The 114,136-nt window shown below is 67.7% G+C and carries 99 protein-coding genes, 2 tRNA genes, 1 pseudogene and 1 riboswitch; of the genes and pseudogenes, 49 read left to right on the top strand and 53 right to left on the bottom strand.

From position 1 onward, the window contains the following. Nucleotides 1-142 precede the first annotated feature (142 nt). Genes DSD19_RS03755 through DSD19_RS03735 form a run of 5 tightly spaced genes read left to right on the top strand, consistent with a single transcriptional unit; the run spans nt 143 to nt 4,851 of the window. Entirely contained in the window at nt 143-1,705 is a 1,563-nt protein-coding gene (locus DSD19_RS03755) for an ABC transporter substrate-binding protein (protein ID WP_113668573.1), read from the top strand. After that, the gene (locus DSD19_RS03750; RefSeq protein ID WP_113668767.1) at nt 1,702-2,682 is read left to right on the top strand and encodes an ABC transporter permease; all 981 of its coding nucleotides are present in this window, start codon (nt 1,702-1,704) and stop codon (nt 2,680-2,682) included. The genes DSD19_RS03755 and DSD19_RS03750 overlap by 4 nt, the downstream gene beginning before the upstream one ends. Beyond that, nucleotides 2,679-3,527, top strand: a complete 849-nt coding sequence (locus DSD19_RS03745; protein ID WP_113668572.1) for an ABC transporter permease — start codon at nt 2,679-2,681, stop codon at nt 3,525-3,527. The genes DSD19_RS03750 and DSD19_RS03745 overlap by 4 nt, the downstream gene beginning before the upstream one ends. Beyond that, on the top strand, nt 3,527-4,246 hold the full coding sequence (locus tag DSD19_RS03740) for an ATP-binding cassette domain-containing protein (RefSeq protein WP_113668571.1): 720 nt from the start codon (nt 3,527-3,529) through the stop codon (nt 4,244-4,246). The genes DSD19_RS03745 and DSD19_RS03740 overlap by 1 nt, the downstream gene beginning before the upstream one ends. Continuing rightward, nucleotides 4,240-4,851 (top strand): ATP-binding cassette domain-containing protein, encoded by a 612-nt coding sequence (locus DSD19_RS03735; protein WP_113668570.1) that lies wholly within the window; start codon nt 4,240-4,242, stop codon nt 4,849-4,851. The genes DSD19_RS03740 and DSD19_RS03735 overlap by 7 nt, the downstream gene beginning before the upstream one ends. Before the next feature lie 12 nt (nt 4,852-4,863). Here DSD19_RS03735 and DSD19_RS03730 read toward each other — a convergent pair whose 3' ends face one another. From DSD19_RS03730 to DSD19_RS03680, 11 genes are all read right to left on the bottom strand, one after another. Beyond that, the gene (locus DSD19_RS03730; RefSeq protein WP_113668569.1) at nt 4,864-6,312 is read right to left on the bottom strand and encodes a tryptophanase; all 1,449 of its coding nucleotides are present in this window, start codon (nt 6,310-6,312) and stop codon (nt 4,864-4,866) included. A gap of 144 nt (nt 6,313-6,456) precedes the next feature. After that, nucleotides 6,457-7,677 (bottom strand): cysteine desulfurase, encoded by a 1,221-nt coding sequence (locus DSD19_RS03725; protein WP_113668568.1) that lies wholly within the window; start codon nt 7,675-7,677, stop codon nt 6,457-6,459. Continuing rightward, on the bottom strand, nt 7,670-8,272 hold the full coding sequence (locus DSD19_RS03720; protein WP_113668567.1) for a Yip1 family protein: 603 nt from the start codon (nt 8,270-8,272) through the stop codon (nt 7,670-7,672). The genes DSD19_RS03725 and DSD19_RS03720 overlap by 8 nt, the downstream gene beginning before the upstream one ends. Nucleotides 8,273-8,306: 34 nt before the next feature. Beyond that, nucleotides 8,307-8,786: a YIP1 family protein gene (locus DSD19_RS03715; protein WP_075785724.1), complete on the bottom strand. Its 480-nt coding sequence runs from the start codon at nt 8,784-8,786 to the stop codon at nt 8,307-8,309. Nucleotide 8,787: 1 nt separating this feature from the next. Then, on the bottom strand, nt 8,788-10,074 hold the full coding sequence (sufD, locus tag DSD19_RS03710) for a Fe-S cluster assembly protein SufD (protein WP_113668566.1): 1,287 nt from the start codon (nt 10,072-10,074) through the stop codon (nt 8,788-8,790). Continuing rightward, entirely contained in the window at nt 10,074-10,829 is a 756-nt protein-coding gene (gene sufC, locus DSD19_RS03705) for a Fe-S cluster assembly ATPase SufC (RefSeq protein ID WP_075785722.1), read from the bottom strand. The genes sufD and sufC overlap by 1 nt, the downstream gene beginning before the upstream one ends. An 11-nt stretch (nt 10,830-10,840) precedes the next feature. Continuing rightward, nucleotides 10,841-11,152, bottom strand: a complete 312-nt coding sequence (locus DSD19_RS03700) for a heavy metal-binding domain-containing protein (RefSeq protein WP_075785721.1) — start codon at nt 11,150-11,152, stop codon at nt 10,841-10,843. Nucleotides 11,153-11,165: 13 nt separating this feature from the next. Further along, nucleotides 11,166-11,543 (bottom strand): hypothetical protein, encoded by a 378-nt coding sequence (locus DSD19_RS03695; RefSeq protein WP_075785720.1) that lies wholly within the window; start codon nt 11,541-11,543, stop codon nt 11,166-11,168. Further along, nucleotides 11,540-13,072 (bottom strand): Fe-S cluster assembly protein SufB, encoded by a 1,533-nt coding sequence (sufB, locus tag DSD19_RS03690; RefSeq protein WP_113668564.1) that lies wholly within the window; start codon nt 13,070-13,072, stop codon nt 11,540-11,542. Before sufB ends, DSD19_RS03695 begins: the two co-directional genes overlap by 4 nt. A 71-nt stretch (nt 13,073-13,143) precedes the next feature. Then, the gene (locus DSD19_RS03685; protein WP_113668563.1) at nt 13,144-14,190 is read right to left on the bottom strand and encodes a cysteine desulfurase family protein; all 1,047 of its coding nucleotides are present in this window, start codon (nt 14,188-14,190) and stop codon (nt 13,144-13,146) included. A gap of 121 nt (nt 14,191-14,311) precedes the next feature. After that, nucleotides 14,312-14,773, bottom strand: coding sequence for an Rrf2 family transcriptional regulator (locus DSD19_RS03680; RefSeq protein ID WP_113668562.1), 462 nt, complete (start codon nt 14,771-14,773; stop codon nt 14,312-14,314). A 149-nt stretch (nt 14,774-14,922) separates the two neighbouring features. Between DSD19_RS03680 and DSD19_RS03675 the strand changes: the two genes are divergently transcribed. The 5 genes from DSD19_RS03675 to typA all read left to right on the top strand — a co-directional run bounded on the left by DSD19_RS03675 (nt 14,923) and on the right by typA (nt 20,289). Beyond that, on the top strand, nt 14,923-15,576 hold the full coding sequence (locus tag DSD19_RS03675) for an alpha/beta hydrolase (RefSeq protein WP_113668561.1): 654 nt from the start codon (nt 14,923-14,925) through the stop codon (nt 15,574-15,576). Nucleotides 15,577-15,847: 271 nt separating this feature from the next. Beyond that, nucleotides 15,848-17,062: an NADP-dependent isocitrate dehydrogenase gene (locus DSD19_RS03670; protein ID WP_113668560.1), complete on the top strand. Its 1,215-nt coding sequence runs from the start codon at nt 15,848-15,850 to the stop codon at nt 17,060-17,062. Between the two features lie 116 nt (nt 17,063-17,178). After that, the gene (locus DSD19_RS03665; RefSeq protein ID WP_081382290.1) at nt 17,179-17,787 is read left to right on the top strand and encodes a YitT family protein; all 609 of its coding nucleotides are present in this window, start codon (nt 17,179-17,181) and stop codon (nt 17,785-17,787) included. A gap of 14 nt (nt 17,788-17,801) precedes the next feature. Then, nucleotides 17,802-18,137: a multidrug efflux SMR transporter gene (locus DSD19_RS03660; RefSeq protein ID WP_075785713.1), complete on the top strand. Its 336-nt coding sequence runs from the start codon at nt 17,802-17,804 to the stop codon at nt 18,135-18,137. Nucleotides 18,138-18,468: 331 nt separating this feature from the next. Beyond that, the gene (typA, locus tag DSD19_RS03655) at nt 18,469-20,289 is read left to right on the top strand and encodes a translational GTPase TypA (RefSeq protein WP_113668559.1); all 1,821 of its coding nucleotides are present in this window, start codon (nt 18,469-18,471) and stop codon (nt 20,287-20,289) included. A gap of 154 nt (nt 20,290-20,443) precedes the next feature. Here the strand turns inward: typA and DSD19_RS03650 are convergent, their stop codons facing one another. The 5 genes from DSD19_RS03650 to DSD19_RS03630 all read right to left on the bottom strand — a co-directional run bounded on the left by DSD19_RS03650 (nt 20,444) and on the right by DSD19_RS03630 (nt 28,466). Further along, on the bottom strand, nt 20,444-20,731 hold the full coding sequence (locus DSD19_RS03650) for a DUF1330 domain-containing protein (RefSeq protein WP_113668558.1): 288 nt from the start codon (nt 20,729-20,731) through the stop codon (nt 20,444-20,446). A gap of 4 nt (nt 20,732-20,735) precedes the next feature. Then, nucleotides 20,736-23,405 (bottom strand): alanine--tRNA ligase, encoded by a 2,670-nt coding sequence (alaS, locus tag DSD19_RS03645; RefSeq protein ID WP_113668557.1) that lies wholly within the window; start codon nt 23,403-23,405, stop codon nt 20,736-20,738. Between the two features lie 154 nt (nt 23,406-23,559). Continuing rightward, nucleotides 23,560-24,630, bottom strand: coding sequence for a recombinase RecA (gene recA, locus DSD19_RS03640; protein ID WP_075785709.1), 1,071 nt, complete (start codon nt 24,628-24,630; stop codon nt 23,560-23,562). A gap of 200 nt (nt 24,631-24,830) precedes the next feature. Next, entirely contained in the window at nt 24,831-27,152 is a 2,322-nt protein-coding gene (locus DSD19_RS03635; protein WP_243627705.1) for an ATP-binding protein, read from the bottom strand. A 135-nt stretch (nt 27,153-27,287) separates the two neighbouring features. Next, nucleotides 27,288-28,466: an RsmB/NOP family class I SAM-dependent RNA methyltransferase gene (locus DSD19_RS03630; protein ID WP_113668556.1), complete on the bottom strand. Its 1,179-nt coding sequence runs from the start codon at nt 28,464-28,466 to the stop codon at nt 27,288-27,290. Between the two features lie 180 nt (nt 28,467-28,646). Then, nucleotides 28,647-28,743, top strand: a riboswitch (TPP riboswitch). Between the two features lie 43 nt (nt 28,744-28,786). Between DSD19_RS03630 and thiM the strand changes: the two genes are divergently transcribed. From thiM to thiD, 3 genes are read left to right on the top strand one after another with little or no spacing between them, the layout of a single operon-like run. Beyond that, entirely contained in the window at nt 28,787-29,629 is an 843-nt protein-coding gene (gene thiM / locus DSD19_RS03625; protein WP_075785707.1) for a hydroxyethylthiazole kinase, read from the top strand. After that, complete coding sequence (gene thiE, locus DSD19_RS03620; protein ID WP_113668555.1) at nt 29,626-30,240, top strand: thiamine phosphate synthase; 615 nt, start codon at nt 29,626-29,628, stop codon at nt 30,238-30,240. Before thiM ends, thiE begins: the two co-directional genes overlap by 4 nt. Further along, on the top strand, nt 30,237-31,043 hold the full coding sequence (gene thiD, locus DSD19_RS03615) for a bifunctional hydroxymethylpyrimidine kinase/phosphomethylpyrimidine kinase (protein WP_075785705.1): 807 nt from the start codon (nt 30,237-30,239) through the stop codon (nt 31,041-31,043). Before thiE ends, thiD begins: the two co-directional genes overlap by 4 nt. Nucleotides 31,044-31,067: 24 nt before the next feature. Here thiD and DSD19_RS03610 read toward each other — a convergent pair whose 3' ends face one another. Continuing rightward, a complete protein-coding gene (locus DSD19_RS03610; protein WP_113668554.1) occupies nt 31,068-33,005 on the bottom strand; it encodes a M1 family metallopeptidase in 1,938 nt (645 codons plus the stop codon). A gap of 260 nt (nt 33,006-33,265) precedes the next feature. Between DSD19_RS03610 and cysG the strand changes: the two genes are divergently transcribed. From cysG to DSD19_RS03585, 5 genes are read left to right on the top strand one after another with little or no spacing between them, the layout of a single operon-like run. Next, the gene (gene cysG, locus DSD19_RS03605) at nt 33,266-34,642 is read left to right on the top strand and encodes a siroheme synthase CysG (protein ID WP_113668553.1); all 1,377 of its coding nucleotides are present in this window, start codon (nt 33,266-33,268) and stop codon (nt 34,640-34,642) included. Further along, nucleotides 34,639-34,944 carry a DUF2849 domain-containing protein gene (locus DSD19_RS03600; protein ID WP_113668552.1) on the top strand — a complete coding sequence of 102 codons (306 nt, stop codon included), beginning with the start codon at nt 34,639-34,641 and terminating at the stop codon, nt 34,942-34,944. Before cysG ends, DSD19_RS03600 begins: the two co-directional genes overlap by 4 nt. A 2-nt stretch (nt 34,945-34,946) precedes the next feature. Continuing rightward, nucleotides 34,947-36,599, top strand: coding sequence for a nitrite/sulfite reductase (locus tag DSD19_RS03595; RefSeq protein WP_113668551.1), 1,653 nt, complete (start codon nt 34,947-34,949; stop codon nt 36,597-36,599). Beyond that, nucleotides 36,589-37,335, top strand: a complete 747-nt coding sequence (locus DSD19_RS03590) for a phosphoadenylyl-sulfate reductase (RefSeq protein ID WP_113668550.1) — start codon at nt 36,589-36,591, stop codon at nt 37,333-37,335. Before DSD19_RS03595 ends, DSD19_RS03590 begins: the two co-directional genes overlap by 11 nt. Beyond that, nucleotides 37,332-37,754, top strand: coding sequence for a DUF934 domain-containing protein (locus DSD19_RS03585; RefSeq protein ID WP_113668549.1), 423 nt, complete (start codon nt 37,332-37,334; stop codon nt 37,752-37,754). The genes DSD19_RS03590 and DSD19_RS03585 overlap by 4 nt, the downstream gene beginning before the upstream one ends. A 7-nt stretch (nt 37,755-37,761) precedes the next feature. Here the strand turns inward: DSD19_RS03585 and DSD19_RS03580 are convergent, their stop codons facing one another. Further along, complete coding sequence (locus DSD19_RS03580) at nt 37,762-39,249, bottom strand: divergent polysaccharide deacetylase family protein (protein WP_113668548.1); 1,488 nt, start codon at nt 39,247-39,249, stop codon at nt 37,762-37,764. A gap of 351 nt (nt 39,250-39,600) precedes the next feature. On the opposite strand from DSD19_RS03580, the gene DSD19_RS03575 reads away from it, so the two are divergent. From DSD19_RS03575 to lexA, 6 genes are all read left to right on the top strand, one after another. After that, entirely contained in the window at nt 39,601-40,182 is a 582-nt protein-coding gene (locus tag DSD19_RS03575) for an aminodeoxychorismate/anthranilate synthase component II (protein ID WP_075785697.1), read from the top strand. Further along, on the top strand, nt 40,179-41,198 hold the full coding sequence (trpD, locus tag DSD19_RS03570) for an anthranilate phosphoribosyltransferase (protein ID WP_075785696.1): 1,020 nt from the start codon (nt 40,179-40,181) through the stop codon (nt 41,196-41,198). The genes DSD19_RS03575 and trpD overlap by 4 nt, the downstream gene beginning before the upstream one ends. Continuing rightward, the gene (gene trpC, locus DSD19_RS03565; protein ID WP_113668547.1) at nt 41,195-42,004 is read left to right on the top strand and encodes an indole-3-glycerol phosphate synthase TrpC; all 810 of its coding nucleotides are present in this window, start codon (nt 41,195-41,197) and stop codon (nt 42,002-42,004) included. The genes trpD and trpC overlap by 4 nt, the downstream gene beginning before the upstream one ends. Next, nucleotides 42,004-42,483, top strand: a complete 480-nt coding sequence (moaC, locus tag DSD19_RS03560) for a cyclic pyranopterin monophosphate synthase MoaC (RefSeq protein ID WP_113668546.1) — start codon at nt 42,004-42,006, stop codon at nt 42,481-42,483. Before trpC ends, moaC begins: the two co-directional genes overlap by 1 nt. Then, nucleotides 42,480-43,655 carry a gephyrin-like molybdotransferase Glp gene (gene glp, locus DSD19_RS03555; protein WP_113668545.1) on the top strand — a complete coding sequence of 392 codons (1,176 nt, stop codon included), beginning with the start codon at nt 42,480-42,482 and terminating at the stop codon, nt 43,653-43,655. Before moaC ends, glp begins: the two co-directional genes overlap by 4 nt. Nucleotides 43,656-43,723: 68 nt before the next feature. Continuing rightward, nucleotides 43,724-44,416 carry a transcriptional repressor LexA gene (gene lexA, locus DSD19_RS03550; protein WP_075787560.1) on the top strand — a complete coding sequence of 231 codons (693 nt, stop codon included), beginning with the start codon at nt 43,724-43,726 and terminating at the stop codon, nt 44,414-44,416. Here the strand turns inward: lexA and DSD19_RS03545 are convergent. Beyond that, nucleotides 44,410-46,458: a ComEC/Rec2 family competence protein gene (locus DSD19_RS03545; RefSeq protein WP_113668764.1), complete on the bottom strand. Its 2,049-nt coding sequence runs from the start codon at nt 46,456-46,458 to the stop codon at nt 44,410-44,412. The two genes, lexA and DSD19_RS03545, sit on opposite strands and share 7 nt — an antisense overlap. A gap of 134 nt (nt 46,459-46,592) precedes the next feature. On the opposite strand from DSD19_RS03545, the gene gltX reads away from it, so the two are divergent. Both gltX and gltA read left to right on the top strand, forming a co-directional pair. Further along, nucleotides 46,593-47,996 (top strand): glutamate--tRNA ligase, encoded by a 1,404-nt coding sequence (gltX, locus tag DSD19_RS03540; protein WP_371412520.1) that lies wholly within the window; start codon nt 46,593-46,595, stop codon nt 47,994-47,996. 87 nt (nt 47,997-48,083) lie between these two features. Further along, entirely contained in the window at nt 48,084-49,382 is a 1,299-nt protein-coding gene (gene gltA, locus DSD19_RS03535; RefSeq protein ID WP_075785691.1) for a citrate synthase, read from the top strand. 91 nt (nt 49,383-49,473) lie between these two features. Here the strand turns inward: gltA and DSD19_RS03530 are convergent, their stop codons facing one another. From DSD19_RS03530 to DSD19_RS03475, 12 genes are all read right to left on the bottom strand, one after another. Continuing rightward, on the bottom strand, nt 49,474-49,662 hold the full coding sequence (locus DSD19_RS03530; protein WP_075785690.1) for a hypothetical protein: 189 nt from the start codon (nt 49,660-49,662) through the stop codon (nt 49,474-49,476). A 116-nt stretch (nt 49,663-49,778) separates the two neighbouring features. Continuing rightward, a complete protein-coding gene (locus DSD19_RS03525; protein WP_113668543.1) occupies nt 49,779-50,558 on the bottom strand; it encodes an enoyl-CoA hydratase-related protein in 780 nt (259 codons plus the stop codon). A gap of 82 nt (nt 50,559-50,640) precedes the next feature. Next, complete coding sequence (locus DSD19_RS03520; RefSeq protein WP_113668763.1) at nt 50,641-51,120, bottom strand: cytochrome c-type biogenesis protein; 480 nt, start codon at nt 51,118-51,120, stop codon at nt 50,641-50,643. Between the two features lie 8 nt (nt 51,121-51,128). After that, nucleotides 51,129-53,108: a heme lyase CcmF/NrfE family subunit gene (locus DSD19_RS03515; protein WP_113668542.1), complete on the bottom strand. Its 1,980-nt coding sequence runs from the start codon at nt 53,106-53,108 to the stop codon at nt 51,129-51,131. 143 nt (nt 53,109-53,251) lie between these two features. Next, nucleotides 53,252-53,815 carry a holin family protein gene (locus DSD19_RS03510; RefSeq protein ID WP_207802410.1) on the bottom strand — a complete coding sequence of 188 codons (564 nt, stop codon included), beginning with the start codon at nt 53,813-53,815 and terminating at the stop codon, nt 53,252-53,254. Continuing rightward, on the bottom strand, nt 53,806-54,420 hold the full coding sequence (locus DSD19_RS03505) for a holin-associated N-acetylmuramidase (RefSeq protein WP_113668541.1): 615 nt from the start codon (nt 54,418-54,420) through the stop codon (nt 53,806-53,808). Before DSD19_RS03505 ends, DSD19_RS03510 begins: the two co-directional genes overlap by 10 nt. Nucleotides 54,421-54,483: 63 nt before the next feature. Beyond that, nucleotides 54,484-54,945 (bottom strand): cytochrome c maturation protein CcmE, encoded by a 462-nt coding sequence (gene ccmE, locus DSD19_RS03500; RefSeq protein ID WP_113668540.1) that lies wholly within the window; start codon nt 54,943-54,945, stop codon nt 54,484-54,486. Between the two features lie 13 nt (nt 54,946-54,958). Then, complete coding sequence (argC, locus tag DSD19_RS03495; RefSeq protein WP_113668539.1) at nt 54,959-55,987, bottom strand: N-acetyl-gamma-glutamyl-phosphate reductase; 1,029 nt, start codon at nt 55,985-55,987, stop codon at nt 54,959-54,961. A gap of 97 nt (nt 55,988-56,084) precedes the next feature. Next, nucleotides 56,085-56,612 carry a VPLPA-CTERM sorting domain-containing protein gene (locus tag DSD19_RS03490; RefSeq protein ID WP_113668538.1) on the bottom strand — a complete coding sequence of 176 codons (528 nt, stop codon included), beginning with the start codon at nt 56,610-56,612 and terminating at the stop codon, nt 56,085-56,087. Between the two features lie 136 nt (nt 56,613-56,748). Beyond that, entirely contained in the window at nt 56,749-57,561 is an 813-nt protein-coding gene (locus DSD19_RS03485; RefSeq protein WP_113668537.1) for a glutamate racemase, read from the bottom strand. 4 nt (nt 57,562-57,565) lie between these two features. Next, complete coding sequence (locus tag DSD19_RS03480) at nt 57,566-58,438, bottom strand: lysophospholipid acyltransferase family protein (protein WP_113668536.1); 873 nt, start codon at nt 58,436-58,438, stop codon at nt 57,566-57,568. 143 nt (nt 58,439-58,581) lie between these two features. Next, on the bottom strand, nt 58,582-61,986 hold the full coding sequence (locus tag DSD19_RS03475; RefSeq protein ID WP_113668535.1) for an indolepyruvate ferredoxin oxidoreductase family protein: 3,405 nt from the start codon (nt 61,984-61,986) through the stop codon (nt 58,582-58,584). Between the two features lie 154 nt (nt 61,987-62,140). Here DSD19_RS03475 and DSD19_RS03470 point away from each other — a divergent pair, with 154 nt between their 5' ends. The 6 genes from DSD19_RS03470 (at nt 62,141) to DSD19_RS03445 (ending at nt 67,503) form a co-directional block, all read left to right on the top strand. Continuing rightward, the gene (locus tag DSD19_RS03470; protein ID WP_075785681.1) at nt 62,141-63,046 is read left to right on the top strand and encodes a LysR family transcriptional regulator; all 906 of its coding nucleotides are present in this window, start codon (nt 62,141-62,143) and stop codon (nt 63,044-63,046) included. 399 nt (nt 63,047-63,445) lie between these two features. Next, nucleotides 63,446-65,605: a phosphoribosylformylglycinamidine synthase subunit PurL gene (purL, locus tag DSD19_RS03465; protein ID WP_113668534.1), complete on the top strand. Its 2,160-nt coding sequence runs from the start codon at nt 63,446-63,448 to the stop codon at nt 65,603-65,605. Nucleotides 65,606-65,693: 88 nt separating this feature from the next. Continuing rightward, entirely contained in the window at nt 65,694-66,200 is a 507-nt protein-coding gene (locus tag DSD19_RS03460; RefSeq protein WP_113668533.1) for a GNAT family N-acetyltransferase, read from the top strand. A 64-nt stretch (nt 66,201-66,264) separates the two neighbouring features. Then, complete coding sequence (locus tag DSD19_RS03455) at nt 66,265-66,507, top strand: BolA/IbaG family iron-sulfur metabolism protein (protein WP_113668532.1); 243 nt, start codon at nt 66,265-66,267, stop codon at nt 66,505-66,507. 107 nt (nt 66,508-66,614) lie between these two features. Then, nucleotides 66,615-66,977, top strand: coding sequence for a Grx4 family monothiol glutaredoxin (grxD, locus tag DSD19_RS03450; protein ID WP_075785677.1), 363 nt, complete (start codon nt 66,615-66,617; stop codon nt 66,975-66,977). A gap of 10 nt (nt 66,978-66,987) precedes the next feature. After that, nucleotides 66,988-67,503, top strand: a complete 516-nt coding sequence (locus DSD19_RS03445) for a hypothetical protein (RefSeq protein WP_075785676.1) — start codon at nt 66,988-66,990, stop codon at nt 67,501-67,503. 60 nt (nt 67,504-67,563) lie between these two features. Here DSD19_RS03445 and DSD19_RS03440 read toward each other — a convergent pair whose 3' ends face one another. From DSD19_RS03440 to DSD19_RS03420, 5 genes are all read right to left on the bottom strand, one after another. Further along, nucleotides 67,564-67,962, bottom strand: a complete 399-nt coding sequence (locus tag DSD19_RS03440; protein WP_075785675.1) for a cell division protein ZapA — start codon at nt 67,960-67,962, stop codon at nt 67,564-67,566. Continuing rightward, nucleotides 67,955-68,446 (bottom strand): hypothetical protein, encoded by a 492-nt coding sequence (locus DSD19_RS03435; RefSeq protein ID WP_113668531.1) that lies wholly within the window; start codon nt 68,444-68,446, stop codon nt 67,955-67,957. The genes DSD19_RS03440 and DSD19_RS03435 overlap by 8 nt, the downstream gene beginning before the upstream one ends. Nucleotides 68,447-68,757: 311 nt before the next feature. Continuing rightward, nucleotides 68,758-69,249, bottom strand: a complete 492-nt coding sequence (gene coaD / locus DSD19_RS03430; protein ID WP_075785673.1) for a pantetheine-phosphate adenylyltransferase — start codon at nt 69,247-69,249, stop codon at nt 68,758-68,760. Nucleotides 69,250-69,349: 100 nt separating this feature from the next. Beyond that, nucleotides 69,350-69,784 (bottom strand): CBS domain-containing protein, encoded by a 435-nt coding sequence (locus tag DSD19_RS03425; RefSeq protein WP_075785672.1) that lies wholly within the window; start codon nt 69,782-69,784, stop codon nt 69,350-69,352. Nucleotides 69,785-69,845: 61 nt separating this feature from the next. After that, nucleotides 69,846-70,736, bottom strand: coding sequence for a LysR family transcriptional regulator (locus DSD19_RS03420; protein WP_113668530.1), 891 nt, complete (start codon nt 70,734-70,736; stop codon nt 69,846-69,848). A gap of 104 nt (nt 70,737-70,840) precedes the next feature. Between DSD19_RS03420 and DSD19_RS03415 the strand changes: the two genes are divergently transcribed. The 3 genes from DSD19_RS03415 (at nt 70,841) to DSD19_RS03405 (ending at nt 73,784) form a co-directional block, all read left to right on the top strand. Continuing rightward, complete coding sequence (locus DSD19_RS03415) at nt 70,841-72,340, top strand: CoA-acylating methylmalonate-semialdehyde dehydrogenase (protein ID WP_113668529.1); 1,500 nt, start codon at nt 70,841-70,843, stop codon at nt 72,338-72,340. 68 nt (nt 72,341-72,408) lie between these two features. Beyond that, nucleotides 72,409-72,879, top strand: coding sequence for an RDD family protein (locus DSD19_RS03410; protein ID WP_075787557.1), 471 nt, complete (start codon nt 72,409-72,411; stop codon nt 72,877-72,879). Nucleotides 72,880-72,947: 68 nt separating this feature from the next. Next, a complete protein-coding gene (locus DSD19_RS03405) occupies nt 72,948-73,784 on the top strand; it encodes an arginyltransferase (protein ID WP_075785669.1) in 837 nt (278 codons plus the stop codon). Between the two features lie 100 nt (nt 73,785-73,884). Here DSD19_RS03405 and DSD19_RS03400 read toward each other — a convergent pair whose 3' ends face one another. The 4 genes from DSD19_RS03400 to DSD19_RS03385 all read right to left on the bottom strand — a co-directional run bounded on the left by DSD19_RS03400 (nt 73,885) and on the right by DSD19_RS03385 (nt 79,666). After that, a complete protein-coding gene (locus DSD19_RS03400; RefSeq protein WP_113668528.1) occupies nt 73,885-76,236 on the bottom strand; it encodes a TRAP transporter large permease subunit in 2,352 nt (783 codons plus the stop codon). Nucleotides 76,237-76,253: 17 nt separating this feature from the next. Beyond that, nucleotides 76,254-77,147 carry a TRAP transporter small permease subunit gene (locus DSD19_RS03395; RefSeq protein WP_113668527.1) on the bottom strand — a complete coding sequence of 298 codons (894 nt, stop codon included), beginning with the start codon at nt 77,145-77,147 and terminating at the stop codon, nt 76,254-76,256. A gap of 105 nt (nt 77,148-77,252) precedes the next feature. Then, on the bottom strand, nt 77,253-78,335 hold the full coding sequence (locus DSD19_RS03390) for a TRAP transporter substrate-binding protein (RefSeq protein WP_113668526.1): 1,083 nt from the start codon (nt 78,333-78,335) through the stop codon (nt 77,253-77,255). 248 nt (nt 78,336-78,583) lie between these two features. Next, nucleotides 78,584-79,666: a TRAP transporter substrate-binding protein gene (locus DSD19_RS03385; RefSeq protein WP_113668525.1), complete on the bottom strand. Its 1,083-nt coding sequence runs from the start codon at nt 79,664-79,666 to the stop codon at nt 78,584-78,586. A gap of 460 nt (nt 79,667-80,126) precedes the next feature. Here DSD19_RS03385 and DSD19_RS03380 point away from each other — a divergent pair, with 460 nt between their 5' ends. From DSD19_RS03380 to DSD19_RS22000, 8 genes are all read left to right on the top strand, one after another. Further along, on the top strand, nt 80,127-81,884 hold the full coding sequence (locus DSD19_RS03380) for an acetolactate synthase 3 large subunit (RefSeq protein WP_113668524.1): 1,758 nt from the start codon (nt 80,127-80,129) through the stop codon (nt 81,882-81,884). A 181-nt stretch (nt 81,885-82,065) separates the two neighbouring features. Beyond that, nucleotides 82,066-82,497, top strand: coding sequence for a hypothetical protein (locus tag DSD19_RS03375; protein ID WP_133260347.1), 432 nt, complete (start codon nt 82,066-82,068; stop codon nt 82,495-82,497). A gap of 17 nt (nt 82,498-82,514) precedes the next feature. Further along, nucleotides 82,515-83,075: an acetolactate synthase small subunit gene (gene ilvN / locus DSD19_RS03370; protein ID WP_075785661.1), complete on the top strand. Its 561-nt coding sequence runs from the start codon at nt 82,515-82,517 to the stop codon at nt 83,073-83,075. A gap of 387 nt (nt 83,076-83,462) precedes the next feature. Then, nucleotides 83,463-85,295, top strand: a complete 1,833-nt coding sequence (locus tag DSD19_RS03365) for a sigma-54-dependent Fis family transcriptional regulator (protein ID WP_113668522.1) — start codon at nt 83,463-83,465, stop codon at nt 85,293-85,295. 272 nt (nt 85,296-85,567) lie between these two features. Continuing rightward, on the top strand, nt 85,568-87,721 hold the full coding sequence (locus DSD19_RS03360; protein WP_075785659.1) for a hydantoinase/oxoprolinase family protein: 2,154 nt from the start codon (nt 85,568-85,570) through the stop codon (nt 87,719-87,721). A gap of 22 nt (nt 87,722-87,743) precedes the next feature. Further along, a complete protein-coding gene (locus tag DSD19_RS03355) occupies nt 87,744-90,053 on the top strand; it encodes a hydantoinase B/oxoprolinase family protein (RefSeq protein WP_113668521.1) in 2,310 nt (769 codons plus the stop codon). Between the two features lie 55 nt (nt 90,054-90,108). Continuing rightward, a complete protein-coding gene (locus DSD19_RS03350; RefSeq protein WP_075785657.1) occupies nt 90,109-90,609 on the top strand; it encodes an acetone carboxylase subunit gamma in 501 nt (166 codons plus the stop codon). 167 nt (nt 90,610-90,776) lie between these two features. Continuing rightward, nucleotides 90,777-91,883, top strand: a complete 1,107-nt coding sequence (locus DSD19_RS22000) for a hypothetical protein (protein WP_202241427.1) — start codon at nt 90,777-90,779, stop codon at nt 91,881-91,883. Between the two features lie 303 nt (nt 91,884-92,186). Here DSD19_RS22000 and DSD19_RS03335 read toward each other — a convergent pair whose 3' ends face one another. The 4 genes from DSD19_RS03335 to DSD19_RS03320 all read right to left on the bottom strand — a co-directional run bounded on the left by DSD19_RS03335 (nt 92,187) and on the right by DSD19_RS03320 (nt 98,258). Beyond that, nucleotides 92,187-94,046, bottom strand: coding sequence for a methyl-accepting chemotaxis protein (locus DSD19_RS03335; RefSeq protein ID WP_113668520.1), 1,860 nt, complete (start codon nt 94,044-94,046; stop codon nt 92,187-92,189). A 451-nt stretch (nt 94,047-94,497) separates the two neighbouring features. Further along, entirely contained in the window at nt 94,498-95,754 is a 1,257-nt protein-coding gene (locus DSD19_RS03330) for a helix-turn-helix domain-containing protein (RefSeq protein ID WP_075784989.1), read from the bottom strand. A gap of 113 nt (nt 95,755-95,867) precedes the next feature. Continuing rightward, nucleotides 95,868-97,091: a 5-aminolevulinate synthase gene (hemA, locus tag DSD19_RS03325; protein ID WP_113668519.1), complete on the bottom strand. Its 1,224-nt coding sequence runs from the start codon at nt 97,089-97,091 to the stop codon at nt 95,868-95,870. A 525-nt stretch (nt 97,092-97,616) separates the two neighbouring features. Beyond that, nucleotides 97,617-98,258 carry a 5-aminolevulic acid synthase gene (locus tag DSD19_RS03320; RefSeq protein WP_243627654.1) on the bottom strand — a complete coding sequence of 214 codons (642 nt, stop codon included), beginning with the start codon at nt 98,256-98,258 and terminating at the stop codon, nt 97,617-97,619. Between the two features lie 153 nt (nt 98,259-98,411). On the opposite strand from DSD19_RS03320, the gene DSD19_RS03315 reads away from it, so the two are divergent. Further along, nucleotides 98,412-99,785 carry a M20/M25/M40 family metallo-hydrolase gene (locus DSD19_RS03315; RefSeq protein WP_113668518.1) on the top strand — a complete coding sequence of 458 codons (1,374 nt, stop codon included), beginning with the start codon at nt 98,412-98,414 and terminating at the stop codon, nt 99,783-99,785. Between the two features lie 281 nt (nt 99,786-100,066). Here the strand turns inward: DSD19_RS03315 and DSD19_RS03310 are convergent. Continuing rightward, a tRNA-Asp gene (locus DSD19_RS03310) sits at nt 100,067-100,143 on the bottom strand. Between the two features lie 28 nt (nt 100,144-100,171). Further along, a tRNA-Asp gene (locus DSD19_RS03305) sits at nt 100,172-100,248 on the bottom strand. A 261-nt stretch (nt 100,249-100,509) separates the two neighbouring features. Here DSD19_RS03305 and DSD19_RS03300 point away from each other — a divergent pair. The 3 genes from DSD19_RS03300 to DSD19_RS03290 all read left to right on the top strand — a co-directional run bounded on the left by DSD19_RS03300 (nt 100,510) and on the right by DSD19_RS03290 (nt 103,614). Further along, complete coding sequence (locus DSD19_RS03300) at nt 100,510-100,956, top strand: GNAT family N-acetyltransferase (protein ID WP_243627648.1); 447 nt, start codon at nt 100,510-100,512, stop codon at nt 100,954-100,956. A 61-nt stretch (nt 100,957-101,017) separates the two neighbouring features. Then, a complete protein-coding gene (locus tag DSD19_RS03295) occupies nt 101,018-102,367 on the top strand; it encodes a DUF2927 domain-containing protein (RefSeq protein WP_075787497.1) in 1,350 nt (449 codons plus the stop codon). 62 nt (nt 102,368-102,429) lie between these two features. After that, entirely contained in the window at nt 102,430-103,614 is a 1,185-nt protein-coding gene (locus DSD19_RS03290) for a VWA domain-containing protein (protein WP_113668516.1), read from the top strand. A gap of 284 nt (nt 103,615-103,898) precedes the next feature. Here the strand turns inward: DSD19_RS03290 and DSD19_RS03285 are convergent, their stop codons facing one another. From DSD19_RS03285 to DSD19_RS03260, 6 genes are all read right to left on the bottom strand, one after another. After that, a complete protein-coding gene (locus DSD19_RS03285; protein WP_075784985.1) occupies nt 103,899-104,309 on the bottom strand; it encodes a F0F1 ATP synthase subunit epsilon in 411 nt (136 codons plus the stop codon). A gap of 57 nt (nt 104,310-104,366) precedes the next feature. Then, nucleotides 104,367-105,791 carry a F0F1 ATP synthase subunit beta gene (gene atpD, locus DSD19_RS03280; protein WP_075784984.1) on the bottom strand — a complete coding sequence of 475 codons (1,425 nt, stop codon included), beginning with the start codon at nt 105,789-105,791 and terminating at the stop codon, nt 104,367-104,369. Nucleotides 105,792-105,810: 19 nt separating this feature from the next. Further along, nucleotides 105,811-106,680: a F0F1 ATP synthase subunit gamma gene (locus DSD19_RS03275; protein ID WP_113668515.1), complete on the bottom strand. Its 870-nt coding sequence runs from the start codon at nt 106,678-106,680 to the stop codon at nt 105,811-105,813. A 21-nt stretch (nt 106,681-106,701) separates the two neighbouring features. After that, the gene (gene atpA, locus DSD19_RS03270; protein ID WP_075784982.1) at nt 106,702-108,240 is read right to left on the bottom strand and encodes a F0F1 ATP synthase subunit alpha; all 1,539 of its coding nucleotides are present in this window, start codon (nt 108,238-108,240) and stop codon (nt 106,702-106,704) included. Beyond that, entirely contained in the window at nt 108,241-108,801 is a 561-nt protein-coding gene (locus tag DSD19_RS03265; protein WP_075784981.1) for a F0F1 ATP synthase subunit delta, read from the bottom strand. Nucleotides 108,802-109,089: 288 nt separating this feature from the next. After that, nucleotides 109,090-109,836: a class I SAM-dependent methyltransferase gene (locus DSD19_RS03260; protein ID WP_113668514.1), complete on the bottom strand. Its 747-nt coding sequence runs from the start codon at nt 109,834-109,836 to the stop codon at nt 109,090-109,092. Nucleotides 109,837-109,902: 66 nt separating this feature from the next. Here DSD19_RS03260 and gloB point away from each other — a divergent pair, with 66 nt between their 5' ends. Then, nucleotides 109,903-110,664 (top strand): hydroxyacylglutathione hydrolase, encoded by a 762-nt coding sequence (gene gloB / locus DSD19_RS03255; protein WP_113668513.1) that lies wholly within the window; start codon nt 109,903-109,905, stop codon nt 110,662-110,664. A gap of 175 nt (nt 110,665-110,839) precedes the next feature. Further along, on the top strand, nt 110,840-113,176 hold the full coding sequence (gene clpA, locus DSD19_RS03250) for an ATP-dependent Clp protease ATP-binding subunit ClpA (RefSeq protein WP_075784978.1): 2,337 nt from the start codon (nt 110,840-110,842) through the stop codon (nt 113,174-113,176). A gap of 105 nt (nt 113,177-113,281) precedes the next feature. Here the strand turns inward: clpA and DSD19_RS03245 are convergent. After that, a pseudogene (locus tag DSD19_RS03245) lies at nt 113,282-114,081 on the bottom strand (DDE-type integrase/transposase/recombinase); the annotation flags it as partial. Nucleotides 114,082-114,136: the final 55 nt, after the last annotated feature.

Below are 114,136 nucleotides of genomic sequence, written 5' to 3'. Positions count from 1 at the left end.
GGGGCCCCTCCCGCTTTGCGGCGACTTTGCCCGCGAAGCCGCGCACGAACAAGAGCCGGGCGAACAAGAGACAGAACCGCGCTTGGCATTCCCGCCCCTCCGGTCGTATGAATATCGAACACATAAATCATACCGAGTCCGCATGCGCCCCCTGTCCTCCCTTGCCCTTGCCGTTTCGTTGAGTCTGCCGCTGGCCGCCGAGGCGGCCCCGCCCTTGGTGCTGGCGGTGGGCGGCGAGCCCGAGACCGGTTTCGACCCGATCATGGGCTGGGGCCGCTACGGAAACCCGCTGTTTCAGGCAACGCTCCTGCGGCGCGAGGCCGATCTGTCGCTGGCGGGCGATCTTGCGACGGGCTGGACGCTGTCGGACGACCGGCTGACCTGGACCATCACGCTTCGCGACGATGCCCGCTTCTCGGACGGCACGCGGCTGAGCGCCGAGGATGTGGCCTTCACCTTCAACGCCGCACGCGACGGCGACGGGCTGACCGATCTCAAGGTGCTGAAAGAGGCCCGCGCGACCGGCCCGCTGACCGTCGAGCTGGAACTCCGCCATCCGCAGATCACCTTCACCGGCGATCTGGCGACGCTGGGGATCGTGCCGAAGGCATCCTATGGGCCGGATTACGCCCGCCACCCGGTCGGCGCCGGGCCGTTCCGCCTGGTCGAATGGCGCGAGGGCGAACAGCTGATCGTCGCGCCGAACCCCTACTGGCACGGCCCCGAGATCCCGTTTCCGCGCGTGACCTTCGTCTTCGGGGCCGAGGCGGCGGGGCTGGCGCTGGCGCGCACCGGCGCGGCGCAGATCGTCGCCGTACCCCCGGCCGAGGCCGATGCCCCGCCAGAGGGGATGCAGGTGCTGCATGTGCCCAGCGTCGACAATCGCGGGGTGATGTTCCCGATGCGTCCAGCGGGCGGCACGACCGCGGAAGGAGCCCCCATCGGCAATGACGTCACCGCCGACCGGGCCATCCGGGTGGCGGTCGATCAGGCGGTGGACCGGACCGCGCTGCTGGCGCTGGCGGTCAACGGCCATGGCGCCCCCGCCCATGGCCCGGCCGACGGGCTGCCCTGGGACAACCCCGCCGACCGCCTGTCCGAGACCGGCCCGGATGCCGCGCGCGCCACGCTGGAATCGGCGGGCTGGACCGATGCCGATGGCGACGGGCTGCGCGAGAAAGGCGGGCTGAAGGCGCAGTTCCAGCTGGTCTATCCCGCCTCGGATTCGGTGCGGCAAGCGCTGGCGCTGGGGGTCGCCGAGGCGCTGAAACCGGTCGGTATCCGGGCGATCCCCGACGGCCGGAGCTGGGACGAGATCGGGCGGCTGATGCATTCCGAACCGGTGGTCTTCGGCTGGGGCTCGCACGACCCGTCGGAGGTTTTCAACCTTTATGAGAGCAGCCTTGCGGGCCGGGGCTGGTACAATCCGGGCTTTTACGCAAACCCGGCGGTCGATGCCCATTTCGCCGCCGCCGAAGCCTCTGAAAGCTACGAGGCCTCGCTGCCCGAATGGCGCGCCGCGCAATGGGACGGGACCACCGGCTTTGGCGCGAAGGGCGACGCGGCCTGGACCTGGCTGATCAATATCGACCATTCCTACTGGGTCAGCGACTGCCTCGATCTCGGCCCGATCCAGACCGAGCCGCATGGCCATGGCTGGCCGATCACACAAGGGCTGCCCGGGTGGCGCTGGACCTGCGAATGACAGGCTGGCTCGGGCGGCTGCTGGTCGAGCGGCTGATCCGGCTGGCCTGGTTGCTGCCGCTGGCGATGGCGGGGCTTTTCACGCTGGTCTCGCTGGCCCCGGTCGACCCGATCACGTCCTATGTCGGCGCCCGCGTCGCCGAGGTCGGCCCCGACCAGCGCGCAGCCATCGCCGAAGCCTGGGGGCTCGACGCGCCCGCGCCCGAACGGTTCGCGCTGTGGCTCGGTCACATCGCGCGCGGCGATCTGGGCAGATCGATCACCTTCAACGCGCCCGTCGCCCAAGTGCTGACGGGCCGCGCCGGGGCCTCGCTGACGCTGATCGCGCTGGCCTTGCTGATGTCCTTCGCGGTGGGGCTGAGCCTCGGGCTGACCGCCGCCGCGACGCGCGGGCGCTGGCCCGACCGGGCGATCCGGGGCTTTGCCGTGGTGCTGACGGCAAGCCCCGGCTTCTGGGTCGCGCTTTTGCTGATCGCGCTTTTCGCCGTCGGGCTGGGCTGGCTGCCCTCCTGTTGCGCGGCCCCGCCCGGTCTGACCGCCGACGAGGCCGATCTGGCCGCGCGACTGCGCCATCTGATCCTGCCCGCCGCGACCCTGTCGGTGGTGGGCACCGGCCCGCTGATCCTGCATAGCCGCGCCCGCACCGCGGCCTTTCTCGAAAGCCCCGCCGCGCGCCATCTGGCGGCCCATGGCGCGCGCCCCGGCTGGCTGGCCTGGAGGCCGGGGCTGCGCCATGCGCTGGGCCCGGCGCTGGCCGTGCATCTGGCGGGCACGGGCGAGCTGATCGGCGGGTCGGTTCTGGCCGAGACGGTCTTTGCCTGGCCGGGTCTCGGGCAGGCGACGGTGCGCGCGGCGCTGGGCGCCGATGCGCCGCTCTTGCTGGGGATCGCACTGGCCACGCTGATCGTGGTCTTTCTGGGCAATCTCGCCGCCGATATCGCGGCGCGGCTTTTAGACCCCAGGCTGAGGCAGGCATGACGACCGCCCCTGCCCCCGCCATGGCCTTTGCCGCGCCGGTGCGCCGCGATCTGCTGATCCGGGGCGGGCTGGCGCTGGGGCTTGTCGCCGTCCTTCTGGGGGCGGCGCTTGCCCTGCCGCCCGAAGGCCCGCCCGTCAGCGCGCTGTCGCGAAATCTCGGCCCATCGCTTGCACATCCCTTCGGCACCGACAGTCTGGGGCGGGACATGGCCCTGCGCACCGCGCTGGCGCTGGCCACCTCGATCAAGGTCGGGCTGTTCGCGGCGGTGCTGTCGACGGCGGTCGCGGTCGTGTTCGGGCTTGCCGCCGCCTCGCACCGACTGGCCGACCGGCTGGTGGGGGTCGCGACCGAACTGGCGCTGGGACTGCCGCATTTCGTGCTGATCCTGCTGATCGCCTATGCCGCGGGCGGCGGCATGGCGGGCGTGATCCTGGGCGTCGGGCTGACCCACTGGCCCCGGCTCACCCGCGTCCTGCGGCTCGAGGCGCAGACGGTCGCCGCCTCCGACTATGTCGCGATCTCGCGCGGGCTCGGGCGCGGGCCGGTCTGGATCGCACGCCATCATCTGGCACCGCATCTGATCCCGCAGATCGTGGCGGGCTTCGTGCTGATCTTTCCGCATGCCGTTCTGCACGAGGCGGGGCTGTCCTTCGTCGGACTCGGCATTCCGCCGCATCTGCCCTCGATCGGGGTGATCCTGGCGGACTCGCTGCGCGCGCTGATGGCCGGGCACTGGTGGGTTGCGGTCTTCCCGGGCGCCGGTCTGATGCTGGTCGCGCTGACGGTGGAACGTTTCGGCGAGGCGCTGCGGCGCGCGGCCGACCCGAGCGAGGGGGTGGCCTGATGTTGCGCATCGAGGACCTGTCCGTCGCCTTCCGCCAGCATGACGGGCGCCTGACCCGCCCGCTTGAGGGTGTCAGCCTCACCGTCGCGCCCGGCGACTGTGCGGGGCTGATCGGCGGCTCGGGAGCCGGGAAAAGCCTGATCGCCGAGGCGCTGACCGGCACCCTGCCCCGCAATGCCGAGCTTTCGGGCCGGATCGAGGTCTCGGGCCGCATCGCTCTGGCGCCGCAAGCGGTGACGGCGCTCGATCCGCTGGCGCGGGCGGGCGCACAGATCGCACGGCTGGCGCGGCTTGCGGGGCGGCGCGCCGATCCGGCCGCGCTGATGGCACGGCTCGGCCTGCCCGAGGCCGCCCTGCGCGCCTATCCGCACGAGCTGTCGGGCGGCATGGCCAAGCGGGTCCTGATCGCGACGGCGCTGGCGACCGGGGCCGGAACCCTGATCGCCGACGAACCGACGCTGGGGCTCGACCCCGGGGCGGCCGACCGGATCATGGCGCTGCTGGGCGGGCTCGCCGCCGAGGGCACCGGCGTTCTCATCATCAGCCACGACCTGCCGCGGCTGGTGGCGACGACGACCCGCGTGACGGTTCTTTGCGAGGGCCGCCCGGTCGAGACCGCCCCGGCCGCCGCCTTCCCCGAGGGGCTGACCCACCCCTTCACCCGCGCGCTGTGGGACGCGCAGACCTGGACCGCAACCGAGTCGGCCGAGGCATGCTGAGCGCCGAGGACATCCGCCACGGCTTCGGCGGCCGCGACGTGCTGCGCGGCGTGTCGCTGCGCCTTGCCCCGGGCGAGGTGCTGGGGATCGGCGGGGCCTCGGGCGCGGGCAAGTCGACGCTGGGGCGCATCCTTGCGGGCCGGACACGGCCCGAGGGCGGCCGCGTCCGCTGGCAGGGCGCGGGTCTTCCCGGCAGGGGGCCCTGCCCGGTCCAGCACGCGCCCCAGTCGCCCGATGCCGCGACCGACCCGCGCTGGCCGGTGGCGAAGATCCTGAAGAATGGCGGGCCGCCCGATGCCGGGGCGGTCGCGGCGCTGGGCATCCGTGCGGACTGGAGCCGCCGCCTGCCCGGCGAGCTGTCGGGTGGCGAACTGGCCCGGGTGTCGCTGGCGCGGATGATCCGGCCCGAGACCCGGGTGCTGATCTGCGACGAGATCACCGCCCAGCTTGACGCGCTGGCGGCGCGCGATCTGTGGCAGGCGCTGTTGCCGCTGGCACGGGCGCGCGGCATGGCGCTGATCGTGATCAGCCACGATGCCGGGCTGCGCCGCGCGCTGGCCGCGCGCGACACGGTGCTGACGGACGGGCGGCTTTGCCAGGCCTGACCGGGACAGCCCTCAGAGGCTGTCGCCGAAATCGGCCTTGAACTGCGCCACCAGCCTTTGCTGCCAGTCCGAGACCGGCGCGAGACGGCCGTAGAAGAAACGCAGGATCTCGGGTTCCTCGACGAAGGTCAGCCCGCCCACCAGCCTGCGGTTCTGCCAGAGCCAGTCGATCCGGTCGATGGCGTATTTGACCTGCGACAGGGTGAAGACCCGGCGCGGCATGGCAAGCCGCACCAGCTCCATATTGGCCAGCGGCTCGGTGCCGTCGGGGGCGCGCTGTTCGGACAGGGTGCCGCGCTCCATCCCGCGCACGCCCGAGGCGATGTACAGCGCCGAGGCCAGCGCCCCCGCCGAATACTGCGGCTGCGGCACGTGATCGAGGAAGCGCATCACGTCGATATGACAGCCAAGCCCGCCCGCCGGCGTGATCACCGGAATGCCGCGGCGGTCGAGTTCGCCCACCATGTAGGCGATGAATTGCGGCCCCTGCGAGATCATGTCCTCGTCCATGGTCTCTTCTAGCCCGACGGTCAGCGCCTCGATCTCGCGCACCGACATGCCGCCATAGGTCAGGAAGCCCTCGTAAAGCGGCACGAGCCCCCGCATCCGGTTGTAAAGCGCCTCGTCGCGGACGCAGATCGCGCCGCCGCGCGCACAGCCGAGCTTGCGGGCCGAGAAATAGATCACGTCGCACAGATCGGCGATCTTGCGGGTGATCTCGTGGATCGACAGATCGCGGCAGGCGGCCTCGCGGGTCTTGAGGAAGTAGAGGTTGTCGGCCATCAGGCTTGCGTCATAGACCAGCGTCAGCCCGTGCCGGTCGCAGGCCGCGCGCACCTCCTGCAGGTTCGCCAGCGAGACCGGCTGGCCGCCGATCAGGTTGGTGCCCGCCTCGACCCGGACGAAGGCGATGCGCCCGGCGCCATGTTCGGCCACCAGCCGGTCCAGCGCCGCGACATCCATGTCGCCCTTGAACGGCTCGTCCGAGGTGACCTCGAGCCCGCGGGCATGGATGATCTCCTCGACGCTGCCGCCGTTCAGCACGATATGCGCCTTGGTGGTGGTGAAGTGATAGTTCATCGGCACGATCGAGCCCGGCGTCACCATCACCTGCGACAGGATGTTCTCGCAGGCGCGACCCTGATGGGTCGGCAGGATGAACTCCATCCCGAAAATCTCGCGCAGCCGGGTTTCCAGCCGGGTATAGGTCGCCGATCCGGCATAGCTGTCATCGGCCACCATCATCGCGGCCACCTGCCGGTCGCTCATGGCGTTGACGCCGCTGTCGGTCAGCATGTCCATGAACACGTCCCTGTTCTGCAGAAGGAACGTGTTGTTGCCCGCCGCGGTGATCGCCGCGAGACGCGTGTCGATATCGGGCAGGGTCAGCTTCTGGACGACGCGGACCTTGTGCATCTCGAGCGGGACGGTCTCGCCGCTGAAAAAACGGACGCTGGGCATGGGGGTCTCCTCCTCGGGCCGATGTCACGGCCTCGTGATTGCGCAAGAAAGTTTCGCGCGCGGCCCCGCCCTTGGCACTGCGTCAAACACGCGCGCGGTGCCGGGACGGGAAGGAGGAGACGAAAAGGACCGGCAGGCGCCCGGTCAGGCAAAGAGGTCGCGGCAGAGTTCCAGCGCCTCGATCAGCCTGTCGACCTCTTCGGTGGTGTTGTACATCGCGAAGGAGGCGCGGCAGGTGGCCGTGATGCCCAGATGGTCCATCAGCGGCCCCGCGCAATGGTGGCCCGCCCGGACCGCGACGCCCTTCTTGTCAAGCACGGTCGAGATGTCATGCGGATGCGCCGGGCCTTCCAGCGTGAAGGAAAAGATCGCGCCGCGATGGTCGGCCTTGCCCTGCACCTGCAGCCAGTTGAGCCCGGTCAGCCGGTCCATGGCATAGGCGGTGATCGCCTTCTCATGGGCCGCAATGGCCTCCATCCCGACGCCCATCATGTAGTCGAGCGCCACGCCCAGCCCGATCTGCTGGACGATCCCGGGGGTGCCCGCCTCGAAGCGCATCGGCGGATCGGCATACAGGATGCCGTCCTTGTGGACCTCGCGGATCATGTCGCCGCCGCCCATGAACGGACGCATCTCGGCCATCCGCTCCTTGCGGATGTGGATCGCGCCCGAGGCCGAGGGACCGTAAAGCTTGTGCCCGGTGATGGCGTAGAAATCGGCCCCCAGCACATCCACGTTGACAGGCTGATGCACCGCGCCCTGCGAGCCGTCGACCAGCACCGGCACGCCCTTCTCGTGGGCGCCCTTCACGATGGCCGCCACATCGACCACGGTGCCCAGCACGTTCGACATCTGGGTGACGGCGACCAGCTTCGTCCGGGGCCCGATGGCGTCGATCACCGCCTGCGGGTCGAGATTGCCGTTGCCATCGACATCGACCCATTTCAGCACAGCCCCCTGCCGTTCGCGCAGGAAATGCCAGGGCACCACATTGGCGTGATGCTCCATCACCGACAGCACGATCTCGTCGCCGGGTTCGAAGCGCGGCGCGGCCCAGGCATAGGACACCAGATTGATGCCCTCGGTCGCGCCGGAGGTGAAGACGATCTCGTCCGCGTCGGCGGCACCGAGGAAGCGCGCGATGATGCCGCGCACCGCCTCGTATTTCTCGGTCGCGATGGTCGAGAGCGTATGCAGCCCGCGATGGACGTTCGCGTATTCCATCGCATAGGCCTGCGTCACCGCGTCGATCACGGCCTGCGGCTTCTGCGCCGAGGCGCCGTTGTCGAGATAGACCAGCGGCTTGCCGTTCACCTGACGCGAGAGAATCGGAAAATCGGCACGGATCTTGTGCACGTCATACATCGGGGATGGCTCCGGTCAGGGTGATACCGAGGATCGACAGGATCAGGCTCATCCCGAAGACGATCCCGATCATCGAGAAGACGATCATCGCGAAGGTTTTCAGGACCGAGGGAAAGCCGTGAAGAACGGCGACAAAGTGACTGAGAAGCCAGAAGAAAAGGCCGATGCCGAAAATGCCCACCAGGCCCGCGGCGGGCGGCAGCACGATCAGGAAGACAAGCTGCACCACCTGCAGGCAGGCCATGACGAACTGCAGCCAGACGGTCAGGGCCAGCGCACCGTCCAGATCCCCGGTGCCGCCGAAGACCCGGCCGATCCCGGCGATGGCATGCACCGTCACGACCAAAAGCAGCCCCTGCACCGCCCCCGCCGCGAGCGGGTAATGCATGAAGACCGGCATCATCGGGTCGACCGGCGCCGGGCTGATCAGCTCGCCCAGCTCGGTCAGCAGAACGCTGAGGATCACGACCAGAGCCAGCGCCTCCCACAGCACGGCACGCGGCGGGGCCAGCGACAGGATGCGCACCGCGCTGCCGCGCGGATCGGTGACGGTGTCGCGGGCCAGCAACAGCAAGGAGGGTCTGGGTTCGGTCATGATCGGGCTATCCTGCGTCTCGTCGGGCACGGGCCTACGCCTCGGCCTCGACCAGAGACAAGAGCCAAATCGCGAGAAAGGCAACCGCAAGAACGGTCGAGACCAGCGCCAGCGCCGGGCCTTCCCCGATGAACCCCGCCACCAGCCCCTGCAAAAGCCAGAGCGGCGAGACGCAAAGCAGCGTCCAGAACAGCGCCAGCCGGGCGGTGAACCAGCTGCCCTTGCCCCCGACCGCACGCGCAATCAGGTGGCTGAGCGCCGCGAGCCCGTAGAAGAACAGCGGCGCCAGCGCCATCCAGCCGAACAGCGCCGCGCCCAGAAGCGCCTCCAGCGGCACCTCGGGCGTCATGTAGGCCTCGCGCGCAAGGCGCGGCCATTGCCCGATGAAGATCAGGAAACAGGCGATCATCAGATAGATCAGCGCGCGATCCTCGCGCGGACCCATCCGCAACTGCCGCCGCAGCGCGGCGCGCGGTCCGCGCCACGTCGCGACGATTTCGGTGGTGACGGCCATCCTACCTCCGGTGCCGTTCGAGCCAGTCGGCAAGGCTGGCCACGACCTCGTCGCGCACGGCCTCGGCCTCGATCTCCTCGATGGCCTCGGCCAGGAAGGACAGGACCATCATGTCCTGCGCCTCGGCCTTCGGCACCCCGCGCGAGCGCAGGTAGAACAGCGCATCCTCGTCGATCGCGCCCGAGGTCGAGCCGTGCGAACAGGCCACGTCGTCGGCATAGATCTCGAGTTCCGGCTTGGCGAGGAAGTTTGCCTCTTCGTCCAGCAGCAGCGATTGCGAGATCTGGTAGCCGTCGGTCTTCTGCGCGCCCGCCTTGACGAGGATCTTGCCCTGGAAGACGCCGGTCGCACCCTTCCTCAGCACCTTCTTGAACACCTGACGGCTTTCGCAGTTCAGCGCGTCATGGGTGATGAAGACGGTGTCGTCGTGGTGGAAGCTGCCATCGCCCATGCAGGCGCCCGCGACATGGGCGGTGCCGTTGTCGCCGGTCATCTCGATCACCACCTCGTTGCGGGTCAGCGCGCCGTTCATGGTCAGGGTGAAGGACTTGAAGATGCTCTCCTCGCCAAGCCGCGCAAAGATATGGGTCGCGGCGCGGCGGTCATGGTCGCGGCCCTGGCTGCGCACGTGGTGGAAGGCGCCGCCATCGGCCACGTCGACCTCCATCACCTTGTTGAACCGCGCCGCCGCCGGGCCGGTTTCCAGCACGGTCAGATCGGCGCCGGGTTCGACCCGGATCAGGTGATGCAGGATCGCGTCCGAGGTCTCGTCGCAATGGCGATAGACCAGGTTCACCGGCTTCTCGACCTTGCCGGTGGCGCGGATCAGCACGCCATCGGTGGCAAAGGCGGTGTTCAGCGCGGCCAGCGGACGCGGCACCGGGCTCTGGCCGCGGGTCTCGAGCACGCCGTAAAGATCGGCCGCCCAGGAGATGTCCTGCGCCTCGGCCTCGGCCAGACGGGTGATCTCAAGCCCGGCCAGCGCCGGATCGTCGGACGCCTCGGGGTCGAACACCCCGTCGACGAAGACGAGACGCAGCCGGTCGATGTCCTCGAAGGTGGCGTTCTCGGCGGGCGGCAGCACCGCCGCCGGCACCGGCGCGGCCGAGATCAGCTCGTCGGGCCGGGTGAAGCGCCAGTATTCGTCGCGCCGCCCGGGCAGGCCCAGATCCTGCACCCGGGTCAGCGCCGCCTCGCGCAGGGGCCGCGTCCAGCCCGCCTGTACCGGCATCGCCAGCGAGGCCAGCCGCGCCTCGGTCGCGGTCAGTTTCGCCTGCGGCAGACCCATCACGCGACCTCCGCCAGGATGTCGGCATAGCCGTTCCGTTCGACCTCGAGCGCGAGATCGGGACCGCCGGTCTTGATGATCTGGCCGCGCGCCATGATGTGCACGACATCGGGCACGATATGGTCCAGCAGGCGCTGATAGTGGGTGATCACCAGAAAGCCCCGGTCGGGCGAGCGCAGCGCGTTGACCCCGTCGGCCACCAGCTTCATCGCATCCACATCAAGCCCCGAGTCGGTTTCGTCGAGGATGCACATCTTCGGTTCCAGCATCGCCATCTGCAGGATCTCGTTGCGCTTCTTCTCGCCGCCCGAAAAACCCATATTGACCGGGCGTTTCAGCATCTCGGCGTCGATCTTCAGATCCTTTGCCTTGGCGCGCACCTCCTTGAGGAAGGTGGCGGCGTCCATTTCCTCTTCGCCGCGGGCCTTGCGCTGGGCGTTCACGGCCGTCCGGAGGAAGGTCATGTTGCCCACGCCCGGGATCTCGACCGGGTACTGGAACGCGAGGAACAGACCGGCCGCGGCGCGTTCCTCGGCTTCCATTGCCAGCAGGTCGGCACCGGCCAGCGTGGCCGAACCGTCGGTCACCTCATAGCCGCCCTTGCCCGACAGCACATAGGACAGCGTCGACTTGCCCGACCCGTTCGGCCCCATGATGGCATGCACCTTGCCCGCCTCGACGGTCAGGTTGACGCCTTTCAGGATCTCCTTGCCCTCTTCTTCCAGCGAAGCGTGCAGGTTCTTGATTTCCAGCATGTCGATATCCCTTAGCTCAACGTGACGGCGGTGCCCGAAGCCGACACCATCAGCATGTTGTTGATGACTTCGTAATCCAGATCGACGCCGACCACGGCATTGCCGCCCATGGCTCGCGCCCGTTGTTCCAGTTCGGCCAGCGCGGTCTCGCGCGCCTCGCCCAGCGAGGCCTCGTAGGCCGAGGACCGGCCGCCGATGATGTCGGTGATGCCCGCGAAGATGTCGCGGAACACGTTGGCCCCCAGGATCGCCTCGCCGACGACGACGCCGTGATAGGCGATGATGGAGCGGCCCTCGACCGAGGGTGTGGTGGTGACGATCATGTCGCGTGTTTCCTCATTTCCCGTCCTGCCGGTCGCGCGCGACCACGCGCATCCAGGCAATCATGCAAAGCCCCCAAAGGCTGAAGAGCACGAGCCCCAGCAGACCCTCTGCCAGCGCCGCCTGCCCTTTCGAGAGCGGTACCAGCGTGCCGAGCCAGTCGATGGTTTCCTCGTCCTGGAGCGACGCGTAGAAGATCAGCCCCTGGGCAACGATCAGAAGCCGCATCCGCGTGGTCAGGAACAGCCGCCCGCCATGGCCCGGGATCGACGGAAGCGGCAGCAGCCGCCGCCGTCCTTCCGGGCCGCGCCCGCGGTCGGCCGCCGCGCGCCCGGTCTCGGCACCGGTGCCGCGGCCCGCGCCGGAGGCGGCCATCGTCTTCGGCCTGTTCACCCGACCGACCCTTCCAGGCTGATCGCCACCAGCTGCTGCGCCTCCATGGCGAATTCCATCGGCAGCGCCTGCAGCACGTCCCTGCAGAACCCGTTGATCACCAGGGCCACGGCTTCCTCCTCATCCATGCCCCGCGAGCGGCAATAGAAAAGCTGGTCCTCGTCCACTTTCGAGGTGGTGGCCTCGTGTTCCACCCGCGAGCTGCTGTTTCTCACCTCGATATAGGGGACGGTGTGCGCCCCGCACTTGTCGCCGATAAGCAAACTGTCGCACTGGGTGTAGTTTCGGCTGTTCTTCGCCTTCGGATGCATGCTGACGAGGCCGCGATAGGTGTTCTGGGCGTGGCCCGCCGAGATCCCCTTGGACACGATCCGGGACCGGGTGTTCTTGCCCAGATGCACCATCTTGGTGCCGGTATCGGCCTGCTGCCAGTTGTTGGTGATGGCGATCGAGTAGAATTCGCCCTGGCTGTCATCGCCCCTGAGGATGCAGGAGGGGTATTTCCAGGTCACGGCAGAGCCGGTCTCGACCTGGGTCCACATCACCTTGGACCGCGGGCCCCGGCAATCGGCGCGCTTGGTGACGAAGTTGTAGATCCCGCCCTTGCCGTTCTCGTCGCCCGGGAACCAGTTCTGCACGGTCGAATACTTCACCTCGGCATCGTCGAGGATCACGATTTCCACCACGGCGGCGTGCAGCTGCGCGGTGTCGCGCTGGGGCGCGGTGCAGCCTTCCAGATAGGAGACATAGGCCTCCTTGTCGGCGATGATCAGCGTCCGTTCGAACTGGCCGGTATTCTCGGCATTGATCCGGAAATAGGTCGACAGCTCCATCGGGCAGCGCACGCCCGGCGGCACATAGACGAAGGAGCCGTCCGAGAAGACCGCCGAATTGAGCGTGGCATAGAAGTTGTCGGACTGCGGCACGACCGAGCCCAGATATTTCTTCACCAGCTCGGGGTGGGTGCGGATCGCTTCCGAGATCGAACAGAAGATGACGCCCGCCGCCTGCAGCTCCTTCTGGAAGGTGGTGCCGACGGACACCGAATCGAACACCGCGTCGACCGCGACCTTGCGGCCCTCGGCGGGCGCGGCCTCGGCGCCCTCGACGCCCGCGAGGATCATCTGTTCCTTCAGCGGAATGCCCAGCTTCTGGTAGGTCTCCAGCAGCTTGGGGTCGACCTCGTCGAGCGATTTCGGCTTTTCCGCCATGCTCTTGGGGCGCGCGTAGTAATACTGCGCCTGAAAGTCGATCTCGGGATAGTCGACCATCGCCCAGTCGGGCTCTTCCATCTGCTGCCAGCGGCGGAAGGCCTGCAACCGCCACTCGGTCATCCATTCGGGTTCTTCATTCTTGGCCGAGATCAGGCGGACGATCTCTTCGCTCAGCCCCATCGGGGCGTAATCCATCTCGATCTCGGTATCCCAGCCGTACTTGTACTTGCCGGCCATCGACTGGACGGCCTCGACCGTCTCCTGGTCGACCCCCTCCTTGACGTTCTTCATGTCGGCCTTGTCCAAAGCAGCCATCCTGGTCTTCCGCCTCTCTGTCTTGGCCCGCCGATCCGCGGAGCCGGTCCGATCTGTCGGCCCGCGCGTCCTCAGCCCGCGCGAGCCCTGAATTTCGCCTCTGCCGCAAGCCAGGCCTCGGCAAAGCGCCTCACATCCTCTTCGGTCGTGCCCGGCCCCATCGAGACCCGGATCGCCGATGCCGCCACGTCCTCGCCCAGCCCCATGGCGGTCAGAACCCGGCTGGGGCGCAGCTTGCCCGAGGAACAGGCCGATCCGGCGGAAACCGCGAAACCGGCCAGATCCATCTGCATCACCTGTGTCTCGCCCTTCCAGCCGGGCGTGGCGAGGCACAAGGTGTTGGGCAGACGCGACGCCCCTTTCCCGACAAAAATAGTCTTATTTGCGCGCTCTGCAATCGTTAATTCTAGAATACTTCTAAAACGCTCGATTTCCGCCCAGTTTCCTGCGGCAAGCTCGGCAGCGGCGGCTTCTGCGGCGGCACCGAATCCCGCGATGCCGATCACGTTCTCGGTGCCCGCCCGGCGGCCAAGTTCCTGACCGCCGCCGCGAATCTGCGGCTCCATGTCGCAACCGGGGCGCATCACCAATGCCCCGATCCCCTTCGGTCCGCCAATTTTATGGGCAGAGACCAAACCCATCTGGCAGCCCAGCCAGTTGAAGGCGATCGGCAGTTTGCCGAATCCCTGCGTCAGATCGCAGACGGCCAGACCCTCGGGGATCTGCTGGATCACGCCGGTTTCGGAATTGGCCAGCTGAAGCGCGGTCCCGGCCGGATCGCGCACCGTGACCCGCCCCTCGGCATCGACCGGCAGACACGGGTCGATCCAGGCCGCCACCGCGTCATGCTCGATCTCGGCGCCCTGCAGCCAGCGCCCGGCGCAGGCCAGCGCCGCCGCCTCGCTCGCACCCGAGGTGAAGACGATCTCGGCGCCCTCGGCCCCCAGCGCCGCGGCCACCTGGGCGCGGGCCTTCTCGACCAGCCCGCGCGCGGCCCGGCCCTCGGCATGAACCGAGGACGGGTTGCCCACCACATCCATTGCCGCGATCATCGCGGCCTTCGCCTCGGGCCGCAGCGGCGCCGTGGCGTTCCAGTCGAGATATACCCGCCCGGGCATGGTCTTCCCCTTGTTCCGGCCCTTGTTCCGGGCCCTTGTTCCGGGCCCTTCTCCGGCCGCACCGCCGCCGGGCGGTCGACGGCCGCAAGGCGCGCGGGCGGCACCGCGACAGATGGCGGCGTCAGTCCTCGTCCACGATGTGGAAGAGCGCAGGCACCGCCGGACAGGGCGCAAGCCCGTTGCCGATCACATCCGACAGGCGGGCCTGGTGCAGGAACACATAGACATGCGCGCTGAGCCCTTCCCAAAGCCGGTTGGTCAGCGATTGCGCCCGCGTGCCCGAGGTGCCGCCCGAGACGCCCGCGCCGGTATGCATCGCGCTGACCGTCTCGTCGACCGCGCCCAGCACGTCAGAGACGCGGATATCCGCGGCCGGCCGCGCCAGCTTGTAGCCCCCGCCGGGGCCGCGCACCGATTCCACCAGCCCCGCCCGGCGCAGCTTGACGAAAAGCTGTTCGAGATAGGGCAGGGAAATGTTCTGGCGCTTGGAAATTTCCGACAGCGAGACCAGACACTCGTCCGGCTGCAAGGCCAGATCGGCGAGGGCGACCATCGCATAGCGCCCCTTGGTGCTGAGTTTCATCGACGCTCCCCCGGCAAACAGTTGACGCAGCCCCGGCGGACCATTACCTCCGGATGCACCCCGACCCGCGCCCGCCGGGTTCGTCCTGTCCTATGGAGCCCGTCCGATTTCGTCAAGAAATCGCGGGCACCGCGAATGAGAAGACACGCATGCCCGAGGTCATCTTTCCCGGACCCGAAGGTCGTCTGGAAGGCCGTTACCACCCGCAGAAAGACCGCGACGCCCCGATTGCCATCGTCCTGCATCCCCACCCGCAATTCGGGGGCACGATGAACAATCGCGTGGTCTACAGCCTGCACTACGCATTCTATAACATGGGCTTCACCGTGCTCCGGTTCAATTTCCGGGGAGTCGGCCGCAGCCAGGGCGAATACGACCAGGGCGTGGGCGAATTGTCCGACGCCGCCTCGGCGCTCGACTACCTGCAGTCGATGAACCAGAACGCCAAGCATTGCTGGGTCGCGGGCTTCTCCTTCGGGGCCTGGATCGGCATGCAATTGCTGATGCGGCGGCCCGAGATCACCGGTTTCGTCTCGGTCAGCCCGCCCGCCAACATGTACGATTTCTCGTTCCTGGCCCCCTGCCCGTCCTCGGGCCTGATCATCAACGGCTCCGCCGACCGGGTGGCACCGCCCGCCGATACCCGCGCGCTCGTCGACAAGCTGCACGAGCAGAAGGGCATCACCATCACCCATCAGGAGATCGAGGGGGCGGATCACTTCTTCCAGGAGCCGCACATGGACCCGATGATCGAGAACGTCAGCACCTATGTCCGGCGGCGCCTGACCGAAGGCACCCGCTGATCCGGCTGCGACGCCCCGTCGCGCCCCCCCCCACCCCGAAAAACGCTTCGCCCCCGAGGGCGGAGCGTTTTTTCATTGGCCACTCGTGGTTCGGCCCTCCCCGCGGCCCCTGCCGAGCGCTGTTCCGGATCGGGGACCGAGATCGGATTGACCCAAGGGAACCTCGCTTGCGCGCCATTCCGTATACAACCGCATACTATCTTCCCCGTCGTGCCTCTTTGAGGTATCACCCAATCCGAAAGCGCGAATCCCGCACCGAAAAGAGGCGCCCATGACAAAGATCAAAGTCGAAAACCCGGTCGTCGAGCTCGACGGCGACGAGATGACCCGGATCATCTGGGACTTCATCAAGAAGAAGCTGATCCTGCCCTATCTCGACCTCGATCTGCTCTATTACGATCTCGGCATCGAAGAGCGCGACCGGACCAACGACCAGATCACCGTCGATGCCGCCGAGAAGATCAGGGACGTGGGCGTCGGCGTGAAATGCGCCACGATCACCCCAGACGAGGCGCGGGTCGAGGAATTCGGCCTCAAGCAGATGTGGAAATCGCCCAACGGCACGATCCGCAACATCCTGGGCGGCGTCGTCTTCCGCGCGCCGATCATCTGCAAGAACGTGCCGCGCCTGGTGCCGGGCTGGACCCGTCCCATCGTGATCGGCCGTCACGCCTTTGGCGACCAGTACCGCGCCACCGATTTCCGCTTCCCCGGCAAGGGCCAGCTGACGATGAAATTCGTCGGCGAGGACGGCCAGGTGATCGAGAAGGTGGTCTATGACGCGCCCGCCGCCGGGGTCGCCATGGGCATGTACAACCTCGACCAGTCGATCATCGACTTCGCCCGGGCCTCGATGAATTACGGCCTCTCGATGGGCTGGCCGGTGTACCTCTCGACCAAGAACACCATCCTCAAGGCCTATGACGGCCGCTTCAAGGACCTGTTCCAGAAGGTCTATGAGGAAGAGTTCGAAGAGCAGTTCAAGAAGGCCGGCATCACCTACGAACACCGCCTGATCGACGACATGGTCGCCTGCGCCATGAAATGGAACGGCGGCTTCGTCTGGGCCTGCAAGAACTACGATGGCGACGTGCAGTCGGACACCGTGGCCCAGGGCTTCGGCTCGCTCGGGCTGATGACCTCGGTGCTGATGACCCCCGACGGCAAGATCGTCGAGGCCGAGGCCGCGCATGGCACCGTCACCCGGCACTACCGCCAGCACCAGAAGGGCGAGCAGACCTCGACCAACTCGGTCGCCTCGATCTACGCCTGGACCGGCGGGCTCAAGCACCGCGCCAAGCTCGACGGCAACGAGCCCTTGATGCATTTCGCCCAGACGCTGGAGCGCGTTGTGGTCGAGACCGTGGAATCGGGCTCGATGACCAAGGATCTGGCGCTGCTGGTCGGCCCCAACCAGAAATGGCTGACCACCATGGGCTTCCTCGAGAAGATCGACGAGAACCTGAACAAGGCACTGGCCGGCTGAACCGCCCACGCCCTGAGCAGCCAAAGGGGGCCGGCCGCCGCGTCGGCCCCTTTTCGGTTTCAAGGCACTGGACAAGCCGCGCCCGCCGCGCCATCCCCTAGCCCATGCCGACCGACATGCCCCCGCCGACCGTTCCCCGCCATTCGCTTCTGGAGGATGCCCAGGGGCTGGTCGTGGGCACGCTGCTGGTGGCGCTTTCGGTGCAGATCCTGAAAAGCGCAGGCCTTGTCACCGGCCAGATCGCCGGGCTGTCGCTGGTCGCGAGCTATGTCAGCGGCTTCGGCTTCGGGCCGGTCTTCTTTGCACTGAACCTGCCCTTCTACTGGCTGGCGCTGCGCCGGATGGGGCTGGCCTTCACCGTCAAGACCTTCAGCGCGGTCGCGTTGCTGTCGCTGTTCACCGAACTCATGCCGCATGTGCTGACGCTGGGCCGGGTGCAGCCGCTGGCCGGATCCATGCTGGCCGGGGTCGTCGCGGGCGCGGGGCTGCTGGCGCTGTTCCGCCATGGCGCAAGCCTCGGCGGTGTCGGCATCATGGCACTCTGGCTGCAGGACAGCCGGGGCATCCGCGCGGGCTGGGTGCAACTTGGCTTCGACGCCATCGTCTTCGCGCTGGCCTTTGCGGCGATCCCGCCGCTGACCGTGCTGTGTTCGCTGGCGGGCGCGGCGGTCCTGAACGTGATCATCGCCACCAACCACCGGCGCGACCGCTATATCGCGCGCTAGGTCCGGAGCGCACCATGCCCAAGCATTACCTCTATCTGCTGCTCGCCGTCGTCGCCGAGACCATGGCCACCAGTTCGCTGCAGGCAAGCCAGCAATTCACCCGGCTCTGGCCCTCGGTGCTGGTGGTGCTGGGCTATGCGCTGTCCTTCTATTTCATGGCCCTGACCCTGAAGGTGATGCCGGTCGGCATCGTCTATGCGATCTGGTCGGGGCTTGGCATCGTGCTGATCTCGGGGATCGGCTGGGCGGTCTTCGGCCAGCGCATCGACTGGCCCGGCGCGCTGGGGCTCGGGCTGATCATCGCGGGCATTCTGGTCATTCACCTCTTCTCGAAGACCGCCGCGCACTGACCGGCCCCTGAAGAAGAAAGCTGCCCTGGCGGGACGGCTTTCGCGACGGTCGAAACATTCGGACGCGCGGCGGCGCCGCCGGACCGGGCCAAACGCCCTGAAACAGGCGGTCAAAGCGCCTGAAACAGCCGCTCATATCACCCCCGGACAGAATTCGACCCGCAGCGGCCCTGCCCTCGTCGCAAGAATGCTGCATTGAGCCCGCTGATCTGCCATCACGTCATCGCCAACGCCGGACCCGGCCCGTAAAAACGCGCCGTGGCGATGGAGACTGGTCTTTGGCCGCTGCACAGGGTATGTCCGCCGCAACCCCCATTTCGAGGCATATTCGATGGACCTTCGCAATATCGCGATCATCGCACACGTGGACCATGGCAAGACGACGCTTGTGGACCAGCTCCTGAAACAATCCGGCGCCTTCCGCGAGAACCAGTCCGTGGCCGAACGCGCCATGGACTCGAACGATCTTGAACGCGAGCGCGGGATCACCATCCTGGCGAAATGCACCTCGGTCGAATGGGACGGCCACCGGGTCAATATCGTCGACACCCCCGGCCACGCCGATTTCGGCGGCGAGGTGGAACGGATTCTCAGCATGGTCGACGGGGTGGTGCTTCTGGTCGACGCCGCCGAAGGGCCGATGCCCCAGACCAAGTTCGTGACCGCCAAGGCGCTGGCGCTGGGGCTCAGGCCCATCGTCGTCCTGAACAAGGTCGACAAGCCCGAGGCCGAACCCGACCGCGCGCTGAACGAGGTCTTCGATCTGTTCGCGAGCCTCGGCGCCAATGACCAGCAGCTCGACTTTCCGCATATGTATGCCTCGGGCCGGTCGGGCTGGGCGGATATGGAGCTGGACGGGCCGCGCAAGGACCTGCACGCGCTCTTCGACCTGATCCTCGAGCATGTCCCGGCCCCGAAGCAGCTGGCCCGGACCGACGCACCCTTCAGCATGCTGGCGACCACGCTTTCGGCCGATCCCTTCATCGGGCGCATCCTGACAGGACGGGTCGAAAGCGGCCGGGTCAAGCCGGGCGACACCGTGAAGGCGCTGTCGCGGACCGGCGAGATGCTGGAAAGCTTCCGGGTGTCGAAGGTGCTGGCCTTCCGCGGCCTGTCGCAGCAGCCCATCGAGGCGGGCGAGGCGGGCGATATCGTGACGCTCGCGGGCATGTCGAAGGCGACCGTTGCCGATACGCTTTGCGCGCCGCAGGTCACCGAGGCGCTGCCCGCCCAGCCCATCGACCCGCCGACGATCAGCGTCAGCTTCGGCATCAACGACAGCCCGCTGGCGGGTCGCGAAGGCAAGAAGGTGCAGTCGCGGGTGATCCGCGAACGCCTGATGCGCGAGGCCGAACTGAACGTCGCGATCCAGGTGACCGACACCCCCGGCGGCGAGGCCTTCGAGGTCGCGGGCCGGGGCGAGCTGCAGATGGGCGTGTTGATCGAGAACATGCGCCGCGAGGGCTTCGAGCTGTCGATCTCGCGCCCGCAGGTGCTGATGCGCGAAGAGAACGGCCAGCGGCTGGAGCCCATCGAAGAGGTCACCATCGACGTCGATGATGAATTCTCGGGCGTGGTGATCGAGAAGCTGACCGGTGTGCGGCGCGGCGATCTGGCCGAGATGCGCCCCGGCGGCACCGGCAAGACCCGGATCATCGCCCATGTGCCCTCGCGCGGGCTGATCGGCTATCAGGGCGAATTCCTGACCGACACGCGCGGCACCGGCGTGCTGAACCGCGTGTTCCACGACTGGGCGCCGCACAAGGGGCCGATTCCGGGCCGGCGCGCGGGCGTTCTGGTCTCGATCGAGGACGGGGTGTCGGTGGCCTATGCGCTGTTCAACCTCGAAGACCGCGGCAAGCTGTTCATCGGCGCGCAGGAGCAGGTCTATCAGGGGATGATCATCGGCGAGCATTCGCGCGACAACGATCTGGAAGTGAACCCGCTGAAGGGCAAGAAGCTGACCAACATCCGCGCCTCGGGCACGGACGAGGCGGTGCGGCTGACGACGCCGGTCAGGATGAGCCTCGAGGAGGCCATCGCCTATATCGACGACGACGAGCTGGTCGAGGTGACGCCGGGGTCGATCCGGCTGCGCAAACGCTATCTCGACCCGCATGAGCGCAAGCGCCAGGCCCGCGCCGCGGGCTGAGCCCGCCATCCTGCGGACGCCCTTCGGGCGACAGTTTCAGAGACGGCCCCTGTCGGGGCCGTTTTATTTTTGGGTATTTGCGCCAAGAAGACATGCAAAAGGCCGCGCCCGGGATCGGAGCGCGGCCCTTTCTTCTGGTGTGGCCGAGAGGCGATCAGTCGTTGATCTCGACGACCATCAGTTCGCGTTCCGAAGCGCCGCGTGCGTGATCGAGCGCGGCCTGATAGTCGGAGCTGTTATAGCAGGCAACCGCAGCCTCGACGGACGGGAAGCGGGCGACCACGTTGCGGGGCCGTTCGCGCCCCTCGAGCTGGACGAAGCGGCCGCCCCGCGCGATGAACTGGCCGCCATGCGCGGCGATGGCGGGGCCGGCCAGTTCGGCGTATTTTCCATAGGCCTCGGCATCGGTTACGGTGACATGGGCGATCCAGAGCGCGGGCATCGGATCACTCCCATTCTATTTTGAAAATTGCCTCTTCGGCCGCCTTGATCGCAGCTTCGGCATTGGCGGCGTCCTTGGCCCCGCCCTGGGCCATGTCGGGCCGGCCACCGCCGCCCTTGCCGCCAAGTTCCGCGACCGCCGCCTTGACCAGATCGACCGCCGAGACCGTGTCCGTCAGATCCGGGGTGACCCCCGCGGCGACCGAGGCCTTGCCGTCGGCCTCGGCGATCAGCAGGATCGCGCCAGAGCCGAGCCGGGCCTTGTGCTCGTCGATGATCGGCGGCAGGTCCTTGCCGGAAATGCCGTGCAGGACCTGGGCGAGGAAGGGCACGCCATGGACCTCGCGCACCTCGGGGGCTGCGCCCGCCGGGCCCGCCAGCGCCAGCTCGCGGCGAAGCTGGGTAACCTCGTGTTCCAGCGCGCGGCGTTCCTCGACCAGGCTGCGGATGCGCGCGACCACATCCGAAGCCGGGGCCTTGACCGCCTCGGCCACCTCGGCGAGGCGCTGCTGCTGTGCGATCAGATGGTCGAGCGCCGCCTGCCCGGTCAGCGCCTCGATCCGGCGCACACCGGCCGAGGAGGCACTGTCGCCCAAGACGACGCACAGCCCGATATCGCCGGTGCGGGCGACATGGGTGCCGCCGCAGAGCTCTATCGACCAGGTCTGGCCGTCCTGCCCCTTGCCGGTCGCGGCACGGCCCATCGAGACGACCCGCACCTCGTCGCCGTATTTCTCGCCGAACAGCGCCTGGGCGCCGATGGCGCGGGCATCGTCCGGCGTCATGATCCGGGTCTCGACCGCCGAGTTCTGGCGGATGAAGCCGTTGACCTGGCTTTCGACCGCGGCCAGTTCCTCGACCGCCATCGCCTTGGCATGGCTGAAATCGAAGCGCAGCCGGTCGGGCGCGTTCAGCGAGCCCTTCTGCGCGACGTGATCGCCCAGCGTCTGGCGCAGGGCCTCGTGCAGCAGGTGGGTAGCCGAGTGATTGGCGCGGATCGCCGAACGGCGGGCATGATCCACCCGAAGCTCGACCGCGTCGCCCACGGCCAGCGGCGCCTTGGCGGGCGTCACCTTGTGGGCAAAGAGCCCGCCCGGCATCTTCTGGGTATCGAGGATCTCGCCCCGCCCCTCGGGCTTGAGATAGGTGCCGGTATCGCCGACCTGGCCGCCCGATTCCCCGTAGAACGGGGTCTGGTTGACGATCATCCAGCCGGTCGTTCCGGGGGCAAGCTCGGGGACCTCGGCGCCGTCGGCCACCAGCGCCATCACCTGGCCTTCGGCGGTTTCGGTGTCGTAGCCGAGGAATTCGGTCGCGGCGACGCGCTCGGCGATCTCGAACCAGATGGTCGATTCCTTCGTCTCGCCCGATCCCGCCCAGCTGGCGCGGGCCTTGGCGCGCTGTTCGGCCATGGCGGCATCGAAACCCGCCACATCGACCTTGCGGCCCTTCTCGCGCAGCGCGTCCTGGGTCAGGTCGAGCGGGAAGCCGTAGGTATCGTAGAGCTTGAACGCCGCCTCGCCGGGCAGATCGCCATCCTCGGGCAGACGGGCCAGTTCCTCGTCGAGCAGCCGCAGGCCGCGGTCCAGCGTCTGGATGAAGCGGGTTTCCTCCAGCTTCAGCGTCTCTTCGATCAGCGCCTGGGCGCGGCGCAGTTCCGGATAGGCCGCGCCCATCTGGGTCACGAGCGCGGGCACGAGGCGATACATGACCGGGTCCTGGCTGCCCAGAAGATGGGCATGCCGCATCGCGCGGCGCATGATCCGGCGCAGCACATAGCCGCGGCCGTCATTCGAGGGCGTCACCCCGTCGGCAATCAGGAACGAGGTCGAGCGCAGGTGGTCGGCGATCACCCGGTGATGGACGTTGCCCGGCCCGTCGGGCTCGGTCGAGGTGGCATGGGCCGAGGCCTCGATCAGGTCGCGCATCAGGTCGGTGTCGTAATTGTCGTGCTTGCCCTGCAAGAGCGCGCCGATCCGTTCGAGCCCCATGCCGGTATCGATGGACTGCGCCGCCAGCTCGCGCCGGGTGCCGTCCTCGAACTGTTCATACTGCATGAAGACGAGGTTCCAGATCTCGATGAACCGGTCGCCATCCTCGTCGGGCGATCCGGGCGGGCCGCCCCAGATGTGATCGCCATGATCGTAGAAGATCTCGGTGCAGGGGCCGCAGGGACCGGTCGGGCCCATCATCCAGAAATTGTCATTGGTCGGGATGCGGATGATCTTGTCGTCGGACAGCCCCGCGACCTTCTTCCAGATCGAGGCCGCCTCGTCGTCGGTATGGTAGACCGTGACCAGAAGCCGGTCCTTCGGGATGCCGAAATCGCGGGTCAGCAATTCCCAGGCAAAGGGGATGGCATCGGACTTGAAATAGTCGCCGAAGCTGAAATTCCCCAGCATCTCGAAGAAGGTATGGTGGCGCGCGGTATAGCCGACATTGTCGAGGTCGTTATGCTTGCCGCCGGCGCGCACGCATTTCTGGGCGGTGGTGGCGCGGGTATAGTCGCGCTTCTCGACCCCGGTGAAGAGGTTCTTGAACTGCACCATGCCGGAATTGGCGAACATGAGCGTGGGATCGTTGCGGGGAACGAGCGGCGAGCTGTCGACCACCTGGTGGCCGTTCCGTTCGAAATAGCTCAGGAATGTCGAGCGGATCTCGTTCAGGCTGGGCATCGGTCTGAGACCTTTCGGGGGAGTTTTCCGGTTTGTCGTCCGATGTATCGCCGCGGGCAGGGCCTGTCCATGGGTCAGACGCGCAAGCCCCGTCCTGAAAGCGGAACACCCGCCCAGTGGGGCGGGTGTCCGAAGCCTGGGTCTGGCGGGCGCGTCAGTCCTCGATCATCTCGTCGTTGTCGTCGCCGCTCATGTGAAAGTCGAGCCCGTGGGCGGCGCGGATCTTGTCCTCGATCTGCATCGCGACCTCGGTATTCTCGCGCAGGAAGTTCTTGGCGTTCTCGCGCCCCTGCCCGATCCGTTCGTCGCCATAGGAATACCAGGAGCCCGACTTCTCGACCACGCCGGCCTTGACGCCGAGATCGAGCAATTCGCCGGTCTTCGAGATGCCTTCGCCATACATGATGTCGAATTCGACCTGCTTGAAGGGCGGCGCGACCTTGTTCTTGACGACCTTGACGCGGGTGGCGTTGCCCACCACCTCGTCGCGGTCCTTGATCGACCCGATCCGGCGAATGTCGAGCCGGACCGAGGAATAGAATTTCAGCGCGTTGCCGCCCGTCGTGGTCTCGGGGCTGCCGAACAACACGCCGATCTTCATCCGGATCTGGTTGATGAAGATCACCATGCATTTCGAGCGGCTGATGGACCCGGTCAGCTTGCGCATCGCCTGACTCATCAGCCGCGCATGTACGCCAAGATTGGAATCGCCCATGTCGCCTTCCAGCTCGGCCTTGGGCGTCAGCGCGGCGACCGAGTCGACCACCACCATGCTGACCGCGCCCGAGCGCACCAGCGTATCGACGATCTCAAGCGCCTGTTCGCCGGTATCGGGCTGGCTGATCAGAAGCTCGTCGAGATTGACGCCCAGCTTCTTGGCGTAGATCGGGTCGAGCGCATGTTCGGCATCGACGAAGGCACAGACGCCGCCCTTCTTCTGTTCCTCGGCCACGCAATGCAGCGTCAGCGTGGTCTTGCCCGAGCTTTCGGGGCCGTAGATCTCGATGATGCGGCCCTTGGGCAGCCCGCCGATCCCCAGCGCGATGTCGAGACCGAGCGAGCCGGTCGAGGTCGCCTCGATCTCCTGCACGGGGTTGTCCGCCCCGAGCCGCATGATCGAGCCCTTGCCGAACTGCCGTTCGATCTGTGCCAGCGCCGAGTCGAGCGCCTTCTGTTTGTCCGAAGCTTTCTTGTCTGCCATGTCCAGGAGGTTCGCCGTCGCCATGTTCGGTTCCTTATTCCACACCCGGAAGCGGGCGGCAATGACTGCTCTTGTTCGCTTCTTGTTCTCATTCATATGAGATCAAAAAGCGAACATTGCAAGTCAAATTGTTCCCATTCTCAGGATCGACCGAAACAGTTAAGGAAGTGTTCACGCCCGCCGAGATCGCGCGGCCGGGCCCTGAAGCCAGGCGCGCCGGGCGGTCACGAGACCTCTTCGGGCAGCCGTCCCTCTTCTTCGTCGGGGTGGCCTTCTCGCGCGCGGGCCGCGGCGCGCAGCTGGCGCTGGACGGTGGCGGTCAGATCGGCCAGCGAGAAGGGTTTCGGCAGATAGACCGAATTCGGGATCCGCGCCTTGATCTCGCCGAAGCTGTCCTCGGCATAACCCGAGACGAAGATCACCCGCGTGCCCGGACGGTCGGCCAGGGCCTTGCTGACCCAGCCCGGCCCGTCGAGACCCGGCATCACCACGTCACTGACGAAGACATCGACCTTGAGATCGGGATCGGAGAGCTTTTCAAGGGCCTCCTCGCCGCTTTCGGCCTCCAGCACGGTATGGCCGCGCATCCGCATCGCGCGGGCCGCGAAGGAGCGCACGGGCGCCTCGTCCTCCACCAGCAGAACCACCGCCGATCCGGGCTGGTCCTCGACCGTGCCCTGCTCGCGCCGGGGCGCGGCCGGGCCGATTTCGCCGGCATAGGCGGGCAGGTAGACCGAAAAGCAGCTGCCCTGCCCGACCGTGCTGTCGACAAAGACAAAGCCGCCGGTCTGCTTGACGATGCCATAGACGGTCGACAGCCCCAGCCCCGTGCCCTCGCCGGGGCGCTTGGTCGTATAGAAGGGCTCGAAGATCTTGGTCAGCCGGTCGGGCGGAATGCCATGCCCCTCGTCGCGGACGCGGATCATCGCATAGGGGCCGGGCGGCACCACGGCGCGGTCGCGCTGCAACTCGGTGCTCAGCTGCACCGCCTCGGTTTCCAGCCGGATCTCGCCGCCCTCGGGCATCGCGTCGCGGGCATTGACCACGAGGTTCATCACCACCTGTTCCAGCTGGCGCTTGTCGGCGCGGATCGGCGGCAGCGCCTCGGCATGGCGCATCCTCAGGCGCACCTTCTCGCCCACCAGCCGGTCCAGCAGATGGGCCAGTTCGCCCATCGTGTCGCGCAGGTCCATCACCTCGGGGCTGAGCGTCTGCTTGCGCGAGAAGGCCAGAAGCTGGCCCACGAGGCTCGCCGCGCGGTTGGCGTTCTGGTGGATCTGCACCAGATCGCCGTAATCGGGATCGCCCGCGTCATGGCGCAGCATCAGCAGGTCGCAATGTCCCGAAATCGCGGTCAGCAGGTTGTTGAAGTCATGCGCCACCCCGCCCGCCAGCTGGCCGATCGCCTGCATCTTCTGACTTTGGGTGAATTGCGCCTCCAGCGTCTTCATCTCGGTCACGTCATGCAGCACCGCGACCAGACCGCCGCCGCCCATCCGCGCCAGCGCCACCTGCACGAAAAGCTCGCGGTCATCGCGGGCCACACGCAGCACTTCGGCGGTGTTGGGGGCGCGACCCTGGGCGGCATCGGCCAGCCAGTCGCCGACCGACCGTCCCAGCCCTTCGAGTCGGTCGCAGAGGTTCAACGCCTCGCCGGCATAGGCGCCCAGCAGCTTGTTCGCCCGGGCATTCGACAGCCGCACCGTGCCGTCGATGTCGAGCTGCAGGAGAGCGACCGGCAGCGCGTCCAGGAACCCTTCGGGCGCCTCCGCGGCCCGCGCCCCGGCCGCCTCGGGCAGGATATAGAATTCGCGCCCGCCATCGGCCATGCGCAGCTGCACCAGGCGGCGGCGGCTCGGCCCCTCGGGGGTTTCGACCATCACCTCTTCGGTCTCGTCCGATGCGCCGCCCAGCAAGGCCGCCACGCTGTCGGGACTTTGCCCGATCAGCGCGCGGGCCGCGGCGTTGATGACCGCGAGACGCCCGACCGGATCGAGCCGGACCATCGGCAGCGCGATTTCCGGCCCGTCGGCGGCACAGGACTCGAGCCGCCAGAGAAACAGCCCCGACCCGGCGCGTTCGACGGCGATCCGAAGCGGCCCGGAGGCCAACGTACGTTGGGCCGAGGCCGGAAGGCCCCGGGCGGCGGCCGAGATCAGGTCGGCGACGGCGTGACCCGGATCGGCAAAGAACGCCTGCAGGGCGTCCGCGACCGGCTGGCCGCGCACCGCCGCGACACGGCGCAGCGCCTCGGGGCTTGCGATCAGCACGCAACCTTCGGAATCGGTGACCAGTGTCGCGCCCGGCGCACTGGCGCAGAGCCGCCGCAACCGGTCCGAGGGGATGTCCGACACCGGCCGCCCGAAGAGGCGCAGCAGCACGGCCAGGCAGGCCAGCGTGCTGCCCGCCGTCAGCAAGGGCGCGAAAAGCCCGGGCCAGGGCGATGTCCAGGCCGCCGCAACCAGCAGAACCCCAAGCGCCAAAGCGACCCAGGCGCGGTCGGCATGGGCCGCCGCGGATCGCCGGACAGTCACCAGAACGGGCACGAAACGCAACAATGAGGCCTCCCGGAAAGAGCGTCTTGCCCACTCTTTCTCCACAGCTATTAATCGAAGGTTAATGCGACCCGCCCGAGATGACCCGGCGGCACGGGATCGCCGGATAACGCAGCGTAACCCTTGTCAGCCATCGCCCCGCCGCAGCACCGCCGCATAGAATCCGTCGCCGCCATCAAGCGGGGTCAGGCGCCGCTCGGCGACCTCGGTCCAGCCCGGCGTATTGGCAAGAAACCGCGCGACCTGCGCGTCGTTCTCGGCCGACAGGAGCGAGCAGGTGGCATAACCAAGATGCCCGCCCGGCGCGACCAGTGCTGCGGCCCGGTCGAGAATGCCCGCCTGCAGCGCGGTCAGCCGGGCCAGATCGTCGGGGGTCGTGCGCCATTTGGCCTCGGGGCTTCGCCGCCAGGCGCCACTGCCCGAACAGGGCACGTCGCAGAGCACCAGGTCGAAGGGCGCTGCCTCGTCGAGATCCGCGCCGTCAAGGCAGGTCACCGCGATTCCCGCCCGGGCGGCCCGGTCGGGCAGATCGCGCATCCTTTGCGGGGCCGCGTCATGGGCGTAATGCCGGGCCGTCCCGCGCGCGGCCATGGCCAGCGTCTTGCCGCCGCCGCCCGCGCAAAGGTCGAGCACCCGCGCGCCAGCATCCAGCGGCATCAGATCGGCCACCGCCTGCGAAGCCGCATCCTGCAGTTCGACCACGCCGTCGGCAAAGGCGCGCGACTGCTGGACGCGCCGCGCCCCGGCCGTCACCTCAAGCGCGGTGGGCGAAAGCGCATGCGGCCGGGTCTCGATCCCCTCCCCCGCCAACTGAGCCGCCGCCTCGTCCCGGCCGCTGCGGCGCAGATTGACCCGCAGGAAGACCGGCGCGCGGTGCCGCAGCAGGTCCATCACCGGGCGGAAGGCCGGGCCGAGGCTGTCGCGAAGCATCTCTTCCAGCGCCTCGGGACAGTCGCAGGCGACCGCCTCGGGCAGATCCGCCAGGCCGGGCATGGGCGCGCGTTCGGCCTCGGACAGCGGCGCCGGGGCGTGGCCCTCGCCGGTGAAGACCGTCCCGGGGTCCGTGCCCTCGGCGCGCAGGGCGCCCAGCATCATGCCGCGCCCCGTCGCCGCGCCGCCCAGCGCGGCGAAGGATCGGGCGCAGCGGATCGCATCGAAGACATGGTCGCGGATCGCGGCCCGGTCCTTCGAGCCGGCAAAGCGGTTCTGCCGCGCCCAGGTGGTCAGCAGCTTCTCGGCCGGAGCGCCCTCGCGCCAGGCATCGAGCAGCTCGGCCGCCGCCGCGATCCGCGCCGCGGGCGTCACGCGCGGCCCAGCCCGGCCCGTTCGCGGCCCGCCGCAACATCATGCTCTGTCATCGCCCGCCATCCCTTCATCCGATCCGCCCCCGTGGGGGGTGCCCGTCTTCTGGCAGCCGCGTCCCCCGCGTGCAAGCGCGGCCCTCACCCGGGGCCTTTTCATCCGCGCCCGGACGTGGTTTGGTGGATCCCGTGACAGGGGCGTCCGGATCTGCCCGGGCTGAGAAGCACCCTTAGAACCTGAACCAGATCATGCTGGCGGAGGAAGTCGCGTGCCGGGCCCGAAAGCGGGCCGATGCGGCCGTCCGATGCCAGGGGAGGACAGCCATGCCCAGCGCGACAGAGACCCCGACCGGCGCCCCGAGCCAAACCGCAAGCCCCACGCCCGGCGCCCATCTTGCCGCGATGCGCGACCGCGCGCCTCTGGTGCAATGCATCACCAATTTCGTCGCCATGAACACCGCCGCGAATGTGCTGCTGGCGGCGGGTGCCTCGCCCGCGATGTTGCACGCGGCCGAGGAAACCCGTGAATTCACGCCGCTGGCGCAGGCGCTCTCGATCAATATCGGCACCCCCTCGCCGCATTGGGCCGCCGGCATGAAGGCCGCGGCCGGGGCGGCGCGGGCGGCGGGGCTGCCCTGGGTGCTCGACCCGGTGGCGGTTGGCGCAACCTCGTACCGTCAGGCGCTTTGCGGCGATCTTCTCGCGCTGGAGCCCGCAGTCATCCGGGGCAATGCGTCCGAAATCCTTGCGCTGGCCGGGGCCGCCACGCGCGGCAAGGGCGCGGACAGCGCCGACCCGGTCGAGGCGGCCGAGGCGGCGGCGCGGGCCCTCGCCCAGCGCAGCTGGGCGGTGGTCGCGGTCACCGGGCCGGTCGATTACGTGACCGACGGCACCCGCGCCTGGCGCGTTTCCAATGGCGACCCGATGATGCCGAAGGTCACCGCGCTGGGCTGTTCGCTGACCGCGCTGGTCGCGGCCTTCGTGGCGGTCGAGGGCGCCGATCGCGCCGAGGCGACGGTCGCGGCGCTGGCCTGTTTCGGGCTGGCAGGCGAAATCGCGGCCAGGGGTGCATCCGGTCCCGGCAGCTTTGCGGTCGCGCTGCTCGACGCGCTGCACGCCATGACGCCCGAGGCGCTGGACCTCGGCGCACGGGTCGAGCCCTCATGAACCGCAAGACGCTCGCCGTCTATTTCGTCACCCCCGACGGCGCCACGCCGGATCTGGTGATGGCGGCGGTCCGGGGCGGCGCCAGCATGGTGCAGTTGCGCGACAAGCAGGCCAGCGACAGCGATCTGATCGCGCTCGCCCGGCAGCTGAAACCGGATCTGACCCGGCGCGGCGTGCCGCTGATCGTCAACGACCGGCTGGCGGTCGTGCTGGCCTCAGGGGCCGACGGGCTCCATGTGGGGCAGTCCGACGGCGCCCCAAGCGCGCTGCGCAAGGCCCTGGGACCGGGGCGGCTGCTTGGCCTGTCGGTCGAGACCCTGGCTCAGCTCGACGCCATCCCCCCGGATGCGGTCGATTACCTGGGCGTCGGCCCGGTCCATGCGACCGCGACCAAGCCCGATCACGCGGCCCCGCTGGGCGTCGAGGGGCTCGGGCGGATCGTGACCAGGACCACCCTGCCCTGCGTCGCGATCGGCGGGCTCGGGGTCGCGGACGCGGCCGGTGTCAAGGCGGCGGGCGCCGATGGCATGGCCGTGGTGTCGGCGATTTCCGCCGCGCCCGATCCGGCGGCGGCGGCACGCGCCCTGGCCGAAGCCTGGAGAAGCGCATGATCCCCAATATCCTGTCGATTGCCGGGTCCGACCCCTCGGGCGGGGCCGGGATTCAGGCCGATCTGAAGGCCATCGGCGCCAATGGCGGCTATGGCATGGCCGCGATCACGGCCCTGACCGTCCAGAACACCCAGGGGGTGCGCGGGGCAGAGCTGGTGGCGCCCGCCCTGGTCGCCGACCAGATCCGCGCGATCCGCGAGGATATCCGCATCGACGCGGTCAAGATCGGCATGCTGGGCTCGGCCGCCATCGTCGAGGCGGTGGCCGGGGCGCTGGCCGGGCTCGACGCGCCGGTGGTGCTGGACCCGGTGATGGTGGCCAAGGGCGGCGACCGGCTGCTGGCCGAAGAGGCCGTGGCCGCGCTTTCGGCCTATCTGATGCCGATGGCCGCCGCGATCACGCCGAACCTGCCCGAGGCGGCCGACCTTCTGGGCCGTCCCGAGGCGCAAGACCGCTTTGGGATGGAGGCCCAGGCCGAGGCGCTTCTGGCGCTGGGGCCGCGCGCCGTTCTGTTGAAGGGCGGCCATCTGTCCGGCTCGGACAGCCCCGATCTGCTGCTGGACCCGACCGGGCGGGTCTGGTTCGAGGGGCCGAGGATCGACAGCCCCAACACCCATGGCACCGGCTGCACCCTCTCGTCGGCGCTGGCGACCTGGCTTGCCCGGACGGGCGAGATGCGCCCTGCGGCCGAAGCGGCGCGCGCCTATACCCGCGCCGCTATTATGGGCGCGGCGGCGCTGTCGGTCGGGCACGGTCATGGGCCGACCGACCATTTCTTTGCGCTGAGGAACCTCCCGGTCTGACGGACCCCCTTGGGGCGGGGCCGGTCAGTCGAAGCGGCGGCTCAGCGGCGTGGCGCCGGTCGGCCAGTCGCCCGCCACCACAGCGGCCCCGCCCGCAAAGGCCGCATAGCTTTGGCCTGCCTGATAGCGGAGCGCGCCCAGCTCGGAGGCCAGATCCTCGATCCGGTCGGCCGAAAGAAACCCGATGAGCCGCCCGCCCGGGTCGCGCTCGACCCAGGCGCGCGCACGGCCGGCATCCATGCTCCAGGGCGCGGGCGCGGACAGATGCGCCATCCGCCAGGCCGCCACCTCGGCCCCCGAGCCGACCACGATCAGCGCGGGCGCGGTCTCGGCCGCCGCCGCATCGACCAGCCGCGCCGGGCGCCGCAAGAGCCGCGCGCCCAACGCCTCGGCCGCTGCCGTCTCGCCGCCAAGCGCCAGCAGTACCGGTTCGGGTCCGGCGAAGAGATCGCCCAGCATCGGCGGCACCTCGCCCGGGGCCAGCGCGCGGGCCAGATCGAAATCGGGATCGACCGAAACCGCCCGCGCCGGAGCCCGAAGCCGCAGCGTGGCCTCGCCCCGCCCGGCATCGAGCGCAACCAGATGGCGTTCGGTCCCCGCCCCCGTCTCGACCACCACGGGCACCGACAGCCGGTAGGCGGGCAAGGACTGGCCCAGCACCAGATGCAGGGCCGTACCCTCGGGCTCGGCCGCCTCGAGCCGCAGCGCGGGCAGGCCGCTGCGGGTCAGCCACTGGTCGAAGAACCCGCCCAGATCGCGCCCGGACACGGCCTCGAAAGCGGCGCGAAGGTCGTGCCAGGCCGCGACCCGGTCGTGATGGTCGGCATAGAAACGGCGCAGGCCCGCGCGCCAGTCCTCGGGACCGAGCTCGGCCTTGAGCATATGAAACAGAAGGGCGGCCTTGCCGTAACCGACCGCCTGCCGGTCGCCATGGGCGGCCGCGCGGAACTCGGTCAGCGGCCGGTCCTCACCGGCGGGCAGCGCCGCGAGATCGCGCAGCCAGCCCAGCCGCATCGCGCGCGCGACCTCGGGGCCCGCATCCTCGGCCAGCGCATGGTCGGCCATGTAGGTCGTCAGCCCCTCGCACCAGTTGCCGCGCCGGTAATCGACGGCCACCGCATTGCCCCACCAGGAATGCAGCACCTCATGGGCCAGCGACCGCCCGCGCATATAGCCATGGCCCAGGATCGACTGGCTGACATAGGTCAGACCGGGCATCCCCAGCCCGACCGGGATCGGCGCCGAGACCACCGAGAAGCCGGGATAGGGATAGGGGCCGATCTCGGCCGAGAAGCGGTCGATATAGCCCGCGACGGCCTCGGTATAGGCGGGCGAATAGGCGGCATCGCGGGGCTCGAAATAGGTGCGCAGCCGCAGCTCGCCATGCATCGCCTCGCCGACGGTATAGCGCCCGGCAAAGACCCCCATGTCGGCCGCGCGACCGGTGAACACGAACTGGGCGCTCCGCCCCTCGGCGCCGACCGCCTCGGCGCCGAGCGTGCCGGTCGCGGCCGGGCGCCAGCCCGCAGGCACCTCGAGGTTCAGCTCGAACCTGGCGCGGGGCGCTGAATCGACCGGCAGCCAGCCCGAGCCCAGAAGATAGCTTGCCGTCTCTCCGCGCGCGACCTCGCCGATACCGGCCGACAGCGGGGGCAGCGTCCCGGTCAGCCGCACCGTCACCGGCCGTCCCATATGCCGCGCCGCCCGCAAGACGCCCGAACCTGGTACCGGCGTCGCATCGCCGCCGATCCGAAGCGTCTCGATGGTCAGCCAGTCCTGCCGGGGCAGCGTCACGTCTCCCTGCGGCGCGGGCAGCACCGCATCGAGCGCCAGCGCGCCGGTCGCTGGGTCAAGCGTCAGGGTCACCGCCTCTTCGCCCAGCATCTCGGCATGCGGTCCGGCCCAGACGGCCGGTCCGGCCAGGGCCGGAAGGACGGCAAGCAGCAGGGGACGAAAACGCATCGGCAGGTCTCCGGGCAGGCGATTTTCGCGAAGGTTAGGCGCGGTTCGCCGCCAGAGCCAGCGGATTGCGCGCCTGCCGCTGCAAGACGGGCGTTCGTCCGCTGCGGCCCGCACCGGGCAGGTTTCCAAGGAAAAGGGATTGAATGGGATTTCCTCCCGCCATGACTGCAATGGATGGAGTTATGACCCTTTTTCCTCCGGGTTATCGCCTTATTTCAGGAATTTTGTTCTACTGCGGGAAAGTCACAGGGAGAGTCCCGATGAAGTTCTTCCCGATCTTCCTGCGCACCGAGGGCGCGCGGATCGTGGTGTCAGGCGGCGGCGAGACCGCGCTGGCCAAGCTGCGTCTGCTGCTGAAGACCGAGGCCCGGATCGCGGTCCATGCCGCCGAGGCCGACCCGAAGATCCTCGACTGGCAGGCCGAGGGGCGTCTAAGCTGGGTCGCGCGGCCCGTCGAGGCGGCCGATCTCGACGGCGCGCGGCTGGTCTATGCCGCGACCGACGATGCCGCCGAGGATGCGCGCGTAGCAGGTCTCGCCCGCGCCGCCGGCGTGCTGTTCAACATCGTCGACAACCGCGCCGACAGCGCCTTCATCACCCCCGCGCTGGTCGACCGCGCCCCCGTCGTCGTGGCGATCGGCACCGAGGGCGCGGCCCCGGTGCTGGCGCGCCGGATCAAGGCAGGCCTCGAAGCCTGGCTGCCCGCCGGGCTTGGCGCGCGGGTGCGCGAGGCCGATGCCTTCCGCCCGGCGGCCGAGGCACTGCCCAAGGGCCGGGCCCGCCGCCGCTTCTGGGACGACGCCTTTGCCGGGCTTCTCGACGGCATGCCGGGCCCCGCCCCGCAGCTTGCCCCCCTGCTTGAAACCCACAAGGCGGCCGCAACGGCGGCGGGCGAGGTGCTGTTCGTCGGCGCAGGCCCCGGCGATCCCGACGACCTGACGCTGCGCGCCCGCCGCGCGCTCGACCGCGCCGATGTGGTCATTCACGACCGGCTGGTGCCCGCGCCGATCCTGGAACTCGCCCGCCGCGAGGCCGAGATCGTCGAGGCGGGCAAAACCGGCTTTGGCCCCTCGACGCCGCAGGCGGACATCAACGGCCTGATCGTCGACCGTGCCGCCCGGGGTCTTGTGGTGGTTCGCCTGAAGGCAGGCGATCCGTCGGTCTTCGGACGGCTCGACGAGGAAATCGAGGCCTGCGAGGCCGCCGGTATCGCCTGGTCGGTGGTGCCGGGGCTGACTGCCGCCTCGGCCGCTGCCGCAAGCCTTGGCCAGAGCCTGACCCGGCGCGGCCGCAATTCCGAACTGCGCGTGCTGACCGGGCATGACGTGAAGGGCCTGGCCGATCACGACTGGGCCGCGCTGGCCCGGCCGGGTGCGGTCGCCGCGATCTACATGGGCAAGCGGGCCGCGCGCTTCATCCAGGGCCGGCTGATGATGCATGGCGCCGAGGCCGCGACCCCGGTCAGCGTGGTCGAGAATGCGGGCCGCCCCGAGGAACGCATCCTTTCCGCAACGCTGGGCAGCCTGCCCGCCGAGATCGCCGCCGCCGGGCTGACCGGTCCCGCCGTCATCCTGCTGGGTCTGGCGCCGCGCGCCGCCGCCCGGTCCGTTCCCGCCCTGCGCGAGGTCGCCCGATGAAACGCCGCTTTCACCCCAGCGTGGTGACCGCCAACGATCTGTTCGAGGGCCACCCGGTCTGGCGCACCGCAGAGGGGCGCTGGTCGGCCACGATCCGCGAAGCCGAAGTGCTGCGCGATCCCGAGACCGCCGAGGCCCGCCTTGCCGCAGCCGCGTCGGATGCCGCTCGGGTCGTCGGCCCCTATCTCGCCGAGGTCGCGACCGCCCCCCAGCGCCCCGCGCCGCTGCATTTCCGCGAGGTTTTCCGCGTCCGGGGTCCCGCCCAGGCCTCTGACCGCCTCGACCACCTTCCCGGAGAGTGACGATGTACGCCTATTCCGATTTCGACGAGAGTTTCGTGCGCGACCGCGTGCGCCAGTTCCGCGATCAGGTCGAACGCCGGATCGACGGCCGCCTGAGCGAGGACGAGTTCAAGCCGCTGCGCCTGATGAACGGGCTTTATCTGCAGCTTCACGCCTACATGCTGCGCGTGGCCATTCCCTATGGCACGCTCGACGCGCGCCAGATGCGCCAGCTTGCGGCGATCTCGGAACGCTGGGATCGCGGTTACGGCCATTTCACCACCCGCCAGAACATCCAGTTCAACTGGCCGAAACTTTGCGACGTGCCCGACATGCTGGACGCGCTGGCCGATGTCGGCATGCATGCGATCCAGACCTCGGGCAATTGCGTGCGCAACGTGACCTCGGACCATTTCGCGGGCGCCGCCGCCGACGAGATCGCCGATCCGCGCCCCTATGCCGAGCTGCTGCGGCAATGGTCGAGCGATCACCCCGAATTCCAGTACCTGCCGCGCAAGTTCAAGATCGCGATCACCGGCGCCACCGCCGACCGCGCCGTCACCCGCGCCCATGACATCGGGCTGCGCGTCGTTGCGCGGGACGGCGCCGTGGGCTTCGAGGTCAGCGTCGGCGGCGGGCTTGGCCGCACCCCGATGATCGGCCGCATCATCCGCGACTTCCTGCCCGAGGCCGATCTGGTGCCCTATGTCGAGGCGGTGCTGGGCGTCTACAACCAGCTCGGCAGGCGCGACAACAAGTACAAGGCCCGGATCAAGATCGCGGTCCACGAGATGGGGCTCGACACCATCCGCGAACTGGTCGAGGCCCGCTTTGCCGAAACCCGGTCCGAATTTCCCGGCGCCGAGGCCGCCCTGGCCGACATCCGCGCGGCCTTCCGCGCCCCCGATTTCCGCGCGGGCGGTACCGCGACCCCGTCGGGCAGCCCGGCCTTCCGGGCCTGGGCGGATACGAACCTTGCCCAGCACCGGCGCGAGGATCATGCCATCGTCACCGTCTCGCTGAAGACGCCGGGTCAGCAGCCGGGCGATGCCAGCGCCGGTCAGATGCGGGCAATCGCCGATCTGGCCGAAACCTTCGGCTATGACGAGATCCGGATCAGCCACCGCCAGAACGTGATCCTGCCCCATGTCCGCAAGGACGACCTGCCCACCGTCTTCGAGGCGCTGGCGGCGGCGGGGCTGGCGGCGGCCAATGCCGGGCTGATCTCGGACATCATCGCCTGCCCCGGCATGGACTACTGCGCGCTGGCGACGGCCCGCTCGATCCCGGTCGCGCAAGAGATCGCGGTCCTGTTCGAGACCCTCGATCTGGCCCATGAGGTCGGCCCGCTGAGGCTGAACGTCTCGGGCTGCATCAATGCCTGCGGCCATCACCATGTGGCCGATATCGGCATCCTCGGGCTCGAACGCGCGGGCGTCGAGACCTATCAGATCACGCTGGGGGGCGATCCGACCGAACGGATCGCCATCGGCGAGCGCACCGGTCCGGGCTTTGCCGCGGACGAGATCGTGGGTGCGGTAGAACGTATCGTGACGGCCTATCTGGAGCTTCGCGACAGCGCGGACGAGACCTTTGCCGATGCCTATCGGCGGCTGGGGCTCGCGCCGTTCCAGAAGGCGCTTTATTCCGAGGAGAGCAGGGAAAATGCGGCCTGAAAACGGGTTCGAACGGGCAGAGACCCGGCTTGCGGCGCTGAACCGGCGCCTGGACGGCGCGACGCCGCAAGAGGTGCTGGCCGAGGCGGCCGACCGCTTCGCCGGGCAGCTGGCGCTGGTGTCGTCCTTCGGGGCGGAATCGGTCGTGCTTCTGCACATGGTGGCCGAGCTCGACCCCGGCCTGCCGGTGCTGTTTCTGGAAACCGAGATGCTCTTCCCCGAGACGCTGGCCTATCAGCGCGAGGTCGCGGACCTGCTGGGGCTGACCGGCGTTCGGCTGCTGCACCCCGATGCCGAGGCGCTGGCGCTGCACGACCCGGCGGGCGATCTGCACCGCAGCGATCCCGATCTCTGCTGCCACCTGCGCAAGACCGAACCGCTGGAACACGCTCTGGCAGGCTTCGGCGCCTGGGTCACCGGGCGCAAGCGGCACCAGACCCGCGAACGGCAGGCGATGCATGTCTGCGAGACCGACGAGGCCGGGCGGGTCAAGATCAACCCGCTGCATGCCTGGGGCCGCGAGGATGTGGCCGCCTATATCGACCGTCACGACCTGCCCCGGCATCCGCTGGTCTCGCGCGGCTATCCGTCGATCGGTTGCGCGCCCTGCACCAGCCGCGTCTCCCCGGGCGAGGACCCGCGCGCGGGCCGCTGGCGCGGGCAGGACAAGCAGGAATGCGGCATCCACCTGGTCAATGGCCGCTTCGTGCGGATGGGCACGGAGGATGTGGCATGAGCGACCGGGTTCTGATCACCGATGCGGGCTTCGGCCCCGTCGATCCGGCCGAGCGCTATCTGGGCCTCGCCGATCTCGTGGCGGCGCCAGGGGCGCAGCGGGTCGATCTCGGCCCCGAGACCGACCCGGCCGCGCTGGGTCCCGATCTGGCGCGGATCCAGGCCATCCGCATCGCCTTTCCGGCGGTGTCGGACGGGCGCGGGTTCACGCTGGCGCGGACGCTGCGGCGGATGGGCTTTACCGGGCGGCTGCGTGCCGCCGGGCAACTGATCCCCGAGCAATATCCAATGGCGCGGGCCTGCGGCTTCGACGAGGTCGAGATCGACGCGGCCCGCGCACAGCGCCAGCCCGAGGCCGACTGGCGCGCGGCCGCAGGGCGGCAGGGTTATCTCGCGCGGTTGCGGCGCCCGGCCGCCTGATCCGGGATCAGGGCAGGCGCAGCACCGCCGACAGCGGGGCCAGCGCCACCTCGCCCGGCCCCGATTGCAGCGCCCAGGAGAAAAGCGCGGTCACGGTCTCGGGGCGGCTGTGGCCGACCAGCACCGCCTGGCCGGTCTGGCGCGCCTCGAACACCGCGAGGTCCAGCATCCGGCGCATGGTCTCGGTGTTCTGCCCCTCGGCATCGAGGGTCTGGAAGACCGTCGCCTTGGGCACGCCCACCCGGTCGGCAGCGCGGGTCGCAGCGTTCAGCCCCTCATCGCGCGTGACGATCCCGTGACCGGTTTCAGCCAGCACGCCCAGAACCGCATCGGTCAGGACGCGATCGTCCTGAAACCCCTTCGACTGAACCCCATCCTTGCCGGGGTCGAGCACCGCAATCCCGGTGCCGATCAGCCCAAGCGCGCGGTTCAGCCGGGCGGCGGCCTCGGCGGGCGGCAGATCCGACAGCCCGCTGGCCAGCAGCACGACCTCATAGCCCGCGCGGTGGAAATCGGCAGCCGCCTCTGCCGCACCGGGCATCGCCGGGTCGATCGCGAAGGTCACCGGAAAGGGGAAGGTCAGCAAGGCCCGGCGGTCGAGCCCGGCCGCGCCGACATCGACCAGCACCAGCGACAGAAGCGGCGCACCGGGCGGCGGATCGAAGGCCACGGCATTCCGCGCCAGCGCACCCAGCGGCGCCGGGGCGGCGGCCCGGTCGCCCGGCACGGTGGCCGGAGCCTCGTCGGAAGGATCCTCGGCGGCCGCGCCATCCTCTTCCGGCGCCGTGCCGAGCGTCGGCAGCGGAGCGACCGGGGTCAGCCCGGCCGGCGCGTCTCCGGGCACGGTGACATCCTCGGCGCTTGGCAGCGGCAAGACCCGGGGGCCGGCCTTCCCGGCACCGGGCGGCGCGGCGGCTTCCTCGTCCTCGTCGTCATCGCGACCGGCATCGCGGGGGGCGGTCTCGGCTGCGGGCCGGTCGTCGGGCAGCGCCTCGGGGTCGGGCGGCGCGGCCGGTTCTGGCGCCGCCGGGCCGCGCAGGGCGGCACCGGCGGGCGCAGGCTCTTCGGCGCCGAGGTCGGTCCCGGCCCCAAGGTCGACGGCCGTATCGGGGGCCTCCGGCGGGGTCATCGTCTCGGGTATCGCAGAGACCGGGGCGGGGGCCGCCGCGGGGGCGGTGTCGGGCAGCGGCGCCTCGGCGACGGCGGCGGGGGCCGGGGCGCCCATCGCCGGGGTCTCGCGAAGGGCTTCTTCGCGCTCGGGCAGGGTCGCCTCGGTTTCGGGCCGGGGACGGTTGAATTCGGACCCCGGCGGCAGGTCGATATCGGTGGTCGGGTCGGCGGCGGGCAGCCCCCCGGACCCGGACGGCGCGGCCGGACGCGCCCCCGGTGCCGCGACCGCGGCAGGCGCGGTTTCGGGCTCGGGGGCGGCGGGTGCGCCGCTTTCGGGGATGGCCGAGAACCGCGGGGCGGGCGCCTCGCCCGGCTGCGTGGGCACAGGAGCGGGCTCAGGGTCTCTCACGGGATCTCTCGCGGGGGCTGGCACCGAAGCGGTCCCTGCGCCGGGACCAGGACCGGGAGCAGGGCCGGGCCCGGACGGCGGCACCGCAACCGCCAGTGCCGCCAGCCCCAGACCGCTGGCCGCAGCACCCCAGAGAAAGCCGCGAATGCCGCTGGAAAAAACCCTGCCCATGCCTCGTACCTCCGACCTCGCGACGGCCTGCCCGGGCCGCCCTGTCCGATGCGGGACCCTTTGCCCCGCCGCCGCCCCTTGACCGGGGCGCGTCGCTCTGAGCATGTATAGCCCGACCCGCGACCCGGTTCATCCCCTTTCGCGAAGGCGCTGACCATGCTGCTCTTGATCGACAATTACGACAGTTTCACCTATAATCTCGTGCACTATCTGGGGGAACTCGGCGCCGAGACCAAGGTCGTGCGCAACGATGCCCTGAACGTGCAGGAGGCGATGGGGCTGCGGCCGTCCGCGATCCTTTTGTCGCCCGGCCCCTGCGATCCGGCCCAGGCCGGGATCTGCCTGCCCCTGACCCGCGCCGCGGCCGAGACCGGCACGCCGCTGATGGGCGTCTGCCTCGGGCACCAGACCATCGGCGAGGCCTTCGGCGGCAAGGTGGTGCGCGCGGACGAGATCGTGCACGGCAAGAAGGGCCGCATCGAACATGACGGGTCGGGCGTCTTCGCGGGCCTGCCCTCGCCCTTCCAGGCGACCCGGTATCATTCGCTGATCGTCGAGCGCGCCAGCCTGCCCGACTGCCTGATCGCCAATGCCTGGCTGGAAGACGGAACGATCATGGGGCTGCGCCACCGCGAGCTGCCGATCCACGGGGTGCAGTTCCACCCCGAGAGCATCGCCTCGGAACATGGCCACGCCCTGCTGAAGACGTTCCTCGACACCGTGAAGGAACCCGCATGAGCGATGCGCTGAAACCGCTGATCGGCCTTGCCGCCGACCGCCCCCTGACCCGGGACGAGGCCGAGACCGCTTTCGAGGCGCTGTTCGAGGGCGAGGCGACGCCCAGCCAGATCGGCGGTCTGCTGATGGCGCTGCGCACCCGGGGCGAGACGGTCGACGAATATGCCGCCGCCGCCAAGGTCATGCGCTCGAAATGCCGCAAGGTGACCGCGCCCGAGGGGGCCATCGACATTGTCGGCACCGGCGGCGACGGCAAGGGCACGCTGAACATCTCGACCGCGACCGCCTTCGTGGTCGCGGGCGCGGGCGTGCCCGTCGCCAAGCACGGCAACCGCAACCTGTCGTCGAAATCGGGCGCGGCGGATGCGATGACCCATATGGGCATCAACGTGATGGTCGGCGCCGATGTGGTCGAGACCGCGCTGAGGGAGGTCGGCATCGGCTTCATGATGGCGCCGATGCACCATCCGGCCATGGCCCATGTCGGCCCGACCCGGGCCGAGCTGGGCACCCGGACGATCTTCAACATCCTCGGGCCGCTGACCAACCCGGCCGGGGTCACCCGCCAGCTGACCGGCGCCTTCTCGAAGGCGCTTTTGCGCCCCATGGCCGAGACGCTCGACCGGCTCGGTACCGAGGTCGCCTGGCTGGTGCATGGCGGCGACGGCACCGACGAGCTGTCGATTGCCGGGATCAGCCATGTCGCGATGCTGGAGGAAGGCACCATCACCGAGCGCGAGCTGCATCCCGAAGAGGCGGGCCTGCCGGTCCATCCCTTCGAGGCCATCATCGGCGGCACGCCCGATCACAACGCCCGCGCCTTCGCGGCGCTTCTCGACGGCGAGGCCTCGGCCTATCGCGACGCCGTGCTGCTGAACGCGGCCGCCGCTCTGGTGGTCGCGGGCCGGGTCACGACGCTGCGCGAGGGCGTCGAGCGGGCACAGGACAGCATCGACAGCGGCGCGGCCAAAAGCAAGGTCGAGGGCCTCGCCCGGATCACATCGGAGGCCGCATGACCGAGACCATCCTGGACCGCATCAAGGCCTACAAGCTGGAAGAGGTCGCCGCCGACAAGGCCGCCCGGCCGCTGGCGGATGTCGAGGCGGCGGCACGGGCCGCCCCGGCCGTGCGCGGCTTTGCCGAGGCGCTGCACCGGGCCGCGCTGACGGGCTACGGGCTGATTGCCGAAATCAAGAAGGCCAGCCCGTCCAAGGGGCTGATCCGGCCCGATTTCGACCCGCCCGCGCTGGCGCGCGCCTATGAGGCGGGCGGCGCGGCCTGTCTTTCGGTGCTGACCGACACGCCCTCGTTTCAGGGCGCCAAGCCCTATCTGACCGAGGCCCGCGCGGCGGTGAAGCTGCCGGTGCTGCGCAAGGATTTCCTTTACGACACCTATCAGGTGGCCGAGGCCCGGGCGCTGGGCGCCGACTGCATCCTGATCATCATGGCCAGCGTCTCGGACGCTCAGGCGGCCGAGCTGGAAGAGGCTGCGACCTCCTGGGGGATGGATGCGCTGATCGAGGTCCATGACGCCGACGAACTTGACCGCGCGGCCAAGCTGAAATCGCCGCTGATCGGCATCAACAACCGCAACCTGAGATCCTTCGAAACCAGCCTCGACACCACCAGGCAGCTGGCCAAGCGGGTGCCCGAAGGCCGCCAGATCGTCAGCGAATCCGGGCTCAACACCCCGGCCGATCTGGCGCAGATGGCGATGTACGGGGTGCGCAGTTTCCTGATCGGCGAAAGCCTGATGCGCCAGGACGATGTCACCGCCGCGACCCGCAAGCTGCTGGCCAACCCGGCGATGGGCGCACATTGATGCCCGAACTGACCCATTTCGACGCCGAGGGCCGCGCCCATATGGTCGATGTCTCGGACAAGCCCGAGACGGCGCGGCTGGCGGTGGCGACGGGATGGGTCCGGATGGCCCCCGAAACCCTGGCGCTGGTCGTCGCGGGCAGCGCGAAGAAAGGCGACGTGATCGGGGTCGCGCGGCTGGCGGGCATCATGGGGGCCAAGCGAGCCTCCGATCTGATCCCGCTGTGCCACCCGCTGCCGATCACCCGGGTCGCGGTCGACCTGACCCCCGACGACACCCTTCCCGGCCTTCGGATCGAGGCGACGGTCAAGACCGCCGGGCGCACCGGGGTCGAGATGGAGGCGCTGACCGCTGTCAGCACCGCGGCGCTGACGGTCTATGACATGCTCAAGGCCGCCGAGAAGGGCATGGAGATCGGCGGCATCACGCTGAAGCTGAAAGAGGGCGGCAAGTCGGGCCGCTATGAGGCCCCCGAATGATCTCGGTCGACGCGGCGCTGGGCCATGTCTTCGACCTGATCGCGCCGCTGCCCGTCGAGGAGGTGCCCCTGGCCGAGGCCGCGGGCCGCGTGCTGGCCCGCCCGGTCGCGGCGCGCCGCAGCCAGCCGCCCTTCGCCGCCTCGGCCATGGACGGCTACGCGATCCGCGAAGACGACGCCCGCCCGGGCGCCGCCCTGCGCGTCGAGGGCGAGGCCGCGGCCGGTCAGGGCTGGCCGGGCACGGTGGCGCCGGGCCAGGCGGTGCGGATCTTCACCGGCGCGCCGCTGCCCGCGGGCGCCGACCGCGTCGTCATTCAGGAAGACGTCACCCGCGAGGGCGACCGGATCGTGCTGGGCGCGGGCTTCGATCACGGCACCAATATCCGCGCGGCGGGCGGCGATTTCCGGCAAGGCGACATGCTGGCCGCCCCGCGCCGTCTGGGTCCCGCCGATCTGGCGCTGGCGGCGGCGATGAACCTGCCCGCCCTGCCCGTTCACCGCCGCCCCGAGGTCGCGCTGATCGCGACCGGCGACGAGCTGGTGATGCCGGGCGAGATCCCCGGCCCCGACCAGATCGTGGCCGCGAACGGCTTCGGGCTGAAGGCGCTGATCGACGCCGAGGGCGGCTTTGCCCGGCTGCTGCCCATCGCGCGCGACAGCGAGGTCTCGCTGCGATCCGTCTTCGCCCTGGCCGAGGGCGCCGATCTGGTCGTGACCATCGGTGGCGCCTCGGTCGGCGATCATGACATCGTCGGCAAGGTTGCGGCCGATCTCGGGATGGCGCCGGCCTTCTACAAGGTGGCGATGCGACCCGGAAAGCCGGTGATGGCGGGCCGCCTGGGCGGGGCCGCGATGATCGGCCTGCCCGGCAACCCGGTCTCGGCCATGGTCTGCGGCCATGTCTTCCTGCGGCCTGCGCTTCGGGCCTTTCAGGGCCTGCCCAAGACCCCGCTGCCGACCGCGCGCGCGCCGCTGGCCACAGATCTTGAGGCCAACGGACCGCGCACCCATTTCCTGCGCGCGCGCCTGACACCCGACGGGCTCTTGCCCTTCGAACGGCAGGACAGCGGGCTGCTGTCGGTGCTGGCCGAGGCCGATGCGCTGCTGATCCGTCCGGCGGGCGACGGGCCACAGCCCGCTGGGGCCTTGGCGGACTACTTGACGTTGCGGTAACTAAAGCTTGACACAAAACGTGAACATGTCTAGAACAGGAGAGAACGGCTTCCTGTGGGGGGATGAACATGCTGACTCGCAAGCAACTGGACCTTCTTGAATTCATTCATAAAAGGATGCAGCGCGACGGTGTTCCGCCGTCCTTCGACGAGATGAAGGAAGCGCTGGATCTGCGGTCCAAATCGGGCATTCACCGGCTGATCACGGCGCTGGAGGAACGCGGCTTCATCCGACGTCTGGCCCATCGCGCCCGTGCCATCGAGATCGTCAAGCTGCCCGAGGCGCTGGAGGCCAGGGGCTTCCGCCCGGTGGTCATCGACGGCGACCGGCCCGAGACGCCCGCGCCCTCGGGCGCGATGGATGTCACGCCCGTCCATGCGCTGGAACTGCCGGTGATGGGCCGGATCGCGGCGGGCACGCCGATCGAGGCGATTTCCGAGGTGTCGCATACCGTGGCCGTGCCAGGCTCGATGCTGTCGGGCCGGGGGCGGCATTACGCCCTTGAGGTCAAGGGCGACTCGATGATCGAGGCCGGGATCAACGATGGCGACGTCGTGGTGATCCGAGAACAGACCACGGCCGAGAACGGCGAGATCGTGGTGGCGCTGGTCGAGGGCCATGAGGCGACGCTGAAACGGTTCCGCCGCAAGGGCGAGATGATCGCGCTCGAGGCCGCGAACCCGGCCTACGAGACCCGGATCCTGCGATCCGATCAGGTCAAGGTGCAGGGCCGTCTGGTCGGGCTGATCCGCAGCTACTGAGCCCAGAGCCGGTCGCCCGCCACGCCGCGGGCGGTGACAACGCGCGGGCCGTCCGCGCCGGGAAACAGCGCCAGCGACCCGGTCCGGGCCAGCGCCGCGCGGTCGAAGACCCGGCAGCCCGCAGGCGCGTCGTCCAGGAATTGCGGCACCACCACCCAGCCTCGCGCGCAGGCGGGGGCCACCCGGTCGGCCCAGCCGCGCCCGGTGATCAGCGTCACCCGCTGTCCCGCAACCGTGGCCTCCTGTTCGCCGGGCGCGCCGCCAAGCCCCGGCCGGGCAAAGGCCGCGGCCTGACTGGCGCGGTCGCCATCGTTTTCCAGCCAGCTCAGCGCGACGAAGCCCTCACCCGAGGGTTTCGACAACGCCCGGCCCTCGGGGCCCATCGCCCCCATCAGCCCGCCGCTGTCGGCGATCAGCAGCGCCGGACGCGCGACCGCCGACCAGAGCGCGAAGGCCGCGAGGATCGGCACCAGCCCCAGCGCCCGCGCGCGCCCGGTCCAGAGCATGACCCAGAGTGCCCCAAGCGCGATCAGCGGCAACACCGCAGGCCCCGGCGCGGGCACCGGCCAGACCGCGCCGTCAAGCCCCGCGACCCGCTCGGCCACCCAGAGGATCCAGGCGATGCCCCAGCGCATCGGCTCGAGCCCCAGCACCGCCAGCCCGAAGGGCGCCAGGCAGGCGGCGGCGACCGCGGCGGGCATCACTAGAAGCCCCATCAGCGGCACCGAGGCCAGATTGGCGATCAGCCCGAATTGCGAGACCTGGTTGAAATGCGCGGCCCCGAAGGGCGCGGTCGCGGCCCCCGCCACCGCCGAGGAGATCACCACCGCCAGCGCGCCTTGCGCCCAGCGGGGCGGGCGCCAGCGGTCGGCGGGGCGGTCGCGCAGCGCGGCAAAAACCGCGATCAGCGCCGTCGTCGCGGCAAAGGACATCTGGAACCCGGCCTGGGTCAGGCTTTCGGGGGTCAGGACCAGCACGATCAGCGCGGCCAGCGCCACCGCGCGCAGCGTCAGCGCCCGGCGGTCGGCCATCACCGCGCCAAGCACGACCGCGACCATGACGAAGGCGCGCTCGGTCGCGACATTGCCGCCCGAGAGCGCCAGATAGACCGCCCCGACCGCCAGCGCCCCCGCCGCCGCGATCTTCTTGATCGGCAGGCGCAGCGCCAGCCGCGGCCAGAGCGCCAGCGCAAAGCGCAGCGCGGTGAAGACAACCCCGGTCAGCAAACCCATATGCAGCCCCGAGATTGCCAGAAGATGCGCGAGGTTCGAGTCGCGCAGGGCCTGGATCGTGTCGCGCGACATCGCCGAGCGGTCGCCGGTCAGGATCGCCGCCGCGAACGCGCCCTGATCGCCCGGAATGCGCGCGCGCAGCGCGTCCGACAGTGCCATCCGCATCCGGTGTACCAGAAGCGTCGCGCCGCCCTCGGGCGGGCTCAGCGTCACCGCCGGGCTGTTGGCATAGCCCACCGCGCCGATCTGCTGGAACCAGGCATGGCGGCGGAAATCGAAACCGCCTGGCTCGGCGGGCGCGCCCGGCGGCGACAGATGCGCCATCATCGCGATGCGGGCGCCGGGCGGCGGCGCCATCACGCCGCCTGCGCCATGCAGCGCCACACGCAGCCGACGGGGCGTCTCGTCGGGGCGCACGCCCTCGATCCAGACCTGATCGAGCGTGATCCGCGGCGCGTCCGAGATCGACCGGTCCAGCACCAGCACCCGGCCCTCGAGCGCGCCATAGACGCGGTGGTCGAGCTTGGGCGCCGCGACCAGATGGGCCCGCGCGCCGGCCAGCGCCGCCCCGCCTGCCACCAGCGCCAGCACGATCAGGAGAGGCCCCCACAGCTCGGGCAGGCGGCGCGCGGCCAAGGCCAGCGCGGCGGCCACCCCGGCACAGGCCCAGAGCGCCCAGACCGGGGGCTCGGTTTTCTGCAGGAAATACAGCCCGATGCCCAGCGACAGGAAGACCGGCGTCCAGGGAAAGAGATGGCCGCGCCGGGCCTCGACCGCCGCCAGCACCGCCGACACCGCCAAGGCCGCCATTCGCGCCGTCCCTGCAGACCCGACCGCCTCCGTCAGCAGAAGCCCCACCGCTTGTCCTCTCCGCAGCGATCTCCTAGACAGACAGAGAAGCTATCTCCACCATGGTGAACAAAAGGTTAAGGCTCATGACCGACATGTCGGACAGCCCTGTCGTTACCCGTTTCGCGCCCTCGCCGACCGGGTATCTGCATATCGGCGGCGCGCGCACGGCGCTGTTCAACTGGCTTTTCGCGCGCGGCCGGGGCGGACGGTTCCTGCTGCGGATCGAGGATACCGACCGCGCCCGCTCGACCCCCGAGGCGACGGCCGCGATCCTGAAGGGGCTGACCTGGCTCGGGCTCGACTGGGACGGCGAGGCGATCAGCCAGTTCGAACGTGCGCCCCGCCATGCCGAGGTGGCCCGCGCGATGCTGGCCAACGGCACCGCTTATAAGTGCTTTGCCACGCAGGAGGACATCGAGGCCTTCCGCGAGGCGGCGCGGGCCGAGGGCCGCTCGACGCTTTTCCAGAGCCCCTGGCGCGACGCCGATCCCGCGACCCATCCCGATGCGCCTTTCGTGATCCGGCTGAAAGCACCGCGCGAGGGCGTGACGGTGATCGGGGACAAGGTGCAGGGCGATGTGAAGATCGGCAACGACCAGCTTGACGACATGGTGATGCTGCGCTCGGACGGAACGCCCACCTACATGCTGGCGGTGGTGGTCGACGATCACGACATGGGCGTGACCCATGTGATCCGGGGCGACGATCACCTCAACAACGCGGCCCGGCAGATGCAGATCTATCACGCCATGGGCTGGCCGGTGCCGGTCTGGGCACATATCCCGCTGATCCACGGGCCCGATGGCAAGAAGCTGTCGAAGCGCCACGGCGCGCTGGGGGTCGAGGAATACCAGGCCATGGGCTATCCGGCGGCCGCGATGCGCAACTATCTGGCCCGGCTCGGCTGGTCGCACGGGGATGACGAGTTCTTCGACGACGCCCAGGCCAAGGAATGGTTCAGCCTTGAAGGAATCGGCCGCTCGCCCGCACGGCTCGACTTCAAGAAGCTTGAAAACCTCTCGGGTCAGCATATCGCGGGGGCGGAGGATGCCGCGCTGCTGCGCGAAGTTCAGGCTTTTCTGGCCGCAACCGGCGCACCGTCCCTGACGGAAGAACAGATCGCCGGTCTTGCCCGCGCCCTGCCCTTCCTCAAGCAATCCGCGAAAACCTTCCCGCAACTCGTTGAAAAGGCGTATTTCATCCTAGGCAAGCGCCCCTTCGAGCCGGATCAGAAAGCGGCAAAATCGCTGGATGATGTATCCCGTGGTATACTGGGAGAATTGACGCCGCATCTGCAAAATGCTAGCTGGACGCGTGACGCCCTTGAGGCGGCCGTGACCGGGGTGGCAGAGGCCCATGGGCTGACCCTCGGGAAACTGGCCCCGCCCCTGCGCGCCGCACTTGCCGGGCGGACGGTTACGCCCAGCGTCTTTGACATGATGCTTGTCATCGGCCGGGACGAAACGCTCGCCCGGCTGGCTGACACCCAGGGCTGAGGCACCGCCGCCGAAAGCCCCCTGCACGCCACCGTCCGGAGCCGCGATCAGGGAGCGCGGCCCGGTTTCTCAAGAAGAGGGACTTTCATGGCTGACAGCAAGAAATCCGCAACGCTGACTCTGGGTGACACATCGGTCGAGCTGCCGGTGCTGAGCCCGACGGCCGGCCCGGACGTCGTCGATATCCGCAAGCTCTACGGCCAGATGGGCATCTTTACCCACGATCCGGGCTTCACCTCGACCTCGTCCTGCGAAAGCTCGATCACCTTCATCGACGGCGACAAGGGCGAGCTGCTGCATCGCGGCTATCCCATCGACCAGCTTGCCGAGAAATCCCACTTTCTCGAGGTCTGCTTCCTGCTTCTGTACGGCGAACTGCCCACCGCCGCCCAGCTTGAGGACTTCGAGAACCGCGTGACCCGCCACACCATGGTGCATGAACAGATGCACCGCTTCTTCACCGGGTTTCGCCGCGACGCGCACCCGATGGCGGTGATGGTGGCCGTGGTCGGCGCCATGTCGGCCTTCTATCACGACTCGACCGACATCTCGGACCCCTGGCAACGCGAGGTCGCCTCGATCCGGCTGATCGCCAAGGTGCCGACCATCGCCGCGATGGCCTACAAGTATTCGATCGGCCAGCCCTTCGTCTATCCGCGGAACGATCTGGACTATGCCTCGAACTTCCTGCGCATGTGCTTTGCGGTGCCCTGCGAGGAATACGAGGTCGACCCGATCCTGACCCGCGCGATGGACCGGATCCTGACGCTCCACGCCGACCACGAACAGAACGCCTCGACCTCGACAGTGCGTCTGGCCTCGTCGTCGGGCGCGAACCCGTTCGCCTGCATCGCGGCCGGCATTGCCTGTCTCTGGGGCCCGGCCCATGGCGGCGCCAACCAGGCCTGTCTGGAAATGCTGCGCGAGATCGGCACCGTCGACCGCATCCCGGAATTCATCGCCCGGGCCAAGGACAAGAACGATCCGTTCCGTCTGATGGGCTTCGGCCACCGGGTCTACAAGAACTTCGACCCGCGCGCGAAGGTGATGAAGCAATCCGCCGACGAGGTGCTGGACCTTCTGGGCATCGAGAACAACGAGACCCTGAAGGTCGCGATGGAGCTTGAGAAGATCGCGCTGGAAGACGAGTACTTCGTCTCGAAGAAGCTCTACCCGAATGTCGATTTCTATTCGGGCATCATCCTCGACGCGATGGGCTTCCCGACCTCGATGTTCACGCCGATCTTCGCGGTCAGCCGCACCGTCGGCTGGATTTCCCAGTGGAAGGAAATGATCGGCGATCCGGCGATGAAGATCGGCCGTCCGCGCCAGCTTTATACCGGCGCCACCCGCCGCGACTACGTGGATGTCGAAGACCGGCGCTGATCGCCCCGGCCGTCACCGAAACACCGGACCCGCAGGCCGATGCTTGCGGGTCCGTTTCATTTCTGGGCGCCGGACGCCCGGCTGGGTCCGTTTACTTGGTCAGGATGCCGGCCCCGGCCCCAATCGCGGCACTGGTGCCCACATCGTTGCCGGTCGCGGCGCCGACGCCCGCGCCGAGGACGCCGCCGGTCAGCGCGCGTTCGCCGTAGCTTTCGCCGCACCCCGCCAGCAAGGCGGCGCCCAGAAGCGAAACGGCGGTGATCGTATGAAGACGGGTCATGGCGGTTCCTTTCCGTTGGGTTATTTGCCTTGCCCAACGCACGGCTTGCCCGTCCCGTTCCATCGCCGCACGGAGCCGGGCCTCGTCTCGGCAAGGACCGGCCGACCCGCCCCGTCTCAGCAGCCCTCGAACCGGGCCTTGCGCTTTTCGACAAAGGCCAGCACGCCCTCCTTGAAGTCGCGCGAGGCACCGCAGCGGCCCTGAAGTTCGGCCTCCAGCGACAGCTGGGCCTCGAAATCGTTCGAGACCGACCGCCGCAGCGCGGTCTTGAGATTGGCGTAAGCCACGGTCGGCCCCGCGGCCAGCTGCGCCGCCCGGGCGCGCCAGTGGGCCTCGAACCCGTCCTCGGGCACCGCCTCCCAGATCATGCCCCACTCGGCGGCCTGACGCGCCGGGACGGGTTCGGCGAAAAGCGCCGCCCCCATCGCGCGGGCAAAGCCCACCTGCCGGGGCAGCCAGTAGGTGCCGCCCGCATCGGGGATCAGCCCGATCCGGGTAAATGCCTGCACAAAGACCGCCGCTTCCGAGGCGATGACCACATCGGCCGCCAGCGCCAGATTGGCCCCGGCCCCGGCGGCAGCCCCGTTCACCGCCGCGATCACCGGCACCGGACAGTCGATGATGGCGTTCAGCATCGGTTCGTATTCGTCCCGCAGCGTGCGCTCGATGTCGATATTGGCGATATTGGCGCCGTCGCCCAGATCCTGCCCGGAACAGAAGGCCCGGCCCGCGCCGGTCAGCACCACGACGCGGGCCGCCTGCCCCGCCGCGCGCATCGCATGGGTGATCTCGGCCCGCATCTGCGCGCTGAGCGCATTCATCACCTCGGGCCGGTTCAGCGTCACCACCGCCAGCCCGTCCGCGCAGTCATATCCGATGGTCTTGTAATCCGTCACGCCAGCGTCCTCCCTTTGGCCCGTTCTCGGGCCAGACTAGCGGCCGCGCGCCCGGGGAAAAGGGAGACGCGAGGTCAGCGCCTCACTTGCCGAGGATCTCTTTCAGCCGCGCCTCTTCCTCGGGGCTCAGCGCCTCCGAACCCGCATCGCGCCCGGCCCGGCGCCCGCGGATGTAGAAAACGGCACCGCCCAGCCCCAGCACCAGCATCAGCGGCCCGGCGATGTACAGCACCAGATTCGAGCCGGTGGCGGTCGGTTTCAAAAGCACGTACTCGCCATAGCGGTCCACCAGATAGTCGACGACCTCGGTATCGCTGTCGCCCGCCGTGATCCGCTCGCGCACCAGAAGCCTGAGGTCGCGCGCCAGATCGGCGTTGGAATCGTCGATGCTTTCGTTCCGGCAGACGAGACAGCGGATGTCCTTCGATATCTCGCGGGCGCGGGCCTCTTCGGCCGGGTCGGCCAGAATCTCGTTCGGTTCGACCGCCTCCAAAGGCCCGCTCAGAAGCGGGCTCAGGGTCAGGGCCAGCAGCAGGGCGGCAGTCAGCGCGGGACGGGGCATCGGCATCCTCATTCGGCGGGCTGGGGCAGTACGGGGCCACGCTCCTTGCGCGCCCCGGCGGCGACGCGGACCCGGCGATCGGAAAGGCTGAGAAGCCCGCCCAGCGCCATCACGATGGCCCCCATCCAGATCCAGTTGGCGAAGGGCTTGATATAGGTGCGCACCGCCCAGCCGCCGTCCTGCTGCGGATCGCCGATGGCGACGTAAAGGTCGCGAAGAAACCCGCCGTCGATGGCGGCTTCGGTCGTCGGCATGCCTGCGACCGGATACACCCGTTTTTCGGGATGCATCTCTGCCACCTGCCGGTCGCCGCGCCAGACGCTCATCGTGGCGGTGGTCGAGATATAGTTCGGGCCTTCCAGCTTCTGCACCCGGTCCAGCTGGAAGCCGTAGCCGCCCAGGTCATAGCGCTCGCCGATCTGGGCCACGCGGATGTCTTCCTGGCTCCAGGCCAGCATCGCCGAAATGCCGATCATGGTGATCCCCAGCCCGGCATGGGCGACCGCCTTGCCCCAGTCGGCACGCGGCAGCCGCGTCAGTCGGCCAAGCCGCGCCACCATCCCCGTCCGTCCGGCCCGCAGCCAGAGATCGACCGCCGACCCGGCGATCAGCCAGGCGCCCAGCGCCACGCCAATGGGCCCAAGCGCACTGTGTCCGGTCTGCATCGCCCAGACGAGCGCCCCCAGCGCCAAAGCCAGCAGCAGCGCCGGGATCACCGGCACCGCCGCGCGCGCCAGACGCGCCCGCTTCCAGGGCAGGATCGAACCCATCGGCAACAGGATCGCCAGCACCACCATGAAGGGCGTGAAAGCCATGTTGAAGAAGGGCGCGCCGACCGAAAGCTTGCGGTCGAAAGCCATCTCGGCGACCAGCGGCCAGATCGTGCCGACGAACACCACCAGCGCCGCGACCGCCAGCAGGATATTGTTGAAGACGAGCGCCGCTTCCCGGCTGACCGTGCCGAAGACGCCCTTGGCCTCCATCGCGCCGGCCCGCACCGAAAACAGCGTCAGCGCGCCGCCCATGAAGACCAGCAGGATCATCAGCAGGAAGACGCCCCGCTCGGGGTCGTTGGCGAAGGCATGGACAGAGGTGATGATGCCCGACCGGGTGATGAAGGCACCGACCAGCGAGAAGCCGAAGGCGATGATCGACAGGAGGATCGTCCAGCTTTTCAGCGCCTCGCGCTTTTCGACGACGATGGCCGAATGCAGCAGGGCGGCGGCGATCAGCCAGGGCATGAACGAGGCATTCTCGACCGGGTCCCAGAACCAGAAGCCGCCCCAGCCCAGTTCGTAATAGGCCCACCAGGACCCCAATGCGATGCCGACCGTCAGGCAGATCCAGGCGGCCAGCGTCCAGGGCCGCACCCAGCGGCCCCAGGCGGCGTCGACCCGGCCCTCGATCAGGGCCGCGACCGCGAAGGAGAAGCAGATCGAAAGCCCGACATAGCCGAGGTAGAGGAACGGCGGATGGAAGGCCAACCCCGGGTCCTGCAGCAGCGGGTTCAGGTCCTGCCCGTCGAAGGGGGCCTCGGCCAGCCGGTCGAACGGGTTCGAGGTGAACAGGATGAAGGCGTAGAAGGCCGCACCGATGGCCGCCTGCACCGCCAGCACCCGCGCCTTGAGGGTCGGTGGCAGCCCGCCCCCGAACCAGGCCGCGAGCGCGCCGAAAAGCGACACGATCAGCACCCAGAGCAGCATCGAGCCCTCGTGGTTCCCCCAGACGCCCGACACCTTGTAAAGCATGGGTTTCAGCGTGTGCGAGTTCTCGACCACGACCCTCAGCGAGAAATCCGACACAACGAAGGCATAGGTCAGCACCCCGAAGCTGAAGGCCGTCAGCAGGAACTGCGCCATGGCGGCCGGTTCGGCCATGGCCATCCAGCCGCTCCAGCCCTTGTGGGCACCGATCAGGGGAACGATCGCCTGCACCAGGGCAATGGCGAAGGCGAGGGCGAGGGCAAAGTGGCCGAGCTCGATAACCATGGCGACCTCATACCCGCCCGGCAGCCCTGCGCCAATGGATTTCGCGTCGCGGGGGCGAGGCGTTTACGCAATCGTGAGCCGGACGGCGCCCGGCGCGGGCGCGGCCCCTGCCCGTCCGCGGCCGGGGACCATGCGCCCGGCGATCACCTCTCGCGCCACTCCTCCAGCGCCGGATTGGTTCCCAGAGAGACCGCCACCGCGCCGGTATCGGTCCGGGCGGTACGCACCGCGACCGCCTCTTCGGACAGGTCGCGCAGATGCTGGAGGTTGCGCGCCACCTGCGGCGCCATCGCCATGGTCTCGGCGATCGAGCGCTGAAAGTCCTGCCCCTTGGCCTGATACCGCGCCCCGAAATAGAAGCTGATGATCGCGCCCATGAGCCACCAGAGCGGCTCGGGCACCAGCGCCATGCCCTGCATCCGGGCGGCGAACCAGACCGGATCGACCATGGCCGAAATCGCCAGCCCGACCGTGCCCAGCGCCAGCAGCGGCCGGGGCAGCCGGTTCGCCCCGTCGATCAGCGCATCGAAACGCGTCTGGCGCGGCTGGGCGAATTCACGGGCGAATTCCTCCAAGACGGCGCGCTGCAATTCCAGATCGCGCTTGTCGGCCGCCTCGGCATTGACCCGGAACACCTCGGCCGCCTCGCGCACCACATTGGGTCCGCCCGAGAACAGCATGCCGAGGGCTGCATTCATCATCCCCATCGCGCGATCCTTTCCCGATGTTCGTCCTCGCTGAGACGATAGCGGGGCGAAATGAATTCCTCGGCCCGCAGGATCCAGCCGCCCTTGCCGCCGTCGCGCCGGCAGGCGAATTTGCGGCTCGCAGGGCGGCGATCGGCCAGCGCGTAATAGTAGTTGCGCCGGGCGATGCCGTAGGCGTCGGCGATATGGTCCGGCGCCGCCTCGGCCGCCGTCTTGGCGGCGCGCGCGGTCTCGGGACCGACGGCGCCGTCAACCCCGCAGGGCTGGCCCATGTCGTTCAGCAACTGCTGCAGCAACCGCACCGCATTGGCGCCCGCGTTGACATACATGTCGAAGACCGACGCATGCAACAGGTCCGGCAGGGCATCGAGCTTGGGTCGCCGGAAATAATGGTCGACATAGATCGCCGCCGCCTGTTCGGCACTCAGCTTGCGCACATCGGCGATGTCGACCAGCCCGTCCCCGGTCAGGTCGAGCCGCAACCGCCGCAACGTGTCGAGCGTGACGCCGTGATTCGTCGCACCGCCCGGGTCGTCGGGGTCATTCACATAGCCCCCCTCGCGCAGGACGATCTCCCGGGCGAGTTCTTCCACCGTTTTCGTCACAGAAAATCCCCCGCTTCGCGTCTGAACCGGGGGACTTTGGATCGAACGCTGTTAGCGTGGGGCTTAGCTGCCGTTCGCGCCCTCAACGGACGGGTCACGATAAACGCCCTGTTCCTTCAGCGCGTCGACCACTTCCTTGGGCATGTAGCTTTCGTCATGCTTGGCGAGGATCTCGCGCGCCTCGAAGACGCCGTCGACCAGCCGTCCGGTGCCGACCATGCCCTGGTTTTCCTTGAACAGGTCGGGCAGCACGCCGGTATAGGTCACGGGCACGCTGGCGCCGCCATCGGTGACGTTGAAGCGGATGGTCTCGCCCTGCCCGCGCTTGAGGCTGCCCGCCTCGACCAGACCGCCGATGCGGAAGGTCTCGGTCGGCGGCGGCGGCGCCTCTGCAACCTGGCTCGGCGAGCGGAAGAAGTTGATGCCGTCGCGCATCGCATAGCCGATCAGCCCGGTCGACAGCACCAGCGCCGCAAAGGCCAGAACGATGATCTGTATCCGCCGTCTCTTCTTCAGTCCGCGCATCTTGCGTTCTCCCTCAGGGGAAGCAGGGGGCCAGCATCAGGCCGGTTTCCTCGGCGATCCCGAGCATCAGGTTGGCGTTCTGCAGCGCCTGCCCCGACGACCCCTTGGTCAGGTTGTCGAGCGCCGCGATCACCATGGCCCGGCCCGGTTTCCGGTCGCCCACCACCCCGATATGGACGAAGTTCGAGCCCCGGACATGCCGGGTCGAGGGGTGGTCTCCGAAGGGCAGGACCTCGATGAAGATCTCATCCGCATAGGCCCTTGCCAAGGTGGCGTGAATGTCGCGGGCCTCGCCCCGGACATAGACGGTCGCCAGAATCCCCCGGTTCGCGGGGATCAGATGGGGCGTGAACTGCACCTCGACAGGCCGCCCGGCGAGCATCGAGAATTCCTGGTCGAACTCGCCCAGATGCCTGTGAATCCCGCCTGCGGAATACGCATGAAAGCCCTCCGACAGCTCGGCATGTAGAAGATTTTCCTTCAACGCCCGGCCCGCGCCGGACACGCCGGCCTTGAGGTCGATCACGATCTCGTCAAGGTCGATGACGCCCGCCTCGATCAGCGGCCGCAGCGCATATTGCCCGGTCGCCGCGTTGCAGCCGGTGCCCGCGACCAGCCGTCCGGCGCGAATCTCGTCGCGGTAGAATTCGGTCAGGCCATAGACGGCCTCTTTCTGCAGATCGACCGCGGCATGGGGCTTGCCGTACCATTTCTCGTAGGCGGCCGGATCGCGCAGCCGGAAATCGGCCGACAGATCGACGATCTTCAGATCGCGCGGCAGTTCCCTGATGACCGCCTGGCTGGTCGCATGGGGCAGCGCGCAGAAGGCCAGATCGACGGTGGAAAAGTCGATCTCCTCGATCTTCACCAGATCGGGCAGGTCCATATGGCGCAGATGCGGAAACACCGAGGCCATCGGCATCCCCGCCTTGCGCTCGCCCGACAGCGCCACGATGCGAAGCTCGGGATGAGTGGCGATCAGCCGGATGAGTTCTGCCCCGGTATAGCCCGAGGCGCCCAGAATGGCGACGGAGTATGACATGGCTTCTGCCCCTGCAGGAAAACGGGCCCGCACAAGGCGGACCCGGCTGTCTTACCTGTCGCGCGGGGCCAAACGCAAGAGAGGGCCCAAGCCCCGCTCAGGCCGCTTTCCGCGCGCGCTGGCGCAGAAGCGCCGCCGCCCCCAGAGCAGAAATCAGAAGGAGGCCACCCGCGGGCAGCGGAACGGCCTCGATGTCGGGCGCGCCTTGGCTGCCATCGTCATAGGATACCGTGCCCGTCCCATAGGTCGGCCGGATCCAGACATAGACGGACTCGAGCGTCTTGCCGAAATCGAGCTCAAGATCGCTGCTGAGCGTGTTCGAACGGCTGTAAGGGTCGTAGCTCAGCGCCCAGTCGCCGCCGGAATAGCCGCATTCGAGGCAGGTGCCCCACGGGCCGTCCGCGTCCTGACGACCGTCCTCGCGGGTTGACCATTTGATGTAGCCGCCCGAATTCGTGTAGCTCGCCGCGCTGGCGTCGATCGAGAAGGACAGAACGACATTGCTGACATCGTTCAGCGTCAGCCGGATCTCCTTGCTGCCATCCAGAACGATCGTTGCGGCGGAGGCAGCCCCGCCAAGAGCGAAGGTTGCCGCAAGGGCAGCCGCAGCAAGCACAGGTCTCATCTTGTTCCCCAGAAAAAAACTTAGGCCGAAAGTAACATAATCCCGATATTTTTCAATCCGTTATTTGATAAAGCTCACGGAAACAGAGTGTTTCCGCCCCCCCCCCACCGGATGCGCCGGCAGCATGGGGCCCGGCTCAGGCCGCGCGAAACTCTATGCGGCGGCGCAGGAATTGCGTGGCCTTGTCCGACACGAAGCCCGGATCGCCGGTAGTCAGGAACATCGAGGCGTCGCCCGTCCCCCGCATCCCCGGATGCCGGCCCAGATAGTCGGCAAGGCTTTCCGCCACCAGATTGGCCTGCGAATAGACCTTGACGCCCGCGCCCAGCGCCTCCTGGAAGGCGCCCTGCAGCAGCGGGTAATGGGTGCAGCCGAGGATCGCAGCCTCGGGATGCGGCATCCGCCGTTTCAGCGCCTCGACATGGGACCGCACCAGCGCCTCGGCCAGCATCTCGTCGCCCGCCTCGATGGCATCGACAAGCCCGCCGCAGGGCTGGGCCTCGACATCGACGCCGATGGCGCGGAAGGCCAGTTCGCGCTGGAAGGCGCGGCTTGCCACGGTGGCGGGCGTGGCAAACAGCGCCACATGCTTGACCGCGACCTCGCGCGGCGGAGAGTTGTCTCCCCATTGCCGTTCGGTCAGCGCCTCGATCAGCGGCACGAAGACCCCCAGCACCCGCTTGTCCTTGGGCACCCAGCTTTCCTGCATCCGCCGAAGTGCTGCGGCCGAGGCCGTGTTGCAGGCGAGAATCGCCAGATCGCAACCCGCATCGAACAGCCGCGAGACCGCGGCGGTGGTCAGCTTGTAGACATCCTCGGCATCGCGGATGCCGTAGGGCGCATGGGCGTTGTCGCCGAAATAGACGAAGGGCACATCGGGCAGTCGACGCGATACCGCATCCAGAACCGTCAGACCGCCAAGCCCGGAATCGAAGACACCAACCGCCATGCTCTCATGCCCTGCGTTTGTGATCGAACTCGTAGCCGTATGCGAGCGACTTCAGAGGCCGTGGAGACAACTCATAGGTGGAGTTGCGCAGAAAATCCATCATCGCTTTGGCATCCTGCCCAAGGGCATTCAGACGCGCCCGGTCGATCGGACGGCCGATCGCCACCCGCACGGGTTCATCGACCCGCGACCGGAATTCTTTCAGCAGAAGCGCCAGCCGCAGCGTCTCGTGCAGATGGCTCGCCAGCTGGAAGAGGCGCGAATTGTGGCCGTCGAAAAAGATCGGCACCACAGTCGCATCGGATTTCGCCACCATCCTGGCGGTGAAGCTGCGCCAGCCGGGATCCATCGGCGGCCCCATGGGCCGAAGCGCGGTCGACACCGTTCCGCCCGGAAAAACCCCGATGGCGCCGCCCTCGGCCAGATAGTCCAGCGCCGCCTTGCGGGTCGCAAGGTTTTCCTGCATCGCGGCCTTGGTCTCGTCGAAGCTGACCGGCAGGATCACCCGGTTCAGCGCCTCGGCCTTGCGGAAGACCGAATTCGCGAGAATGCGGAAATCGCTCCGCGCCCGCGCCAGGATCAGCCCCATCATCAGCCCGTCGAGAATGCCGTAGGGGTGGTTTGCGATCAGGATCAGCGGGCCGGTCGCGGGAATGTCCGAAAGGCTGCCCTGCACCACGTCGAGGCTGAGCCCGTAGCGATCGACCATGACCTCCCAGAAGTTTCGGCCGCGTTCGACCTCGACCTCGTAGCCCTCGGCCCGGCGGATCAGCGAAATCCGTCCGGTGGCGTTTTCCAGAACCCGGATCAGGGCCTTGCCGCCCTTGGTCCGGGCCGAACTCGAATAGCTGATGTCGCGCGCGACCTGGCCCCGCATGGGCGTTCCCCGAAGCTCTCCGGCACCGGGCCGGGTGGCCTGTGGAGCTACACCAAAACCCGCGCGCAGAAAAGAAATATCGGCGTCGCACGGGGCCGCCGGACCCGGATTTCCCGAGGCCCGGCGGCAGCCCCGTCAGCCCCCTATTCCGCCGCCGTCCGCAGCGGCGCCTCGCCGCCCCGGATGCTGGCCAGAAGCTCGTCGCGCCGCACCTCGGCCGCCGCCTCGGCCGCCGCCTTGACCGGGCCGAAACCGCGCACCGTCAGCGGCAATTCGGCCAGCGCCGTGCAGGCCTCCAGCGTGGCGGGCGAGAGCCGGGCCAGAACCTCCTCCATGTCGGCCTCGAAGCGCCGGATTGCCGCGCGTTCGCGCCGCCGTTCGCCCTGCCAGCCGAACGGATCGAACGGCGTGCCCCGCAGCCGCCTGAGCGCCGCGAGCAGCCGAAAGCCCTGTTCCATCCGCCGCCCGAAGGCGCGTTTCTTCGGACGGCCGTCCGAGCCCTGCCCCTTGAGGAACGGGGGCGCCAGATGCCAGGTGATCTGAAGATCGCCCTCGAATTCGGCGCGGGCCCTGGCGGCGGTCTCCAGATGCAGCCGCGCGACCTCGTATTCGTCCTTGTAGGCCAGAAGCTTGTGATAGCCCTTTGCCACGGCCGCGCGCAGGAACGGGTCCTCGAACCGCTCGACCATCCGGCGATACCGCCGGGCCAGCCGCCCCGACTGATAGGCCCGCAGATGCGCCTCGCGCAGCGCGATCCGCTCGCGCAGCGACCGGGGCTTCTCGACCGTCTCCGAGACCAGCACCCGCGCCGCGGCGGCAGGCTGGGCCGCCGCCCAGCGCCCGATCTCGAAGGCGCGGCGGTTGCCCGCGACGCCCGCCCCGTTCAGCTCGATCGCCCGGTCGATGGCCTCGTGCGAGATCGGGATCAGACCCTGCTGCCAGGCGGCGCCGGTGACGATCATGTTGGCATAGATCGTGTCGCCCATCAGCCGCCGCGCCAGTTCGGTGGCATCGAAAAGTTGCAGCCGGTCCTTCAGCCGCGCCTTCAGCGCCAGTTCCAGCCGGTCCGACGGCACCCGGAATTCCGGGTCGCGGGTGAAGGCCCCGGTCACGATGTCGTGGTTGTTGACGACCGCCCCGGTGCGCCCCTGCGTCATCAGCCCGACGGTCTTCGCCCCCGCCGTGACCACCAGATCGCCGCCGATCACCGCATCGGCCTCGCCGGTCGCCACGCGGATGGCGGAAATATCCGAGGGGGTTTCGGCGATCCGGCAATGGATCTGCACCGCGCCGCCCTTCTGGGCAAGCCCGGCCATTTCCATCATGCCCGCGCCCTTGCCGTCGACATGGGCCGCCATGGCGAGGATCGCCCCCACCGTCACCGCGCCGGTCCCGCCGACCCCGGTGATGACGAGGTTCCAGGTGCCCTCGATCCGGGGCAGCGCAGGCGCGGGCAGCGCGCCGATCTCGACCTCGGCCGAAGCCTCCTTGCGCGGCCGCGCGCCCTTCAGCGTCACGAAGGACGGGCAGAACCCCTTGAGGCAGGAGAAATCCTTGTTGCAGGCCGACTGGTCGATGGCGCGCTTGCGCCCGAACTCGGTCTCGACCGGCACGATGGCCACGCAGTTCGACTGCACCCCGCAATCGCCGCAGCCCTCGCAGACATCGGTATTGATGAAGACCCGGGTATCGGGATCGGGAAAGGCCCCCTTCTTGCGGCGGCGGCGTTTCTCGGCGGCACAGGTCTGGATATAGACCAGCGCGGTCACGCCCTCGATTTCCGAAAGGCGCCGCTGAACCGCCATCAACTCGGCACGCGGATGGCAGGCCACCCCGGCCGGAAAGCCCCGTGGGTCGAGGTCTTCCTTCTCGTCATAGACGACCTCGACGCGCTTGGTCCCGGCGGCCAGCAGTTCGTCGACGATCTGGCGCGCGGTCAGGCCGCCATCGTTGCCCTGCCCGCCCGTCATGGCGACCGCGTCGTTATAGAGGATCTTGTAGGTGATGTTGACGCCAGCGGCGATGGCCGCGTGGATCGCCAGCCGCCCCGAATGGTTATAGGTGCCGTCACCGAGGTTCTGGAAGACATGGCCCCGGGTCGAGAACGGCGCCTCGCCGATCCAGTTCGCGCCCTCCGCGCCCATATGGGTAAAGCCGCTGGTCTCGCGGTCCATCCAGAGCGCCATGATATGGCAGCCGATCCCCGCATAGGCGCGCCCGCCCTCGGGCACCTTGGTCGAGGTGTTGTGCGGGCAGCCCGCGCAGAAATAGGGCAGCCGCGCGGCCAGATCCTCGGCATTGTCGGCGCGCCGCGCCTCGCGAATGCGCGCCAGCGCCGCGGTCAGCGCCTCGGTCTCGCGCCCTTCCTCGATCAGGATTTGCCCCAGCTTCTCGGCGATCATCACCGGGTCGAGCGCATAGCGGGTCGGAAACAGTTCCTGGTCGCGGTCGTTCTTCCAGCCGTAGATCCGGCGGCCGCGGCGGTTGTGGAAGATCGCCTCCTTGGCCTGCACCTCGATCAGCTTGCGCTTTTCCTCGACCACCACGATCAGTTCGAGACCTTCCGAGAATTCGGCAAAGCCCTTCATGTCCAGCGGCCAGACCTGCCCGACCTTGTAGGTCGAGATCCCCAGCCGTTCGGCCTCGGCCTCGCCGATCCCCAGCAGCTCCAGCGCATGGACCAGATCGAGCCAGTTCTTGCCCGCCGCCACCAGACCGATCTTTGCCCCGGGCTTGCCCCAGACCCGGCGGTCGATGCGGTTGGCATGGGCGAAGGCTTCGGCCGCGAAGCGCTTGTGGTCGATCATCCGCTCTTCCTGCGGCACCCAGTGATCGTTCAGCCGGATGCCCAGCCCGCCGGGCGGCATCGCGAAATCGGGCGTGACGAACCGCATCCGGTCCGGGCGGCCATCGACGACCGAGGTCACCTCGACGGTGTCCTTCATCACCTTCAGCCCGACCCAGACCCCGGCAAAGCGCGACAGCGCATAGCCGTAAAGCCCGAAATCGAGGATCTCCTGCACGCCCGCGGGCGAGAGCACCGGCACATAGGCGTCGACCATCGCCCAGTCGGACTGGTGGCAGGTGGTCGAGGACTCGCCGGTATGATCGTCGCCCATGGCGAGCAGCACCCCGCCCCGCGGCGAGGTTCCGGCCAGGTTCGCATGACGGATCGCGTCGCCAGACCGGTCGACCCCCGGCCCCTTGCCATACCAAAGGCCGAACACCCCATCGTGCCGCCCCTCGCCCCGCAGTTCGGCCTGCTGGGTCCCCCAGAGCGCGGTCACCGCCAGATCCTCGTTCAGCCCGGGCTGGAACAGCACGCCTGCCGCCTCCAGATCGGCCCGCGCCCGCGTCATCTGCTGATCGACCGCGCCGAGCGGCGAGCCGCGATAGCCGGTGACATAGCCCCCCGTATCCAGTCCGTCCGCCCGGTCGCGGGCCGACTGCATCAGCATCAGGCGCACCAGCGCCTGGGTGCCGTTCAACAGGATCCGGGATTTCGACAGGTCGTAGCGATCGTGCAGGCTCACATCGGGTCTGGTCATGGCGCCCCTCCCTTGGCGTCGGGTTTGCCCCAGTCTAGGTCAGGAACCGTGACCTACAAAATGATTTCGGAGACACTTCTTCGTTTGCAAATCCGGAACCGCCGCCTGTAGGTATCTGTCGAAATCGGTATACCAGCATTGCGGGAATTGCATGATGGATTGGGACAAGCTCAGGATATTTCACGCGGTCGCGGACGCGGGCAGCCTGACCCATGCCGGCGAAACCCTGCACCTGTCCCAGTCGGCGGTCTCGCGGCAGATCCGGGCGCTTGAGGAAAGCCTTGGATCGACCCTCTTCCACCGCCATGCCCGCGGCCTGATTCTCACCGAACAGGGCGAGTTGCTGTTTGACGCGACCTCGGCCATGGCCCGGCGGCTCGACACGGCCGTCGCGCGCATCCGAGACAGCGTCGAGGAGGTCTTCGGCGAGCTGCGCGTCACCACCACCACCGGCTTCGGGTCGCTCTGGCTCGCCAAGCGCCTGCCGGTGCTTTACCAGCGCTATCCCGAGCTCAAGATCGACCTGATGCTTGAAGAGCAGGTGCTCGACCTGCCGATGCGCGAGGCCGATGTCGCGATCCGGATGAAGGAACCGAGCCAGGCCGACCTGATCCGGCTGAGGCTGATGAACATCAAGATGCGGCTCTACGCGACCCAGCCCTATCTGGACGCGCGCGGCATGCCCGCCACGCCCGAGGATCTGTCGTCCCACCGGCTGATCTGCCAGAACACCTCATCGGCCCAGGTCGCGGCGGGCGCGCGGCTGGTGCGCGAGCTGATGACCTACAACATCCCCTCGACCCTGACCGTGAACAACTATTTCGGCGTGCTGCAGGCGGTGCTGAACGGGCTCGGCATCGGCGTTCTGCCCGATTACGTCACCGAGGATCATCCGCATCTCGTGCGCGTGCTCGACGACATCGAATCGCACGACGTGCCGGTCTTCCTGGCCTATCCCGAGGAATTGCGGGCCTCGCGGCGCATCGCGGCCTTCCGCGAGTTCATCACCGAACAGATCATGGAAAAGCGGCAGAGAGACAAAGACGCGCCGTCGATGTGAGATATGTGCCACATGCATGCCGCCTATGCTGCCTCCGCGGCAAGTTTGGACTTGAACCGCGGCCACCTCGTCCATAATTGCTGGGACGAAGGCGGAAGTAGCGCTTTCGTCTTTACCTCCCTGTTGGACTTGGGCCGAGCTTATGCTCGGCCTTTTTTTGCGCGCGGCGCAGGGTTGTCGGAATTTCGCGCAAGCTTCCGTAGCGTCCGCATGAAATTTCACCAAGATGTGAACGCAGAACCGACCGCAAGATCGCTTTCCGGCCCTCCCGCGCCCCGAATCGTCCATCGACCCGCCTTCCGGCGCCGGTCCGCGCCGCCTTCCGCCATGCGCCCCCTTCCCCCGACCGCGCTCCTGTCGTAGGACGACGCCAAACTGCCCGAGGGGAAGACGACCGCCATGGACGAGCCGCAGATCACCGAGGATCTCATCGCCGCACACGGGATAAAGCCGGACGAATACGCCCGCATCCTGCAGTTGCTGAACCGGGCGCCGACCTTCACCGAACTCGGCATCTTCTCGGCGATGTGGAACGAGCACTGTTCCTACAAGTCCTCGAAGAAATGGCTGCGCACCCTGCCCACGACCGGCCCGCAGGTCATCTGCGGCCCCGGCGAGAATGCGGGCGTCGTCGATATCGGCGACGGGCAGGCCGTCATCTTCAAGATGGAAAGCCACAACCACCCCTCCTATATCGAGCCCTATCAGGGCGCGGCCACGGGCGTGGGCGGCATCCTGCGCGACGTCTTCACCATGGGCGCGCGGCCCATTGCGGCGATGAACGCGCTCAGCTTCGGCGAGGTGAGCCACCCCAAGACCCGCCAGGTCGTCCATGGCGTGATCGAGGGCGTCGGCGGCTATGGCAACTGCTTCGGCGTGCCGACGGTGGGCGGCGAGGTCCGCTTCCACCCCGCCTATAACGGCAACTGCCTGGTGAATGCCTTCGCGGCGGGTCTGGCCGATGCCGACAAGATCTTCTACTCGGCCGCCTCCGGCGTCGGCATGCCCGTCGTCTATCTGGGTGCCAAGACCGGCCGCGACGGCGTCGGCGGCGCGACCATGGCCTCGGCCGAGTTCGACGAGGGCATCGAGGAAAAACGTCCGACCGTCCAGGTTGGCGACCCCTTCACCGAAAAGCGCCTGATGGAGGCCTGTCTGGAACTGATGGCCTCGGGCGCGGTGATTTCGATCCAGGACATGGGGGCCGCGGGCCTGACCTGTTCGGCGGTCGAGATGGGCGACAAGGGCGATCTGGGCATCCGGCTCGATCTGGACCGTGTGCCCTGCCGCGAAGCGCGCATGACCGCCTATGAGATGATGCTGTCAGAATCCCAGGAACGGATGCTGATGGTGCTGCGCCCCGAGAAGGAGGCCGAGGCCAAGGCGATCTTCGACAAGTGGGATCTGGACTTCGCCATCGTCGGCGAAACGATCCCCGAAGACCGCTTCCTGATCGTGCATGGCGGCGAGGTGCGGGCCGACCTGCCTTTGAAGGCGCTGTCGGGCAATGCCCCCGAATACGACCGCCCCTGGGTCGAGACGCCCCCGGCCGCCCCCATGGACGACGTGCCCGGCATCGACCCGATCGACGGGCTGAAGGCGCTGATTTCGTCGGTCAACTACTGTTCGCGCCACTGGGTCTATGAACAATACGACACCCAGGTGATGGCCGACACGGTGATCCGCCCGGGCCCTGGTGCAGGTGTCATTCGCGTCCATGGGACCGAAAAGGCGCTGGCCTTCACCTCGGACGTGACGCCCCGCTATGTGCGCGCGAACCCCGTCGAGGGCGGCAAGCAGGCGGTGGCCGAGGCGTTCCGCAACCTCTCGGCCGTCGGGGCCCGGCCGCTCGCGACGACCGACAACATGAATTTCGGCAACCCCGAAAAGCCCGAGATCATGGGGCAGTTCGTCGGCGCGATCAAAGGCATCGGCGAGGCCTGCCTGGCGCTCGATATGCCCATCGTGTCGGGCAACGTCTCGCTTTACAACGAAACCGACGGCGTCCCGATCCTGCCGACGCCGACCATCGGCGCGGTGGGTCTGCTCGAAACCCTCGACGAGCTGATCGCGGGCGTTCCCGCCGAAGGCCATCTGGCGCTTCTGATCGGCGAGACGGCGGGCCATCTGGGCCAGTCGGCGCTGCTGTACGAGGTCTTCAACCGCGAGGATGGCGACGCGCCCCGCGTCGATCTGGAGGCCGAACGGCGCAATGGCGACTTCCTTCGCGCCAACCGCGCGCTGATCGCCGCCGCGACCGATCTGGCCGATGGCGGGCTCGCGCTCGCGGCCTTCGAGCTGGCCGAGGCGGGCGGGATCGGCGTCACCCTCGATGCGGCCGACACACCCACGCTCTTCGGCGAGGATCAGGCCCGCTATCTGGTCGCGGCCGGGTTCGACGCCGCCGAGGCGCTGATGGTCGCCGCGGCCAAGGCGGGTGTGCCGCTGACTGCGGTCGGCCGGTTCGGCGGCGATCAGGTCAGCTTCGGCGGGGTGTCGGCCCCGCTTGCCGATCTGACGACGCTTTACCGCTCGGCCTTCGCCGCCGCCCTGGGCTAGGCCCGGCGCCCTGGCAGGGCGGCCCCTGCGACACCGGCCCCGCGCGCCCCGTCCTGACAGGGCGCGCAGGTCCGGCTAGGCTCGGGCTGTGACGACACATGACCGCGCCTCTTCCGCCACCGCGATCCGCCCGGCTTCACCGGCGGATTTTCCGTTCCTTCACGCCGTCGCGGGCCGCCCGGACATGGCGCGCTTCGTGATCGACGAGGACGACACGGCACTGGCCGCCCATCTGGCCGATCCTGCCTGCCGACTGGTGATCTGGTCCCCCGAGGGCCGCCCGCTGGGCTTTGCGCTCTTCTGCGAGATCGGCAATCCCTCGGGCCGGGTCGAGCTGCGCCGCCTGGCACTCGCCGAGACCGGCCGCGGGCTCGGCCGCGCCTTTCTGGCCGCCCTTGTCCGCCACGCCTTCACCAAGCTCGGCGCCAGCCGGATCTGGCTCGACATGGCCTCCGACAACGACCGGGCGCACCGGGTCTATCTGGCCGCGGGCTTCAGCCATGAGGGCACGCTCCGCCGTCACTGGAGGCGTCCGGCCGGCGATGTCGCCGATCTCCTCCTCTTCGGGATGCTGCGCGACGAGTGGCGCGGCTGACCGCTTGCAGCCAGCCGTTCCCCCCTCTACATCTTGCAGGGGAGAGCAGAAAGGACGCCCGCCCATGGCGATCACGCCCGAAGAAATCGAGACCCTGATCCGCGAGAGGTTTCCCGCCGCAAAGATCACCATCACCGACCTTGCCGGGGACGGAAACCACTACGCCGCCGAGGTGATCGACGAGAGCTTTCGCGGCCTCAACCGTGTGCAGCAGCAGCGTGCCGTCTATGCGGCGCTGAAAACGCAGATGGAAGGCTCGACCGGCGCGCTCCACGCGCTGGCCCTCACAACAAAGGCCCCGGACTGACCGGACGGGCCGCCCGGCGCGCAGGGGTCATGCCGCCCCCCATCCGTGCCGGTTCGCACCAGACCCACCAGGGGCCCGACCCGGCCCCGCAGACAGGACCGCAGACCATGACCGACGCCAAGGATCGCATCCAGCAGACGATTTCCGACAATGACGTGGTGCTTTACATGAAAGGCACCAAATCCGCGCCGCAATGCGGCTTTTCCAGCCGGGTCGCGGGCGTCCTGAATTTCATGGGCGTGGACTATGCCGATGTGAACGTGCTGGCCGACGAGGACATCCGGCAGGGCATCAAGGACTTCTCGGACTGGCCGACCATCCCGCAGCTTTACGTCAAGGGCGAATTCGTCGGCGGTTGCGACATCATCACCGAAATGACCCTCTCGGGCGAACTCGACAAGCTGTTCGAGGACAAGGGCGTGGCCTATTCCAAGGACGCGGCCGACAAGATCCGCGCGGCCAACGCCTGAGGCCGCCCCGATGATCCGGGCACGTCTGTGGTACGGCCCGGCCGGCGACCACCTTCCGCCGAAGCGCATCGCGCGGTATCTGCGGGGGCCGCTGGCCTGTTCGGTCGCGCTGCGCGAACGTAATCTCGACGGCGAATGGCGGTCCGAGATCCGCCTGTCCGCGCCTGTCGGCGCCACGCTCGCGCTCGAGCGCGGGCTGGACGTCTCGGGCGAAGCGGCCGATCTGGTCAGCCGGCTGCCGGCGGATGCGCCCGCAGCGCTGGCCAGGCGGCTCGCGCGCTGCACCGCGCGGATCGAGGTATCGGACCCGTCCCCCGGCAGGCGCTTTGCCCCGGGCGCGCCAGTGGCTCGCAGCGTCCTGTTGCCGCTTGCCTTCGCGCTCGATGCCATCGTCGAGGACCTCGACAATGGCCGGGTGTCCTTCTTCCCGACGGCGGCCCGGCCCCGCGAAGCGCTGACCTCACGGATCGGCCGGATCCTGTCGGAAATCTCGGTCATCCTGAACAGGCGCAAATCCCTGATGTGATCCCCGATCGAAAAGGGCGGCCGGTCGAGAGTTCCGGGCGCCCCTGTTCGGGTCTGGCGGTCAGGACCCCGCTGCCCGATCCTCGACCTGAGCCGCCAGCGCCTCGGCCCGCGCCGCGATTTCGGCCAGGGTCTCGCCGACCGATGGCGGAATGACCGGAACCTCGACCCGCTCAGGCGCCGGGCGCGGCGCGGTTTCCATCGCCTCGATCCGGGCCGAGGCCTCGGCAAGCTTCGCCTCAAGCCCCTTCAGGCGTTCTTCAAGCCCCACCGTCTTGTCGGCCAGCATCAGCCCCGACATCAGCAAAAGCCGCGTTTCCGGCAGCCGCCCGTTCTGCGACGACAGTACCGAGGCCTCGGCATCGAGCATGCGGGCCGCAGCCGCCAGATAGGGTTCCTCGCCGGGTTGGCAGGCCACATCGAAGCTGCGTCCGCCGATCACGATCTCGATATTAGGCATGCGCCGCCCCTCCTTCGGCCACCGGCATCAGTTCGGCCAGAATGGCGTCGATCTCGGCCCGGTCGCTGGCGCGCAGCGCGGTCAGCGCCTCAAGCTCGGCCAGCATCGCCGCGTCGATGGCGCCGGGGTCGCCCAGCCCCTGGGCATTCGCCTCGCGCAGCGCCGCGCTGGTTTCGCGCAGCTTGGCATTCACAGCCCGAAGCCGGTCGACATCGGTCTCCGCCGCCTCGGCCCGTGCGGCCAGATCGGCCACCCGCTGCTCGAGCCGTGCAACCTGCGTCTCCTGCCGGTCATGAAGCGCCTTGACCCGCTCGTTCAATTGCGCATTCGCACCGCGCTCGGTCTCCAGCGCCTCGCGCAGCGCCTCCAGTTCCGATGGGTCGGGCCGGTCGGGGTCGTCGCCCCGCCCCATCCCGTCGAGCCCGCGCCCGATGCGGTCCAGCGCCGCGACGATCCGGCGCTCCAGTTCCACGATATCGCTCATCCGCCTGCTCTCCGGCCAGTCTTTTTGGGGCCCCGTCGCAGCCGCGTTCCGAATCGCGATGGCGGGCCATTGCGTAAAGTGTAGCTTAACGCAGGACGGAATGCGCCCCCCAGCGGCGACGGTCGAGCCCGCCCGGTTCCGTCGAACGCGCGGTCCCTCCGCTCCCCGTCCGTTTTCTTCTTGGCGAAAATACCCATCTGCGGCCCGGTCAGGGCCGCCAGGGAAACATCTGCGGCCCCGTCAGGGCCGCCTGGGAAAACCGACATGCCGAAGGCATTCCTCAGGGATACCGGCGGCCCCAAGACGGGGAGTCAGACGAACTTCGCCACCAGCCGGTCACGCACCCCGGGCGTCACGAAGCTCGACACGTCGCCGCCCAGCCGGGCGATCTCCTTGACCAGCTTCGAGGCAATCGCCTGGCGCCGCGCATCGGCCATCAGGAACACCGTCTCGACGCTGGCATCGAGCGCGCGGTTCATGCCGACCATCTGGAACTCGTACTCGAAATCAGCGACCGCCCGCAGCCCGCGCAGGATCATCGAGGCGCCGACATCGCGGGCACAGTCGATCAGCAGGTTCTCGAAGGGATGGACGACGATCTCGGTTCCGAACCGCTCGCCCAGCGCCGCGCATTCGCTTTCGATCATCTCGACACGCTCTTCCAGCGGGAAGAGCGGACCCTTGTCGCGGTTGATCGCGACCCCGATCACCAGCCGGTCCACCAGCGCGCAGGCCCGGGTGATGATGTCGATATGGCCAAGCGTCACCGGGTCGAACGTCCCCGGATATAGACCGATGCGCATCGGGAAATCTCCTGCAGCCTTCCCGGCGCACGCAACAATATTGACGCCCATTTTGCAAGCACACCATGGGCTTGGCGACCGATTTCCGAACGTCGCGGGCCTAGTGGCCCATGATCATCCCTTCCAGCGCGGCCTTCTCCATCGCCAGTTCCGACATCCGCGCCTTGACCACGTCGCCGATCGAGATGATCGCTACCATCCGCCCGTCTTCCAGGACCGGCATGTGCCGGAACCGGCCCTCGGTCATGCGCGCCAGCACGGTATCGGCGCTGTCTTCCAGTGCGCAGAACTGGATGCGGCGGGTCATGATCGCGGCCACCGGGTCCTTGAGGCATTTCGGGCCGCGCCGCCCCAACTCGCGCACGATGTCGCGTTCCGAGACGATGCCCTCGACGCGCTCGCCGCTGCCGCTGACCACGAGCGACCCGATGCGCCGGGCCGACAGCTCGGCCGCGGCGTCGGCCACCGAGGTTTCGGGCGGGATCGTCGCCACCCCCGGCACCAGTTTCTCGCGCAGGATCTGATGAACTTGCATTGTCTCCTCCCCAGGATGACGGTGTCGATTGACCAAGCGTCACCCGGACTGCGACATTCTGTCAAGTCAAGCCTTCGAGGCGCAGCAATTCCGCGCGCACCCCGTCCAGAAGCAGCCCGGCGAACCGGGTCAGCCGCGCCAGCTTGCGGTCGTCGCCATGACGGATAAGGTAAAAACTGCGCCTGAGCGCCACCTGATCCGTCAGCACCCGGACCAGCCCCGGCGCGGCCGGGATCGCGAAATCGTGGACGATGCCCAGCCCCGCCCCGGCCCGCAGCCAGTTCAGCTGCACCGAGACCGAATTCGAGGCCAGCGCCACCCGCTCGGCGCCGGTGGCCGACAGGTAGTCGAGCTCGCTGTCGAAGATCATGTCGGGGATGTAGCCGACGATCCGGTGCCCGGCGAGATCGGCCAGATCGCGGATCGGCGGATGCGCCGCCAGATAGTCGCGATGGGCGGCCAGATGCAGCTGATAATCGGCGATCCGCTGCACCGTCAGCCGCCCGGTCTTGGGCGGGCTGACGGCGATCGCCATGTCGGCCTCGCGGCGGCTGAGATTGAACACCCGCGCCAGCGCCACGATCTGCACCTCGAGCCCCGGATGCCGGTCGCAGATCGCCGCCGCCACCTGCGGCAGCAGATAGTTCGCGACCCCGTCCGGCGCCCCGATCCTGACCGCGCCGGTCAGCTGGCCCTCCTGCCCGCGCACCTCCTCGACGCCCTCGGTCAGCGCCTGTTCGGCCTGGACCGCGCGCGCCATCAGCCGTTCGCCCGCCTCGGTCAGCCCGTAGCCCCGGGGCGAGCGGGCGAAGAGCGCACTGCCCAGCGCCTCTTCCAGCCGCGCGATGCGGCGGCCCAGCGTCGCGGGATCAAGCCGCAAGACCTTGCCCGCCCCGGTCAGGCTTTCGGCCCGCGCCACCGCCAGAAAAAGCCGCATGTCATCCCAGTTCATCCGCCCATCCTTGCATTTCTGCAAAATGCTTTTGGCAATCTGCGGCTTTTCGGCACAAATTTGCAAGACTAAGCTCGCGCCCGAGAAAACCCAGGGAGAACGCCATGAAGGATCTCACCCATTTCGTGAACGGCCAGCACACCGCCGGGACCTCGGGCCGGTTTGCCGATGTCTACAACCCCGCGCTTGGCGAGGTTCAGGCGCGCGTGCCGCTGGCCTCGAAGGCCGAGGTCGATGCCGCCATCGCCGCCGCCGCCGAAGCCCAGCCGGGCTGGGCCGCCACCAACCCGCAGCGCCGCGCCCGGGTGCTGATGGAGTTCGTCCGCCTGCTGAACCGCGACATGGACAAGCTTGCCGAGGCGCTTTCGTCCGAGCATGGCAAGACCCTGCCCGATGCCAAGGGCGACGTGCAGCGCGGGCTTGAGGTCATCGAATTCTGCATCGGCGCGCCGCATCTTCTGAAGGGCGAGTTCACCGACAGCGCCGGTCCCGGCATCGACATGTATTCGATGCGCCAGCCGCTGGGCGTGGTTGCGGGCATCACGCCCTTCAACTTCCCCGCCATGATCCCGATGTGGAAGATGGGCCCGGCGCTGGCCTGCGGCAACGCCTTCATCCTCAAGCCCTCGGAACGCGACCCCTCGGTGCCGGTGATGCTGGCAGAGCTGCTGCAGGAGGCGGGCCTGCCCGACGGCGTGCTGCAGGTCGTGAACGGCGACAAGGAGGCGGTCGACGCGATCCTCGACAACCCGGCGATCCAGGCCATCGGCTTCGTCGGCTCGACCCCGATTGCCGAATACATCTACGGGCGCGGCTGTTCGAACGGCAAGCGCGTGCAATGCTTCGGCGGCGCCAAGAACCACATGATCGTCATGCCCGACGCCGACATGGACCAGGCGGCCGACGCGCTGGTGGGCGCGGGCTATGGCGCGGCGGGCGAACGCTGCATGGCGATCTCGGTCGCGGTCCCGGTGGGCGAGGAAACCGCCGACCGCCTGATCGAGAAGCTGGTGCCGCGGATCGAAAAGCTGAAGGTCGGCCCCTATACCGCCGGCAATGACGTCGATTACGGCCCGGTCGTCACCGCCGAGGCCAAGGCCCGGGTGCTGGGGCTGATCGACAAGGGCGTGGCAGAGGGCGCCGAGCTGGTGCTCGACGGCCGCAACTTCTCGCTTCAGGGCTACGAGAAGGGCTTTTTCGTCGGCCCGACGCTGTTCGACCGGGTCACCACCGACATGGAGATCTACCGGACCGAAATCTTCGGCCCCGTGCTCTCGACCGTCCGGGCGAAAACCTATGAAGAGGCGCTGGGCCATGCCATGGACCACGAATACGGCAACGGCACCGCGATCTTCACCCGCGACGGCGACACCGCGCGCGACTTTGCCAGCCGGATCAATATCGGGATGGTGGGCATCAACGTCCCGATCCCGGTGCCGCTGGCCTATCACACCTTCGGCGGCTGGAAGAAATCGGGTTTTGGCGATCTGAACCAGCACGGGCCCGACGCCTTCCGCTTCTACACCCGGACGAAGACCGTGACCGCGCGCTGGCCCTCCGGCCTGAAGGAAGGCGGCGAGTTCCACTTCAAGCAGATGGACTGAGACACAATCAGGAGGCGGCCTGCGGGCCGCCTCTTCCCGGCGCCCCTCCGGCTTCCTACATGTCAGCGATGACAGACCGCACCGAACCCTCCGCCGACCGCCTCTGGGGCCTGCCCGACCCGGTGCTCCAGCCCGAATTCTATGCCGACGTGCCCTCCAAGCGGCTGGCCGCCTGGGTCATCGACGTGGTCCTGATCCTGATCCTGTCGCTGCTGGCGCTGCCCTTCACCGCCTTCACCGCGATCTTCTTCCTGCCGCTCTTCTTCACCCTTGTGGGCTTTGGCTACCGTACCGTCACGCTGGCCCGCGGCTCGGCCACCTGGGGGATGCGGATCATGGCGATAGAGATTCGCAATGCCCGTGGCGAGAAACTCGATCTTACGACGGCTGCCCTGCATACTTTGGCCTATTCGGCCTGTATCACCTTTTTGTTGCCGCAATTGGCTTCGGTGATCCTGATGCTGACCGGCGCCCGTGCCCAGGGATTGCCTGATTTCCTCCTTGGAACCGCCGCCATTAACCGACCTGCAAATCCGTAGCAACAATCCCTTGGCGCCTCGGGGGACGAGTGTTAGCGTATTCGTAACCAGGATATGACTGCCCGACGATGCGCCACACCCTTCCGCTTGCGCCACAGTTCTATGTGACGGCGCCCCAGCCCTGCCCCTATCTGCCCCGGCGGATGGAACGGAAACTGTTCACCGCGCTGCAGGGCGACACCGCCGAGACGCTGAACGACTCATTGTCGAAACAGGGCTTCCGGCGCTCGCAGAACGTGCTGTACCGCCCGGCCTGCGCCGATTGCACGGCCTGCCTCTCGGCCCGGATCCGGGTGGCCGACTTTCAGCCGACCCGCAGCCAGCGCAAGGCCCAGAACCGCAATGCCGATCTCAAGCGGCAGGCCAGTTCGCCCTGGGCCACCGAAGAGCAGTACACGCTTTTCCGCCGCTATCTCGACAGCCGCCATGCCGATGGCGGGATGGCCGACATGGACATCTTCGAATTCGCCGCGATGATCGAGGAAACCCCGGTCCGCTCGCGCGTGGTCGAATATACCGCCGATCCATCCGATGGCGGGCGCCACCGGCCGCTGGTCGCGGTCTGCCTGACCGACATCCTCGATGACGGGCTGTCGATGGTCTATTCCTTCTACGAGCCCGAGCGGACCAAACGCTCGGTCGGGACCCATGTGATCCTCGACCATATCGAGATCGCGCGCGAGGCCGGGCTGCCTTACGTCTATCTCGGCTATTGGGTGCCGGGCAGCCCGAAGATGGGCTACAAGGCGAATTTCTCGGCGCTCGAGATCTACAAGAACGACCGCTGGCAGGATATCGGCACGCCCGAGGACCATCACGCCGAAACCCACCCGCTTTCGGTCGCGCCCATTGCCGAACAGGTCGCCCGGATCCACCTGCCCGACAGCCGCCCCACCCGCGATTGATCGCGCCCGGGACCGGAGCAGGGCCGCCCGCGGCCCGGCGACAGAAAAGAACAAGCCCGCGCCAGTGGCGCGGGCTGTCCTTTGGAATGGCCTCGCAGGGTCAGCCGTTCGGCAGGAGGTTCGGCACGATGGTCACGATCCCGGGCAGGAACCACAGGATCGCCAGCCCGATCACCTGGATGACCACGAAAGGCGCGACGCCCCGATAGATATGCCAGGTCGTGACCTCCTTCGGCGCCACCCCCCGCAGATAGAACAGCGCGAAACCGAAAGGCGGGGTCAGGAACGAGGTCTGCAGGTTCACCGCGATCATGATCGTCACCCATTTCGGGTCGAAAGTGCCGCCATAGATAACCGGCCCGACAATCGGGATCACGATGTAGATGATCTCGAGGAAATCCAGCACGAAGCCCAGGACGAACAGAACCAGCATCACCAGCAGGAACACCGTGAACTCGTTGTCGAAGCTGCGCAGGAACTGCTGGATGTAATGCTCGCCCCCGAACGAGATCACGACAAGGTTCAGAAGCTGGGACCCGATCAGGATGGTGAAGACCATCGAGGTCACCTTGGCCGTCTCGCGCACCACCGGCCCCAGCACACCCGAGCGCAGCAGCACCCAGCAGGCGTAGAGGATGCCGAACATCGCGAAGTGATATGTGCCCTGCGCCACGAAGAAGGCGATCCAGTCCTCGACCGGCACGCTCTCGCGCCCCAGCCTCAGATCGAAATTGGTGCCGACCAGCAGCATGATGACGATGGCATACGAGGCCCAGAGGATCAGCTTGCCGGTCCGGTGCTCTTCCTGCAGCTTGCGATAGGCCGCCAGCATCAAGGCCCCGCCCGCGCCCAGCGCCGCCGCGGGCGTCGGGTTGGTGATACCGCCAAGGATCGAGCCCAGCACCGCCACGATCAGCACCAGCGGCGGGAACACCACCCGCAGAAGGTCCGACCGCGAGAGGCAGGCCACCGCATAGCGGCAGCCGTAAAGCACCATCAGGACGGGCAGTGCCAGCATCAGCAGCACCGTGCCGGGCGAGGCCAGCGGCCCGATGAAAAGCGCATCGACCAGAAGACCCAGAACGATCCCCGCCCCGCCGATCAGCAGCGGCGCAGGCCGGGCTGTCGGCACCACGCCCCGCGCCGTGACCAGCGCCAGCGCGAGGAAGGTGAAGGCCAGCAGCACCCCGCCCGAGACCGGCGGCGTCGCCGCAATCCTGGCGGCGCGCGCGGCGGCGAGTTCGTCATCGGTCAGCTGATGCATCTCGACCCGGCCGCTGCCTGCGTCGATCTCTTCTTGCTGGGCAACGGCGCGATCCCATTTCGACTGGCCGTGCAGCGCGATCATCGAGGCCTTGCACTGATCGGGCACGTTGGTCCGCAGGCTTGCGGATTCGGCCGTGTTGGAATAGCGCGAAACGCTGACGTCCTGGCTGCCGGCGATGCCGGTCGCCTCCATCAGCAACGCCAGCCCGATCACCCCGGCGGGGGCGGCCAGAAACCAGGTCAGCGCCGAGCCCTTGCGGCCGCGCCGCGCCCCGGCCTCGATCACCGGCGGCGCCTTGTCGGGGTTCAGAAGCGCATAGCCGAAGGCATAGGCCGCATAAAGCAGCGCCAGCAGCACCCCCGGCAGGATCGCGGCCTGGAACAGCGTGCCGACCGAGACCACCGCCGCCTGCCCCAGATAGGTCAGCGCATCGGGACAGCCCGCAAGCTGGGCCCGGGTTTCCTGCGCGGTGGCATAGATATCGCCCGCCAGCGTGCCCAGAAGCACGATGATGATCGAGGGCGGGATGATCTGCCCCAGCGTGCCGCTGGCCGCGATGACGCCGGTCGCCAGCTCGGGCGAATACTTGTTGCGCAGCATGGTCGGCAGCGACAACAGGCCCATCGTCACCACGGTCGCGCCGACAATGCCGGTCGAGGCAGCGAGGAAGGCGCCGACCACCACCACAGAGACCGCCAGCCCGCCCGGCATCGGCCCGAACACCCGCGCCATGGTGGTCAGCAGGTCGTTGGCGATCTTCGAGCGTTCCAGCGTGATCCCCATCAGCACGAACATCAGAACCGCCAGCAGCGTCTCGATCGACTGCCCGGCAAAGACCCGTTCGTTCATCCGGTTGACGATGAAGCTGATATTGCGGTCCATCGCCGTCTCCCAGCCCTGCGGGAACAGCGCCGTGGTGACGGTGGGCAGGTCGGGATAGCGGAAATGCGAAATCGCGTCGGGGTGGATGCCCTGGGCCAGCAGCGCGTCATAGGCCGCGCTGCCGGTATCGATGGCCTGCGCCACCAGAATGCCCGCGCTGTCCAGCGCCGCGATGATCCCGAAGGAGATGACCGCCGCGCCGCCGATGGCGAAGGCCACCGGAAAGCCCGACAGGATGCCCCCGAAGAGGCAGAGAATGACGATGATCAGGCCGATCTCGACGCCATCAAGTCCGAATAGCATATGCCTGCCCTGCCCCTTTAATGCGTGCCTTCATAGGCTTCTTCGCCGGCGCCAAGGCTGTCCCGGTCGAGATATTTTCCGGCGCTCTCCTCGCCTTCCACGAATTCGAGGAAGGACCGGTAGAAGAACGCGATGGCCTGCAGGAACACGAGGCCGGTAAAGGCCACCAGAAGCACCTTGAACAGGAAGTACCCGTTGAAACCGTTGGGCGAGAACCCGATGGTCTCGACATTCCAGCGCACCGCGCGGGCCTTCATCAGAAGCCGCTCGATCGTGTCCGAGGCCGAGGGCTTGGGCGTGATCAGATGCCGCCACATGAAGAACCAGGAATACATCCAGACCAGCACCGCGACCGGCATCATGAACAGAAGCGAGCCCGCCATGTCGATCGCCCGCTTGGCGCGGAAGCCCACCGCCGAATAGACCAGATCGACCCGCACATGGCCCGACTGGACGAAGGTGTAGGTCGCGCAGAGCGCCACGATGGCTGCGTTGTAGAGCTTGAGCTCTTCCGACCACCACGAGAGGTCCTTGGTGAAGGTGTAGCCGAACGGCCCGACACCGATTTCCGAAACCCGGAAGATCCGCTGCAGGAACACGATCATGATCTGCTGCAGCACCATCAAGAGCCCGAACCAGGCGACGGCGCGGCCGATGCCGTTGGCCAGCCCCTCCAGCAGCCGGACCGCGCCCCACATGACCTGCCGCCGCCAGATCCCGACGGCGGTCAGCACCAGGAAGGCGGTGAAGACCACGAAGAAGAACTCGACCGAGCCGCCGTAATAGACGACCCGCATGATCGCCTGCTTGTCGGACCAGTCGAGCCAGAGCCCCGGATGGGACACGGCATAGCCGAAATTGTAGAAGGCCAGCAGGATGTTCTTGCAGACCCACAGAATGCCGTCGAGCATCCGGTTCTCCCGTTTGCCCCGCCTGTCGCGGCGGGATCGGTGAAGCATGGACGCCCCGGCCCTTAGTCCGGGCCGGGGCGCCAGATGGTACGGGCGCGGCCGGGCTCAGCCCAGAACGCGGTTCCGCTGGCGGGTGAAGACCCCCTCCGATATCTCGATCCAGGCAGCGGAATCGCGCATCGAGGCGACGTAGCTGTCGTAGATCTTCTTGTAGAGTTCGTCGCCCATGTACTGGGCAAAGACCTCTTGCGCGGCAGCGCCGAAGGCGTCCCACACATCGTCGCTGAACTCGCGCACCTGCACGCCGCCCGCCTGCAGCCGCCGAAGCGCCGAGGCGTTGTTCTTCATGAACAGCGACAGCGCCCACTGGTTGGCCGAGGCAGTCACCTGCTGCACCGCCGCCTGCTGCGACGGCGTCAGGCTGTCGAAGACCTCGAGGTTCATGGCCAGCGACAGGCCCGGACCGGGTTCATGGAAGCCCGCGGTGTAGTAGATCTTGGTGATCTCCTGGAAGCCCGCCTTCTCGTCGGCCCAGGGACCGATCCATTCGGTGCCGTCGATGGCCCCCGAAGACAGTGCCTGATAGACCTCGGACCCGGGCAGGTTCTGCACCGAGGCCCCGAGCTTGCCGAGGATCTCGCCGCCCTGCCCCGGCATCCGGAACTTCAGGCCCTTGAAGTCCTCGGGGCTCTTGATTTCCCTGCGGAACCAGCCGCCCGATTGCGGCCCGGTATTGCCCGCAAGGAAGCTTTTCAGCCCGAAGATCTGACCCAGCTCGTTGTGCAGCTCGTGCCCGCCCGAGTGATAGTACCAGTTGTGCAGTTCCTGTGCGGTCATGCCGAAGGGCAGCGAGGCGAAGAACTGATAGCCCGGATGCTGGCCGACGAAATAATAGTCGACCCCGTGATACATGTCGGCCTGACCCGAGGTGACCGCGTCGAACACCTCGAAGGCGCCGACAAGCTCGCCTGCGGCCTTCAGATCGACGGTCAGCTGGCCGTCGGTGACGGCGGTGATCTGGTCGGCGCAATACTGCGCGGCGTCATGCACGCCCGCGAGCCCCCGCCCCCAGGTGGTGACCAGCGTCAGCGTGCGCTTGCCCTGGGCATAGGCGGGCGCGGCCAGCGCTGTGGCCGCCGCGGCCGAGCCTCCCAGCGCGGACCTGCGCAGAAATGAACGTCGATCCATGGTCTCTCTCCTCCCGGTTTCATGCCCGCCTCCTCGACGGGCGGATCGTTTTAGTGCGGGCAATCTAGCGGGAGGGTCAGGTCAGATAAATAGCAAGAAAGGACGAGGCCCGAACTTTCCTTGCAGAAACGCCAGCCAATCCGCCCGAAAGTTGTGCAAAGGCACCAGGCGGCTGGCCGGCCCCCGTCCGGCGCCTGTCTCGATTCGGCGCCCCCGGCCCGAAGGGACCGGAGGCCGCCCTGGCCGGGTCAGCCGATCACGCGGTCGCGTTGGGCCCGATAGGTGCCCTCGGAAGCCTGCAGCCAGCTCGACGAGGTCCGCATCGAGGCCATGTAGCTGTCCAGCATCCGGTCGTAGATGTCGCCATCGCGGTTCTCTTCCAGCGCCTCCTGCGCGGCCCTGCCGAAGGCATCCCAGACCGGATCGGGGAAGGACATGATCCGCACCCCTTCCGAGGCCAGCCGCGACAGCGCCGCACTGTTCTGCGACAGGAACATCGCCAGCGTCCACTGGTTGCACTCGGCCGCGGCACTTTCCATGACCTGCTGCTGGAACGGCGTCAGGCTGTCGAAGAGATCGCGGTTCAGCGCCAGGCTGAGCCCCGCGCCCGGTTCGTGGAAGCCGGCGGTGTAGTAGATCTTGGTGATCTCGTAGAAGCCCGCCTTCTCGTCGGCCCAGGGACCGACCCATTCGGTGCCGTCGAGCGCGCCGGTCGAGAGCGCCTGATAGACCTCGCCGCCGGGGATGTTCTGGACCGAGACACCCAGCTTGCCCATGGCGACGCCACCCAGGCCCGGCATCCGGAACTTGAGCCCCTGGAAGTCCTCGGGCGTGTTGATCTCCTTGCGGAACCATCCGCCCGACTGGGCGCCGGTATTGCCGACGAGGAACATCTTCAGCCCGAAGATCTCGCCCAGCTCGTCATGGAACGCCGCGCCCTCGCCGTGATAATACCAGTTGATCTGTTCCTGCGCGGTCATCCCGAAGGGCACGGTCGAGAAGAAGGCGAAGGCCGGGTGCTGATTGACGAAGTAATAGTCCGACGAATGGTACATGTCGGCCTGCCCCGAGCTGACCGCGTCGAACACCTCGAACGCGCCCACCAGTTCGCCCGCGGCCTTGATCTCGACCTTGATCTGCCCGTCGCTCAGCGCCTCGATCCGGTTCTTGCAGAAGGTTGCGGAATCGTGAACCCCGGCCATGCCGTTCGGCCAGGAGGTGACCATGGTCAGCGTCCGAACCCCCTGGGCCAGGGCGGGGGCGGCCAGCGTCGTGGCCGCGGCGGCCGAGCCGCCAAGGGCGGAGGTCTTCAGGAAAGAGCGGCGATCCATGGGCAGATGTCCTTTTCTTGGGTCGGCTGCCCCGGGGCGGTCCCTGCTTGGACCGGCCGGAGCCTGCGTGCTGCGCAAAACGGGCGCGACCCTAGCCGCCCCGCGCGGCCCCGGCCAGCCGCCCTGCCTTGCTTATTCCGCATGCCGGACCTGCGCCCAGAACAACCCGCATTTCGCACTTGTTCGCAGGACCCCCGCTGACACGCAACAAACGCAAAGGATTCATTGCCGCAGGGAACTATTCTTCACGATTTTTGCGGTTGACCCCTTCCGGGCAGGCTCCTAATGTCCCGCGCACGCAACGCCAAAGGAGTCCCGCGGCAATGACCCTCGTACTCGTAATTGCGGAAGACAGGCGCATGGGCCGGTAACGGCGGACCCAGGGTCCTTCCCATGCGCCCCCGCTTCACGGGGGCTTTTTTATGCGCAAAAGCTGGCGGACAGCACGGAGAACGAAAAGATGACACAGCCCATGACCGGCGCGAAGATGGTGGTTCAGGCGCTCAAGGACCAGGGGGTCGATGTAATCTTCGGCTACCCGGGCGGGGCCGTGCTTCCGATCTATGACGAACTCTACCAGCAGGCCGACATCCAGCACATTCTGGTGCGCCACGAACAGGGCGCGGTCCATGCGGCCGAGGGCTATGCGCGGTCGACCGGCAAGCCGGGCGTCGTTCTCGTCACCTCGGGCCCCGGCGCGACCAATGCGGTCACCGGGATCACCGACGCGCTGATGGACTCGATCCCGCTGGTCGTTTTGTCGGGCCAGGTCCCGACCTTCCTGATCGGCAACGATGCCTTCCAGGAGGCCGATACCGTCGGCATCACCCGCCCCTGCACCAAGCATAACTGGCTGGTGAAGGACCCCGACAAGCTGGCCGAAACGATCCATCAGGGCTTTCACGTCGCGACCTCGGGCCGCCCCGGTCCGGTGCTGATCGATATCCCCAAGGACGTCCAGTTCGCCGAAGGCACCTATGTCGGCCCGGTCAAGGCGGGGCATGGCCATTATCACCCCAAGGTCAAGGGCGACCGCGAGACGATCACCCGCCTCGTCGAGGCGATGGAAACCGCCGAGCGGCCGATCTTCTATACCGGCGGCGGGGTCATCAATTCGGGCGATGCCGCGACCCAGTTGCTGCGCGAGCTGGTCGAGGCCACGGGCTTTCCGATCACCTCGACCCTGATGGGTCTGGGCGCCTATCCGGCGAGCGGCAAGAACTGGCTGGGCATGCTGGGCATGCACGGGCTTTACGAGGCCAACCTCGCGATGCACGATTGCGACCTGATGATCTGCGTCGGCGCGCGTTTCGACGACCGGATCACCGGGCGGGTGGCCGATTTCAGCCCGAACTCGATCAAGGCCCATATCGACATCGACGCGTCCTCGATCAACAAGACGATCCATGTCGACCTGCCGATCATCGGCGATGTCGCCCATGTGCTGGAGGATCTGCTGCGGATCTGGAAGTCGCGCGGGCGCAAGGTCAACAAGGAGGCGCTGAAGCCCTGGTGGGCGCAGATCGACGAATGGAAGAAAGTCGACTGCCTGCGCTACACCCCGTCCGCGCAGACCATCAAGCCGCAATACGCCCTGCAACGGCTCGAGGCGCTGACGCGGCACCGCAAGGACCGCTTCATCTGCACCGAGGTCGGCCAGCACCAGATGTGGGCGGCGCAATTCCTCGGCTTCGAGGCGCCGAACCACTGGATGACCTCGGGCGGGCTTGGCACCATGGGCTACGGCATGCCGGCCTCGGTGGGCGTGCAGGTCGCCCATCCGGAGGCGCTGGTCATCAACGTCGCGGGTGAAGGGTCGTGGCTGATGAACATGCAGGAGATGGGCACCGCGGTTCAGTACCGCCTGCCGGTCAAGCAGTTCATCCTCAACAACGAACGCCTCGGCATGGTCCGGCAGTGGCAGTCGCTTCTGCATGGCGGGCGCTATTCGCACAGCTGGTCCGAGGCGCTGCCCGATTTCGTCAAGCTCGCCGAGGCCTTCGGCGCCAAGGGCATCCAGTGTTCGGACCCGGCCGATCTGGACGACGCCATTGCCGAGATGCTGGCCTATGACGGGCCGGTGATCTTCGATTGCCTGGTCGAAAAGCACGAGAACTGCTTCCCGATGATCCCGTCGGGGCGCGCCCATAACGACATGCTGCTGGGCGACGCCGACACCGAAGGGGCGATCGGGACCAAGGGCGCGGTCCTCGTCTGAGCCATGGCGGCGGCGCTTTCCTCACCGCGGCATGGCCCGCACGGGCCGCCAGTCGGCGGCCCGTGGCGGCCACCGCTGGCCATCGCCGCCGCCGCCGCCCTGCCCTCGGCGATCCTTGCCGCCCGGATCGCGGCGCGGCCAGATCACGTCCTGACCGCCGGTTGCGCTGGCTGCGGCCAAGGTGCCCGTCCCGGCCGCGCCGGCCGCCCAGAGCGGGTTGAGCGCGGCTCTGGCGCTGGCGGTTTTCGCGGTCTGGCGGGCGCCGGGCTGGCCCTTCGACCGCAAGGCCGCACTGCTGGTCGCGGCGGCACCTCTGGCGACGCCCTGTCTGTGGCATTACGATGCCGCCCCGACCGGCCTGGCCGCGCTGTTTCTGCTGCGGGCGGGCACCCTGCCCGTCTCGGACGGTCTGCGCGGCCTGCTCTGGCTGCCTGCCTGGATCGGGCCCGGCCTGCTGATCTGGACCGTGGCGCTGATGCCCGGCCCGCAACCGCCCGCTGCGTGGCTTTTGCTGCCGGGCATGGCGCTGACCCTGGCGATCGCGCTTTGGCCCCGTGCGGCCTGCCCGCATCCCCCAGACTTCGCCCGGCCCTCGGCCGGGTGCCAACGATAACGCCGAGAGGACATGACATGGCCCCGTTGAACATCCAGCAAGGCACCTCCAGACATTCCGCCTATGACCTGCGCGACCCCAATGCCGAGGCCAGCGAACGTCACACCCTGGCGGTGACCGTCGACAACGAGGCGGGCGTGCTGGCCCGCGTCATCGGCCTCTTTTCGGGGCGCGGCTACAACATAGACAGCCTGACCGTGGCCGAGGTCGACCATGCCGGCCACAAGAGCCGGATCACCATCGTCACCACCGGCACCCCTGCGGTGATCGAGCAGATCAAGGCCCAGCTCGGCCGGATCGTTCCCGTGTACGAGGTCCACGACCTGACCGTCGAGGGACCGTCGGTCGAACGGGAGCTGGCGCTTTTCAAGGTCACGGGAACCGGCGAGAAGCGGGTCGAGGCGCTGCGGCTTGCCGACATCTTCCGCGCCAATGTGGTCGACTCGACGCTGGAGAGCTTCGTCTTCGAGATCACCGGCACGCCCCAGAAGATCGATGCCTTCGGCGAACTGATGCGCCCGCTCGGTCTTTGCGAAATGGCGCGCACCGGCGTCGCGGCCCTGGCGCGCGGCAACTGAGGTCTCGACGTCTTGACCCTGAAAGGATGAAGGCCTCCGGCGGGGTTGGAACCGGAGGCCTTCGGAGCCGGGGGAAATCCGGCAAATGGACCTGTCTCGGACACCCCTTCGGGGAGGTCCTGGGCACAGATCCGCCCCGATTCGCGCTATGCGCAACGCGAACCGCTAAACAAGGTTAACACCGGACATCCGGTTGTGGGAACAATCCGCTTGCCGCAAGCGGCAAGCTGCCGGTTCCGACGCTGCGTCGCCCATCTCCCCCTGTACGCCCGACCCCGCCGCCAGCCGCTCCGGGCCGCAATCTTTCCAGATCTCCCCGCGCCCGGTAGAATGACGCACCACACGTGACGACGTATTCGGGGCCGGGCACGGTCCCTGGGAGGAGATATGGTCGCGCGCGAACGCTTCGTCAGGAAAGCGGACTGGGTCCGCTTCCTGGAAACCGGTTTGTTGCCGGACGATCTCGACCCGGATCTGGCGGCCTCCTGGCTGCGCTCGCGCGACTCGGGCGTTCTGCCCGACCGGATGACGGCGCCGCAGGTCACCGACGAGGTGCTGCTTCGCAAGCGCACGGAAACCGCCGAATTGCGGCGGCTGGCCCGGGCTGCGCTGCTGCGGGCGCGGGCGATGCTGAAGGATACCGGGTCGATGATGATCCTCGCCTCGCCCGACTGCATCATCACCGAGACCGAAGGCGATCCCGGCGTCATTGATACCGGCCGCGAGAACCGGCTGCAGATCGGCGGCAACTGGCAGGAAACCAGCATCGGCACCAACGGCATCGGCACCGCTGCAGCCTCGGGGCGCCCGGCGCTGGTCCATGGCATCCAGCATTTCTGCGAAGAGATCCAGCGCTGGAGCTGCGCCGCCGTGCCGGTGCTGGACCCGGTCGACCGGTCGCTGCGCGGCATCGTCGACATCTCGGGACCGACCGATGTGTTCCTGCCGCAAAGCATGGCGCTGGCGATGGCCGTCGGCGACGAGATCACCCAGGCGCTGGCACGTATGATCGGCGAAGAGCGCGAGGTGCTGTACCAGCAATTCATGGGCCGCCGCGCGCGCTGGCAGAACACCCACATGATCCTGATCGACCGGCGCGGCGCGGTGCTGCACGACACCCGCGCGGTCTGGTCGAACCAGGCGATCCAGGGCGGCGCCATCGGCGACCGACGCGAAGACGAGTGGGCAGGCGAGATGTCGGACCGGTTCTCGGGCATGGATGGCGAGATCCTGCGCCGCGATGGCCTGCCCATCGGGTTGGTGCTGACCGCCTATCGCGGGCGGCGGACGCCCGTCGAAACCCCCAGCGGCGATCCGTTCGACGCTTTTCTGGGCACGGCACCTGCGATTGTCCGGTTGCTTGAGCATGCGCGCTGCGTGGCCGGCTCGGCCGTGCCGGTGCTGATCAGCGGCGAGACCGGCACTGGCAAGGAGCTGCTGGCCCGCGCGATCCACGACGCCTCGGCCCAGCGGCACGGGCGCTATGTGCCGGTGAATTGCGGCGCGCTGCGCGCCGACAGTGCCGCGGGCGTGCTGTTCGAAACCGACGGCCCCGGCAGCGGCGCGGTGGCCGCGGCGCATGGCGGCACGCTTTGCCTGGACGAGATCGGCGAGATGCCCGCAGACGTGCAACCCTTCCTGCTGCGGGTTCTCGAAGACGGGCTGACCCGGGCGCGTAGCCCCGATGCGCCGGAACGCTCGGACTTCCGGGTGATCGCCCTGACACATCGCGACCTGCCCCGGGACGTGGCCGAAGACCGGTTCCGGCGCGATCTCTTCCACCGCATCTCGACGATCCAGTTCCGGCTGCCGCCGCTGCGCGACCGGGCCGAAGACATTCCGCTGCTGGCCCAGCATTTCCTGGCCCAGGCGGCGGCGGAGGCCGGGCGGCAGGCGCCCGCGTTGACGCGCGCGGCGCGCGAGACGCTGATGGCCTATCCCTGGCCCGGCAACGCACGCGAGCTGAGAAACGACATGCAGGCGCTGGTGCTGTTCTGCGGTCGCGGCGTGATCGACGCCGAGGACCTGCCCGAAAAGATCCGGACCCCGGCCGCCCCCCTGCCCCGGCCCGAGCCCGACGAACGCGCCCGCATCCTGAAGGCGATGGCGGCAAGCGGCGGCAACATGTCGGCCACCGCCCGGCGGCTCGGGATCGCGCGCTCGACGCTTTATACCAAGCTCGCGGCCTACGGGCTGACCCGGCCCGACGACCGGACCTGACCGGCCGGGCCCCGGAACCGGCGCGAATCGCACCGCTCCCATCCCCCCAAAGAACCGTCCGGGCCCTGTCCGGCACCTGTCCGGACAGCCGGACACTTCCTGTCCGGCGCCCTCTGCCGCTGCCCCAGGACGCCCGCCCCTGAAAGCCCTGTCTTGATGCCCGATACTGTCCGGCGCCCGCGCCCGTGCCGGACAGGGCCGGTGCCACCGCCCGCCCGCATAGTCTGACCGGACGGCGCCCCGAGACGGCGCTGAAACGGGAGGAAACACGCATGACACAGACCGCACGGAACGCGCGGTCGGTTCAGGTGCTGGGCATCGACGCCGGCGGCACCATGACCGACACGTTCTTCGTCGATGCAGATGGCGACTTCGTCGTCGGCAAGGCCCAGACCACGCCCGCGAACGAGGCTCAGGGCCTTCTGGAATCCAGCCGCGAGGGGCTCGAACACTGGGGCCTGACGCTGGAAGACGCGCTGCGCAACATCCAGACCGGGGTCTATTCCGGCACCGCGATGCTGAACCGGGTGGTGCAGCGCAAGGGGCTTCGGGTCGGGCTGATCGTCAATGCCGGGATGGAGGATTTCCACCGCATGGGCCGCGCGATCCAGGCCTATCTGGGCTTCGCCTACGAGGACCGCATCCACATCAACACCCATTACTACGACGATCCGCTGGTGCCGCGCGACCTGACCCGGGGCGTGGCCGAGCGGATCGACATGATGGGCACCGTGGTGATCCCGCTGAACGAGGACACGGCCCGGACCGCCGCGCGCGAGCTGATCGCCGAGGATGTCGAGGGGATCGTGATCTCGCTTCTGCATTCCTACAAGAACCCGACCCATGAACGCCGGGTGCGCGACATCGTCGAGGACGAGGTCAAGGCCAGCGGCAAGCCGATCCCGGTCTTTGCCTCGACCGACTACTACCCGGTGCGCAAGGAAACCCACCGTACCAATACCACCGTGCTCGAGGCCTATGCCGCAGAGCCCTCGCGCCAGACGCTGCATGGCATCTCGGGCGCCTTCAAGGATCACGGGTCCAAATTCGACTTTCGGGTGATGGCGACCCATGGCGGCACCATCTCCTGGAAGGCCAAGGAACTGGCGCGCACCATCGTGTCGGGCCCGATCGGCGGCGTGATCGGCGCCAAGTATCTGGGCGAGAAGCTGGGCTACAAGAACATCGCCTGTTCCGACATCGGCGGAACCTCGTTTGACGTGGCGCTGATCACGCAAGGCGAGCTGACCATCCGCAACGACCCCGACATGGCACGGCTGGTGCTGTCGCTGCCGCTGGTGGCGATGGACTCGGTCGGCGCGGGCGCGGGCAGCTTCGTGCGGCTCGACCCTTATACCAAGGCGATCAAGCTGGGTCCGGACAGCGCAGGCTACCGCGTCGGTGTCTGCTGGGCCGAAAGCGGCATCGACACGGTCTCGATCTCGGATTGCCATGTCGTGCTGGGCTACCTGAACCCCGACAACTTCCTCGGCGGGCAGGTCAAGCTGGACCGTCAGCGCGCCTGGGACGCGATCAAGGTGCAGGTCGCCGACCCGCTGGGGATGTCGGTCGAGGATGCCGCCGCCGGGGTGATCGAGCTGCTCGATGCGGAACTGCGCGACTACATGCGCTCGATGATCTCGGGCAAGGGCTACAGCCCGGGCAGCTTCACCTGCTTCAGCTATGGCGGCGCAGGGCCGGTCCATACCTATGGCTATACCGAGGGGCTGGGCTTCGAGGACGTGATCGTGCCGGCCTGGGCCGCGGGCTTTTCGGCCTTCGGCTGCGCGGCGGCGGATTTCGAATACCGCTATGACAAGTCGCTCGACATCAATATCGACACCGATGCCCACGAGGCCGACAAGGCGTCCCAGGCCGAAGTGCTGCAGGCCGCCTGGGACGAGTTGACCGAGCGCGTTCTGGAAGAGTTCGAGCGGAACGGCTATGCTGCCGACAAGGTCGAGCTGCAGCCCGGTTTCCGGATGCAGTATCGCGGCCAGCTCAACGACCTGGAAATCGAAAGCCCGATCGCCTCGGCCGGCGGCGCCGACGACTGGGACCGGCTGGTTTCGGCCTTCAACGACACCTATGGCCGGGTTTACGCCGCCTCGGCCCGCTCTCCCGAACTGGGCTATTCGGTGACCGGCGCGATCATGCGCGGCACCGTGCCGATCCCGAAGCCGAAGATCCCCGAGGAACCCCTGCACGACGCCACCCCGCCCCGCGAGGCGCGCACCGGCACGCGGCAGTTCTACCGCAAGGGCCGCTGGGTGGAGGCCCAGCTTTACCGGATGGAAACGCTTCTGCCCGGCAACCAGATCGTCGGCCCCGCGATCATCGAATCCGACGCCACGACCTTCGTCGTGCCGGACGGGTTCGAAACCTGGCTCGACGAACACCGCCTGTTCCACCTCAAGGAACTGTGACGCGCGAAAGGGAGGACATCACATGAACATCCAGACAGATATCAAGGGCATCGTCCGCGGCGGCGAGACCCTCAAGCAACACCGCGACAAGATCATGGAGGCCACCAAACGCAGCGGCCATTACGCCGGGCTGCGGCACATGGAGCTGCGGGACGAACACCCGATCAAGTACAACAAGCTGTTCTCGCGGCTTCGGGCCGGTGTCGTCGATGCCCGCGAGACCGCCAAGAAGATCGCGGCCTCGCCCATCGTCGAGCAGGAAGGCGAGCTGTGCTTCACCCTCTATAACGCGGCGGGCGACAGCATCCTGACCTCGACCGGCATCATCATCCATGTCGGGACCATGGGCGCCGCGATCAAATACATGATCGAGAACGGATGGGAGACAAATCCCGGCGTCAAGGACCGGGACATCTTCTGCAACAATGACAGCTTGATCGGCAACGTCCACCCCTGCGACATCCACACCATCGTGCCGATCTTCCACGAGGGCGAACTGATCGGCTGGGTCGGCGGCGTGACCCATGTGATCGACACCGGCGCCGTCGGTCCGGGCTCGATGACCACGGGTCAGGTCCAGCGCTTTGGCGACGGTTATTCGGTGACCTGCCGCAAGATCGGCGAGAACGACACGCTGTTCCGCGACTGGCTGCATGAAAGCCAGCGCGCGGTGCGCACCACGCGCTACTGGATGCTCGACGAACGCACCCGGGTCGCGGGCTGTCACATGATCCGCAAGCTGGTCGAGGAGGTGATCGCCGACGAGGGGATCGAATCCTACTGGCAATTCGCCTACGAGGCGGTCGAACATGGCCGGCTGGGGCTGCAGAACCGGATCAAGGCGATGACCATTCCGGGCACCTATCGCCAGGTGGGCTTCGTCGACGTGCCCTATTCCCACGACGATGTACGCGTGCCCTCGGACTTCGCCAAGGTCGACACGATCATGCACACGCCGTCCGAGATGACGATCCGCAAGGACGGGACCTGGCGGCTCGATTTCGAGGGCTCGTCCCGCTGGGGCTGGCATACCTACAACGCCCATTCGGTCAGCTTCACCTCCGGTATCTGGGTGATGATGACCCAGACCCTGATCCCGAGCGAGATGATCAACGACGGCGCCGCCTACGGCACCGAATTCCGCCTGCCCAAGGGCACCTGGATGAACCCCGACGACCGGCGCGTGGCCTTCGCCTATAGCTGGCACTTCCTGGTGTCCTCCTGGACGGCGCTCTGGCGGGGGCTGTCGCGCAGCTATTTCGGGCGCGGCTATCTCGAAGAGGTCAATGCGGGCAACGCCAATACCTCGAACTGGCTGCAAGGCGGCGGCTTCAACCAGTATGACGAGATCCATGCCGTGAACTCGTTCGAATGTGCGGCCAACGGGGTCGGTGCCACGGCGGTGCGCGATGGCATCAGCCACGCGGCGGCGATCTGGAACCCCGAAGGCGACATGGGCGACATGGAGATCTGGGAACTGGCCGAGCCGCTGGTCTATCTCGGCCGCCAGATCAAGGCCTCGTCGGGCGGCGCGGGCAAGTATCGCGGCGGCTGCGGCTTCGAGAGCCTGCGCATGGTCTGGAACGCCAAGGACTGGACCATGTTCTTCATGGGCAACGGCCATATCAGCTCTGACTGGGGGCTGATGGGCGGCTATCCGGCGGCCTCGGGCTACCGCTTCGCCGCGCATGATACCGGGCTGAAGGAGAAGATCGCCAGGGGCGAGCCGATCCCATGGGGCGGCGATACCGACCCCGAAAACCCGGTCTGGGACGGGATGCTGGAGGGCGCCCGGATCAAGCGCGACAAGCAGGCCATCACCACCGAGGAAATGTTCGCCGATTACGATCTCTACCTCAACTACATGCGCGGCGGCCCGGGCTTCGGCGACCCGCTCGACCGCAAGCCCGAAGCGGTGGCGGCCGATGTGAATGGCGGCTACCTGCTCGCGCGCTTTGCCGACAGCGTCTATGGCGTCGTGCTGGCCGAGGGCGAGCGCGGCCGGGTGGTGGCCGATCTGGCCGCGACCGAGGCGCGCCGCGCCGAGATCCGGCAGGAACGGCTGGCCCAGTCGGTGCCGACCCGCGACTGGATGGCGGGCGAACGCGACAAGATCCTCGCCAAGGAGGCGGGCACCCATGTCCAGCAGATGTATGCCGCTTCGTTCAAGCTCGGCCCGAAATTCGAACGCGATTTCCGGGCGTTCTGGGACCTGCCGGACAGCTGGCAACTGAAGGAGGCCGACCTGCCGATCCCGTCCTACGGCAAGGACTATTCGATGGACCTGTCGGAACTGCCCGATGTGACCATCGTCAAGCTGGTCGAGGAATGACCCAACCGGGGCGTCGGCCGACCCCGGCGCCCTTTTCAGAAAGGGAGGAACAGACATGGCCTATACCGAAGCCAAGATCCGCGATCTCGTGGACGGCACCATCGATCAGGACACGCTGCATCAGATGCTGTCCATGCCCAAGGATCAGGAACGGTTCGAAATCTACCTCGGGATCCTGCAGGAGCAGGTCCCCTGGGACGACCGCATCATCCTGCCGCTGGGCCCGAAGCTTTTCATCGTTCAGCGGGCCGAGGACAAGAAATGGGTGATCCGCAGCTGGGCCGGGCACGATTTCTGCGACTGGACCGAGAACTGGAAGCTGCATGCCAAGGTCCGGGTCCGCGACACGCCGGAGGCGATGGAAAAGCTCTATCCGAAGCTGATGGCCCCCTCGACCGGCTGGCAGGTGATCCGCGAATACTTCTGCCCGCTCTCGGGCGATCTGCTCGATGTCGAGGCGCCGACACCCTGGTATCCGGTGATCCACGACTTCGAGCCGGATATCGACACCTTCTACCGCGACTGGCTGGGTCTTGAGGTGCCCGAGCGCGCCTGACCGAGGCCCCGGCCGCGCCGCGGCCCCCTTTCCGAAGGGGGCCGCATAGGCCCTCGCCGAACCTTGCCGCAAGGCGAAAGAAAGTCGCCGCAAGGTTGTGCAAACGGCTTGACCCGTCGCCCTCCCCGCCTTTTCATTGTCCCGCCCCATCAAGGGAGGCTTGGGCCATGTCTATGCTTCTGAGCGATCTGCGCACCACCTTCGGCTATCTGCTTCAGGCTGCCCTTTGCCGGGCGTTCGGACCATTGCGCCCCAAGGCGCCGCCACGTCCCGATTACAGCGCGGTCTATACCTCGCCGGAGTTCACCGTCGAGCGGTTCGGGAAATGCCAGAAGGGCAGCTATATCGAGGTCTACCGGCCGAAGACGCCCTGGCTCGGGCAGAACGGACGCCCCAAGGCGGTGATCTTCCTGCACGGATTCGTGCTGGGGGCCTCGCAGATCTACCGCGCCCATCTCGAACACCTGGCCCGTCAGGGCTATACCGTCTTCTTTCCGAACTTTCAGACCGGGTTTTGCAGCTTTCCCGAAAGAGGGCTGATGACCGTGGCAGAGTTGCTGGACGAGGTCTTCGGCGACGGGCTGCGTCCGTCTCAGGAAAAATGGATGCAAAACGCGCTGGCCAGCGTCACCGATGCCTATGCCCGGGTCGGCTTCGGGCCCGATGTCGCGGTCGATACCTATGTCTATGGTCATTCGCTGGGCGGCCTCTTCGCGCTGAGCTGGCCCTGGTACGTGACCCGGGACGGCCTGCCCGCCAACCTCATGCCGCTGCAGGTCGTGACTGCCGACCCGATCCCCAGCAGTTCAGCCGCGTCGGCGCCGGGCCAGATCGGCCTGGCCCTCGACCGGTTGCAGGACGATGTGAACCTGAGCGTCACGGGAAAGGCACTGACCATGCCGGTCGCAATCCTGCATGGCGATGCCGACTGGATCGTGCCGAAATCCGAATGGGACATCCCGTTCGGCAGCATCGCCACAGATCGCAAGCGCATGTACCTGTCGCAGACCGATACCCATGGTTGCCCCGGGCATTTCGCCAATCACGAACAGGCAACCGACGATACCAGCTTTTTCCGCCCGCTTCTGTCTCTGTTGCTGCTCGACGGCGTTGGCGCCGAGGACACGCTGGACTGGCGCTATCTTTGGTTCGCGCTCGATCAGGTGATCCGCGAGGGCGCCGAGGCCGACCGTCTGGAATTCGACCTGGGACATTGGTCCGACGGCCGCCCCGTGCGCCCGGTCAAGGTCTATCTTTCGGGCGACGCGGCCTGAACCCGGTCTGGGATCCGCCGAGGTCGCTAGAGGCCTCGGGATCTTCGTCCGGGTGGCCGGGATCTGGGTGGCCGGGGGCGAACTTGCTCGATGCCAGCGGCGCGTGTCGCGCTCTTCTTCGTCCGGGTCATCCCGAGCAGTCGCAAACACGGCTCCTCACCGAATTGCCGAACTGCGGTGGCAGCCAGTCGATACCTTTCCCGAGCCCGCACCGATCTGCGTGAAGGTTCGGGCATCTCGGACCGCTCCTTCCGAGCGCTGACGCTCTGCGAACGGTCCGAGGCCGGCGACCGGTGTGCAGGCTCAGAAATCCTGCCAGCCGCTGTCGTTCACAGCCCGTTTGGGCGCATCCATCGCGGCGAACGGCGGGCGATCGGGCTTGTAGGAGGGCGCCGACGGGCTCCGCGGGCGGGCGACGGCGGGGGCGCTGCCCTTCAGACGGAACCGGGCGACGAGGCTTTGCAGATTGCCCGCCTCCTGCTTCATCGTCACCGCGGCGGCGTTCGCCTCCTCGACCATGGCGGCGTTCTGCTGGGTGACCTTGTCCAGCTCGTTGATGCCGACATTGATCTCGCCCAAGCCCACCGACTGTTCCTGAGCGCCGGTCGCGATCTCGCCGATCAGTTCGGCAATGTTGCTGACGCGCTCGACGATGTCGGTCAGCGCCTCGCCGGTCCGGTTCACCAGCGCCACGCCGGATTCGACCTGATCGGAACTGGACGAAATCAGCGTCTTGATCTCTTTCGCGGCCTCGGAGGACCGCTGCGCCAGTGCCCGCACCTCGGAGGCCACAACGGCAAAGCCCCGGCCGGCCTCGCCCGCCCGCGCCGCCTCGACGCCCGCGTTCAGCGCCAGAAGGTTGGTCTGGAAGGCGATGTCGTCGATCACCCCGATGATCTGGTTGATGCCGTCGGAGGATTTCTTGATCTCGGACATCGCGCCGATGGCTTCCTTGACCACCAGACCCGATTGTTCGGCATTGCCCCGCGCCTCGCGCACCACATTCTCGACCTGAGCCGCGCCATCGGCCGCGGCGCGCACGCTGGCGGTCATCTCGTCCATGGCGGCAGCGGTTTCTTCCAGCGTGGCAGCCTGATTCTCGGTCCGCCGCGACAGGTCGTCGGAGGCGCCGCTGATTTCCTCGGCCCGGGTGGTGATTTCGGTCGAATTCTCGACGATTTCGCCCATCAGCGCGTTCAGCGTATCCACAGTGGCGTTGAAGTCCTGACGAAGCTGTTCATAGGCAGGGGCGAAGGTCGTGTCGATCGTCCGGGTCAGGTCGCCCTCGGACAGCGCCCGCAGCCCGACGCCCAGATCGGTCACCACGCGTTCCTGTTCGCGCCGGTCTTCCTCGCGGGCGGCGGCAAGCCGTTCGGACTCGGCCAGCTTGTCGCGGAACTCGGACAGGTTGCGGCCGAGATCTCCAATTTCGTCATGGCGCTTGGACGCCGGGATCTCGGTATCGTAACGACCATTCGCGACATCGCGCATCGACTCCACGAACGCCGCCAGCGGCCGGGTGACACTGCGCACCAGCACGGCCGACACGGCGATCAGCAGCAACATACCGACAATCAGCGTGATAATCGACGCCATCCGCATGCTTGCCAGTTCGGCGTTGATGTCCGACACATAGGCGCCGGTTCCGACGAACCAGCCCCAGGGTTTGAACTGCTGCACCGAGCCAAGCTTTTTCTCGGGCTCCGTCTCTCCGGGTTTCTGGAACCAGTATTCGACCGTGCCCGCCCCGTCGCGCAGCGCAACCTCGCGCATTTCCTGAAAGAGTTTCAGCCCCTTGACGTCGGCATAGTCGGATTTGTCGGTTCCGACCCATTCCGGCAAAGTGGCATGCGCCGTCACAACGAGGTTGTTGTCGAGCGCGAACAGGTACCCCGACTCTCCGAAGCGCAGCGTCTCGAGAAGCCGACGCCCCGTCGCCTCGGCCGCCGGACGGTCCATCTCACCGGCCTCCACCTTCGCCTGCAGATCGTCGAGCAGCGATATCGCAGCATCGGTCATGCCGCGAAGCTCGGTCTCGCGCATCTGGTAGGCGTTGCTGACCGCGCGCGTGAGAAGAAGGACCGACAGCACGATCGACAGCGCAAGCGCGACGATCACGATCAGATAAATGCGGAAAGGAATCCGGTACAGGAAGGCGGGCATGCGGGCTACCTCGAATTGTGCATTGCGGGGCGGTATACCGCAAAGTGTTTAGAAACTCTCTTAAAGTTCAATTCTAGGTAAATGCTGGATGACTTTTCCAACGGATCGGGCGAGCCCGCCTCGAGACCTTTTTATCGTTTATTTTTATGAGCTTATCGACACGCGAACGGATTTCTCACTCAGTCAGGCACCGGGTCGATGGTGTGCAACGCTTCGACAACCATACTAAACTGACAAAACCTAGCCCGAAATTACCCCCGGACTTCCATTCTTTCGCCCCCCCGGACCCATCGCGCTGTCACAGTTGACCCCTTTGCCGATCAGACACGCCATCGGACGGACGCGCCCGGGCGCCCACGCGTGGAAAACTGACGACACGACAAGGGCCGCCTTCGAGGCGGCCCGGTCCTTCGCGAATGAAAGATGAAACCGGCGCTGCGGCGGCCCCGCCCTAGCGGGACGGCCCCGACACGGTAACCGGAACCTCGTTCTGGGCAAGCGCCACCGCAAGATCCGGATCCGCCTTTATATCGGCCAGTTGATAACGCTCGGTCAGCGCTTCCGGCGAAAGCTCGATGTTCTTGGCCACGTTCGCGCCCGGCGCCGACGGTCCGTAGGTCCGGCCATTCACCGAGAAATAGACCGAGCCCGAATTGCCGGCGCGCAGCGTCGGCGGCTCGTCGGTCCGGGGCAGCACATAGCTTTCGCCGGCATTGAGGATCTTCTCAAGCAGCACGGTGCCGTCCGCCGCCGAAACGCGGACCCAGGCGGGTCGCACGGCCAGAAGCGCCAGTTCGGGCGTTGCATCGGCGGCCACGACCTGAACCGGGGTTGCGCCGGAAACAGCCGTGCCGACCTGGGTAACGGTCATGCCCGGTGTGCCCGCACCGGCCTCGGCCAGCGCGCTGGCGACGGCACGGTCGAAGGCCCGGTCGGGACGGCGGTCGCTGGACAGAACCCCGATCTCGCCGGGGTCGATGGTGGCAATCGGCCCGTCGCGGGCGACCATGACCGGCCGGTCGAGCGCCTGAGGGCGATAGAGGCGGTCGAGCGCCTCGACCGAAGGGGGCGTGGCGGGCGCTTCGTCCGACAGCGGATCGGCCCCGGCCACCTGCAGCGGATCGACATCGGCGATCAGACCCGGCTGATCGTCCAGCGGCGCAAGCCGCACCTGCTGGATTTCCTTCAGCACCGACCAGCCGCCATAGCCCAGCACCGCGATCAGCGACAGCAACACCAGCATCGAGCCGATGGCGCCGGGCTGAACCTGGGAAAACATCGCCGGACCGCGTGGCACGAAGATCGCATTCGGATCGGCCAGCGGATCGCGCGGTTCGGAGACCGACTTGCGGCGCGAGGCCTGCGGACGGGGCGAGGCAGCCGCGTCCATGGCGTTGACGGTCGCGAAATTGCCCTCTTCGCAGAAGCGGCGATAGGCCCATTCCGGGTCGAGCCCCAGATAGCGGGCATAGGACCGCACATAACCGGCGATGAAACCGGGCGTCTCGAAGGCCGTGGGATCGGCGTTCTCGATGGCGGCGATATAAGTTGCGCGGATCTTCAGTTCGCGCTGGACGTCCAGCAGGGATTTGCCGAGCGTCGCCCGCTCTCCCCGCATGACATCCCCAAGACGCAATTCGAACGCATCGAAACCTTTGGGTGCGTCTTGCGAGCCCTCAGCCGCGCGCGGCTGCCTGCGCCTGATCATGGAACCGCCCTGTGCCTGCCTTCGTGTCCCCGGTGAGGCGGCGATCCGTGGAATCGCCGCCTCGTTGACGAAACATTATCACAAGCGCGGGAGCGGTACACCCGCAGTTGGATTTAAGCGGTGAGTTCGGCGCGATTCAGCGCACATTGGGCCCAAAGCTCGTCCATCGCGCGGATCAGGGCATCCATTTGTTCCGGCGTATGAACCGGCGACGGCGTGAACCGCAGCCGTTCGGTGCCGCGCGGCACGGTGGGGAAGTTCACCGGCTGCACGTAGATGCCGTATCCCTCGATCAGCATGTCCGAGATCCGCTTGGTGTGGACCGGGTCGCCGATGATCAGCGGAACGATATGGCTGCCATGGTCGATCACCGGCATACCCAGGCCCTTGAAGCGGGCCTTCAGAACGCGGGCACGATCCTGGTGTTTTTCCCGAAGCGCGGTGTCGGTCTTCAGGTGACGCACCGACGCGCAGGCGCCGGCCGCGATGGTCGGCGGCAGCGAGGTGGTGAAGATGTAGCCCGGCGCATAGGAGCGGACGGCATCGCACATCTTGGCCGAGGCCGCGATATAGCCACCGAAGACGCCAAAGGCCTTGGCCAGCGTGCCGTTGATGATGTCGATGCGGTGCATCAGATTGTCACGCTCGGCGACACCGGCGCCGCGCGGGCCGTACATGCCGACCGCATGGACCTCGTCGATATAGGTCAGCGCGCCGAATTCGTCAGCCAGATCGCAGATTTCCTCGATCGGGCCGAAATCGCCATCCATCGAATAGACCGACTCGAAGGCGATCAGGATCGGGCGGCCCTTCTCGATGCCTTCCAGCACCTGACGCAGATGCGCCATGTCGTTGTGGCGGAAGATGTGCTTGTCGCAGCGGCCGCGGCGAATGCCCTGGATCATCGAGGCGTGGTTCAGTTCGTCCGAGACGATGACCAGATCCTTGAACAGCATCGGCAGGGTCGAGAGCGTCGCGTCGTTGGCCATGTAGGCCGAGTTGAAGACCAGCGCGGCCTCTTTCTGGTGCAAGTCGGCCAGTTCGGCCTCGAGGCGGCGGTGATAGACCGTGGTTCCCGAAATGTTGCGGGTGCCCCCCGACCCGGCGCCGGTGGCCGAGATCGCATCCTGCATGGCGGCGATCACCGTCGGATGCTGCCCCATGCCGAGATAGTCGTTGCCGCACCACACGACGATGTCCTGGTTCTCACCGTCCGGACGGCTCCAGACCGCCTCCGGGAACGCGCCCTTGCGCCGTTCGATGTCGATGAAGGTGCGGTAGCGTCCCTCTTCATGCAGCCGGTTGATGGATGCGTCCAAAGCAGCGGTATAATCCACCGGGTCTCTCCTTTTTCTAGGCCCCGCAAGGCCATCGAGGATTTCCGTCACGCCCCGCCCTGCGGAACCTTCCGGGTCCTTCTGCGTTCAGGGGTCACCGACCGACCCCTCTGGCGTTCCGTCCGTCCCGGCCGGGAGCGTCCGAATTGCCGTTTCCGTTTCCCGTCCGTTTCTCTTATGCGAAAAACGGCGGATATCGAAGCGTGATGCTGCACAAATTTTCAGCCGATCCTCGCTTTTGCTTCAGCCTTCCCGGGCCAGGCGTTCCGATCGGAAACAGGGTTTCTGAGGTCCACCGATACCCGGGCAATATGGCACGATTCGGTCTGAAGGAGCGTTCGCGCGCACCACCCGTCCGTCAGCTTAGCGACAGTTTTGCCGTTTGAACATTGATTTCTGTCAATTCAGGTGGACAGAGCGGCTGTAAGCTTGGCTAGACAGCCTTCCATCCGGCGGCGTCCGGGACCCGCCCTTGCGCAGCGGGCCCGGAGAGATCATGCCCCGCAGGGCCACGCATCCGTCGTCTCAGCGATCCTCGACGGCCAACCGGCAATCGGACGCGCCCGAAGCGCTGGCACAGGCGTCGAGCGCCTGAGCCGCAGCGTCGGGCCCCTTGCGGACCACCCAGCGGCCGGTCGATTCCGAAATCGCCATGGCGCGCGGACCGCCCCGCCGTCCGTAATCGCTGCGCAGCCCTTCGGTCGCATCGGCCGAAAGCTGCAGCGCCCGTGGTTCCCAGCCCTTCGGCCGGATCTCGGCCGCAATTACGCAAGGGTTCCCGTCGGGCTTGCGGGCGGCATCGCAGCCCTTAAGCGCCGCAGCACGGGCCGCCTCGACATCGTGATAGTTGGCCGCGGCCAGCGTCGCCTCGGAAATGAGCCCCTCGCTCGGAGCGACGGCGATGGCCCCGTAATAGGGTTGCTGCGCGCCCGCGAAGACCAGCCCCTTGCGGTCGGCTTCCGACAGGAAGGGCAGGTCGATCACGGTGACCTCGGCGCCTTTCGGCTTGAACACCAGCTTGCGCGCGGCCTTGCCGTCCACCGGCTCGGCCGAGGCCGCGACGGCGCCCCCCAGACAGAGGGCAATCCCAAGCGAAATCCCGAAAACCCGGGCGGAACGAAGAGCCCCCCCTTCGCGCGGCCCCGCGCTTTCCGTCCTGCAATCCATGTCCGACCTCCTGTTAAGACGACCGCCCGGTAACTCTAGTCTTCCCGGCGACGGCCTGCCAGCCCTCGGCTCCCCCCTGTACCGGGCGCCCTCTGGACACCCCCCATCGGCCTGCTAGGGTCCGCGCAACCCACGCATCCGAAGGAGTCCGCGATGAGCCTTGACCCTGTTCTTTCCCGTATCGACGCCGATCTGCCGCAGGCCCTCGACCGGCTGATGGCGCTGCTCCGCATCCCGTCGATATCGACCGATCCGGCCCATGCCGCCGCCTGCCGCGACGCGGCCGAGTGGATGGTCCGCGATCTGGCCTCGATCGGCTTCGACGCCGAGATCTGCCCCACGCCCAAACATCCGATGGTCGTCGCCAAGGGCGGCACGGCCGGGCCGAGCCTGCTCTTTTACGGTCACTACGACGTTCAGCCGGTTGACCCGCTGTCGCTCTGGGCGCGCGATCCGTTCGATCCGGCCATCGAGGAGACGCCCAAGGGCAAGGTGATCCGTGCCCGCGGCGCGGGCGACGACAAGGGCCAGCTGATGACCTTTCTCGAGGCATGCCGCGCCTGGAAGGCGGTGCATGGCTCCCTGCCCGCCCGCATCACCGTCTTTCTCGAGGGCGAAGAGGAATCGGGGTCGCCCTCGATGGTGCCCTTCCTCAAGGAGAACGCGGACCGGCTGAAAGCCGATCTCGCGCTGATCTGCGACACCGGCATGCTGGGCGACGCGACCCCCACCATCGTCACCATGCTGCGCGGCCTCGTGGGCGAAGAGATCACCGTCACCGGCCCGTCCAAGGACCTGCATTCGGGCATGTATGGCGGCCCCGCGATGAACCCGATCCGGGTGCTGGCCCGGATCATCGCGGCACTGCATGACGACACCGGCCGCGTGACCGTGCCCGGTTTCTACGATGGCGTGCCCGAAATGCCCGAAGAGATCCTCCGGCAATGGGCCGGGACCGGCTTCGACGCGGACCGGTTCCTGGGCGAGGTCGGGCTTTCGACACCGGCGGGCGAAGACGGCCGGTCGGTGCTGGAAATGCTCTGGGCCCGCCCGACCTGCGAGGTGAACGGTATCTCGGGCGGCTACGAGGGCACGGGCTTCAAGACGGTGCTGCCGTCCAATGCCTCTGCCAAGGTCAGCTTCCGGCTGGTCGGCACCCAGGACCCGCTGAAGATCCGCGAATCGTTCCGGAAGATGGTGCAGGACATGCTGCCGCCCGACTGCACCGCCGAGTTCGCCCCGCACGGCGCCTCGCCTGCCTCGGTGATGGACATCGCCGATCCGGCCTTCGAAAAGGCCCGCCTGGCGCTGTCCCAGGAATGGCCCAACCCGGCGGCCTTCGTCGGCTCGGGCGGGTCGATCCCGGTCGCGGGCTACTTCAAGACGCTTCTGGGGATGGAATCGATGCTGATCGGCTTCGGCAAGGATGACGACGCAATCCACTCGCCGAATGAGAAATACGACCTCGAAAGCTTCCACAAGGGCATCCGCAGCTGGGCCCGAATCCTGGCCGCCCTCGCCGCCTGAACGGCCCACCGAGACAGACCCCCGGCCGGGCGTGTGTCCGGTCCGGGGCAGTCCGCGGGGCCGACCACCGCGGCCCCGCGGACTGCGGAACCGATGCGAGCCCCAGGCCCGCGACCGCGACCAGCCGGGCGAAATACCCCCTTCCGCAAAGCCCCGACCGCGCCGCGCGCCAGCGCGGCGCCCGGCCCAACGGGATGCGGCGGCCGAGAGGCCGCCAAAGACGGGCGGGAGCGCCCGGTCTCAATCGTCCGGGTGAACGAGGCAATCAGGATTTGAAGAAGTGGCGCGGTTGACGGGGCTCGAACCCGCGACCCCCGGCGTGACAGGCCGGTACTCTAACCAACTGAGCTACAACCGCGCATCGCGCGGGACAAACTGGAAGGCGGTGGCGCGGTTGACGGGGCTCGAACCCGCGACCCCCGGCGTGACAGGCCGGTACTCTAACCAACTGAGCTACAACCGCAGCGCCTTCCGGGCTCGCCCGGCGTGACGTGCCTTTTATTGACGCCCAAAGCCCCCGTCAAGCGCCTCCGACCGCAAATCTTGCCCCCGCCGCGCCGGTTTTTTCGTCCATCCTGCCGCAGCCCGCAAAAAGCCGGGCCGGAAGGCCACGCTCCGCCCCGCAATGGCCCCCGATCCGCGGCCAACCCTTGTGAAGACCGCGCCGCTCTCGCAAGATGCGATTGCCGGATTCCCCCTGCTTTCCCGCGAAAGGCCCCCCTCAGTGACCGACCTCCTCGTCCGTCCGCTTCGCCCAGAGGACGCCGCCTCCTGGCGCAGGCTCTGGGCGGCCTATCTCGACTTCTATGAAACCTCGGTCCCGGCCGAGACCTATGACATCACCTTCGCGCGGCTCCTGCATGGTGGCGATCCGAACATGGGCTGTCGCCTCGCGCTCAGCGGCGTCAAGGTTGTGGGGCTCGTGCATTTCATCTTCCACCGGCATTGCTGGAGGCCCGAGAATGTCTGCTATCTGCAGGATCTCTATGCCGATCCCGCCATGCGCGGCCGCGGCGTCGGCCGGGCGCTGATCGAGGCGGTCTATGCGGTGGCCGATTCCCGGGGCACGCCCTCGGTCTACTGGCTCACCCAGGACTCGAACGAAACCGCGCGACAGCTTTACGACCGGATCGGCCAGCCCACCCCCTTCGTGAAATATGTCCGCGGCTGAGATCGGCCGCCGCGGCCCTGCGGTGCGGACCATTGGCCGCGCGGCGGCGCTGGCGCGGCCAATGGCCCTGCTCATCACGCTCGCGGCCTGCGCCGGTCCCGGCCCGGAAATGCCGGGCCGCCGCCCCCCAGCCCTTGCCGATCTGCCGCCGATGAAGACCTTCGTCACCCATCGCGTGACGCCGCCCCAACGCTCGAACGCCGCCATCGCCCAGGACTTTCTCGACCTCGCCTTCCAGATGGAGAGCGGCCGCAGCCTGCCTTACATGACGCGCTTCGAAGGGCCGATCACCGTCCGTGTCACCGGCCCTGCCCCGGCCAGCCTCGAACCCGATCTGGCGGCGCTGCTGGCCCGGCTCCGCCGCGAGGCCGGGATCGGCATCCACCGGGTCGCCGCCGACGCCCCGGCCAGCGTCACGATCGAATTCTTGCCGCGCAGCCAGTTGCAGCGGCTGGTGCCGCAGGCCGCCTGCTTCGTCGCGCCGCGCGTCTCCTCCTGGGAGGACTTCCGGCAAAGCCGCCGCTCGGGCGAGGTCGACTGGACCACGCTGCCGGTCCGCCAATGGGTCGCGATCTTCATTCCCGGCGACGTGAGCCCGCAGGAGGTGCGCGACTGCCTGCATGAGGAACTGGCCCAGGCCATCGGCCCCCTGAACGACCTCTACCGGCTGCCGGATTCGGTCTTCAACGACGACAATTTCCACACCGTCCTGACCGGGTTCGACATGCTGATCCTGCGCGCCTATTACGCGCCCGAACTGCATAACGGCACCACCCGCGACGAGGCCGCCCGGGTGCTGCCGCAGCTTCTGGCCCGGCTCAACCCGCGCGGCGAACGGATCGGCGGCAGCGATCTGATGTCGCCGACCCCGCGCGCCTGGATCGACGCCATCGAGGCCGCGCTCGGCCCCGGCACCGCCCCGTCGCAGCGGGTCGCGGCGGCTCGGAGCGCGGTCGAGATCGCCCGCACCCAGGGCTGGCGCGACACCCGCCTGGCCTTCAGCCTCTTTGCCTTCGGCCGTCTGGCGCTTGGCCAGAACAATGGCGAGACCTCGCTGGCCGCGTTCCTTGAGGCAGGCCAGATCTATGCCGCCCATCCGGTGACCCGCGTGCAATCCGCCCATGTGGCCATGCATATCGCGGCCTTCGCGCTGTCCGCCGGGCAACCCGACACCGCCGTCCTGATCATCGACGATCATCTCGACGACGTGCAGAACGGCGAGAATGCCGCGCTTCTGGCCTCGATGCTGCTGATGAAGGCCGAGGCTCTCGACATGCTGGGCTGGACCAAGGAGGCCGCCGCGATCCGGCGCGACGCGCTGGGCTGGGCGCGCTACGGATTCGGCTCCGAGAACGAGGTGCGCGAACGCATGGCCGAGATCGCCTGGCTGAACCCGGCCCGGACTGACTGATCCGGCCGACTGAGCCGGGCTTTCCCCTTTCCGGCGGCCGTGCCCGGCCCTATGCTTGGCCCATGTTCCTGCCCTTCTTCCAGACGCTTCGCGCCACTGGCATTCCCGTCTCGCTGCGGGAGTATCTGAGCTTCCTCGAAGGGGTGAAACGCGGCCTCGTCACCTATGACGCCGAGGGCTTCTACTATCTGGCGCGCACCGCGCTGGTGAAGGATGAACGCCTGCTCGACCGGTTCGACCGGGCCTTCGCGCAAAGTTTCGGCGGGCTCGAGGAGATCGGCCCCGGCGAGGTGCTCGAGGCGCTCGACCTGCCCGAGGACTGGCTGCGCAAGCTGGCCGAACGCCACCTGTCCGAGGCCGAGCGCGCCGAGATCGAGGCCATGGGCGGCTTCGACAAGCTGATGGAGGCGCTGAAGGAGCGCCTGAAAGAGCAGAAAGAGCGCCATCAGGGCGGCAACAAGTGGATCGGCACCGCCGGGACCTCGCCCTTCGGCGCCTATGGCTTCAATCCCGAGGGCGTGCGCATCGGTCAGGACGAAAGCCGCCACCGCCGCGCGGTCAAGGTCTGGGACAAGCGCGAATTCCGCAATCTCGACGATTCGGTCGAGCTTGGCACCCGCAACATCAAGGTGGCGCTGAAACGGCTGCGCCGCTGGGCCCGCGACGGCGCCCGCCACGAGCTTGACCTCGACGGCACGATCCGGGCCACGGCCGATCACGGCTATCTCGACGTCAAGACCCGGCCCGAACGGCACAACGCGGTCAAGGTGCTGCTGTTTCTTGACGTGGGCGGGTCGATGGACGACCATATCCGCGTCGTCGAGGAACTGTTCTCGGCCGCGCGGTCCGAGTTCAAGCATCTCGAACACTACTACTTTCACAACTGCCTTTACGAAGGCGTCTGGCGCGACAACCGGCGCCGCTGGGACCGGGTCACGCCGACCGCCGAGGTGCTGCGCACCTACGGGTCCGACTACAAGTGCATCTTCGTCGGCGATGCCAGCATGTCGCCCTACGAGATCGCCTTCGCGGGCGGCGCGAACGAACACTGGAACGCCGAACCCGGCCGGGTCTGGCTGGAGCGCGCCCGGGCGCAGTGGCCCGACCATCTCTGGATCAACCCGGTGCCCGAACGGCACTGGCACTACACCCAGTCGATCGGCATGATCCGCGAGATCTTCGAGGACCGCATGGTGCCGATGACCCTGGACGGGATCGAACGGGGCATGAAGACGCTGGGGCGCTGACGCCCACTCTGTAAGCGCCGCCTCTTGCACAGATCCACTCCCCGGCGCACCCTCTCTGCCTGCAGGGGCGGTGTGCTGCGTCCGCGCCTCCGTCCTCCATCGCCCTATTGCAAGGCCATCACAGCCGGCGCGCCCCGGCCCCTTGCAACCGCCCGGACCACTCACGGGCTGGTCCCTGTTGCTCCCGGCGAGGACCTCGCCTTCCGGGGGCCGTTCCCGTCCCGGCACAACAAAAAAAGGGCCCGCCGAGGCGGACCCTTTTCAAAGCGTACGAACGGCGGGCCTCAGGTCTGCGGCTCGAAGCCAATATGGGTGCCCATCGCCACCATGTCGGCCAGCATCCGCGCCGCGGCGTCGACCACGTCGGGATGCGCGTCGCGCGCGGCCGCGCGGGCCTCGGCGACCATCTCGTCGATCATGTCCTGCGTCACCTCCTCGACCGGGTGCGAGCGCTCGGCCAGAACCGTCGCCGCATCAGCGGTGATTTCGGCGAACCCGCCGGTGACGATGTATTTCTGCGATCCGCTCTCGGTGAAGACCTCAAGCAGGCCGGGGCGCAGGGTGGTGATCAGCGGCGCGTGCTGGGGCATTGCGGTGAGGTCGCCCTCGAACCCCGGGATGACGACAGAGGTCGCCTTTTCCGAGGCCACCCGGCGTTCCGGCGCCACCAGATCGAATTGCATCGTGTCGGCCATGTTGCCTCCTTGCAAGCGGGCGCCGGGCGGACGGTCCGTCCGGCGCCGTAAGCCCTATCAGGCCGCGTCGGCCGCCATCTTCTCGGCCTTGGCGATCACGTCGTCGATGTCGCCGACCATGTAGAAGGCGGCTTCCGGCAGGTGATCGTATTCGCCGGCCACGACCGCCTTGAACGACGCGATGGTCTTTTCAAGCGGCACCTGGACGCCGTCCGACCCGGTGAACACCTTCGCCACGTCGAAGGGCTGGCTGAGGAACCGCTGGATCTTCCGGGCGCGGGCCACGGTCAGCTTGTCCTCTTCCGACAGTTCGTCCATGCCGAGGATGGCGATGATGTCCTGCAGCGACTTGTAGCGTTGCAGGATGCCCTGCACGTCGCGGGCCACCTGGTAGTGCTCTTCGCCGACCACGGCCGGATCGAGGATCCGCGAGGTCGAATCGAGCGGGTCCACCGCCGGGTAGATGCCGAGTTCGGAAATCGCACGCGACAGAACGGTGGTGGCGTCGAGGTGGGCAAACGAGGTCGCGGGCGCCGGGTCGGTCAGGTCGTCCGCGGGCACGTAGATCGCCTGAACAGAGGTGATCGAGCCACGCTTGGTCGAGGTGATGCGTTCCTGCAGCGCGCCCATGTCGGTCGCCAGCGTCGGCTGGTAGCCCACGGCCGAGGGAATACGGCCCAGAAGCGCCGACACCTCGGACCCCGCCTGGGTGAAGCGGAAGATGTTGTCGACGAAGAACAGAACGTCGGTGCCGGACTGGTCGCGGAACTGCTCGGCCAGCGTCAGGCCGGTCAGCGCGACGCGGGCACGGGCCCCCGGAGGCTCGTTCATCTGGCCATAGACCAGCGCCACCTGCGACTTCGACAGATCATCGACCTTGATGACGTTCGACTCGATCATCTCGTGATAGAGGTCGTTGCCCTCACGGGTCCGTTCGCCAACGCCCGCGAACACCGAGTAGCCCGAGTGCACCTTGGCGATGTTGTTGATCAGTTCCATGATCAGAACGGTCTTGCCCACACCGGCGCCGCCGAAGAGGCCCACCTTGCCGCCCTTGGAATAGGGCGCCAGCAGGTCGATGACCTTGATGCCGGTCACGAGGATCTCGGACGAGGTCGACTGCTCGGCGAATTCAGGCGCCGGCTGGTGGATGGCCCGGGTTTCCGTCGCGTGCACCGGACCCTTTTCGTCGACCGGCTCGCCGATCACGTTCAGGATGCGGCCCAGCGTGGCGTCGCCCACCGGCACCGAGATCGGCTTGCCCAGGTCCGTCACCTTGGCGCCGCGCACGAGACCCTCGGTCGCGTCCATGGCGATGGTGCGCACGGTGTTCTCGCCGAGGTGCTGGGCCACTTCCAGCACCAGCCGCTTGCCGTTGTTCTCGGTTTCCAGCGCATTCAGAATCTCGGGCAGGTGTTGGTCGAATTGAACGTCGACCACGGCGCCAATCACCTGGGTGACCTTGCCTACAGCATTTGCCATTGTCGTTTCTCCGGTTCCGTTAGAGCGCCTCGGCGCCCGAAATGATTTCGATCAGCTCCTTGGTGATCGCAGCCTGACGCGAGCGGTTGTACTCGAGGTTCAGCCGGTCGATCATGTCGCCCGCGTTCCGGGTCGCGTTGTCCATCGCGGACATCCGCGCGCCCTGTTCCGAGGCGCCGTTCTCAAGAAGCGCGGCGAAGATCTGGGTCGCCACCCCGCGGGGCAGAAGCTCGGCCATGATCTCGCCCTCGGTGGGCTCGTAATCATACATGGTCGAGACATCCTCGGGTTCGTCGAAGACGGCCGGGATGATCTGCTGGGCGGTCGGCTCCTGGCTGATCACCGACTTGAAGCGGCTGAAGAAGATCGTCGCGACATCGAACTCGCCCTTTTCGAACCGGGCGATGATGTCCTGCGAGATGTCGCGCGCATTGCCGTAGCGGATGCGCTTGACCTCGCTCAGATCGACATGGCCGACGAAATGATCGGCGAAGTCGCGCTTCAGCTGTTCGCGACCCTTGCGGCCCACGGTCAGAATCTTGACGGTCTTGCCCTCGGCGATGAGGTTCTGCGCCTTGAGACGCGCGAGACGCACGATCGACGAGTTGAAGCCGCCGCAAAGGCCCCTCTCGGCCGTCATCACGACCAGGAGGTGCACCTTGTCCGCACCGCTGCCGACCAGAAGCTTCGGCGCATTGGCCGCCCCGGTGGCCGAGGCCGCGAGCCCGGACATGACCTTTTCCATCTGCGCGGCGTAGGGCCGCGCATTCTCGGCAGCTTCCTGGGCGCGGCGGAGCTTGGCCGCCGCGACCATCTGCATGGCCTTCGTGATCTTTCGCGTCGACTTGACGCTGGCGATCCGGTTCTTGAGGTCCTTGAGGCTAGGCATCTATCCTGATCCCATCCCCGCTCAGGCGAAGTTCTTGGCGAATTCGTCCAGCGCGGCGCGGATCTTGTCCTCGAGCTCGCCCTTCACCTTGCGGTCGTTGTTGGTGATGTCGTCCAGCAGCGCCTGGTGCTTGGTGCGCAGGAAGCTCAGCAGGTCCGCCTCGTAGCGGGTCACGTCCTTGACGGCGACCTTGTCGAGATAGCCCTGCGTCCCCGCGAAGATCACGCAGACGATTTCGGCGTTGGTCAGCGGCGAATATTGCGGCTGCTTCATCAGCTCGGTCAGACGCGCGCCGCGGTTCAGCAGCTTCTGGGTCGCGGCATCGAGGTCCGAGCCGAACTGCGCGAAGGCCGCCATCTCGCGATACTGCGCCAGTTCCAGCTTGACCGGACCCGCGACCGATTTCATCGCGTTGGTCTGGGCCGCAGAGCCAACCCGCGACACCGACAGACCGGTGTTCACGGCCGGACGGATGCCCTGGTAGAACAGGTCGGTTTCGAGGAAGATCTGGCCGTCGGTGATCGAGATCACGTTGGTCGGGATATAGGCCGACACGTCGCCCGCCTGGGTCTCGATGATCGGCAGGGCGGTCAGCGAGCCCGCGCCGTGATCCTCGTTCATCTTGGCCGACCGTTCCAGCAGGCGGGAATGGAGGTAGAACACGTCGCCCGGATAGGCTTCACGCCCCGGCGGACGGCGCAGCAGCAGCGACATCTGACGGTAGGCGACGGCCTGTTTCGACAGATCGTCATAGATCATCAGGGCGTGGCGGCCGTTGTCGCGGAAGAATTCGCCCATCGCGGTGGCGGTGTAGGGGGCGAGGTATTGCATCGGCGCCGGGTCCGAGGCGGTCGCGGCCACGATGATGGAATAGTCCATCGCGCCGGTTTCCTCGAGCTTCTTCACCAGCTGCGCCACGGTCGAGCGCTTCTGGCCGATCGCGACATAGACGCAGTAGAGCTTCTTGCTCTCGTCGTCGCCCGCGGCTTCGTTGTAGGATTTCTGGTTCAGGATGGTGTCGAGCGCCACGGCGGTCTTGCCGGTCTGACGGTCGCCGATGATCAGTTCCCGCTGGCCACGGCCGATCGGGATCATGGCGTCGACCGATTTCAGGCCGGTGGCCATCGGCTCGTGCACCGACTTACGCGGAATGATGCCCGGCGCCTTGACGTCGGCGATGCGACGCTCGGTCGTCGCGATCGGTCCCTTGCCGTCGATCGGGTTGCCCAGCGCGTCGACCACGCGACCCAGCAGCGCGTCGCCGCAGGGCACGTCCACGATCGCGTTGGTCCGCTTGACGACGTCGCCTTCCTTGATGGCACGGTCCGACCCGAAGATCACGATCCCGACGTTGTCGATCTCGAGGTTCAGGGCCATCCCGCGGATGCCGCCCGGAAACTCGACCATCTCGCCCGCCTGGACGTTGTCGAGGCCATGGACACGGGCAATGCCGTCACCCACCGACAGCACGCGGCCTACCTCTGCAACTTCGGCCTCCTGGCCGAAATTCTTGATCTGCTCCTTGAGGATCGCAGAGATCTCAGCTGCTTGGATACCCATTTATCCGACCTCTTTCATGGTGTTCTGGAGTGCACTGAGCCGCGCGCGGATCGAGGTGTCGATCATCTTCGAGCCCAGTTTTACGATAAGGCCGCCGATGAGGCTTTCATCGACGGAAGCATTGATCTTGACGTCCTTGCCGGCGTTTTGCTTCAGCGCGGCAGCCAGGGCGGCGCGTTGCGCGTCGCTCAGCGGCCGGGCCGACACCACATCGGCGCTGACCTCGCCCTTGGCCTCGGCGATCAGGCCGCGCAGTTCGGCGACCATTTGCGGCAGCACGAACAGCCGCCGTTTCGAGGCCATCAATTGCAGCGTGTTCGCCATCATCCGGCCCAGCCCCATTTTCGACGCAATGGCATCGATGGCCCGGGCCTGATCGTCCCGCGAATAGACAGGCGACGAAATCAGGTCTCGAAATTCCCCGCTTTCGGTCAAGGCCGCGTCGAGCGCGTCGACATCGGCTTCGAGTGCGGAAATGCCATTGGCTTCCCTGGTGAGGTCAAACAGCGCTGTGGCATAGCGCTTGGCAATGCCGGACGAAATCGAAGCTGGTTCGGACACGTCAACCCTTCCGATGTCTTAAGGCCCCTCGCATGCCCGTTAAACTCCCGGACGGGGCAGATCAAGCGGCGCGCCCGGTCGGGCACGCTCCGAAATCGGCGTGGGTGTAGCAGAGGAGGATTGACCTCGCAACCGCCTAGAACGGCAGAATGTTGCAGGGGGTAGCGGTCCCGCCACAACGGGCCGCAGAACCCTCGGGTGCCGCTTGGGCAACCGCGCCCCATGCGGCGGTGCGGGGCGGCCGTCCGACCGCGGCGCGGCGCCGGAAAGCCCATGCCCGCTGGGGTCTCAGGCGGGTTCGGCCCCGGGCCGGGGCAGACCGTCAAGAATGCGCAGCGGCCGGGGCAACGGGTCCTTCGTCGCAAGCCCCGTCGGACGGTAGACCCTTTTGGTCGCCTCAACCATCAGCACGCCGCCCGCATAATAGGCAGACATGCGTTGACCCGCGTTTTCCCAGATCCCGGCGGTTTTAAGCCAGAATCGCCTGGCGGTCGGCGGCGAAAACAAGGCGGCGCGATGCGCCTCGGGTTCGAAACCGTGCTGACGCAATTGCGCCTCCAGCTGGCCGGAACTGTAGGGACGGCCAAAACCGAACGGCGTTCCGTCACGTCGCGCCCAAAGACCCGACCGGTTCGGCACAATGAAAAGCGCCCTGCCCCCGGGTCTGAGAACCCGAAGCGATTCCTCAAGCACCGCGCCCGGATGCTCGCTGGTTTCAAGACCGTGCAGCAAAACCAGCTTGTCGACGAACCCGTCAGGCAGCGGCCAGGCGGTCTCTTCGCACAGGACCGAGACGTTTTCCTCGCCCGCGGGCCAGGGCATCACCCCCTGCTGGCCGGGCATCAGCGCCACCACCCGGCGCGCGCTGGCCCTCAGCGGCCGCAGCAGTGGCACAGCGAAACCGAAGCCCGCGACCGTCTGGCCCTTGGCCTCGGGCCAGATCTCGCGCACCTGCTCGCGGATTGCCCTCTGCGCCACGCGCCCCAGATTGGTGCGGTAGTAGAAGTTCCTCAGGTCCAGAACGTCGAGATGCATTGCCGCGCGGCTGCCTCTGGGCTTTGGGTCTCGGGTCCCAAGATAACCAAGACGAACGAGAATGCCATGCCCCTAGAGATCGTCACCGTCCCCTGCCTCAGCGACAACTACGCCTATCTGGTGAAAGGACCCGGCGGGGCCCTTCTGATCGACGCCCCCGAGGCGGGCCCGATTGTCGAGGCGCTGGAGTCGCGCGGCTGGGGGCTCGACGCGATTCTGATCACCCATCACCATCACGACCATGTCGGCGGCGTCGCCGAACTGCGGACACGGTACGGCGCGCAGGTGATGGGTCCGGCGGCCGAGGCGGCCCGGCTGCCGCCGCTCGACCGGGCGCTGGTCGAGGGCGACCGGGTTGGCGACGGCCCGGCCGAAGCCGAAGTGATCGCGGTGCCCGGTCACACGCTTGGTCATGTCGCCTACCGCTTTGCCGGCGGAAACGCGGTCTTCACCGCCGACAGCCTGATGGCGCTCGGCTGCGGCCGGCTGTTCGAGGGTACGCCCGCGATGATGTGGGACAGCCTGACGAAACTGGCTGCGCTGCCGCCCGAAACCCTTGTATTCTCGGGCCATGAATATACATCCGCCAATGCCCGCTTCGCCCTGACCGTCGAGCCCGGCAACGATGCGTTGCGCGCCCGGTCCGCCGAAATCGACCGGCTCCGCGATGAGGGCCGTCCGACTGTACCGGTACCGCTTTCCGTCGAAAGCGCGACCAATCCCTTCCTGCGCGCGGGCAGGCCCGAGGTGAAGACGGCGCTGGGGCTGGGGGATGCCAGCGATGTCGAGGTCTTCGCCGAGATCCGCGCGCGCAAGGACAGGTTCTGAGGCCCGCGCCGCACCGGCGGTCGTGCCGAAAAACCGGGCGAACCGGAAACGGCGTCCAAGTTTTGAACAGAAAAAACTTGAAGCAGACCAACAAACACCAAAACTTAATCCTAAGGGGCCAAGGTGGAGGAACGGCAATGCCCGCCTCTGCCACAGAAGGAAAGGAGCACGTCCCGTGCCTTCATTCTCAAACACTCTCGAGCAAGCCATTCACGCTGCGCTGGCCCAGGCCAATGCGCGCCGCCACGAGCTCGCCACTCTCGAACACCTTCTCCTGGCACTGATCGACGAGCCCGACGCGGCCAAGGTGATGAAGGCCTGCTCGGTCGATCTCGAGGATCTGCGCAAGACGCTCACCGAATTCATCGAGGATGAGCTGGCGACGCTCGTGACCGATATCGAGGGCTCGGAGGCAGTGCCGACAGCGGCGTTCCAGCGTGTGATCCAGCGCGCCGCGATCCATGTCCAAAGCTCGGGCCGGACCGAAGTGACCGGCGCGAACGTGCTGGTCGCGATCTTCGCCGAACGGGAATCGAACGCCGCCTATTTCCTGCAGGAACAGGAAATGACGCGCTACGATGCGGTGAACTTCATCGCCCATGGCGTGGCCAAGGACCCGTCCTTCGGCGAACACCGCCCGGTGACCGGCGCCTCGGAATTCGAGGAAGAACCGCAGGCCGGGGCCACACAGACCGACGGCGGGGAATCCCGGGAATCCGCGCTGTCCAAATACTGCGTCAACCTCAACGCCAAGTCGCGCAAGGGCGATATCGACCCGCTGATCGGCCGCGACCAGGAGGTCGAGCGCTGCATCCAGGTGCTGTGCCGCCGCCGCAAGAACAACCCGCTGCTGGTCGGCGATCCGGGCGTGGGCAAGACCGCCATCGCCGAAGGGCTCGCCCGCAAGATCGTCAGCGGCGAGACTCCCGAGGTGCTGTCGAAGGCCACCATCTTCGCGCTCGACATGGGCGCGCTTCTGGCCGGGACCCGCTATCGCGGCGATTTCGAGGAACGGCTGAAGGCGGTGGTCACCGAGCTTGAGGATCATCCGGACGCGATCCTCTTCATCGACGAGATCCACACCGTGATCGGCGCGGGCGCGACCTCGGGCGGGGCCATGGACGCCTCGAACCTGCTGAAACCCGCGCTGCAGGGCGGCAAGCTGCGCTGCATGGGCTCGACCACCTACAAGGAGTTCCGCCAGCATTTCGAGAAGGACCGCGCGCTGAGCCGCCGGTTCCAGAAGATCGACGTGAACGAGCCCTCGGTCGAGGATGCGGTCAAGATCCTCAAGGGGCTCAAGCCCTATTTCGAGGAACATCACGAGGTCAAGTACACCTCTGACGCCATCAAGTCGGCGGTGGAACTGGCCGCGCGCTACATCCATGACCGCAAGCTGCCCGACAAGGCCATCGACGTCATCGACGAGGCGGGCGCCGCCCAGCACCTGCTGGCCGAAAGCAAGCGCCGCAAGACCATCGGCACCAGGGAGATCGAGGCCGTCGTGGCCAAGATCGCCCGGATCCCGCCGAAGAACGTCTCGAAGGACGATGCCAAGCTGCTGAAGGACCTGGAAACGACGCTCAAGCGCGTGGTCTTCGGCCAGGACAAGGCCATCGAGGCGCTGTCTGCCTCGATAAAGCTGGCCCGGGCCGGTTTGCGCGAACCCGAAAAGCCCATCGGCAACTACCTCTTTGCCGGGCCCACGGGTGTCGGCAAGACCGAGGTCGCCAAGCAACTCGCCTCCAGCCTCGGGGTCGAACTGCTGCGCTTCGACATGTCCGAATACATGGAGAAACACGCGGTCAGCCGTCTGATCGGCGCGCCTCCGGGCTATGTCGGCTTCGATCAGGGCGGCATGCTGACCGACGGGGTCGATCAGAACCCGCATTGCGTGCTGCTGCTCGACGAGATCGAGAAGGCGCATCCGGACGTGTTCAACATCCTGCTGCAGGTGATGGATCACGGCAAGCTGACCGACCATAACGGTCGGCAGGTCGATTTCCGCAACGTGATCCTGATCATGACCTCGAATGCCGGGGCCGCCGAACAGGCCAAGGCGGCGATCGGCTTCGGCCGCGACCGGCGCGAGGGCGAGGACACCGCCGCCATCGAGCGGACCTTCACGCCCGAGTTCCGCAACCGGCTCGATGCGGTGATCTCCTTCGCGCCACTGCCGAAAGAGACCATCCTGCAGGTCGTCGAGAAGTTCGTGCTGCAGCTCGAGGCCCAGCTGATGGACCGGAACGTCACTATCGAGTTGACCCGACCCGCCGCAGAATGGCTGGCCGACAAGGGCTATGACGACAAGATGGGCGCCCGGCCACTGGGCCGCGTCATTCAAGAGACGATCAAGAAACCGCTGGCCGAAGAACTGCTGTTCGGAAAGCTCGCCAAGGGCGGTGTCGTCAAGGTCGGCGTCCGGGAGGGCGAGATCGACCTTCGGATCGAGGAGCCGGAAAAACGCCGCCTCGACTCTTCGAAAAAGCCGCCCCTTCTGACGGCGGAATAGACGGCGGACTATCCCTTTCGGGAACAAGAAGCGCGGCGGGCCTCCGCCGCGCTTTTTCGTTGTCGGTCAGACGAGAAAACGATGGCAAATTTGTTATGTGGGATGTCAAGCAAAGCTGTCTTTCCGGTCAGTATAGCTGTCACATCCCGCGAGATTGCAGACGCACTTCCTGAACAGCTCGGGTCTGTGACGTTGCCAGTCCTTGAGGGTTGCGACGGGGGGTCGCCGCTTGCAGGGCTGATTGCGGGAACTGGGTGCTGTAGAGGTCGACGTAGCGCAGGAGGGTCTGCTCCAGGTCCTCGCCACTCTGGAAACGATGGCTCTGCAGGACATCCCCGATCCTGCCGTTGAACCGCTCGACCATGCCGTTCGTCTGCGGCCGCATCGGCGGCGCGAGACGATGCTCGATGCCGAGTTCCGCGCGGAGGAGGTCGAACTCGTGTTGTCCGGTTGCCGCGCGTTTGCGCAGGCCGAAGAGGCGGTCGGTGAAAGCCCTGCCGTTATCGGTCAGCACGCGGGCGATCCTCATCGGGGCCGCGCGCTCCGGATCGCGAAGGAAACGGCGGGCGTTGGCCGCGGTCTGTGCGGGATAGATGCGCGACGGCGACCCACCGCGTCGCTCGGTCAATGGCAACGAAGAGATAGCGGCGGCGGTCCTCGTCGGCCATCCGGGGCAGATACGTGATGTCGATGTGCAGATCGCCGGGCTCGTCGGCCTTGAAGCTGCCATGCGCGGGCTTGGGTTCCTTCGGCTTCGGCGCCCGCAGGTTGCCCGGGCCGTGGCGCCGGAGGCAGCGGTCGAGGCCCGAGCGCGAGACATGCGGCTTGAGGAATGCACGCACCACGGCGAGCAGATCGTCGAGCGGCAGGAGAAGCGCCTTGCGCAGCGCAACGGCAACGTTCTTCGCTGTGATCGGTCCACCGGATCGATTGTTTCACGCTCGAACCCTGCGTCGGCGT

The sequence above is a fragment of the Rhodovulum sp. BSW8 genome (genome assembly GCF_003314725.1).
In the GTDB taxonomy this organism is placed as follows: Bacteria; Pseudomonadota; Alphaproteobacteria; order Rhodobacterales; family Rhodobacteraceae; genus Rhodovulum; species Rhodovulum visakhapatnamense.
This window is presented reverse-complemented; position numbering and strand designations above follow the sequence as displayed.

Bases quoted from the DNA above. Each gene is read 5' to 3' on its own strand.
- DSD19_RS03755 (WP_113668573.1), top strand. From the start codon at position 143: ATGCGCCCCCTGTCCTCCCTTGCCCTTGCCGTTTCGTTGAGTCTGCCG.
- DSD19_RS03750 (WP_113668767.1), top strand. From the start codon at position 1,702: ATGACAGGCTGGCTCGGGCGGCTGCTGGTCGAGCGGCTGATCCGGCTG.
- DSD19_RS03745 (WP_113668572.1), top strand. From the start codon at position 2,679: ATGACGACCGCCCCTGCCCCCGCCATGGCCTTTGCCGCGCCGGTGCGC.
- DSD19_RS03740 (WP_113668571.1), top strand. From the start codon at position 3,527: ATGTTGCGCATCGAGGACCTGTCCGTCGCCTTCCGCCAGCATGACGGG.
- DSD19_RS03735 (WP_113668570.1), top strand. From the start codon at position 4,240: ATGCTGAGCGCCGAGGACATCCGCCACGGCTTCGGCGGCCGCGACGTG.
- DSD19_RS03730 (WP_113668569.1), bottom strand. From the start codon at position 6,312: ATGCCCAGCGTCCGTTTTTTCAGCGGCGAGACCGTCCCGCTCGAGATG.
- DSD19_RS03725 (WP_113668568.1), bottom strand. From the start codon at position 7,677: ATGTATGACGTGCACAAGATCCGTGCCGATTTTCCGATTCTCTCGCGT.
- DSD19_RS03720 (WP_113668567.1), bottom strand. From the start codon at position 8,272: ATGACCGAACCCAGACCCTCCTTGCTGTTGCTGGCCCGCGACACCGTC.
- DSD19_RS03715 (WP_075785724.1), bottom strand. From the start codon at position 8,786: ATGGCCGTCACCACCGAAATCGTCGCGACGTGGCGCGGACCGCGCGCC.
- sufD (WP_113668566.1), bottom strand. From the start codon at position 10,074: ATGGGTCTGCCGCAGGCGAAACTGACCGCGACCGAGGCGCGGCTGGCC.
- sufC (WP_075785722.1), bottom strand. From the start codon at position 10,829: ATGCTGGAAATCAAGAACCTGCACGCTTCGCTGGAAGAAGAGGGCAAG.
- DSD19_RS03700 (WP_075785721.1), bottom strand. From the start codon at position 11,152: ATGATCGTCACCACCACACCCTCGGTCGAGGGCCGCTCCATCATCGCC.
- sufB (WP_113668564.1), bottom strand. From the start codon at position 13,072: ATGGCTGCTTTGGACAAGGCCGACATGAAGAACGTCAAGGAGGGGGTC.
- DSD19_RS03685 (WP_113668563.1), bottom strand. From the start codon at position 14,190: ATGCCCGGGCGGGTATATCTCGACTGGAACGCCACGGCGCCGCTGCGG.
- DSD19_RS03680 (WP_113668562.1), bottom strand. From the start codon at position 14,773: ATGAAACTCAGCACCAAGGGGCGCTATGCGATGGTCGCCCTCGCCGAT.
- DSD19_RS03675 (WP_113668561.1), top strand. From the start codon at position 14,923: ATGCCCGAGGTCATCTTTCCCGGACCCGAAGGTCGTCTGGAAGGCCGT.
- DSD19_RS03670 (WP_113668560.1), top strand. From the start codon at position 15,848: ATGACAAAGATCAAAGTCGAAAACCCGGTCGTCGAGCTCGACGGCGAC.
- DSD19_RS03665 (WP_081382290.1), top strand. From the start codon at position 17,179: ATGCCCCCGCCGACCGTTCCCCGCCATTCGCTTCTGGAGGATGCCCAG.
- DSD19_RS03660 (WP_075785713.1), top strand. From the start codon at position 17,802: ATGCCCAAGCATTACCTCTATCTGCTGCTCGCCGTCGTCGCCGAGACC.
- typA (WP_113668559.1), top strand. From the start codon at position 18,469: ATGGACCTTCGCAATATCGCGATCATCGCACACGTGGACCATGGCAAG.
- DSD19_RS03650 (WP_113668558.1), bottom strand. From the start codon at position 20,731: ATGCCCGCGCTCTGGATCGCCCATGTCACCGTAACCGATGCCGAGGCC.
- alaS (WP_113668557.1), bottom strand. From the start codon at position 23,405: ATGCCCAGCCTGAACGAGATCCGCTCGACATTCCTGAGCTATTTCGAA.
- recA (WP_075785709.1), bottom strand. From the start codon at position 24,630: ATGGCGACGGCGAACCTCCTGGACATGGCAGACAAGAAAGCTTCGGAC.
- thiM (WP_075785707.1), top strand. From the start codon at position 28,787: ATGCCCAGCGCGACAGAGACCCCGACCGGCGCCCCGAGCCAAACCGCA.
- thiE (WP_113668555.1), top strand. From the start codon at position 29,626: ATGAACCGCAAGACGCTCGCCGTCTATTTCGTCACCCCCGACGGCGCC.
- thiD (WP_075785705.1), top strand. From the start codon at position 30,237: ATGATCCCCAATATCCTGTCGATTGCCGGGTCCGACCCCTCGGGCGGG.
- DSD19_RS03610 (WP_113668554.1), bottom strand. From the start codon at position 33,005: ATGCGTTTTCGTCCCCTGCTGCTTGCCGTCCTTCCGGCCCTGGCCGGA.
- cysG (WP_113668553.1), top strand. From the start codon at position 33,266: ATGAAGTTCTTCCCGATCTTCCTGCGCACCGAGGGCGCGCGGATCGTG.
- DSD19_RS03600 (WP_113668552.1), top strand. From the start codon at position 34,639: ATGAAACGCCGCTTTCACCCCAGCGTGGTGACCGCCAACGATCTGTTC.
- DSD19_RS03595 (WP_113668551.1), top strand. From the start codon at position 34,947: ATGTACGCCTATTCCGATTTCGACGAGAGTTTCGTGCGCGACCGCGTG.
- DSD19_RS03590 (WP_113668550.1), top strand. From the start codon at position 36,589: ATGCGGCCTGAAAACGGGTTCGAACGGGCAGAGACCCGGCTTGCGGCG.
- DSD19_RS03585 (WP_113668549.1), top strand. From the start codon at position 37,332: ATGAGCGACCGGGTTCTGATCACCGATGCGGGCTTCGGCCCCGTCGAT.
- DSD19_RS03575 (WP_075785697.1), top strand. From the start codon at position 39,601: ATGCTGCTCTTGATCGACAATTACGACAGTTTCACCTATAATCTCGTG.
- trpD (WP_075785696.1), top strand. From the start codon at position 40,179: ATGAGCGATGCGCTGAAACCGCTGATCGGCCTTGCCGCCGACCGCCCC.
- trpC (WP_113668547.1), top strand. From the start codon at position 41,195: ATGACCGAGACCATCCTGGACCGCATCAAGGCCTACAAGCTGGAAGAG.
- moaC (WP_113668546.1), top strand. From the start codon at position 42,004: ATGCCCGAACTGACCCATTTCGACGCCGAGGGCCGCGCCCATATGGTC.
- glp (WP_113668545.1), top strand. From the start codon at position 42,480: ATGATCTCGGTCGACGCGGCGCTGGGCCATGTCTTCGACCTGATCGCG.
- lexA (WP_075787560.1), top strand. From the start codon at position 43,724: ATGCTGACTCGCAAGCAACTGGACCTTCTTGAATTCATTCATAAAAGG.
- DSD19_RS03545 (WP_113668764.1), bottom strand. From the start codon at position 46,458: ATGGCGGCCTTGGCGGTGTCGGCGGTGCTGGCGGCGGTCGAGGCCCGG.
- gltX (WP_371412520.1), top strand. From the start codon at position 46,593: ATGTCGGACAGCCCTGTCGTTACCCGTTTCGCGCCCTCGCCGACCGGG.
- gltA (WP_075785691.1), top strand. From the start codon at position 48,084: ATGGCTGACAGCAAGAAATCCGCAACGCTGACTCTGGGTGACACATCG.
- DSD19_RS03530 (WP_075785690.1), bottom strand. From the start codon at position 49,662: ATGACCCGTCTTCATACGATCACCGCCGTTTCGCTTCTGGGCGCCGCC.
- DSD19_RS03520 (WP_113668763.1), bottom strand. From the start codon at position 51,120: ATGCCCCGTCCCGCGCTGACTGCCGCCCTGCTGCTGGCCCTGACCCTG.
- DSD19_RS03515 (WP_113668542.1), bottom strand. From the start codon at position 53,108: ATGGTTATCGAGCTCGGCCACTTTGCCCTCGCCCTCGCCTTCGCCATT.
- DSD19_RS03510 (WP_207802410.1), bottom strand. From the start codon at position 53,815: ATGGGGATGATGAATGCAGCCCTCGGCATGCTGTTCTCGGGCGGACCC.
- ccmE (WP_113668540.1), bottom strand. From the start codon at position 54,945: ATGCGCGGACTGAAGAAGAGACGGCGGATACAGATCATCGTTCTGGCC.
- argC (WP_113668539.1), bottom strand. From the start codon at position 55,987: ATGTCATACTCCGTCGCCATTCTGGGCGCCTCGGGCTATACCGGGGCA.
- DSD19_RS03490 (WP_113668538.1), bottom strand. From the start codon at position 56,612: ATGAGACCTGTGCTTGCTGCGGCTGCCCTTGCGGCAACCTTCGCTCTT.
- DSD19_RS03485 (WP_113668537.1), bottom strand. From the start codon at position 57,561: ATGGCGGTTGGTGTCTTCGATTCCGGGCTTGGCGGTCTGACGGTTCTG.
- DSD19_RS03480 (WP_113668536.1), bottom strand. From the start codon at position 58,438: ATGCGGGGCCAGGTCGCGCGCGACATCAGCTATTCGAGTTCGGCCCGG.
- DSD19_RS03475 (WP_113668535.1), bottom strand. From the start codon at position 61,986: ATGACCAGACCCGATGTGAGCCTGCACGATCGCTACGACCTGTCGAAA.
- DSD19_RS03470 (WP_075785681.1), top strand. From the start codon at position 62,141: ATGGATTGGGACAAGCTCAGGATATTTCACGCGGTCGCGGACGCGGGC.
- purL (WP_113668534.1), top strand. From the start codon at position 63,446: ATGGACGAGCCGCAGATCACCGAGGATCTCATCGCCGCACACGGGATA.
- DSD19_RS03455 (WP_113668532.1), top strand. From the start codon at position 66,265: ATGGCGATCACGCCCGAAGAAATCGAGACCCTGATCCGCGAGAGGTTT.
- grxD (WP_075785677.1), top strand. From the start codon at position 66,615: ATGACCGACGCCAAGGATCGCATCCAGCAGACGATTTCCGACAATGAC.
- DSD19_RS03445 (WP_075785676.1), top strand. From the start codon at position 66,988: ATGATCCGGGCACGTCTGTGGTACGGCCCGGCCGGCGACCACCTTCCG.
- DSD19_RS03440 (WP_075785675.1), bottom strand. From the start codon at position 67,962: ATGCCTAATATCGAGATCGTGATCGGCGGACGCAGCTTCGATGTGGCC.
- DSD19_RS03435 (WP_113668531.1), bottom strand. From the start codon at position 68,446: ATGAGCGATATCGTGGAACTGGAGCGCCGGATCGTCGCGGCGCTGGAC.
- coaD (WP_075785673.1), bottom strand. From the start codon at position 69,249: ATGCGCATCGGTCTATATCCGGGGACGTTCGACCCGGTGACGCTTGGC.
- DSD19_RS03425 (WP_075785672.1), bottom strand. From the start codon at position 69,784: ATGCAAGTTCATCAGATCCTGCGCGAGAAACTGGTGCCGGGGGTGGCG.
- DSD19_RS03420 (WP_113668530.1), bottom strand. From the start codon at position 70,736: ATGAACTGGGATGACATGCGGCTTTTTCTGGCGGTGGCGCGGGCCGAA.
- DSD19_RS03415 (WP_113668529.1), top strand. From the start codon at position 70,841: ATGAAGGATCTCACCCATTTCGTGAACGGCCAGCACACCGCCGGGACC.
- DSD19_RS03410 (WP_075787557.1), top strand. From the start codon at position 72,409: ATGACAGACCGCACCGAACCCTCCGCCGACCGCCTCTGGGGCCTGCCC.
- DSD19_RS03405 (WP_075785669.1), top strand. From the start codon at position 72,948: ATGCGCCACACCCTTCCGCTTGCGCCACAGTTCTATGTGACGGCGCCC.
- DSD19_RS03400 (WP_113668528.1), bottom strand. From the start codon at position 76,236: ATGCTATTCGGACTTGATGGCGTCGAGATCGGCCTGATCATCGTCATT.
- DSD19_RS03395 (WP_113668527.1), bottom strand. From the start codon at position 77,147: ATGCTCGACGGCATTCTGTGGGTCTGCAAGAACATCCTGCTGGCCTTC.
- DSD19_RS03390 (WP_113668526.1), bottom strand. From the start codon at position 78,335: ATGGATCGACGTTCATTTCTGCGCAGGTCCGCGCTGGGAGGCTCGGCC.
- DSD19_RS03385 (WP_113668525.1), bottom strand. From the start codon at position 79,666: ATGGATCGCCGCTCTTTCCTGAAGACCTCCGCCCTTGGCGGCTCGGCC.
- DSD19_RS03380 (WP_113668524.1), top strand. From the start codon at position 80,127: ATGACACAGCCCATGACCGGCGCGAAGATGGTGGTTCAGGCGCTCAAG.
- ilvN (WP_075785661.1), top strand. From the start codon at position 82,515: ATGGCCCCGTTGAACATCCAGCAAGGCACCTCCAGACATTCCGCCTAT.
- DSD19_RS03365 (WP_113668522.1), top strand. From the start codon at position 83,463: ATGGTCGCGCGCGAACGCTTCGTCAGGAAAGCGGACTGGGTCCGCTTC.
- DSD19_RS03360 (WP_075785659.1), top strand. From the start codon at position 85,568: ATGACACAGACCGCACGGAACGCGCGGTCGGTTCAGGTGCTGGGCATC.
- DSD19_RS03355 (WP_113668521.1), top strand. From the start codon at position 87,744: ATGAACATCCAGACAGATATCAAGGGCATCGTCCGCGGCGGCGAGACC.
- DSD19_RS03350 (WP_075785657.1), top strand. From the start codon at position 90,109: ATGGCCTATACCGAAGCCAAGATCCGCGATCTCGTGGACGGCACCATC.
- DSD19_RS22000 (WP_202241427.1), top strand. From the start codon at position 90,777: ATGTCTATGCTTCTGAGCGATCTGCGCACCACCTTCGGCTATCTGCTT.
- DSD19_RS03335 (WP_113668520.1), bottom strand. From the start codon at position 94,046: ATGCCCGCCTTCCTGTACCGGATTCCTTTCCGCATTTATCTGATCGTG.
- DSD19_RS03330 (WP_075784989.1), bottom strand. From the start codon at position 95,754: ATGATCAGGCGCAGGCAGCCGCGCGCGGCTGAGGGCTCGCAAGACGCA.
- DSD19_RS03320 (WP_243627654.1), bottom strand. From the start codon at position 98,258: ATGGATTGCAGGACGGAAAGCGCGGGGCCGCGCGAAGGGGGGGCTCTT.
- DSD19_RS03315 (WP_113668518.1), top strand. From the start codon at position 98,412: ATGAGCCTTGACCCTGTTCTTTCCCGTATCGACGCCGATCTGCCGCAG.
- DSD19_RS03295 (WP_075787497.1), top strand. From the start codon at position 101,018: ATGGCCCTGCTCATCACGCTCGCGGCCTGCGCCGGTCCCGGCCCGGAA.
- DSD19_RS03290 (WP_113668516.1), top strand. From the start codon at position 102,430: ATGTTCCTGCCCTTCTTCCAGACGCTTCGCGCCACTGGCATTCCCGTC.
- DSD19_RS03285 (WP_075784985.1), bottom strand. From the start codon at position 104,309: ATGGCCGACACGATGCAATTCGATCTGGTGGCGCCGGAACGCCGGGTG.
- atpD (WP_075784984.1), bottom strand. From the start codon at position 105,791: ATGGCAAATGCTGTAGGCAAGGTCACCCAGGTGATTGGCGCCGTGGTC.
- DSD19_RS03275 (WP_113668515.1), bottom strand. From the start codon at position 106,680: ATGCCTAGCCTCAAGGACCTCAAGAACCGGATCGCCAGCGTCAAGTCG.
- atpA (WP_075784982.1), bottom strand. From the start codon at position 108,240: ATGGGTATCCAAGCAGCTGAGATCTCTGCGATCCTCAAGGAGCAGATC.
- DSD19_RS03260 (WP_113668514.1), bottom strand. From the start codon at position 109,836: ATGCATCTCGACGTTCTGGACCTGAGGAACTTCTACTACCGCACCAAT.
- gloB (WP_113668513.1), top strand. From the start codon at position 109,903: ATGCCCCTAGAGATCGTCACCGTCCCCTGCCTCAGCGACAACTACGCC.